This is a genomic window from Tropicimonas isoalkanivorans, assembly GCF_900112335.1.
GTDB lineage: Bacteria > Pseudomonadota > Alphaproteobacteria > Rhodobacterales > Rhodobacteraceae > Tropicimonas > Tropicimonas isoalkanivorans.
The window spans coordinates 1-112,657 of record NZ_FOLG01000001.1 but is presented as its reverse complement, the minus strand read 5'-3'; the positions used below and the strand labels follow the sequence as shown (position 1 = coordinate 112,657).

Annotated in this window: 105 protein-coding genes and 3 tRNA genes (1 of these 108 cut by a window edge); 63 read left to right on the top strand and 45 right to left on the bottom strand. The window is 64.3% G+C overall.

Annotated elements, in window-relative coordinates:
- On the bottom strand, window positions 1-4 hold the 5' end (the start) of the coding sequence (locus tag BM075_RS00540; RefSeq protein WP_093358422.1) for a 4Fe-4S binding protein. Its footprint begins 1,946 nt before the window's first position; the window shows 4 of its 1,950 coding nt (coding positions 1-4); the start codon lies at window positions 2-4; the stop codon falls past the left edge of the window.
- Window positions 5-375: 371 nt separating this feature from the next.
- Here BM075_RS00540 and BM075_RS00535 point away from each other — a divergent pair, with 371 nt between their 5' ends.
- The 10 genes from BM075_RS00535 to BM075_RS00495 all read left to right on the top strand — a co-directional run bounded on the left by BM075_RS00535 (window position 376) and on the right by BM075_RS00495 (window position 10,209).
- Window positions 376-909, top strand: coding sequence for a DUF3305 domain-containing protein (locus tag BM075_RS00535; RefSeq protein WP_093358420.1), 534 nt, complete (start codon window positions 376-378; stop codon window positions 907-909).
- On the top strand, window positions 906-1,505 hold the full coding sequence (locus tag BM075_RS00530; protein WP_093358418.1) for a DUF3306 domain-containing protein: 600 nt from the start codon (window positions 906-908) through the stop codon (window positions 1,503-1,505). Before BM075_RS00535 ends, BM075_RS00530 begins: the two co-directional genes overlap by 4 nt.
- Window positions 1,506-1,522: 17 nt before the next feature.
- Entirely contained in the window at window positions 1,523-2,128 is a 606-nt protein-coding gene (locus tag BM075_RS00525) for a TorD/DmsD family molecular chaperone (protein WP_093359369.1), read from the top strand.
- Between the two features lie 53 nt (window positions 2,129-2,181).
- A complete protein-coding gene (locus BM075_RS00520) occupies window positions 2,182-2,373 on the top strand; it encodes a twin-arginine translocation signal domain-containing protein (protein WP_093358417.1) in 192 nt (63 codons plus the stop codon).
- A gap of 113 nt (window positions 2,374-2,486) precedes the next feature.
- Window positions 2,487-5,459 (top strand): formate dehydrogenase subunit alpha, encoded by a 2,973-nt coding sequence (locus BM075_RS00515; RefSeq protein ID WP_093358415.1) that lies wholly within the window; start codon window positions 2,487-2,489, stop codon window positions 5,457-5,459.
- 11 nt (window positions 5,460-5,470) lie between these two features.
- Complete coding sequence (fdh3B, locus tag BM075_RS00510; protein ID WP_093358414.1) at window positions 5,471-6,064, top strand: formate dehydrogenase FDH3 subunit beta; 594 nt, start codon at window positions 5,471-5,473, stop codon at window positions 6,062-6,064.
- Window positions 6,065-6,188: 124 nt separating this feature from the next.
- Window positions 6,189-7,424 (top strand): formate dehydrogenase subunit gamma, encoded by a 1,236-nt coding sequence (locus BM075_RS00505; protein WP_093359368.1) that lies wholly within the window; start codon window positions 6,189-6,191, stop codon window positions 7,422-7,424.
- A 1-nt stretch (window position 7,425) separates the two neighbouring features.
- Window positions 7,426-8,700 (top strand): c-type cytochrome, encoded by a 1,275-nt coding sequence (locus BM075_RS00500; protein WP_425445180.1) that lies wholly within the window; start codon window positions 7,426-7,428, stop codon window positions 8,698-8,700.
- 7 nt (window positions 8,701-8,707) lie between these two features.
- The gene (locus tag BM075_RS24950; protein ID WP_281244911.1) at window positions 8,708-8,833 is read left to right on the top strand and encodes a hypothetical protein; all 126 of its coding nucleotides are present in this window, start codon (window positions 8,708-8,710) and stop codon (window positions 8,831-8,833) included.
- 14 nt (window positions 8,834-8,847) lie between these two features.
- The gene (locus tag BM075_RS00495) at window positions 8,848-10,209 is read left to right on the top strand and encodes a sigma-54-dependent transcriptional regulator (protein WP_093358412.1); all 1,362 of its coding nucleotides are present in this window, start codon (window positions 8,848-8,850) and stop codon (window positions 10,207-10,209) included.
- A gap of 26 nt (window positions 10,210-10,235) precedes the next feature.
- Here BM075_RS00495 and BM075_RS00490 read toward each other — a convergent pair.
- A tRNA-Ser gene (locus tag BM075_RS00490) sits at window positions 10,236-10,325 on the bottom strand.
- Window positions 10,326-10,492: 167 nt separating this feature from the next.
- Here BM075_RS00490 and BM075_RS00485 point away from each other — a divergent pair.
- The 7 genes from BM075_RS00485 (at window position 10,493) to BM075_RS00450 (ending at window position 17,200) form a co-directional block, all read left to right on the top strand.
- A complete protein-coding gene (locus BM075_RS00485; RefSeq protein WP_177208202.1) occupies window positions 10,493-11,359 on the top strand; it encodes a DUF2059 domain-containing protein in 867 nt (288 codons plus the stop codon).
- 272 nt (window positions 11,360-11,631) lie between these two features.
- Window positions 11,632-12,258 carry a 50S ribosomal protein L21 gene (locus tag BM075_RS00480; RefSeq protein WP_093358408.1) on the top strand — a complete coding sequence of 209 codons (627 nt, stop codon included), beginning with the start codon at window positions 11,632-11,634 and terminating at the stop codon, window positions 12,256-12,258.
- 21 nt (window positions 12,259-12,279) lie between these two features.
- On the top strand, window positions 12,280-12,549 hold the full coding sequence (rpmA, locus tag BM075_RS00475) for a 50S ribosomal protein L27 (RefSeq protein WP_093358406.1): 270 nt from the start codon (window positions 12,280-12,282) through the stop codon (window positions 12,547-12,549).
- A gap of 477 nt (window positions 12,550-13,026) precedes the next feature.
- Window positions 13,027-13,572 carry a GNAT family N-acetyltransferase gene (locus tag BM075_RS00465; protein WP_093358401.1) on the top strand — a complete coding sequence of 182 codons (546 nt, stop codon included), beginning with the start codon at window positions 13,027-13,029 and terminating at the stop codon, window positions 13,570-13,572.
- Window positions 13,573-13,723: 151 nt separating this feature from the next.
- Window positions 13,724-14,773 carry a GTPase ObgE gene (gene obgE, locus BM075_RS00460; protein ID WP_093358399.1) on the top strand — a complete coding sequence of 350 codons (1,050 nt, stop codon included), beginning with the start codon at window positions 13,724-13,726 and terminating at the stop codon, window positions 14,771-14,773.
- The gene (gene proB / locus BM075_RS00455) at window positions 14,773-15,888 is read left to right on the top strand and encodes a glutamate 5-kinase (RefSeq protein WP_093359366.1); all 1,116 of its coding nucleotides are present in this window, start codon (window positions 14,773-14,775) and stop codon (window positions 15,886-15,888) included. The genes obgE and proB overlap by 1 nt, the downstream gene beginning before the upstream one ends.
- Before the next feature lie 58 nt (window positions 15,889-15,946).
- The gene (locus BM075_RS00450; protein ID WP_093358397.1) at window positions 15,947-17,200 is read left to right on the top strand and encodes a glutamate-5-semialdehyde dehydrogenase; all 1,254 of its coding nucleotides are present in this window, start codon (window positions 15,947-15,949) and stop codon (window positions 17,198-17,200) included.
- A 3-nt stretch (window positions 17,201-17,203) separates the two neighbouring features.
- Here BM075_RS00450 and BM075_RS00445 read toward each other — a convergent pair whose 3' ends face one another.
- A complete protein-coding gene (locus BM075_RS00445; protein WP_093358395.1) occupies window positions 17,204-17,818 on the bottom strand; it encodes a histidine phosphotransferase family protein in 615 nt (204 codons plus the stop codon).
- A 29-nt stretch (window positions 17,819-17,847) separates the two neighbouring features.
- Here BM075_RS00445 and BM075_RS00440 point away from each other — a divergent pair, with 29 nt between their 5' ends.
- The 3 genes from BM075_RS00440 (at window position 17,848) to olsA (ending at window position 19,852) form a co-directional block, all read left to right on the top strand.
- On the top strand, window positions 17,848-18,027 hold the full coding sequence (locus tag BM075_RS00440) for a DUF3553 domain-containing protein (RefSeq protein ID WP_093358393.1): 180 nt from the start codon (window positions 17,848-17,850) through the stop codon (window positions 18,025-18,027).
- 194 nt (window positions 18,028-18,221) lie between these two features.
- Window positions 18,222-18,998, top strand: coding sequence for an L-ornithine N(alpha)-acyltransferase (gene olsB, locus BM075_RS00435; protein ID WP_093359365.1), 777 nt, complete (start codon window positions 18,222-18,224; stop codon window positions 18,996-18,998).
- The gene (gene olsA, locus BM075_RS00430) at window positions 18,995-19,852 is read left to right on the top strand and encodes a lyso-ornithine lipid O-acyltransferase (RefSeq protein ID WP_093358391.1); all 858 of its coding nucleotides are present in this window, start codon (window positions 18,995-18,997) and stop codon (window positions 19,850-19,852) included. Before olsB ends, olsA begins: the two co-directional genes overlap by 4 nt.
- Window positions 19,853-19,888: 36 nt before the next feature.
- Here olsA and BM075_RS00425 read toward each other — a convergent pair whose 3' ends face one another.
- Window positions 19,889-20,506, bottom strand: coding sequence for a thiamine phosphate synthase (locus BM075_RS00425; RefSeq protein ID WP_093358389.1), 618 nt, complete (start codon window positions 20,504-20,506; stop codon window positions 19,889-19,891).
- Between the two features lie 130 nt (window positions 20,507-20,636).
- Between BM075_RS00425 and BM075_RS00420 the strand changes: the two genes are divergently transcribed.
- From BM075_RS00420 to BM075_RS00410, 3 genes are read left to right on the top strand one after another with little or no spacing between them, the layout of a single operon-like run.
- Window positions 20,637-21,377, top strand: a complete 741-nt coding sequence (locus BM075_RS00420) for an RNA methyltransferase (protein WP_093358387.1) — start codon at window positions 20,637-20,639, stop codon at window positions 21,375-21,377.
- Between the two features lie 18 nt (window positions 21,378-21,395).
- A complete protein-coding gene (ctaA, locus tag BM075_RS00415; protein WP_093358385.1) occupies window positions 21,396-22,550 on the top strand; it encodes a heme A synthase in 1,155 nt (384 codons plus the stop codon).
- Window positions 22,551-22,554: 4 nt separating this feature from the next.
- Complete coding sequence (locus tag BM075_RS00410) at window positions 22,555-24,027, top strand: carboxypeptidase M32 (RefSeq protein ID WP_093358383.1); 1,473 nt, start codon at window positions 22,555-22,557, stop codon at window positions 24,025-24,027.
- A 113-nt stretch (window positions 24,028-24,140) separates the two neighbouring features.
- On the opposite strand, the gene BM075_RS00405 is transcribed toward BM075_RS00410, so the two are convergent.
- From BM075_RS00405 to BM075_RS00385, 5 genes are all read right to left on the bottom strand, one after another.
- Window positions 24,141-25,436: a branched-chain amino acid ABC transporter permease gene (locus tag BM075_RS00405; RefSeq protein ID WP_093358381.1), complete on the bottom strand. Its 1,296-nt coding sequence runs from the start codon at window positions 25,434-25,436 to the stop codon at window positions 24,141-24,143.
- Window positions 25,433-26,443, bottom strand: a complete 1,011-nt coding sequence (locus BM075_RS00400) for a branched-chain amino acid ABC transporter permease (RefSeq protein ID WP_093358379.1) — start codon at window positions 26,441-26,443, stop codon at window positions 25,433-25,435. Before BM075_RS00400 ends, BM075_RS00405 begins: the two co-directional genes overlap by 4 nt.
- Before the next feature lie 59 nt (window positions 26,444-26,502).
- Window positions 26,503-27,219 carry an ABC transporter ATP-binding protein gene (locus BM075_RS00395; RefSeq protein WP_093358376.1) on the bottom strand — a complete coding sequence of 239 codons (717 nt, stop codon included), beginning with the start codon at window positions 27,217-27,219 and terminating at the stop codon, window positions 26,503-26,505.
- Between the two features lie 129 nt (window positions 27,220-27,348).
- Window positions 27,349-28,140, bottom strand: coding sequence for an ABC transporter ATP-binding protein (locus BM075_RS00390; protein ID WP_093358374.1), 792 nt, complete (start codon window positions 28,138-28,140; stop codon window positions 27,349-27,351).
- Window positions 28,141-28,262: 122 nt separating this feature from the next.
- Window positions 28,263-29,441, bottom strand: a complete 1,179-nt coding sequence (locus BM075_RS00385; protein WP_093358372.1) for an ABC transporter substrate-binding protein — start codon at window positions 29,439-29,441, stop codon at window positions 28,263-28,265.
- A 195-nt stretch (window positions 29,442-29,636) separates the two neighbouring features.
- Between BM075_RS00385 and BM075_RS00380 the strand changes: the two genes are divergently transcribed.
- A complete protein-coding gene (locus BM075_RS00380; protein ID WP_245758699.1) occupies window positions 29,637-30,026 on the top strand; it encodes a lysozyme inhibitor LprI family protein in 390 nt (129 codons plus the stop codon).
- A gap of 17 nt (window positions 30,027-30,043) precedes the next feature.
- Here the strand turns inward: BM075_RS00380 and BM075_RS00375 are convergent, their stop codons facing one another.
- Window positions 30,044-31,060: a GlxA family transcriptional regulator gene (locus tag BM075_RS00375; RefSeq protein WP_093358370.1), complete on the bottom strand. Its 1,017-nt coding sequence runs from the start codon at window positions 31,058-31,060 to the stop codon at window positions 30,044-30,046.
- Window positions 31,061-31,313: 253 nt separating this feature from the next.
- Between BM075_RS00375 and BM075_RS00370 the strand changes: the two genes are divergently transcribed.
- Window positions 31,314-32,681 carry a class II 3-deoxy-7-phosphoheptulonate synthase gene (locus tag BM075_RS00370; protein WP_093358368.1) on the top strand — a complete coding sequence of 456 codons (1,368 nt, stop codon included), beginning with the start codon at window positions 31,314-31,316 and terminating at the stop codon, window positions 32,679-32,681.
- A gap of 68 nt (window positions 32,682-32,749) precedes the next feature.
- On the opposite strand, the gene BM075_RS00365 is transcribed toward BM075_RS00370, so the two are convergent.
- Window positions 32,750-33,421 carry a PAS domain-containing protein gene (locus BM075_RS00365; RefSeq protein WP_093358366.1) on the bottom strand — a complete coding sequence of 224 codons (672 nt, stop codon included), beginning with the start codon at window positions 33,419-33,421 and terminating at the stop codon, window positions 32,750-32,752.
- A gap of 507 nt (window positions 33,422-33,928) precedes the next feature.
- On the opposite strand from BM075_RS00365, the gene BM075_RS00360 reads away from it, so the two are divergent.
- From BM075_RS00360 to BM075_RS00310, 11 genes are all read left to right on the top strand, one after another.
- Window positions 33,929-34,822 (top strand): YicC/YloC family endoribonuclease, encoded by an 894-nt coding sequence (locus BM075_RS00360; protein ID WP_093358364.1) that lies wholly within the window; start codon window positions 33,929-33,931, stop codon window positions 34,820-34,822.
- Between the two features lie 3 nt (window positions 34,823-34,825).
- Window positions 34,826-35,473 carry a guanylate kinase gene (gene gmk / locus BM075_RS00355; protein ID WP_093358362.1) on the top strand — a complete coding sequence of 216 codons (648 nt, stop codon included), beginning with the start codon at window positions 34,826-34,828 and terminating at the stop codon, window positions 35,471-35,473.
- Entirely contained in the window at window positions 35,470-35,988 is a 519-nt protein-coding gene (locus BM075_RS00350; protein WP_093358360.1) for a gamma carbonic anhydrase family protein, read from the top strand. Before gmk ends, BM075_RS00350 begins: the two co-directional genes overlap by 4 nt.
- 94 nt (window positions 35,989-36,082) lie before the next feature.
- The gene (locus tag BM075_RS00345) at window positions 36,083-37,156 is read left to right on the top strand and encodes an ATP-binding protein (RefSeq protein ID WP_093359363.1); all 1,074 of its coding nucleotides are present in this window, start codon (window positions 36,083-36,085) and stop codon (window positions 37,154-37,156) included.
- Between the two features lie 218 nt (window positions 37,157-37,374).
- The gene (locus tag BM075_RS00340) at window positions 37,375-38,415 is read left to right on the top strand and encodes a substrate-binding domain-containing protein (protein ID WP_093358358.1); all 1,041 of its coding nucleotides are present in this window, start codon (window positions 37,375-37,377) and stop codon (window positions 38,413-38,415) included.
- Between the two features lie 101 nt (window positions 38,416-38,516).
- A complete protein-coding gene (gene pstC, locus BM075_RS00335) occupies window positions 38,517-39,989 on the top strand; it encodes a phosphate ABC transporter permease subunit PstC (RefSeq protein ID WP_093358357.1) in 1,473 nt (490 codons plus the stop codon).
- Complete coding sequence (gene pstA, locus BM075_RS00330; RefSeq protein WP_093358356.1) at window positions 39,986-41,323, top strand: phosphate ABC transporter permease PstA; 1,338 nt, start codon at window positions 39,986-39,988, stop codon at window positions 41,321-41,323. The genes pstC and pstA overlap by 4 nt, the downstream gene beginning before the upstream one ends.
- A gap of 14 nt (window positions 41,324-41,337) precedes the next feature.
- Window positions 41,338-42,135, top strand: a complete 798-nt coding sequence (gene pstB, locus BM075_RS00325) for a phosphate ABC transporter ATP-binding protein PstB (RefSeq protein WP_093358354.1) — start codon at window positions 41,338-41,340, stop codon at window positions 42,133-42,135.
- A gap of 14 nt (window positions 42,136-42,149) precedes the next feature.
- Entirely contained in the window at window positions 42,150-42,863 is a 714-nt protein-coding gene (phoU, locus tag BM075_RS00320; RefSeq protein WP_093358353.1) for a phosphate signaling complex protein PhoU, read from the top strand.
- On the top strand, window positions 42,863-43,555 hold the full coding sequence (gene phoB, locus BM075_RS00315) for a phosphate regulon transcriptional regulator PhoB (RefSeq protein WP_093358351.1): 693 nt from the start codon (window positions 42,863-42,865) through the stop codon (window positions 43,553-43,555). Before phoU ends, phoB begins: the two co-directional genes overlap by 1 nt.
- Before the next feature lie 84 nt (window positions 43,556-43,639).
- Complete coding sequence (locus tag BM075_RS00310; RefSeq protein WP_093358349.1) at window positions 43,640-44,026, top strand: DUF302 domain-containing protein; 387 nt, start codon at window positions 43,640-43,642, stop codon at window positions 44,024-44,026.
- A gap of 97 nt (window positions 44,027-44,123) precedes the next feature.
- On the opposite strand, the gene BM075_RS00305 is transcribed toward BM075_RS00310, so the two are convergent.
- Both BM075_RS00305 and rquA read right to left on the bottom strand, forming a co-directional pair.
- Window positions 44,124-44,900 carry a MauE/DoxX family redox-associated membrane protein gene (locus BM075_RS00305; protein WP_093358347.1) on the bottom strand — a complete coding sequence of 259 codons (777 nt, stop codon included), beginning with the start codon at window positions 44,898-44,900 and terminating at the stop codon, window positions 44,124-44,126.
- Between the two features lie 290 nt (window positions 44,901-45,190).
- On the bottom strand, window positions 45,191-45,946 hold the full coding sequence (rquA, locus tag BM075_RS00300) for a rhodoquinone biosynthesis methyltransferase RquA (protein WP_093358345.1): 756 nt from the start codon (window positions 45,944-45,946) through the stop codon (window positions 45,191-45,193).
- A gap of 353 nt (window positions 45,947-46,299) precedes the next feature.
- On the opposite strand from rquA, the gene BM075_RS00295 reads away from it, so the two are divergent.
- The gene (locus BM075_RS00295; protein WP_245758698.1) at window positions 46,300-47,133 is read left to right on the top strand and encodes a helix-turn-helix transcriptional regulator; all 834 of its coding nucleotides are present in this window, start codon (window positions 46,300-46,302) and stop codon (window positions 47,131-47,133) included.
- A gap of 414 nt (window positions 47,134-47,547) precedes the next feature.
- Here BM075_RS00295 and tsf read toward each other — a convergent pair whose 3' ends face one another.
- Entirely contained in the window at window positions 47,548-48,423 is an 876-nt protein-coding gene (tsf, locus tag BM075_RS00290; protein ID WP_093358343.1) for a translation elongation factor Ts, read from the bottom strand.
- A gap of 86 nt (window positions 48,424-48,509) precedes the next feature.
- On the bottom strand, window positions 48,510-49,307 hold the full coding sequence (gene rpsB, locus BM075_RS00285) for a 30S ribosomal protein S2 (protein WP_093358341.1): 798 nt from the start codon (window positions 49,305-49,307) through the stop codon (window positions 48,510-48,512).
- Between the two features lie 217 nt (window positions 49,308-49,524).
- Between rpsB and BM075_RS00280 the strand changes: the two genes are divergently transcribed.
- From BM075_RS00280 to BM075_RS00265, 4 genes are all read left to right on the top strand, one after another.
- Window positions 49,525-49,860: a cupin domain-containing protein gene (locus tag BM075_RS00280; protein WP_177208201.1), complete on the top strand. Its 336-nt coding sequence runs from the start codon at window positions 49,525-49,527 to the stop codon at window positions 49,858-49,860.
- 98 nt (window positions 49,861-49,958) lie between these two features.
- A complete protein-coding gene (locus tag BM075_RS00275) occupies window positions 49,959-50,846 on the top strand; it encodes a PfkB family carbohydrate kinase (RefSeq protein ID WP_093359361.1) in 888 nt (295 codons plus the stop codon).
- 1 nt (window position 50,847) lies between these two features.
- Window positions 50,848-51,762, top strand: a complete 915-nt coding sequence (locus BM075_RS00270; RefSeq protein WP_093358337.1) for a pseudouridine-5'-phosphate glycosidase — start codon at window positions 50,848-50,850, stop codon at window positions 51,760-51,762.
- An 85-nt stretch (window positions 51,763-51,847) separates the two neighbouring features.
- Complete coding sequence (locus BM075_RS00265) at window positions 51,848-52,633, top strand: DUF502 domain-containing protein (protein ID WP_093358335.1); 786 nt, start codon at window positions 51,848-51,850, stop codon at window positions 52,631-52,633.
- A gap of 9 nt (window positions 52,634-52,642) precedes the next feature.
- Here BM075_RS00265 and BM075_RS00260 read toward each other — a convergent pair whose 3' ends face one another.
- Both BM075_RS00260 and BM075_RS00255 read right to left on the bottom strand, forming a co-directional pair.
- Window positions 52,643-53,695: a patatin-like phospholipase family protein gene (locus BM075_RS00260; RefSeq protein WP_093358333.1), complete on the bottom strand. Its 1,053-nt coding sequence runs from the start codon at window positions 53,693-53,695 to the stop codon at window positions 52,643-52,645.
- 93 nt (window positions 53,696-53,788) lie between these two features.
- A complete protein-coding gene (locus tag BM075_RS00255; RefSeq protein ID WP_093358331.1) occupies window positions 53,789-54,562 on the bottom strand; it encodes a 3-hydroxybutyrate dehydrogenase in 774 nt (257 codons plus the stop codon).
- 388 nt (window positions 54,563-54,950) lie between these two features.
- Between BM075_RS00255 and BM075_RS00250 the strand changes: the two genes are divergently transcribed.
- Window positions 54,951-56,762, top strand: coding sequence for an extracellular solute-binding protein (locus tag BM075_RS00250; RefSeq protein ID WP_093358329.1), 1,812 nt, complete (start codon window positions 54,951-54,953; stop codon window positions 56,760-56,762).
- Between the two features lie 143 nt (window positions 56,763-56,905).
- On the opposite strand, the gene rpsI is transcribed toward BM075_RS00250, so the two are convergent.
- The gene (rpsI, locus tag BM075_RS00245; protein WP_093358328.1) at window positions 56,906-57,394 is read right to left on the bottom strand and encodes a 30S ribosomal protein S9; all 489 of its coding nucleotides are present in this window, start codon (window positions 57,392-57,394) and stop codon (window positions 56,906-56,908) included.
- 5 nt (window positions 57,395-57,399) lie between these two features.
- Window positions 57,400-57,858, bottom strand: coding sequence for a 50S ribosomal protein L13 (gene rplM, locus BM075_RS00240; RefSeq protein WP_093358326.1), 459 nt, complete (start codon window positions 57,856-57,858; stop codon window positions 57,400-57,402).
- A 263-nt stretch (window positions 57,859-58,121) separates the two neighbouring features.
- On the opposite strand from rplM, the gene BM075_RS00235 reads away from it, so the two are divergent.
- Window positions 58,122-58,913 (top strand): enoyl-CoA hydratase, encoded by a 792-nt coding sequence (locus BM075_RS00235; RefSeq protein ID WP_093358324.1) that lies wholly within the window; start codon window positions 58,122-58,124, stop codon window positions 58,911-58,913.
- Between the two features lie 22 nt (window positions 58,914-58,935).
- On the opposite strand, the gene BM075_RS00230 is transcribed toward BM075_RS00235, so the two are convergent.
- The 4 genes from BM075_RS00230 to BM075_RS00215 all read right to left on the bottom strand — a co-directional run bounded on the left by BM075_RS00230 (window position 58,936) and on the right by BM075_RS00215 (window position 62,440).
- A complete protein-coding gene (locus BM075_RS00230) occupies window positions 58,936-59,277 on the bottom strand; it encodes a hypothetical protein (protein WP_093358322.1) in 342 nt (113 codons plus the stop codon).
- 351 nt (window positions 59,278-59,628) lie between these two features.
- The gene (locus tag BM075_RS00225) at window positions 59,629-60,285 is read right to left on the bottom strand and encodes a Hint domain-containing protein (RefSeq protein WP_093358320.1); all 657 of its coding nucleotides are present in this window, start codon (window positions 60,283-60,285) and stop codon (window positions 59,629-59,631) included.
- A gap of 726 nt (window positions 60,286-61,011) precedes the next feature.
- Window positions 61,012-61,512: a TrmO family methyltransferase domain-containing protein gene (locus BM075_RS00220; protein WP_093358318.1), complete on the bottom strand. Its 501-nt coding sequence runs from the start codon at window positions 61,510-61,512 to the stop codon at window positions 61,012-61,014.
- Between the two features lie 37 nt (window positions 61,513-61,549).
- Complete coding sequence (locus BM075_RS00215) at window positions 61,550-62,440, bottom strand: polyphosphate kinase 2 family protein (RefSeq protein ID WP_093358315.1); 891 nt, start codon at window positions 62,438-62,440, stop codon at window positions 61,550-61,552.
- Between the two features lie 203 nt (window positions 62,441-62,643).
- Between BM075_RS00215 and BM075_RS00210 the strand changes: the two genes are divergently transcribed.
- Together BM075_RS00210 and BM075_RS00205 are read left to right on the top strand one after the other, a co-directional pair.
- Complete coding sequence (locus tag BM075_RS00210) at window positions 62,644-64,647, top strand: multiheme c-type cytochrome (RefSeq protein ID WP_093358313.1); 2,004 nt, start codon at window positions 62,644-62,646, stop codon at window positions 64,645-64,647.
- An 85-nt stretch (window positions 64,648-64,732) separates the two neighbouring features.
- Window positions 64,733-65,938, top strand: coding sequence for a PQQ-dependent sugar dehydrogenase (locus BM075_RS00205; RefSeq protein ID WP_093358311.1), 1,206 nt, complete (start codon window positions 64,733-64,735; stop codon window positions 65,936-65,938).
- 15 nt (window positions 65,939-65,953) lie between these two features.
- On the opposite strand, the gene BM075_RS00200 is transcribed toward BM075_RS00205, so the two are convergent.
- The 4 genes from BM075_RS00200 to BM075_RS00185 all read right to left on the bottom strand — a co-directional run bounded on the left by BM075_RS00200 (window position 65,954) and on the right by BM075_RS00185 (window position 71,803).
- On the bottom strand, window positions 65,954-66,163 hold the full coding sequence (locus BM075_RS00200; RefSeq protein WP_245758696.1) for a hypothetical protein: 210 nt from the start codon (window positions 66,161-66,163) through the stop codon (window positions 65,954-65,956).
- Between the two features lie 939 nt (window positions 66,164-67,102).
- Window positions 67,103-67,630 (bottom strand): chemotaxis protein CheD, encoded by a 528-nt coding sequence (locus BM075_RS00195; RefSeq protein ID WP_093358309.1) that lies wholly within the window; start codon window positions 67,628-67,630, stop codon window positions 67,103-67,105.
- Window positions 67,627-68,658, bottom strand: coding sequence for a protein-glutamate methylesterase/protein-glutamine glutaminase (locus BM075_RS00190; RefSeq protein WP_093358307.1), 1,032 nt, complete (start codon window positions 68,656-68,658; stop codon window positions 67,627-67,629). The genes BM075_RS00195 and BM075_RS00190 overlap by 4 nt, the downstream gene beginning before the upstream one ends.
- Before the next feature lie 70 nt (window positions 68,659-68,728).
- The gene (locus tag BM075_RS00185; RefSeq protein ID WP_093358305.1) at window positions 68,729-71,803 is read right to left on the bottom strand and encodes a methyl-accepting chemotaxis protein; all 3,075 of its coding nucleotides are present in this window, start codon (window positions 71,801-71,803) and stop codon (window positions 68,729-68,731) included.
- Window positions 71,804-72,296: 493 nt separating this feature from the next.
- Between BM075_RS00185 and BM075_RS00180 the strand changes: the two genes are divergently transcribed.
- Window positions 72,297-73,394, top strand: a complete 1,098-nt coding sequence (locus BM075_RS00180; protein WP_093358303.1) for a flagellar motor switch protein FliG — start codon at window positions 72,297-72,299, stop codon at window positions 73,392-73,394.
- Between the two features lie 429 nt (window positions 73,395-73,823).
- A complete protein-coding gene (locus tag BM075_RS00175; protein WP_177208200.1) occupies window positions 73,824-74,798 on the top strand; it encodes a lysophospholipid acyltransferase family protein in 975 nt (324 codons plus the stop codon).
- A 9-nt stretch (window positions 74,799-74,807) separates the two neighbouring features.
- Here BM075_RS00175 and BM075_RS00170 read toward each other — a convergent pair whose 3' ends face one another.
- On the bottom strand, window positions 74,808-75,524 hold the full coding sequence (locus BM075_RS00170; protein ID WP_093358299.1) for a DUF1223 domain-containing protein: 717 nt from the start codon (window positions 75,522-75,524) through the stop codon (window positions 74,808-74,810).
- Between the two features lie 118 nt (window positions 75,525-75,642).
- On the bottom strand, window positions 75,643-76,137 hold the full coding sequence (locus BM075_RS00165) for a helix-turn-helix transcriptional regulator (RefSeq protein ID WP_093358297.1): 495 nt from the start codon (window positions 76,135-76,137) through the stop codon (window positions 75,643-75,645).
- 197 nt (window positions 76,138-76,334) lie between these two features.
- Between BM075_RS00165 and acnA the strand changes: the two genes are divergently transcribed.
- Entirely contained in the window at window positions 76,335-79,112 is a 2,778-nt protein-coding gene (gene acnA, locus BM075_RS00160) for an aconitate hydratase AcnA (protein ID WP_093358295.1), read from the top strand.
- 51 nt (window positions 79,113-79,163) lie between these two features.
- Here the strand turns inward: acnA and BM075_RS00155 are convergent, their stop codons facing one another.
- The 8 genes from BM075_RS00155 to purC all read right to left on the bottom strand — a co-directional run bounded on the left by BM075_RS00155 (window position 79,164) and on the right by purC (window position 89,340).
- Complete coding sequence (locus BM075_RS00155; RefSeq protein WP_093358293.1) at window positions 79,164-79,688, bottom strand: DUF2127 domain-containing protein; 525 nt, start codon at window positions 79,686-79,688, stop codon at window positions 79,164-79,166.
- A 46-nt stretch (window positions 79,689-79,734) separates the two neighbouring features.
- Window positions 79,735-80,487, bottom strand: a complete 753-nt coding sequence (locus BM075_RS00150; protein ID WP_093358291.1) for a cytochrome c biogenesis CcdA family protein — start codon at window positions 80,485-80,487, stop codon at window positions 79,735-79,737.
- Window positions 80,488-80,659: 172 nt separating this feature from the next.
- Window positions 80,660-83,872: an Rne/Rng family ribonuclease gene (locus BM075_RS00145; RefSeq protein ID WP_093358290.1), complete on the bottom strand. Its 3,213-nt coding sequence runs from the start codon at window positions 83,870-83,872 to the stop codon at window positions 80,660-80,662.
- 459 nt (window positions 83,873-84,331) lie between these two features.
- Window positions 84,332-85,663: a sigma-54-dependent transcriptional regulator gene (locus BM075_RS00140; protein WP_093358288.1), complete on the bottom strand. Its 1,332-nt coding sequence runs from the start codon at window positions 85,661-85,663 to the stop codon at window positions 84,332-84,334.
- Between the two features lie 41 nt (window positions 85,664-85,704).
- Window positions 85,705-87,471, bottom strand: coding sequence for a sensor histidine kinase (locus tag BM075_RS00135; RefSeq protein ID WP_093358286.1), 1,767 nt, complete (start codon window positions 87,469-87,471; stop codon window positions 85,705-85,707).
- 131 nt (window positions 87,472-87,602) lie between these two features.
- Window positions 87,603-88,271: a phosphoribosylformylglycinamidine synthase subunit PurQ gene (gene purQ, locus BM075_RS00130; protein ID WP_093358285.1), complete on the bottom strand. Its 669-nt coding sequence runs from the start codon at window positions 88,269-88,271 to the stop codon at window positions 87,603-87,605.
- Window positions 88,271-88,510: a phosphoribosylformylglycinamidine synthase subunit PurS gene (gene purS, locus BM075_RS00125; protein ID WP_093358284.1), complete on the bottom strand. Its 240-nt coding sequence runs from the start codon at window positions 88,508-88,510 to the stop codon at window positions 88,271-88,273. The genes purQ and purS overlap by 1 nt, the downstream gene beginning before the upstream one ends.
- Window positions 88,511-88,578: 68 nt before the next feature.
- The gene (gene purC / locus BM075_RS00120) at window positions 88,579-89,340 is read right to left on the bottom strand and encodes a phosphoribosylaminoimidazolesuccinocarboxamide synthase (RefSeq protein ID WP_093358282.1); all 762 of its coding nucleotides are present in this window, start codon (window positions 89,338-89,340) and stop codon (window positions 88,579-88,581) included.
- Window positions 89,341-89,543: 203 nt separating this feature from the next.
- Here purC and BM075_RS00115 point away from each other — a divergent pair, with 203 nt between their 5' ends.
- From BM075_RS00115 to BM075_RS00100, 4 genes are all read left to right on the top strand, one after another.
- A complete protein-coding gene (locus BM075_RS00115; RefSeq protein ID WP_093358280.1) occupies window positions 89,544-90,641 on the top strand; it encodes a hypothetical protein in 1,098 nt (365 codons plus the stop codon).
- Between the two features lie 82 nt (window positions 90,642-90,723).
- A complete protein-coding gene (locus BM075_RS00110) occupies window positions 90,724-91,053 on the top strand; it encodes a DUF1476 domain-containing protein (protein WP_093358278.1) in 330 nt (109 codons plus the stop codon).
- A gap of 140 nt (window positions 91,054-91,193) precedes the next feature.
- The gene (gene bmt / locus BM075_RS00105) at window positions 91,194-92,207 is read left to right on the top strand and encodes a betaine--homocysteine S-methyltransferase (RefSeq protein ID WP_093358277.1); all 1,014 of its coding nucleotides are present in this window, start codon (window positions 91,194-91,196) and stop codon (window positions 92,205-92,207) included.
- A 265-nt stretch (window positions 92,208-92,472) separates the two neighbouring features.
- Window positions 92,473-92,775: a hypothetical protein gene (locus tag BM075_RS00100; RefSeq protein ID WP_093358275.1), complete on the top strand. Its 303-nt coding sequence runs from the start codon at window positions 92,473-92,475 to the stop codon at window positions 92,773-92,775.
- Here the strand turns inward: BM075_RS00100 and BM075_RS00095 are convergent.
- A complete protein-coding gene (locus BM075_RS00095) occupies window positions 92,757-93,848 on the bottom strand; it encodes a PA0069 family radical SAM protein (protein WP_093358273.1) in 1,092 nt (363 codons plus the stop codon). The two genes, BM075_RS00100 and BM075_RS00095, sit on opposite strands and share 19 nt — an antisense overlap.
- 179 nt (window positions 93,849-94,027) lie before the next feature.
- On the opposite strand from BM075_RS00095, the gene BM075_RS00090 reads away from it, so the two are divergent.
- From BM075_RS00090 to BM075_RS24305, 4 genes are all read left to right on the top strand, one after another.
- Window positions 94,028-94,732 (top strand): corrinoid protein, encoded by a 705-nt coding sequence (locus BM075_RS00090; protein WP_093358272.1) that lies wholly within the window; start codon window positions 94,028-94,030, stop codon window positions 94,730-94,732.
- Between the two features lie 73 nt (window positions 94,733-94,805).
- Window positions 94,806-94,985 carry a hypothetical protein gene (locus BM075_RS00085; protein ID WP_093358270.1) on the top strand — a complete coding sequence of 60 codons (180 nt, stop codon included), beginning with the start codon at window positions 94,806-94,808 and terminating at the stop codon, window positions 94,983-94,985.
- Window positions 94,986-94,992: 7 nt separating this feature from the next.
- Window positions 94,993-95,652: a DUF1638 domain-containing protein gene (locus BM075_RS00080; protein WP_093358268.1), complete on the top strand. Its 660-nt coding sequence runs from the start codon at window positions 94,993-94,995 to the stop codon at window positions 95,650-95,652.
- 115 nt (window positions 95,653-95,767) lie between these two features.
- Window positions 95,768-97,633, top strand: a complete 1,866-nt coding sequence (locus BM075_RS24305; RefSeq protein WP_093358267.1) for a hypothetical protein — start codon at window positions 95,768-95,770, stop codon at window positions 97,631-97,633.
- Window positions 97,634-97,701: 68 nt separating this feature from the next.
- Here the strand turns inward: BM075_RS24305 and BM075_RS00070 are convergent, their stop codons facing one another.
- Window positions 97,702-98,127, bottom strand: a complete 426-nt coding sequence (locus tag BM075_RS00070; RefSeq protein ID WP_093358266.1) for a SufE family protein — start codon at window positions 98,125-98,127, stop codon at window positions 97,702-97,704.
- A gap of 143 nt (window positions 98,128-98,270) precedes the next feature.
- On the opposite strand from BM075_RS00070, the gene BM075_RS00065 reads away from it, so the two are divergent.
- Window positions 98,271-98,750 (top strand): hypothetical protein, encoded by a 480-nt coding sequence (locus tag BM075_RS00065; protein WP_093358264.1) that lies wholly within the window; start codon window positions 98,271-98,273, stop codon window positions 98,748-98,750.
- Window positions 98,751-98,781: 31 nt separating this feature from the next.
- Here the strand turns inward: BM075_RS00065 and rnd are convergent, their stop codons facing one another.
- From rnd to purM, 3 genes are all read right to left on the bottom strand, one after another.
- Window positions 98,782-99,939 carry a ribonuclease D gene (gene rnd / locus BM075_RS00060; protein WP_093358262.1) on the bottom strand — a complete coding sequence of 386 codons (1,158 nt, stop codon included), beginning with the start codon at window positions 99,937-99,939 and terminating at the stop codon, window positions 98,782-98,784.
- 94 nt (window positions 99,940-100,033) lie between these two features.
- A complete protein-coding gene (gene purN, locus BM075_RS00055) occupies window positions 100,034-100,627 on the bottom strand; it encodes a phosphoribosylglycinamide formyltransferase (protein ID WP_093358260.1) in 594 nt (197 codons plus the stop codon).
- The gene (gene purM, locus BM075_RS00050; protein WP_093358258.1) at window positions 100,624-101,670 is read right to left on the bottom strand and encodes a phosphoribosylformylglycinamidine cyclo-ligase; all 1,047 of its coding nucleotides are present in this window, start codon (window positions 101,668-101,670) and stop codon (window positions 100,624-100,626) included. Before purM ends, purN begins: the two co-directional genes overlap by 4 nt.
- Before the next feature lie 134 nt (window positions 101,671-101,804).
- On the opposite strand from purM, the gene BM075_RS00045 reads away from it, so the two are divergent.
- From BM075_RS00045 to BM075_RS00030, 4 genes are all read left to right on the top strand, one after another.
- Window positions 101,805-101,881: transfer RNA gene (locus BM075_RS00045), tRNA-Ile, on the top strand.
- Between the two features lie 388 nt (window positions 101,882-102,269).
- Entirely contained in the window at window positions 102,270-102,668 is a 399-nt protein-coding gene (locus BM075_RS00040; RefSeq protein ID WP_143089796.1) for a hypothetical protein, read from the top strand.
- 574 nt (window positions 102,669-103,242) lie between these two features.
- Window positions 103,243-104,091 (top strand): fumarylacetoacetate hydrolase family protein, encoded by an 849-nt coding sequence (locus BM075_RS00035; RefSeq protein ID WP_093359359.1) that lies wholly within the window; start codon window positions 103,243-103,245, stop codon window positions 104,089-104,091.
- Between the two features lie 39 nt (window positions 104,092-104,130).
- Window positions 104,131-105,300: a pyridoxal phosphate-dependent aminotransferase gene (locus BM075_RS00030; RefSeq protein WP_093358256.1), complete on the top strand. Its 1,170-nt coding sequence runs from the start codon at window positions 104,131-104,133 to the stop codon at window positions 105,298-105,300.
- 3 nt (window positions 105,301-105,303) lie between these two features.
- Here the strand turns inward: BM075_RS00030 and BM075_RS00025 are convergent, their stop codons facing one another.
- Together BM075_RS00025 and BM075_RS00020 are read right to left on the bottom strand one after the other, a co-directional pair.
- Window positions 105,304-107,286, bottom strand: coding sequence for a hypothetical protein (locus BM075_RS00025; protein WP_093358255.1), 1,983 nt, complete (start codon window positions 107,284-107,286; stop codon window positions 105,304-105,306).
- A 153-nt stretch (window positions 107,287-107,439) separates the two neighbouring features.
- Window positions 107,440-108,762 (bottom strand): ATP-binding protein, encoded by a 1,323-nt coding sequence (locus BM075_RS00020; protein ID WP_093358253.1) that lies wholly within the window; start codon window positions 108,760-108,762, stop codon window positions 107,440-107,442.
- Window positions 108,763-108,804: 42 nt separating this feature from the next.
- Between BM075_RS00020 and BM075_RS00015 the strand changes: the two genes are divergently transcribed.
- Together BM075_RS00015 and BM075_RS00010 are read left to right on the top strand one after the other, a co-directional pair.
- A complete protein-coding gene (locus tag BM075_RS00015) occupies window positions 108,805-109,725 on the top strand; it encodes an MBL fold metallo-hydrolase (RefSeq protein WP_093358251.1) in 921 nt (306 codons plus the stop codon).
- A 49-nt stretch (window positions 109,726-109,774) separates the two neighbouring features.
- Window positions 109,775-109,849, top strand: a tRNA-Asn gene (locus BM075_RS00010).
- Between the two features lie 170 nt (window positions 109,850-110,019).
- Here the strand turns inward: BM075_RS00010 and BM075_RS00005 are convergent.
- Window positions 110,020-112,440: a hypothetical protein gene (locus BM075_RS00005; RefSeq protein ID WP_143089795.1), complete on the bottom strand. Its 2,421-nt coding sequence runs from the start codon at window positions 112,438-112,440 to the stop codon at window positions 110,020-110,022.
- Between the last annotated feature and the right edge of the window lie 217 nt (window positions 112,441-112,657).

Here is a 112,657-nt window from a genome sequence, read left to right as displayed (position 1 = left end):
GCATCTTTCCTCCTGCAGTACATGAGGAGTTTCGTCCACCTCATTGCCGTTTTGCGATGGCAGCGTAGCCGGGATTCGCGGCAATCCACAACCAGTTTCGGCTCACGGGCACGTGTTCCGCCGATTGCCGACAAAGGCTGCGCGCACCCTTTCGATTCGGGGGAACCCGTAGACATGAATTCCGGCAGAAATACTCGGACTGGACATTTCGTCCCTGCGAAGCACGGAGCGTCGGTCGGGTCGGGCATTTTGTCCAGCGCACGGAAAAGTTTCCGGTTACCCTGGGAAAGTCCTTTTGCTTGGTCACCTTGCGGGACAGTATCTCCTCCGGGAGGACTCCGCGACGTGTACCGCAATCCGAAGCAGCACCGATCCATGCCGCTTGGCGTAGTGATGAAGCGGGCACCCGGCATCACACGCTGGGTGCCGTGGTCGTGGACCGCGACGGCGGTGCTGCCGGGCGCAGCTCCGGCGGACTGGCGGGAACTGCGTCGGGAGGGCGAGACTATCGAGTACCATGCCGCGACGGTTCCGCTGGAGTTGCATGGCGCGGAGACGGAAGCTTACGTCCACGGGCTGACCGCGAAAGAGCCGAGCGTTTTCATCGTGTTGAGAAAGGTTCCTGGTCCGCGGCCGCTCAGGGTGGTGCTTGCAACGGCGTCGCCTTACGAGGCGCAGGATTACACCGACAGTGGGGAGGAAATCGTCGAGCGGGTGCCGATGACGCCGGGTCTTAAGGCGTGGGTCTGGGAGTTCGTCGACGAATTCCACCATGAGGAGGCCTTCGTGAAGCGGAAGCGTGACAAGAAGCGGGTGGATCTGAAGGAGGATGGCGTGGGTGATCCGAGGATCGGCGCGCTGACCGACGTCTACGCTTCCCCGACGCTCAAACGGAGGCGTTTGCAATGAGCGACTTCTGGACCCGGCGCAAGGCAGCAGTGGAAGCGGAAGTGCGCGCCGAGGAGGTTGCGACGCAGGCTGCTCAGGCACAGCAGACGGAAGAGGAACTGGCGGCGCGTTCCGATGCTGACATTCTGAAGGATCTGGGGCTGCCAGCGCCGGAAATGCTGATGAGCTCCAAAGAGGTTCGGGCCTTCCTCGCAGCAGCTGTGCCACAACGCCTGAAAACGCGGGCGCTTCGACGCCTCTGGGGCCTCAATCCCGTTCTCGCGAACCTCGATGGGTTGGTCGACTACGGCGAGGATTTCAACGCCGTTCCCACCGGCGGAGAGATCAAGACGGCTTACCAGGTGGGCAAGGGAATCGTGAGGCGGGTGATGGCTGAGGGTGAGGGCGTCGATGCCGAGAGCGGCTCCGTCGAACCGCAAACAGCGCTTGCGCGCAATACGGATGGGCCGGAGGAGTTTGATCGCAACGTCGCTCTGGAACCATCCGAGCCGGCGACCAAAGACATTTCAACCGACGGTGTCCAAGGTGCGGATGAAGCCCAAACGCCCTCCGACCTGCGACCCCGGCGTATGAACTTTCGTTTCGAAGCAACATGATGGGGGACGATCTTGAGATGAACGCAGCGCCGGACCGACAGATTCCAGAGGAGGATCGCCTCAGGGCGGATCTTTACAATTTCCTCGGGCTCATTCTGTCCGCGCCGCCCGACGATGGCTTGCTGGCTCAGACCGCGGCGCTGTCGGGGGACGACAGCGACCTCGGCCGCGCCATCGTCCAACTTGCGGACGTCGCAAAACGATCCGGGCGCAAGAAGGTGGAGAGCGAATTCGGGCGGCTGTTCATCGGGTTGGGGCGGGGCGAGGTGTTGCCCTATGCCAGCTATTATCTGACCGGCTTCCTGAACGAAAAGCCGCTGGCATCGCTGCGGCGGGACATGACCGCGCGTGGCATGGTGCGGTCGGAGACCGTCTTCGAACCCGAGGACGGCATTGCGAGCCTCATGGAGATGATGGGGGCGATGATCGTGGGCCGCTTTGGCGCACCGGCCAACGTCAGCACCCAGAAGGATTTCTTTAACAAGCACGTCGGCCCTTGGGCCGGACATTTCTTTGCCGATCTGGAAGGCGCCAAGAATGCCGTCTTTTACGCGCCGGTCGGGACGGTCGGCCGCGTTTTCATGGACATTGAAGCCGAAGCTTTTCGGATGGGCGCGGGGTGAACCCGCAGAACCGGCCACGCGCCGACAACAGTGACAGGAAGGAGGACCCCAGGATGACAAGCACGCCCAAGGAGGCCACGAGCCGCCGCGATTTTCTGAAGCTGGCGGGAACCGCGGCGCCGGCAGCGGCTGTCGCAGTTGCGGCCGGCGGGGCAGAGGCCCAGGCAGCCGATGCCGATGTGAAAGCCGACTGTCTGCAGGACACCGCCCACGCGCGCGCCTACTACAGCAGCGCCCGGTTCTGACCGGACGTGGCCAAATCGGCCCGCGTCCCGTGGCGTGATGCCCGGATGATCGAGCCATAACCGAAAAACCAAGCGAGCGCGGCAGGGACTCGTGCAAGCAAGGGAGTGAAGCGATGCTGAGGAAGAAGACCAACGGGGTCGCCAGACGCGGCCAACGGACCACCCTCCTGGCCGAGGCTGCGAACGCCTCTGTCGATCGCCGTGCCTTTCTGCGCGGCTCGGGATTGGCGATCGGAGGACTGTCGGCAATAGCGGCGACGGGCGGCACCGTCACCCAGGCCACGGCCCAGACCGCCACGCAGAAGGCGGTGGAGATCAAGAAGTCCATCTGCACCCATTGTTCCGTCGGCTGTACCGTTCTTGCCGAAGTGGCGGACGGCGTCTGGATCGGGCAGGAGCCCGGTTGGGACAGTCCGTTCAACCTCGGCTCCCATTGCGCCAAGGGGGCGTCGGTGCGCGAACATGCGCACGGGGAGCGCCGGCTAAAGTACCCGATGAAGAAGGTCGGCGGCGAGTGGACGCGCATTTCCTGGGACCAGGCGATCAACGAGATCGGCGACCAGATGCTGGCCATCCGGGACGAGAGCGGCCCGGATAGCGTCTACTGGCTCGGGTCCGCGAAGCATAGCAACGAACAGGCGTACCTGTTCCGCAAGTTCGCCGCCTACTGGGGCACGAACAATGTGGACCACCAGGCACGCATCTGCCACTCCACCACCGTTGCCGGCGTCGCGAATACATGGGGCTACGGCGCCATGACGAACTCCTACAACGACATTCACAATTCCCGAGCGATCTTCATCATCGGGGGTAACCCGGCGGAGGCGCACCCGGTTTCGCTGCTGCATGTCCTGCGCGCCAAGGAACAGAACAACGCGCCACTGATCGTCTGCGATCCCCGGTTCACCCGGACTGCGGCCCATGCCGACGAATACGTGCAGTTCCGCCCCGGCAGCGACGTGGCGCTGGTCTGGGGCATTCTCTGGCACATCTTCGAGAACGGTTGGGAGGACAAGCAGTTCATCCGCACCCGGGTCTGGGGGATGGACCAGATCCGCGAGGAGGTGGCCGCCTGGACGCCCGAAGAGGTGGAACGTGTCACCGGCGTGCCGGGCAGCCAGCTCAACCGCGTCGCGCGGACCCTGGCCAACAACCGCCCGGGCACGGTCATCTGGTGCATGGGCGGCACGCAGCACACCAACGGAAACAACAACACCCGCGCGTACTGCATCTTGCAACTCGCGCTCGGCAACATGGGTGTCGCTGGCGGTGGAACCAACATCTTCCGCGGCCACGACAATGTGCAGGGGGCGACCGACCTCGGCGTTCTCGCGGACACGCTGCCCGGCTACTACGGCCTGTCGGACGGTTCCTGGGCCCATTGGGCGCGGGTTTGGGACGAAGATCTCGACTGGCTCAAGGGCCGGTTCTCGGACGCGACCTTCGGCGACGAGAAGATGATGAACCTCAACGGAATTCCCGTGAGCCGGTGGATCGACGGCGTGCTGGAGGACAAGGAGAACCTGGATCAGCCCGACAATACGCGTGCCATGGTGCTCTGGGGTCATGCGCCGAACTCGCAGACCCGCATGGTCGAGATGAAGACCGCCATGGAGAAGCTCGACCTTCTGGTCGTGGTCGACCCGTATCCGACGGTCTCGGCGGTGCTGCACGATCGGACCGACGGCGTCTACCTGCTTCCCGCGGCGACGCAGTTCGAGACGCGCGGCTCGGTCACGGCCTCCAACCGTTCGCTGCAATGGCGCGAGCAAGTGGTCGCGCCGCTTTTCGAGAGCCTGCCGGACCACGTGATCATGGCGAAGTTCGCGCGCAAGTTCGGCTTCGAGGATCGGCTTTTCCGCCACATCGAGATGGATGGCGATGACGAGCCGAACATCGAGGACATCACCCGCGAATTCAACCGGGGCATGTGGACCATCGGCTACACCGGGCAGAGCCCGGAGCGGCTGAAGATGCACATGGAAAACCAGCACACGTTCGACCGGACGACCCTCCGGGCGAATGGCGGGCCGGCCGACGGCGACTACTACGGATTGCCATGGCCGTCCTGGGGGACGGCTGAGATGAACCACCCGGGGTCCGCCAACCTCTATGACGTTTCGCTTCCGGTGGCGGAGGGCGGCATGGGATTCCGTGCGCGGTTCGGTGTCGAGCACGAGGGCGACAACCTTCTGGCCGACGGCGTTGCTCCAGTGGGCTCGGAGATTCCGGACGGTTATCCGGAGTTCACGATGCAGATGCTCGTGGACCTCGGCTGGGACAAGGATCTGACCCCCTACGAACGGCGGATGATCGAATGGGTCTCCGGGTTCGCGGATCAGCGGCCCGGCATGGGCGAGGAGGTCGGCGAGACCTCCCAGCAGGGGGAAATTCCGTCGGACTACATCGAGAAGGTCGGCGGCGTGAACTGGAAGACCGACCTCTCGGGCGGCATCCAGCGGGTCGCGATCAAGCACGGCTGCGCCCCGTACGGTAACGCCAAGGCGCGCGCCGTGGTCTGGACTTTCCCGGACCCGGTGCCGATCCACCGCGAGCCGCTCTACACGAGCCGGCGGGATCTGGTGGAGGATTACCCGACCTACGAGGACAAGAAGTTCTGGCGGGTGCCGACGCTTTACGCCTCCATCCAGAAGAACGACTTCTCGAAGGATTATCCGATCATCCTGACCTCCGGCCGCCTTGTCGAATACGAGGGCGGCGGCGACGAGACCCGGTCGAACCCCTGGCTGGCGGAACTCCAGCAGGACATGTTCATCGAGATCAACCCGCGGGACGCCAACAACCTCGGCGTGCGCGACGGCGCGCAGGTCTGGGTCGAGGGGCCCGAGGGCGGCAAGGTCAAGGTGATGGCCATGGTGACGCCGCGGGTCGCGGCGGGGGTGGCGTTCATGCCGTTCCACTTTGGCGGCCACTTCCAGGGCGAAGACCTGAGGGCCAAGTATCCCGACGGGGCGGACCCCTATGTGCTTGGGGAATCGACCAACACGGCGCAGACCTACGGCTACGACTCGGTCACCCAGATGCAGGAGACCAAGGCGACCCTCTGCAAGATCATGCCAGCGTAAGGAGATAGAGAATGGGTAGAGCAAAATTTCTCTGCGACGCCGAGCGCTGCATCGAGTGCAATGCCTGCGTCACCGCCTGCAAGAACGAGAACGAAGTTCCCTGGGGCATCAACCGCCGGAGGGTCGTGACCATCCAGGATGGCCAGCCGGGGGAACGGTCCATCTCGGTGGCATGCATGCACTGCTCGGACGCGCCCTGCATGGCCGTCTGCCCGGTGGACTGCTTCTATCAGAGTGAGGACGGGATCGTTCTGCACTCCAAGGACCTGTGCATCGGCTGCGGCTACTGCTTCTACGCCTGTCCCTTCGGCGCGCCGCAGTACCCGCAGGCGGGCAACTTCGGATCGCGCGGCAAGATGGACAAATGCACCTTCTGCGCCGGCGGACCGGAAGAGACCTTCTCCAACGCGGAGTTCTCGAAATACGGGCGCAACCGGATCGCCGAGGGCAAGCTGCCGCTCTGCGCCGAAATGTGCTCGACCAAGGCGCTTCTTGCGGGCGACGGCGACGTCGTTTCCGCGACCTATCGCGAACGCGTGGTGGCGCGCGGGTTCGGCTCGGGTGCCTGGGGCTGGGGCACCGCCTACGACCAGAAGGGCGGCTGAGGCCGCTCTGGCATCCGGGGAGCCTCGCCCCGGGTGCCTCCAATTGCCGGCGCGTCCCTAGACCTTTGGCCCAGGGATGTGCCGGATCGTCATGGGCCATCTGCGGACAACCGAGAAAGACACGATGGGCACTCGAAAATCCGGCTTCGGCGCGTTCCTCGCACTGATCGTCCTTATCGTCCTCGCGATGCTCATCCTGACGCCGCTGACGGCAGATCGGGACGGCCTGGACGAGGCGGCTCTGGTGGCGGCGCGGCAGGAAACCGGCGGAGCGCAGACCCGCGAAGACATCATGGCGCGTCAGCGCGGCCAGCAGATCGACGACACGTTCCGCAGGACGGCCACGGGCGACCCCGCCAATGCCGCCGCCATCACGGGGCAGCTCGGCACGCTCGGCGGCGTGTCGGACGCGGAGATGTGGCGGGCGCTGCGTTACGACGAAGCCAGCACGGACGCCACCAGCCGTGGGCCGGCGACAAATGTCCTGATCCAGGACGGTGGCATGTGGTGGCTGGAGTTTCGCGAGGATGTCATTGCGAAATGGGGCGGCTGGCTGCTTCTTGGGATGATCGGCGTTCTGGCCGTATTCTACCTCATCCGCGGGCGCGTGCCGATTGTGGGCGAGAAGACCGGGCGCAAGATCCTGCGCTTTGGCAGCATCGACCGATTTGCCCATTGGCTGACCGCCGGGTCCTTCGTGATGCTGGCGATCACCGGACTTGTCTCGATGTATGGGCGGCCGTACCTCATCGACGTGATGGGCAAGGAGGCACATGCCGATTTTGCACATTGGTCGAAGCTCATCCACAACAGCATCAGCTTCGCATTCATGCTGGGCGTCGTGCTGATCTTCTTCAAATGGGTGCGGTTCAACATCCCGAACATGAACGATCTGCGCTGGCTCCGTCAGATGGGCGGATTGTTCGACGATTCCGTCCACCCGCCGGCGGGCAAGTTCAACGCGGGGCAGAAGATCATCTTTTGGTCCGTCATGCTCATGTCGATTGGCGCCGTGGCGACGGGTCTGAGCCTGTTGCTGCCATTCCGGGTGCTGGTCTTCGATGATGTCTTCGCCTGGATCAACGGCCTTGGCGTGCTGTCCTGGGCGGGCTTCAATGACCTGCCGGTGCCACTCACCCCGCAGGAGGAGATGCAGTACACCCAGATCGTCCACGCCGCCTTCGGATTTCTCTTCATGGCGATGATCATCGGCCATATCTACATCGGCACGCTCGGCATGGAGGGCGCGTTCGATGCCATGGGCACAGGCTACGTCGAGGAGCAGTGGGCCCGGGAGCACCATTCCCTTTGGCTCAAGAAGGTGAAGGCGCGAGACGGGACCGCGCACCCGGCGGAATAGGGTGTTGCGCTACGTGCTGACATTCCTCGCAGCGGCCTTGGCAGGGGATCTGTCCGCGCAGGAGTTCGAAACGTTGAAGGGGCATGGCGGGCCGATCATGGGGATCGCCGTGTCGCCGGACGGCGAAGTTGCGAGCGCTAGCTTCGATAACTCCGTGGGCCTGTGGGCGGGCGGCACGCCGGTGTGGCTGGAGGGGCATGAAGCGGCCGTGACCGCAATTGCCTTCGGGCCGAATGGCGAGCTCGTGACAGGCGGGGATGATTTCGCCGTACGACTCTGGGGCAGGGCGCCCCGACTGCTGGGGCAGCACCAGGGAAAGGTTGCCGGGGTCGCTGTTTCACCGAACGGCGATCTAGTCGCCAGTGGAAGTTGGGATGGCACCATCCGGCTTTGGCCTCTCGATGGCAGCGCGGCGCAAACGCTGCCCCCGCCCGGGGCAGGCGTCAACGACGTGGCCTTCGATCCCGGCGGCGAGCATCTGTACGCCAGCACGTCTGCCGGCCTCGTTTTGCGGTACGACTTGGCGGGCGGTACCCCGGCACCGCTGGCCCGGCACGGGTTCGGCGTGAACTGCCTGATCGTCGGAGAGGGGTGGGTGGCCTATGGCGCCGTGGATGGCGGCACACGTGTCATCGATGCCGAATCCGGCGCGCAGATTGCGGATTTCACACTGGACCGGCGGCCGGTGCTGGCAATGGCCTACAACGCCCAAACCGGCCGCATCGCCGTGGGAGACGGTCACGGCTACATCATGGTGCTCGACACCGCCGAGTGGCGGATCGTTCAGGACTTTCGCGCAACCCGGCAGGGGCCGGTCTGGGCACTGGCCTTTTCGCCGGATGGCTCGGTGCTCCACGCCGGCGGTTTGGAAGACGTCGTCTATTCCTGGCCGGTGGGCCTTCTGGACAGCTTCGATCCGGAGATGGGGAACGACCGCACCTTTTTGCGCAACGCCGACAGCATGCCAAACGGCGAGCGCCAGTTCGTACGAAAATGCTCCATATGCCACGCGCTTTCACCGGGCCCTTCGCGCAAGGCGGGGCCGACGCTGCACGGTCTTTTCGGGCGCGCGGCGGGGACGGTGCCCGACTACAGCTATTCGGACACACTCACCGGGTCGGACATTGTCTGGACGGCGGAAACGGTCGATCGGCTTTTCGATCAGGGGCCAGACCACTACATTCCAGGGTCCAAGATGCCGATGCAGGTGATCGCTGGGGCCGGCGACAGGGAAGACCTGATCAAGTATCTTGAGACGGCGACGAAGGGAGACTGAGCGAAACATGAAGGCGATGCTTGCAGGCTTTACGGCCGCCATCCTGATCGCGATCGGCGCCTGGTACGGGCTGAACCATGCCGGGTTCTCCTCGCAGGCAGTCTATTCCAGCCCCAACGTGCGGCTGGAATAGGAGACGGTCTGCGCATGACGGCGGCAACACAGCGCACGGTGGTGAGTTCGGCGGAGGACTACGGCGGCAACCTGTCCGGTGCCTCCGTGCTGGTAATCGACGACGAGCCGGGAATGCGTAACTTCCTGACCAAGGTGCTCGGCCCCCGCGTCAAGTGCGTGGAACAGGCGGGATCTCCGCTGGAGGCAACGGCGAAGCTGGACGTCGGCCATTTCGATGTCCTGATCCTGGACAACGTCATGCCCGGGATGAAGGGGCTGGACTGGATCAACGACCAGCGGCGAAAGGGATTCTTCGGCGACGTGATCCTGATCACGGCCTATGCGGACCTCGAAACCGCCATCGCCGCCCTGCGCGCGGGCATAGGCGACTTCGTGCTGAAACCCTTCCGCGCAAACCAGATCCTCGGTGCCATCGAACGCACGCTGGACCGCAAGCACCTGCGTCGCGAGAACGCGTTGCTGCGGCGGGAGCTTTACGCGCGTACGGCCCGTGGCAAGCTGCTGGGAACGTCTGAGGCGCTGGCCTCGGTTCTCTCCATGCTGAAGCGCTTGGCGCCGCTGCCGACCCCGGTGCTGTTCCTCGGCGCCAGCGGAACCGGCAAGGAGCTCGCGGCCGAGCATCTGCACGAGATGTCGGACCGGTCCGAGGCACCGTTCGTCGCCGTGAACTGCGCCGTGCTCGACCCGGACCGCATCGCTGCGGAACTGTTTGGCGTGATCGAGGAGAGCGGACGGCTCAAGCCCGGGCTCTTCATGCTGGCCGACGGCGGCACCTTGTTCCTCGACGAAGTGGCCCAAATGCCCGACCAGTTGCAGGCGGCCCTGCTGCGCGTGCTGGATGACAAAAAGATCCGGCCCGTCGGGGCAGAGCGGGAAATCCCGCTGGACCTGCGCTTTCTGTTCGCAACCAACGCCGACCTGCATCAGGCCGTGACGGAGGGCAGGTTCCGGGTGGACCTGTACCACCGGATCAACGTCTTCACGATCAAGATGCCGCCTTTACGCGACCGGTCGGAGGATATTGTCGAACTCGCCGCGCAGTTCATGGAGCAGTTTTCGAACACGCTCGGGATGGCCTCGCTGGAGCTGAACGAGGACACGCTGCTGAAACTGCGCCGCTACGATTGGCCTGGGAACGTTCGGGAGTTGAAGAACCTGATCGAACGGTCCGTGATCCTTGGAGAATTCCCGGAGGAGTTTGCCGGCAGCAGCGCCGTCACCGCACCGGAAGCCATCGAGAACCTCGACCTTGTGACCAAGCGACACATCCTGCACGTTCTCGACCAATGTGCCGGCAACCGCGCTGAGGCCGCACGGCGGCTCGGCGTCTCTCGCAAGACAATCGACCGTAAGATGGCCGCCTGGGGGTTGTAGCATCTTCAAGCGCATTAGTGGGGAAATGGCGGAGAGACAGGGATTCGAACCCTGGGTGGGGTCACCCCCACAACGGTTTTCGAGACCGCCCCGTTCGACCACTCCGGCACCTCTCCGCGTCCCGTGATCAGGGTGGGCGCGGTGTAGTTGCTGCGAAAGTCCGGCGCAAGTGTTTTTCGCCCGCACGCCACGGATTTCCCTGCGCTTCCTGCCTTGTCAGTCCGTGGGGCTTGCAATGGCGCCGGATCGGCGACAGCGTGGTCCAAAGTCCCGGAGACAGGTCATGTTCACGCGTCCGTTCCTCGTTGCCCTCGCCCTTGTCGCCTGTTTGGCCACCCCACCGTCCGTCGCTCAGGCGACGGAAGAGCCATCAGCGGCCGTCGAAGAGGTGCCCGCTGGTGCGGAGCCGCTGATGCGTGCCCTCCGTATCGACGCGTTGGTGGACCTTATACGGCAGGAGGGGATCGGCTATGCCGCTGATCTGGAACGGGACATGTTCCCCGGCCGGGGCGGTGCGGATTGGTTGGAGATGGTCGGGGAGATCTACGACACCGGCCGGATGACGACGATCGTACAGGAGGGCCTAGGCTCAGATCTTGACCCCGCCGAGATGACCGAGTTGACGGAATTCTTCACCTCGAGCCGCGGGCAGGAGATCGTGGAACTGGAGATCGGAGCCCGCCGTGCGATGATGGACCCTGCCGTGGAGGAGGCAAGTGCCGTGATGCTGGACCGGATGCGCGCAGACGGCGACGGGCGCCTCGAACTGCTGGAGGATTTCGCCACGGTCAACGACCTGGTCGAGATGAATGTCACAGGCGCGTTGAATGCCAACTACGCCTTCTACTCCGGGCTGAACGCCGCCGGGGCCTTCGACCGGCCGATGGGCGAGGACGACATGGTGCGGGACGTCTGGGCACAGGAAGGCGCCATCCGAAGCAAGACGGACACGTGGGTCTTCTCCTACCTCGCGCTCGCCTATCAGCCGCTGTCGGAAGAGGACCTGCGCGCCTATGTCGAGCTTTGCGCAAGCGAGCCCGGGAGGCAATTGAACGCCAATCTCTTCACCGCCTTCGGCGAAATGTTCCGCACCCTGTCCTACGAACTCGGCCTCTCCGCGGCCCGCTTCATGGCTGGCGAGGATCTGTAGGGGACATTGAACCCCGCACAGTAGATGGTACATGCGAACCTATTGGATAGGTGGGCCGTGCACGATACATTGTGCAGGGTCGCGCTGACCGGAAGGCGCAAAGTCTTGACAGATTGGGCGGAGTCGATCATATCGCGCACTCTGGCCGGGGATTCCACGTGCCAGGCATGAGAAACGAAGCCCGCAAGGGCGCGCTGTCCGAGGCGCCGGGCCACCGGCGAGAACACCCGAGAGGGGGCCGCAGAGACGCGTCGAGAGCAAAGGAATGACCCATGTTTGCGGTCCTCAAGACCGGCGGCAAGCAATATCGCGTTCAATCGGGCGATGTGCTGCGCGTCGAAAAGCTGGCGGCAACTGCCGGCGAAACCGTTCAATTCAATGACGTTCTGATGGTCGGCTCCACCGTGGGCGCACCGCTGGTCGACGGCGCGGCCGTTCAGGCCGAGGTGCTTGACCAGATCAAGGGCGTGAAGACCATTCACTTCGTCAAACGCCGCCGTAAGCATGGCTCCAAGCGGACCAAGGGCCATCGGCAGCAGCTGACCGTTCTGCGGATCACCGACATTCTGGAATCGGGTGCCGATTCCACCGGCGTCAAGGTTGCGGTGGGTGCCGGGTCCGTGGGCGGTGTTGCGGTGGCAGCCGCTGAGCCCGCTCCGAAGGCCTCCGCCAAGGCAGAAGCGCCTGCCGCCGAGGCGAAAGCGGACGACCTGAAGAAGCTTTCGGGCGTTGGCCCGGCGCTGGAGAAGAAACTGCACGATGCCGGTGTCACCAGCTTTGCGCAGATCGCCGCCTGGACCGAGGCCGATATCGCCGAGATGAACGAAAAGCTGTCGTTCAAAGGGCGCATCGAGCGCGAAGGCTGGGTCGATCAGGCCAAAGAGTTGGCTCAGGGCTGAGAGAGATAGGAGACTAGCGATATGGCACACAAGAAAGCAGGCGGTTCATCCCGTAACGGTCGCGACTCCATTGGCCGTCGCCTTGGCGTGAAGAAATTCGGCGGCGAAGCCGTCGCGCCCGGCAACATCATCGTCCGTCAGCGTGGCAACAAGTGGTGGCCGGGCGAGGGCGTTGGCCAAGGCAAGGATCACACGATCTTCGCCACCGTTGAAGGCGCCGTGAAGTTCCACAAGGGCCTCAAGGGCCGCACGTTCATTTCGGTTCTCCCGGTCGCGGAGGCCGCCGAGTAAGCCGAAATCGGGTAAAAAATCCGTGGTGGGGGGATCGGCAAGAGCGCCGGTCCCCCCGCCGATTCTTCAAGGAAGGAAAGACATGAGACGTCTCCCCTTTCAGACCATTGATCGTCACGTTGGCCGGACCCGATGGTCCGGAGCCGTCCGACCGCGCGCCGATGCCGCGTTTTGGACAGCCGCTGCGACCATCAGCCTGGCGGCGTTCCGCCTCGGCCAGGTGCGCCTGCAGCCCGATGCGATTGCGACCGGGGTTCCCGGATTGCTGTTTCGGGCTATCTCATTGCTTGTGGCTGCAGGTAGCGATGTTGTCTTTGCCGCGACAACGTCGGTAGCCTTGCAGGCTGCCGTACTGATGACCATTTTTTATGCATATCCGTACTATCCGCTGCTGCGTCGTGGACCCGGGGAGGGGTCGGGACCACTGCGTGTCGCGGAGAGGAGCGAGTAGCGCTTCCCGGGAGGAGGGGAAACGTCATGAAGTTGCACCACATCACTGGCCAGTCGGTTGTCCCGTCTGAGCGGGTCGTTCTTCGGCCTTTGCAGAAATCCGACAAGGGGCTTCTGGAATTGTATGCGGGAGACGAGCGCGTGGCGCGATATACGCGCTCCATCGCACATCCGCTGCCGCCAGGGGCCGCAGAGGCATTTATCGCCCGCAGCCACGCCGAGGATCGCAGGGAAGACGTCTGGGCCATGGACGGCACGGCGGCCGGACTTGGCGAACTGGTCGGGGTCGTCAGCCTGACACGCATGGAGGATGCACCGCGCAAGTCCGAAATCGGGTATTGGGTGGCGCCCGTCATGTGGCACACTGGGCTCGCGTCCGAAGCCGTCAGCGCGCTTCTCGCGGCCAACCCGCAGGATTCCGATACCGTCTTTGCCGAGGTCTTTCAGGACAATCCGTTCTCCGCGCGCATCCTGACCAATGCCGGATTCGAATACCTCGGCGATGCCGAGGCGTATTCGGTCGCGCGCGGGGGGAATATCCCGACTTGGACCTATCTGAAGAAGATGAGATAAGCCTCTGTTTCGGAACAGGTGTTCGGTCAGCCACTGACCCTGGGGCCACCGGCGAGATCTCAGTTAGACCTCCGCGAAACGCCCGCTGGCGGCTTGAGCCCGCGGGCGTTTCGGACTATCGCCTGATCTGTCCTAATTTCCGAGCCCCATCATGAAGTTCCTCGATCTCGCCAAGGTCTACATTCGCTCCGGCAGCGGCGGCGGCGGTGCCGTGTCCTTCCGCCGCGAGAAGTATATCGAGTTCGGTGGCCCGGACGGCGGCAACGGTGGGCGGGGCGGCGACGTCATCGCCGAGGCGGTCGATGGGCTGAACACGCTGATCGACTTCCGGTACCAGCAGCATTTCTTCGCCAAGAACGGCCAGCCCGGGATGGGCAAGCAACGGACCGGTGCTGATGGCAACGACATTGTGCTGCGGGTCCCAGCGGGCACGGAGATCCTCGACGAGGACGAGGAAACCGTGATCGCGGATCTGGCGAACGTGGGCGACCAGGTCGTGCTCGCCCGTGGCGGGAACGGCGGTTTCGGTAACCTGCATTTCAAGAGTTCGACCAACCAGGCCCCGCGCCGCGCCAATTCGGGCCAGCCCGGCATCGAGCGCACGTTGTGGCTCAGGTTGAAGCTGATCGCGGATGCCGGTCTTCTGGGCCTTCCCAACGCCGGCAAATCGACCTTCCTTGCCGCGACGTCCAACGCCCGGCCCAAGATCGCGGATTATCCGTTCACCACGCTGCACCCGAACCTCGGCGTCGTGGGGGTGGACAACACGGAGTTCGTGGTTGCGGACATTCCGGGTCTGATCGAGGGCGCCCATGAGGGCAGGGGCATCGGCGACCGTTTCCTCGGTCACGTGGAACGGTGCGCCGTGTTGCTGCATCTGGTCGACGGAACGTCGGAGGATGTGGCGGACGACTACCGTACGATTATCGACGAGTTGGAAGCCTACGGCGGTCACCTCGCCGACAAGCCGCGGATCACGGCGCTGAACAAGATCGACGCGCTCGACGACGACGAGCGCGCGGAACGTCTCGCCGCGCTGGAAGAGGCCAGCGGAGGGCGTGTTTACCCGATGTCCGGCGTCAGCCGCGAAGGCCTCGTCCCGGTGCTGCGCGCGCTCCGCTCGGAGGTGGATGCGGCACGGCGGGCGGAACGTGCTGAGGAGGCTCCCGACGAGACGGAGACCGGCCCGTGGAGGCCCTGATGGAACGCCGTCGCCCGGCACTTGCGGATGCGAGCCGGTTGGTTGTGAAGATCGGTTCCGCCCTGCTCGTCGACCGCACTACAGGTTCGCTTCGCGAAGAGTGGCTGACGGGTCTCGCGCAGGATGTGGCCGATACGCGGGCGCGCGGTGCCGGTGTGATCCTCGTATCCTCCGGCTCCATTGCGCTCGGGCGGGCCACACTCGGTCTCGGAACGGGGCCGCTTCCGCTGGAGCAATCCCAGGCCGCGGCCGCCGTGGGCCAGATCGGCCTCGCCCGCGCCTACCAGACCGCGCTGGCGCCCCACGGCATAACTGCCGCGCAAGTCCTCGTGACCCTTGAGGATTCCGAAGACCGCCGCCGCTACCTGAATACCCGCGCCACCCTGGAGACGCTTCTGGGCTTCGGTGTCGTCCCTATTGTCAACGAAAACGACACAATCGCCACAGATGAGATCCGTTTTGGCGACAATGACCGCCTGGCTGCGCAGATCGCGGTGACGGTGGGCGCCGACCAACTCGTGCTGCTCTCCGACGTGGACGGGTTCTACTCCGCCAACCCGACAGAGGATGCCTCCGCCCGTCGCTACGAGGTGGTCGAGCACATCACGGCGGAGATTGAGGCCCAGGCTGGCGACGCCGCGTCCGGGCTGTCCCGCGGCGGGATGAAGACGAAACTCATGGCCGCCAAGACGGCGACAAAGGCCGGCTGCGCCTTGGCGATCACCGAAGGCTCCGTCCACCGTCCACTGCGGGCGCTCCAGGACGGCGCGAATTGCACATGGTTTCTCACAGAGGGCGACCCGCAAACGGCGCGAAAGCGCTGGATCGCCAGCATGAAACCTCGTGGAGAGGTCACCGTCGATGCCGGCGCCGCACGGGCGTTGACAAGCGGCCGATCGCTGCTTCCTGCCGGTGTCACCGCGGTGTCGGGCCGTTTCGGACGTGGCGAGCCAGTCACGATCCTCGGTCCCGACGGCCGGCTGGGGCAGGGGCTCTGCCGCTACACCTCGGCCGAAGCCCGCGCCATTGCAGGACACAGATCCGGTGACATCGAGGTCATTCTGGGCTATCCCGGCCGCGCCGCTCTCATCCACCGGGATGATATGGCGCTCTGACCTGCCGCTTCTTGTTGGCTCAAATACCCATTCCGCCCTTTCCGCCGAAGGCCACGCCATGAAAGATCAAACCGACATTCCCGCCCTCATGGCCGAGATCGGCGCCGCCGCCCGCGACGCCGCAGCCGAGCTGGCCTTTGCCAGTTCTGAAAGCAAGCAAACTGCCCTTGTCGCCGCGGCGGACGCGGTCTGGTCCCGCAGGGAGGAGATTATCGCGTCGAACCAAAAGGATCTGGCGTATGGCCGTGAAAAGGGTCTCACCGATGCGATGATGGACCGGCTCATGCTCGACGAGGATCGGATCCGCGGCATTGTCGACGGGCTGCGCACGGTTGCGGAGCAAAAGGACCCTGTGGGGGAGACCATCTCGGAGTGGGACATGCCCTCAGGGCTCCACATCCGCCGCGTCCGGACGCCTCTGGGCGTTGTGGGCGTCATTTACGAAAGCCGGCCCAACGTAACGGCGGACGCGGGCGCACTATGCCTGAAGGCCGGCAACGCGGTGATCCTGCGCGGGGGCTCGGAAAGCTTCCATTCGTCCAGCGCAATCCATTCTTGCCTGGTAGACGGATTGAAGGCCGCCGGTTTGCCCGAAGCCGCCATCCAGCGGGTGCCCACCCGGGATCGCGCCGCCGTCACGGAAATGCTCCACATGACAGGCACCATCGACGTCATCGTGCCCCGGGGTGGCAAGGGCCTCGTGGGGCTGGTTCAGCGCGAGGCGCGGGTGCCGGTATTTGCGCACTTGGAGGGCATCTGCCACGTCTACGTCGACAAGGCTGCTGACCCCGACAAGGCCCGTGCGGTCGTGTTGAACGCCAAGACGCGACGCACCGGAATCTGCGGCTCTGCCGAATGCCTCCTTGTGCACCGCGACATCGCGGACACTCTTGGCCAGCAGATCGTGGACGATCTAATGGCAGCGGGCGTCGAGGTTCGAGCACGCGGGTTGAAGGGAACCATGGAAGCGGCCGAGTCGGATTTCGGCACCGAGTTCCTCGACATGAAGATCGCCGCGAAAGTCGTTGACGATATTGACGAAGCTATCGCGCATATCCGTCAGTATGGCTCAAGCCATACCGAGGCGATCCTGACGGAAGATGACGCAGCAGCGGCGCGCTTTTTCCAGCGGCTCGACAGCGCCATTCTGATGCGCAACGCCTCGACCCAATTCGCCGATGGTGGCGAGTTCGGAATGGGGGCGGAGATCGGGATTGCCACCGGCAAGATGCACGCCCGCGGTCCGGTCGGAGCCGAGCAACTCACGAGTTTCAAGTATCTCGTCGAAGGCGATGGAACTCTCCGCCCCTGACCGTCAGTAGGTCAGGACGATTTTTTCGTCGCTGCGCGTGACGCTCAACGTCCGGCCCAGGTCGGCGACCGTTTCCGGCAGCAGCGCAAAATGCACCAGTGCGGGGGTCAGCTCTACAACGGCGGCGGCATCCCCTTCCAGAATTGCCCATGTTTCCGGATCGACGCGCAGCTTCGGAGCCTCGCCGACGATCCGCCATTGGCCATCGCTTCGGCTGACCTCCAGGCGCCCGCCGAAAGGCATGGCCGTTTCCATGCACTGCACGGCCAGCAGCGCCGCCTTGGCCTCCATGCGGCCGCAATCCACGGACAAGGTCCAGTCGATCCGAAGCCGTGAGCCGCCATAGAGGTCCCGAAGGATCGACTGGACTTCGGTTCGGCTAGTGGCCTGATCCTGCCCGGACTGGCCGAAGGCGAGACGGTAATAACGGATGCGCGCGTTCGCGTTGGCGACGCTTTCAGATATCAGCGACAGCTCCGGCCCGACGGATGCGCCCGACATTGTCAGTAGTTCGATGCCGTTGCCGATGGCGCCTATGGGGCTAATTAGATCGTGGCAGATGCGGGACCCGATGAGCGCCGGAATGTCGACGGTGTTGCGGGACGGGTCACTGGACATGGGCACACTTTCCTGACGGAATGGACGGTATGGAAAACCTCAATCCTTTTCTCGCGCCGGGCGACCTGGTGCGCCACCCCGACCAGCCGGACTGGGGGCTCGGCCAGGTACAGTCCCATATCGGGCATCGGATTACGGTGAACTTCGAACATGCCGGCAAGGTGGTGCTCGACGGGCGTGTTATCATGCTGCTTTCGGACCTTGACTGAACTTGCAACCGGGGTATGCCAACCTTTACGGAACGCTGACAAGCGAGCGGCAAACCTAATCCCGTCTTCACCAGATTCAATTCGCTTTATATGGGGAGCCCGGCGACCCGAGATCGGCGACGCCGACGGTTGCCAAGGCGGCGGGAAGCCCCTAGACCGTGCGCCATGACGCAAGGATGACGCGCCGCCCGAGCATGACCCCCGAAGACTCTTTCCTTCAGATTCGCCTCGCCGAAACCGATCAGGATCGGCTGGCCGCGCAACGACTGCGGTACGCTGTTTTTGTCGAGGAACTCGGCGGTGACGGCGCGCTGGTGGACCACGGCGAACGGTTGGAGCGCGACCGGTTCGATCCCTATTACGACCAGCTGGTTCTGGTGGATCGGCGTCGGGACGCCGCCGCGCTGGATCACGTGGTCGGGGTCTACCGTTTGATGCCGGGGGATCGGGCTGCGGCGGCGGGTGGCTTCTATTGCGCCGGGGAGTACGATCTTTCACCGCTCATCGCATCGAACCGGCGGCTGCTGGAACTCGGGCGCTCCTGCATTCACCCGGATTACCGCGGGGGCAACGCGATGTTCCTCCTCTGGAACGGCCTTGGCCGCTACGCGGTCGAACGCGACATCGAGATCCTGTTCGGCGTCGCGAGCTTCCACGGAACGGACGTGCAGGCACTGGCGCAGCCGCTGTCCCGGCTTCATCATTCCCACCTGGCCCCGCCGGAGTTGCGGGTGCGGGCGCTCACCGACCACTATGTTTCGATGGATATCTTGCCCGAAGACGTGGTCGACCGGCCGGCGGCCGTCCGCGCGATCCCGGCCCTTATCAAGGGCTACCTGCGCCTGGGTGGCTACGTGGGCGACGGCGCGTTCATCGATCACGCGTTCAATACCACCGACGTCTGCCTGGTCATGGACACCGAACGCCTCACTGCCAAGCAGCGGGCGCTTTACACCGGCGGGCAGGGATGACTCCGACCTGGCAGTCGGATGACTTGCCGGAGGGACCGGGGCCGCTGTCTGCTCGTGCCTGGTTTCGGGTCTTGCGTCGCGGGGTGCCGCTGGGCGTGGTGGTCTTCGGCTGTCTGGGCTTGATGCTGCTCCTGCGCGTGGTGGAGCGGCCGCTCTTCGGCCTCCGCCGCCCGGTGACGCCCTGGATCACGCGATTCGTCTGTCTCTCGGCGTTCGTTCTGATGGGGATCCGCCGAAATGTTCGGGGCGCGCCCGCCAAGGGCCGATGCGTGGTGGTCGCCAACCATGCGAGCTGGCTGGATATTTTTACCCTGAACGCGGGCGACAGGGTCTATTTCGTCTCGAAGGCAGAGGTGGCTGGCTGGCCCGGAATCGGGTGGCTGGCGCGAGCGACGGGCACCGTCTTCATCAATCGGGACCGCAAGGAGGCCAAGGCGCACAGCACACTCTTTGCCGAGCGTCTGGCCGCGGGGCACCGGCTGCTCTTCTTCCCGGAAGGCACCAGTACGGACGGACGTCGCGTTCTATCATTTAAATCAACGCTCTTTCAGGCGTTCTTCGATTCCGACATGAACTCCGATCTAAGCGTCCAGCCGGTGAGCGTGATCTACCGGCCTCCGGCGGGTGAAGACCCGAGGTTCTATGCGTGGTGGGGCGACATGGATTTCGGGCCGCACTTGCTGAAGGTTCTCGCGGCAAGACGGCAGGGGTCGGTCGACGTGATCTATCACGCGTCCGTGCCGGTCGACGGGGCTCGCGGGCGCAAGGCACTGGCCGCCCAATGCGAGGATATTGTGCGCGCCGGTGTGATGGACGCACTGCCACCGACGCCGGGCCCGTCCAGCCTTCCGTGACACCGGCGACCTTGGGTCAACAGCACAACGAAATGCTCAACTGACGGCCGCCATCAGGTCGGCCAGGGCAAGCACCGGGTCGTCCGCCGACCAGATTTCCGCGCCGATGCCGAAAAAGTCCGTGACCGGCGCCAGGCTGCCGACGAGATCGGGCGTAAGGCCGCCCTCGGCCACCACGGGCAGTTCGATCATCTGGGACCACCAGGCGAAGAGGTCCGGGTCGGCGACCGAGCCGTCGCCCAGCGCGGTTGCCGTCACCGGACCGAACGACACGTAGTCCGCGCCCGCTTCGCCAGCGTTCAGCCCCTCATGGCGCGAGGTGCCGCAAAAACTGCCGACAATGGCGTCCTCGCCCAACTCCTTCCTCGCGTCCCGAATGCCGCGCGCCCCGTCAAGGTGAACCCCGTCGAGGCCGTGCGGCGTAACCAGTCTCAGGTGCGTGTCGATGACAATGGCCACGTCGCGCGCGTGGGTCACGGCACGGCAGGCGTCTGCGGCGCGCGCGATCCGGTCCTCGTCATGGCCGGCCAGAGCGAGCCGCACGCAGGCGACCTCCCGCGCGTCGAGCACACGGGCCAGAATATCGGGAAAGGTGGACAGATGCACCTCCGGCGGCGTGATGAGGTAGATTTGCGGCTGCTCTTTGTCGGCCATCCGTCGCTCCGGGGTCTCGTCCTGTTTCGCCGCCTGTCTTAGCGCCCTTTCTCCGGCTGTGCCATGGTCGCTTGAAGACGGGGCGTACGCGGCGTATCAGGGCCGGGACCTGAAACCAGACCGAATGCCTATGTCCCAGCCCACCTTCATCCTCGTACGTCCGCAGATGGGCGAAAACATCGGCGGAGCGGCGCGGGCGATGTGGAATTTCGGACTGGACCGGATGCGCCTGGTGGAGCCGCGCGACGGCTGGCCGAACCCGAGGGCGGTGGCACTGGCGAGCGGGGCCGGGCGGCTGCTGGACAACGCCGGTCATTTCGATAGCGTCGCGGAAGCTATTGGCGACTGCACGCACGTCTATGCCACCACGGCGCGAGGGCGCGGAATTACCAAGCCGGTCGTGTCGCCGGAGGAGGCCATGGCCGAAGCCCGCGCCGTGACTAAGGCTGGCGGCAAGGTTGGCGTTCTGTTCGGACCGGAGCGCGCCGGACTGGAAAACGAGGACGTTGCCCGCGCGAACGCCATCGTCACCGTCCCGGTCAACCCGGCGTTTTTCTCGCTCAATCTCGCGCAATGTGTGCTGCTGATGGCCTATGAATGGGGCCGCCAGACTGCCGCGCCGGCGCGCGTAGAAGACACCGAGCGGGCCAAGGCCATCGAGGTCGAGAAGCTCGCGGAGCATTTCGACGAGAAGCTCACCCGCGCCGGGTTCTTCTTTCCGCCCGAGAAGGCGCCTGGGATGCGCCTTGTCGTGCGCAACATGCTGTCCCGGCTGGCATTGAGCCGAGCGGACGTGCAGATTTTTCACGGCATGCTGCGCCAGTTGACCCGGCCGCAGATGCCGTCCGAGACCGACCGACCCGACCCCTGAGCCACTGGAGAAAAGGACATGGCCGCCAAGCGCAGCATTTTCGAAGAGGTGGGGGAAGACAAGCCCAAGGTATCCCGGGACCCCGTGGCGCAGACTGGTTTGATCGACCGCGCCCGCAGCGGCGCACGACGGGCCATTCGGGTCTGGCTCATGGTGCTCTTCGCGATGGTGGTGGCAATGATTGTGGTCGGAGGGCTGACGCGACTCACCGATTCCGGGCTGTCGATCACCGAATGGAAACCGGTGACCGGGGCGATTCCTCCAATGTCCGAAGCGGCTTGGGCGGCGGAGTTCGAGAAGTACCAGAAGATCCCGGAGTATCAGCTCCAGAACAGTCAGATGACCCTGGCCGAGTTCAAATCCATTTACTGGTGGGAGTGGGGGCATCGGCAACTCGGGCGCGCGGTAGGGCTGGTATGGGCGGCAGGCTTCCTCGGCTTTCTCGCGATGCGGAAAATCCCGGCGGGATGGACCGGACGTCTGGCGCTTCCGGGCGTGTTGGGGGGTGTTCAGGGTGCCATCGGGTGGTGGATGGTTTCCAGCGGCCTCGACGGTGACGCTCTGGATGTCGCTCCCTATCGATTGGCGATCCACTTGGGCCTGGCCTTTGTCATTCTCGGTGTGATCTGCTGGTACGTCCTGAGGCTATCGCGCCCCGAACGGGACCTCATGCAGGCGCGACGCCAAAAGGAAACGCGCCTTTGGGGACTATCGACCGGGCTGCTGCATGCAGCGTTCCTTCAGATTTTGATCGGGGCACTTGTCGCCGGCACCGACGCCGGACGGGCGTACCCGACCTGGCCTCTCATTGCGGGAGGGTTTCTTCCGCCCGACCCGTTGGGTATTGAACCGCTTTGGAGAAATTTCTTCGAAAATGAAGGGTTGGTGCAATTTCTTCACCGGACCTGGGGATATCTCGTCTTCGCCTTCTCCATTGTTGTCTGGGCGCGCAGCCGCCGCTCCGCCCATCGCCGGACCCGCCGTGCCTTTGACTGGATGCTGGTGTTCACCTTTGGCCAGATCGTCCTGGGGATTGTTGCGGTGCTGACCCAGGCACAGTGGCACGTCGCCATAACGCACCAGCTCATAGCCGTCGTGCTTTGGGTGCTGATCCTTCGGGCGCGGTTCCTCGCGGGCTATCCGGTGGCAAGCTCCGTACGTGAGGGGCTCTGACCGGATGTCTGCATACGATGACCTTATGGCCCACGCCCGGGAGACCGAGGCCCTGAAGCAGGTGCTCGGCCGGCTCGGCTGGGATCAGGAGACCGTCATGCCCCGCGGTGCGGCGGCGCAGCGGGCCGAAGAGATGGCGGCGATGGAAAAGGTGCTCCACGCGCGCCGCACGGACCCGCGGGTCGGCGACTGGCTCAACCGAGCGGAGCCGGCGGACGAGGTTCAGCAGGCGCACGTGCGCGAATTGCGGCGGGAGCATGAGCGGGCCACGCGGGTGCCTGCGGACCTTGCCGCCGCAATCGCCCGGACCACGAGCCTCGCGCAGGGGATCTGGGCCGAGACCCGTGCCGCGGATGACTTCGCCGCCTTCGCCCCGACGTTGACGGAGGTGCTGAACCTTCGCCGGCATGAGGCGGCAGCGCTTGCGGAGGGAACGGACCTCTACGATGCGCTGCTCGACGATTATGAGCCTGGTGAAACCGGAGCGTCGCTGAGCCGGATCTTCGACGCGCTACGCCCCCGCCTGGTTGCCCTGAGGGAAAGGATACTGGGCAGCGACCGCACGCCCCCGAAGCTGTCCGGTCGGTTCGATGAGGCGACGCAGATGCGCCTTGCCGCCGATTGCGCCCGCGTCTTCGGCTACAACTTCGCCCACGGACGGATCGACCGGGCCGTGCACCCGTTTTCCTCTGGCCAGGGGCTGGACTCGCGGATCACCACGCGGACCGATCCGGAGAATCCCTTCGACTGCCTCTATTCCACGATCCACGAGGTTGGTCATGGCAGCTACGAGCAGAACGTGGACCGTGCCTACCTGCTGACCCCGCTCGGAACGGGCGCGTCGATGGGCGTGCACGAGAGCCAGAGCCGCATCTACGAGAACCAGCTCGCCCGCGGCCGGGCCTTCGCTGGCTGGCTCTTCGCAAAGCTGCGCGAGACCTATGGCGATATCGGGGTGGCGGACGCCGATGCCTTCTACGCCGCACTCAACGCTGTCGAGAGCGGCTATATCCGGACGGAAGCGGACGAGGTGCACTACAACCTGCACATCCTCCTGAGGTTCGATCTGGAACGGGACCTTGTTCGTGGCGCGCTGGAGGTGGCGGACCTGGAAGAGGCGTGGAACAGCCGCTTCGCCGCCGATTTCGGCGTTGCGGTGGATCGTCCGTCGAATGGTGTCCTGCAGGACGTACACTGGGCGGTAGGGCTGTTCGGCTACTTTCCCACCTACACGCTCGGCAACGTGTATGCCGGCTGCCTGTTCGCGGCGATGCAGGACGGGGTTCCCGGATGGGCCGCGGCGATGGCGGAGGGGGACGCCACGCCGGCGACTGGTTGGCTGCGGGAGCGCGTTCAAAAACATGGCTCCCGGTATCTGCCCCGTGATTTGGTGGAATTGGCGTCCGGCGCGCCCATTTCGCCGGAGCCGCTCCTTTCCTACCTCGAGCGAAAGTTCGGCGCCCTATACGGACTTTGACCGCCGGAACGCCTGCTGCACCAGTCTTCGGCCGAAAATCTCTGTCGCGCGTTCAGCGCGCGGTTTGGCCCGTTGGCGGAGCGTCGTCGATACACGCTGCGACGGGCGGGAGTTCACCGCTCCGGGATCAATCCGCGCGGGCTGAAGCGTAGGACCAGAAGCAACACAACGCCCATCGTCAACAGCCTGATATGCTGCACAGAATCCAGCAGGTGTGCCTTGAGTCCCGATCCGTCCGGCATCGGGTAGGTGATGAGGCTCATGATCGCGCCGCCGATCGGCTCAACCTGGATCCAGAGCCACCAGATGAGAAAACCGCCCAGGACGGACCCCCAGTTGTTCCCCGAGCCGCCGACGATCACCATCACCCAGATCAGGAAGGTGAAACGGAGCGGCTGATACGTCCCCGGTGTGAGCTGCCCGTCAAGCGTCGTCATCATCGCGCCTGCCATGCCGCAGATGGCAGAACCGATCACAAAAATCTGCAGATGCCGACGCGTGACGTTCTTTCCCATGGCCTCCGCCGCGACCTCGTTGTCACGGATGGCCCGCATCATGCGGCCCCAGGGAGAATTCAAAGCCAGTTGAGACAGCCAGATCAGCGCCAGGAGGACGGCGGCGAACAGCCCGGCGTACAGGAGTTTGACCCAGAGGGAGGAGGCGGTGGCCGGATCAAACCCAAGCCAGGTGGCGCGAGCGACGAAATCGGTGCTTTGCTGCAGGTCCACCTCGTAGGGAACCGGGCGCGGCAGACCGACGACGTTCTTGACGCCACGCGCCAGCCAGTCCTCGTTCTTCAGCACCGCGATGACGATCTCCGCGATCCCGAGCGTCGCGATGGCAAGGTAGTCCGACCGCAACCCGAGCGCCGTCTTGCCGATCAGCCATGCCGCCCCTGCGGCGATCAAACCGCCGATCGGCCATGCCAGCAGAATCGTGAGGTTCATCCCGCCGAGATAGCCTGTGGAGGCCGGATTGATGGCCTCGATCGCATCGCGCGCGGGGTCGAAGAGTACCCGGTAAAGCACGAAGCCAACGACGAAAATCGCGATCACGCCAAGGCTTCTGACGCGCCCCAAGGGCAGGCGTTTGTACGCGACCACGCCGGCAGTAATGGTCGCCGCACCGAGGGCGAGGGCCCCCAGCATGCGGAGTCCGCCGGCCGCCCAGGCTTCCGCCACGGGAGGCATCGATACCAGCACGGTCGCCAGCCCGCCGAGAGCGACGAAGCCCATGATGCCGACGTTGAACAGCCCCGCATATCCCCACTGGATGTTCACGCCGAGCGCCATGATCGCGGAGATCAAGCCCATGTTGAAGATCGCAAGCGCCGTGTTCCAGCTCTGCACGAAACCGGTGATGATGTAGAGGAGGGCGACGAACCCGAAGAGCAGAGCGTTCCTGTTCATACCGCTTTCCCCCGGAACAGCCCGTAAGGTTTGAAAATCAACACGATAACAAGGATCGTGAATGAGACGGCGTACTTGTAGTCGGTCGACAGAAGCTGCGCGAGACCGTCAGGCGCGAGGCTGTCGGGCAACATGTAGGTTGCGACCTTCTTCCAGGCATAGGTCAACGTCACCTCGGAAAACGCGATGATGTAGCCGCCCGCGATGGCCCCCAATGGGTTGCCCAGGCCGCCAACGATGGCCGCGGCAAAGACCGGCAGAAGCAATTGGAAGTAGGTGAACGGCTTAAATGCCTTGTCGAGCCCATAAAGCACGCCCGCCGTGGTGGCGAGGATCGCGGCGATGATCCAGGTGACCCGCACCACCTTTTCGGGATTGATCCCGGAGAGCAGGGCCAGATCTTCGTTGTCGGAATAGGCCCGCATGGACTTGCCGGTCCGCGTCCGGTTCAGGAACCAGAAGAGCACCGCCACCGAGATGAGCGTGACGACGATCGTCAGACCTTGCGAGGAGCGGAAGGCAAGTCCCTCAGAAAGACCCGTCATCTTCTTGAAATCGCCCGCGCTTATGATGAATCGTGCACCGTCGTTGAAGCGCTGCTCGCCCGGTCCGATGATGACTCGAACGACCCCGTTGAGGATGAACATCACGCCGAGCGAGACCATGACGAGAATGATCGGCTTGGCCTTGTGGCGGCGGTAGAACTGATAGACCCAGCGGTCGGTGAGGAGCATCATCCCGGCGGTGACGGCGATGCCGAAGGGCAGGGCGAGGAGCGCCGTGGGCAGGGGCGCAATGGAGAGACCGAACGCCTGGAACGCCCAGGTGAAGAGGATCGTCACCATCGCTCCAAAGGCCATCGTATCGCCGTGGGCGAAGTTCGAGAACCGCAGGATGCCATAGACCAGCGTCACCCCGAGCGCCCCAAGCGCCAACTGACTGCCGTAGGAGACGGCCGGGATCAGGACGAAGTTTGCGAGAACGACGAGGGCGTTGAGGAAGTCCATTTGCATCTACCTGCCAGCTCGTGGGGCCGCTTTGCGGTGGGAAGACGGAGACATGCGCATCAGGTCCCCCCGAGGAAGGTCCGGCGGACCTCCGGATTTTCCAGAAGCTCCCGCCCGCTCCCGGTATGGGCATTTCGGCCTTGGACGAGAACGTAGCCTTTATCGGCGATTTCAAGGGCCTGTCGTGCGTTCTGCTCCACCATGAGGATCGAGATTCCGGTGCGGGCGACTTCGATGATACGGTCGAAGAGTTCATCCATCACGATTGGCGAAACGCCCGCCGTGGGCTCGTCCAGCATCAGCACGGTGGGCTGGGTCATCAGCGCCCGCCCGACGGCGACCTGTTGGCGCTGCCCGCCGGAAAGCTCGCCGGCGGCCTGACGGCGTTTGTCCTTCAGGATCGGGAAGAGGTCGTAGACCTGTCCCATCGTGCCGGAAATGTCGTCTTCCCGAAGGAAAGCGCCCATCTCCAGGTTTTCCTCGACGGTCATCGAGGTGAAGATGTTGTTGGTCTGCGGCACGAAGGCCATCCCCTTGGCCACCCGGTCCTGTGGGGAGAGCGCGGTGATGTCTTCGCCGTCGAGCCGAACGGCCCCTTCGCGCACGTCCATCATGCCGAAGACGGCCTTCATCGCGGTAGATTTGCCAGCACCGTTCGGCCCCACGATGACCGCGATCTGCCCCTTTTCCACGGCGAGGGTGCAGCCGTGCAGGATATTGGGCCCCTGGCCGTAGCCGCCCGACATGCGGTCGCCGATGAGAAATGGGTCGCTCATGGCCGTCTCATTCGCTCGAGGGCAGGGCGATCCATTCGCCCTTGAATTGGGGTGCCGTCTGCGTCACGCGCCGACTGCGGGGCGCATTTGGGAATAACGGCCATCTGGCAGTAGCTTGGAATACAGTCTTCATCCCGCTGGCGCCTCCGCCTTCGTGCGGCTCTTGAGCCCGGTGCCTAGGTAGGCTTCGATCACCCGGTCATCCTGCATGATCTCCTGCGCCTTGCCGACGGCCAGCACCTTGCCTTCGGCCATACAGATCACCGGATCGCAGAGGCGGGCGATGAAATCCATGTCGTGCTCGATCAGGCAGAACGTGTAGCCACGCTCCTTGTTGAGCCGCAGGATCGCGTCGCCAATGGTGCGCAGCAAGGTTCGGTTCACGCCCGCGCCCACCTCGTCGAGAAAGACGACCTTAGCGTCCACCATCATCGTGCGGCCAAGTTCCAGCAACTTTTTCTGCCCGCCAGACAGGTTGCCGGCTTTCTCGTCCGCCAGGTGGTCGATGGTGAGGAACTGAAGGACCTCGTCGGCCTTGCGGCGCAGAGCGGCCTCCTCGGTGGCAATCTGCCCGCGGCGGAACCAGGTATTCCAGAGCGTTTCCCCAGACTGGCCGCCCGGCACCATCATCAGATTTTCGCGCACCGTCATTGAGGCGAACTCGTGCGCGATCTGGAAGGTGCGGAGCAACCCCTTATGGAATAACTCGTGCGGCGGCAGGCCGGTAATGTCCTCGCCGCCCATGTAGACCGTGCCGGCCGTTGGCGGCAGCACGCCTGCAATCACGTTGAAGAGTGTCGACTTGCCCGCGCCGTTCGGCCCGATCAGCCCGGTAATGGAGCCTTCGGCGATTTCGATCGACGCGCCATCGCAGGCGCGGAAGCCGCCGAAGTGCTTATGAAGGTTCTCGACCCGTATCATGCGCGATCCCTGGCTATGGCGCGTGGTCTTAAGACAAGCAGACGGCCCGTGAAAGCACCCGGGCCGTCTGTCGTTACGTCAACAATGCCCTGACGGCAAGAGAACCGTCCGGTTGGCGGCGATCACCGGTAGCCGACGGTCTGGAATTGTCCGCCTTCAACGACAACCTCGCGGAAGTTGCCCGCCGATTCGCCGCCGCCGATGAACTCGACCGCGGTCGCGCCGACGTAGTCGATGTCGCCACCCTCCGCGAGGATTTCCAGACCCTTGGCCAACTCGCCCGGCATGATCTCCTCACCCGGTCCGTTAGCGACGTCCATCACCTTGTCCTTGTAGACCTGTGGGTCCGACGACCCGGCCGCCTGCATGGCGAGCATGATCAACGCCGCCGCGTCATAGCTTTCACCAGCAAAGATCGAGGTCGGGTCGAACGCATCGCCGACCACTTCGGCGAACGTCTCGGCGCCCGGGCTGTCCGAGCCGGGAAGCTGGCCGGTGGAACCGTCCACTTCGTCGCCGAAAGAGCCGATGGTGCCGTCGGAGACCATCCCATCGGGGAAGTGGAAGGTGTCGAACGCGCCGGTGTCGAGCGCCGCGCGGACGATTCCCGAACCGCCACGGTCCGCATAACCCGCGACGACAAGGCGGTCACCGCCTGCGGAAGCCAGCGCGCCGACTTCGGCCGAATAGTCGGCCTTGTCGTCTTCGTGGGCTGCGGTGATCGTCACCGTGCCGCCCATATCTTCGTAGGCCTTCTGGAAGCTGTCCGCGAGGCCCTTGCCGTAGTCGTTGTTTGTATAGGTCAGCGCTACAGACTCGACGCCCTGTTCCATCAGGATCTCCGCCATGATCTCGCCCTGGCGGGCGTCCGACGGCGGGGTACGGAAGAACAGGCCATCGTCTTCGGCCGTCGTCAGCGCCGGCGAGGTGGCCGATGGCGAGATCATGACCATGCCGTTGGGGCGTGCGACGTTCTGCAGAACGGCGCCGGTGACTCCGGAGCAGGCAGCGCCCACGATGCCCTTCACCCCGTCGGAGGTAATCAGACGCTCGGCGGCGGCGGTTGCCGCGGCGGCGTCGATGCAAGTCGAGTCACCGCGGACCGCGGTCACTGTGGACCCGTCGAGCAGCGCACCGCTTTCGTTGACTTCGGAAATCGCCATTTCGGCACCGGCGCCCATATTGACGGCCATGGATTCGATCGGCCCGGTGAAGCCGAGGAGAACCCCGAGCTTGATGTCCTCGGCCGTGGCGGCGGTGGCGAGAAGCGTGGCGGCACTCGCCAGCAACAGTTTCTTCATTTTTTAAAACTCCCAGTTGGATCGCAAGATCGGGCGTCACGTTATGGGGCAATCGTGGAAATGAAAAGTGCCGGCACACCCGCATTTCATGGATGGAAAATGGAACGTAGCGGCTCCGGGTCTTCCTGTGTGCTCCTATCTGCTATGGTCGCGATGATACCTGCTCGGTGCAGGACAGGCCGTGGAGACGAAAAGATGAGAGCTTTGGCGTATGTCGTCGTGACCCTGGGGTCCTTGAACATCCCGGCAGCGTTTGCCGGACCGGATATGGAATGCCCCGGAGGCTCGCAGATCGAGATTGGGAATTGCGTTCACGCCACGCTGCAAGCCGTTGACACGGCTATTGAAAGCGCGCTCAGCTTCGCCATGAAGTCGGCCGAGGAGCTGGACGAGATCACGGGGCGGACCGCGGCCGTACCGGCGCTACACAACAGTCAAGCCGCCTGGGAGGCCTACCGCAAGGCACATTGCGATTACGTCGGCAGCACCTATGGCGGCGGAAGCGGCACCGGGATCGCCATCGAATCCTGCCTGGTGATGCTCGGACGCGCGCGAATGGAAGAGCTTTTAGATTACGCCGGATAACTCGGGCGGCGCTGGCCTCAATCCGTCGTCTTGCGCGCCTGGGTGCCCCGTTCCCGGTATGGCGTGGTCTGGTAGTGGGCCCGGTAACACTTGGAAAAGTGGCTGGGCGAGGTGAAACCGCAGGCGAGGGCGATATTGATGACGCTCATGTCCGTCTGCATGAGGAGGTTCCGCGCCTTCTGCAGGCGCAGTTCCATGTAGTACCGCTTCGGGCTCCTGTTGAGGTACCGCCGGAACAGGCGCTCCAATTGCCGGGTGGAGAGTGACACCTCCTTCGCCAGTTGGGCCGGGCTGATCGGCTCCTCCAGATTTTCCTCCATGATCTGGATCACTTGGCCCAGTTTCGGGTGACGCACCCCGATCCGGGTCGGGATCGACATCCGCTGGGTGTCTTGGTCGGTACGGATTGAGGAGTGGATGAGCTGGTCGGCAACCGCGCCGGCGAGTTCGTCGCCATGATCGTCTGCGATGAGCTTCAGCATCAGGTCGACAGAGGCGGTGCCACCGGCGGCGGTGATCCGATTGCCGTCGACTGAAAAAACCGACTTGGTCAGCGTCACGCCTTCGAATTCTTCGGAGAAGCTGTCCTGGTTCTCCCAGTGGATCGTTGCTTTCTTGCCGTCCAACAGGCCCGCCTTGGCCAAGGCGTAGCCTGCGGTGCAAAGTCCGCCGACCGTGGCGCCACGGCGCGCCTCCCGTCGCAACCAGTTCATCAGCGCGCGCGTCGTGGTGCGCTGCATGTCAAGCCCGCCGCAGACCAGAACGGTATCGTCGCGGCTCATTTCCCTGAGGTCGGTATCCAGCAGAAACGTCGCGCCGTTCGAGCAAGACACACGCTCCCCGCCCTCGCCGGCGAGGATCCAGGAATAGAGGGTTTTGCCCGTAACGCGGTTGGCAATCCGCAATGGTTCTATGGCACAGGCAAACGACAGCAAGGTGAACTGGTCCAACAGCACGAAGACGAAGCGCCGCGGCCGGTCGTTTTCTACGGCAACGTCGACGAGAGGGGCTGGGCGGCTGTCGCTGGCGTCCATACGGGCCTCATACCTGTGATCCGACTATCGAAAACCGGAATTGACGACGGCTGCAAGGGGCGGGCGCTGAATTCGATGCCCGCCCGGGCCGGTCGGCCGGCGGATGCACGGGGCCTGCGCGCCGGCCGGAAGCCTTGGTCTGACAAAAGATTGCGCGAACCCCAAGCCGGGTGCCTGAAAATTTCCCGTTCCCATATCCGGTCGCGGCAGATATACACCCCCGATCTCTACCGCCCACACGCCGGAGGACGACATGACAGGGGTCTGGAACAAATCGGACTGGCGCGCAAAGCCGCGAGTTCAGATGCCCGATTATCCCGATACCGACGCGCTGCGCGCGGCCGAAAAGCGGCTTGCCAAGTATCCGCCCCTGGTGTTCGCGGGCGAGGCGCGACGGCTGAAGTCGGAGCTTGCCCGCGCGGCGCGTGGGGAGGCTTTCCTGCTGCAAGGCGGCGACTGCGCGGAGAGTTTCGCGGAGTTCTCGGCCGACACAATCCGTGAAACCTTCAAGGTCCTGCTGCAGATGGCGATCGTGCTGACCTACGGCGCCAAGGTGCCCGTGGTGAAGGTCGGGCGAATGGCCGGGCAGTTCGCCAAGCCCCGGTCTGCGCCGACGGAAACCAAGGACGGTCTTGAGCTGCCGAGCTATCGCGGCGACATCATCAACGATTTGGACTTCACGCCCGAGGCCCGGCAGCCGAATCCCGAGAACATGCTGCGGGCCTATACCCAGGCCGCGGCGTCGCTGAACCTGTTGCGCGCCTTCTCCACCGGCGGTTTCGCCGATATCCACCGTGTCCACGCCTGGACCAGCGGCTTCGCCGAGGCGGACAAGGCCGAACGGTATCGCGCCCTGTCCAACCGGATTTCGGATGCGCTCGATTTCATGTCGGCGGCCGGCATCAGTTCCGACCGCATGTCCACGATGAACATCGTGGATTTCTACACCTCCCATGAAGCGTTGCTTCTGGAATACGAGGAAGCTCTGACGCGGGTGGATTCCACCACCGGGCAGACCATCGCCGGCTCCGGACACATGCTCTGGATCGGCGACCGGACCCGCCAGCCCGATGGTGCGCATGTCGAGTTCTGCCGGGGCGTCGTCAACCCGATCGGGTTGAAGTGCGGTCCCTCGATGCAAGCCGAGGATCTCAAGGCGCTCATGTCCCGGCTCAACCCGCATAACGAGCCCGGCCGCCTGACCCTGATCACCCGGTTCGGCGCCGGCCGCGTGACGGAGCACCTGCCGCGTCTGATTGAGACGGTGCGCGAGGAGGGTGCGGAGGTGGTGTGGGTGTGCGACGCGATGCACGGCAACACGATCAAGTCCGCCACCGGGTACAAGACCCGCCCATTCGAACGGGTGCTGTCGGAGGTCCATGAGTTCTTTGCCGTCCACCGCGAGGCGGGCACGGTGCCGGGGGGCGTTCACTTCGAGATGACGGGCAAGGACGTGACCGAATGCACGGGCGGCGTCCGCGACGTGACGGAAGAGGACCTGAGCGACCGCTACCACACCGCCTGCGATCCGCGTCTCAACGCCAGTCAATCGCTGGAACTGGCCTTTCTGGTTGCGGAACAGCTATCGAGACGTCACGAGGAAGCTAGAGCGGCGGGTTAATACCCCCGCTCAACCTTTTTATAACCTTGGATCTTTTGCCGAGTCGCGGCGGAAGATCAGTCGATTTCCTAATCGTCCTTCGACGAAACCAGGTAGAGGTACGGCTTGCCGCCGCTCGATTGAGGCTTCGGTCCCGGCGCGTAGCCCGCCGCGGGCTCGGCCATTTCGTTCGTCAAATGCTCGGAGTCCCGGTCATTGCGGTCCGGCCATCCGTACCCTTGGGTCGCTGGCGTACGCGCCGAGGTCAGGGGGGTGATCCGGCTTTGCCGAACCTCGAAGCGCCGGGGCGTTCGTCCGACCGGGCCCAACGTCGGCAGGCAGCCGAGGACACGCGTGACCTCTCCGAGATCGCTCATCAGCGGCAGGAGCAACAAGGCGGCATCCATCGGCGGTTTGCCGATCCCCCTGTCCCCGGCGAGCGACAGATGTGCCCGTCCCGGCAGGTCGAACACCCGTTCCAGCGCCGTACTGACTTGGCTGCGGGACTCGGGCAGGAACAGCGCGGTCAATGGCATGCCGCGCACCTCCATGCCCAGGATGTCATTGAGATGGGTTCCCGACAGCCGGAACCGGGCGACACCGGGAGCGAGCCGTTCAAGGATGAAGCAGCAGGGCAGGGAATTGCCCAGCCCGCGCGGATCGACTTCCGAGCGCGGTGGGATCTGCCGGTCGCCGCGCAGCGCGTCCCAGTACGCCTCGACCGTCGCAATCATGGGAAACTGGGAGGTGAGTGCGGTCATCCTGGACGCTGATAGTATTGAAAGCTTGTCATTCCCGCGCTCGTCCGACATCAAAAATCACCTTTCAAAATGCCACGCGACTTTGCGTGGGAACACCGACCGCGCATTCTGGAGCCAGGCGGCCCGTGCTTGTGCGATCATCCTTACCGAAGACTTAACACCTGGCTAACCCGTTCAGATTTTCTTTACACCAGCATTTGCCCCACTTGGTTAATGCTGCATAAACGCCGCGGTCGCCGCGGGGCTCTTAAAACATTGACGAAAGTCCGTATTTCCCGCCGGAACGCACCGAACTTATTTAAAATTGTCACCAATTTTCCCGCTCGGCTCCGCGCCTGACCCGCGACGAAACGCGTCAACGGGTATCGCTCGGCTTTCCTTTGGCCTCCGGCATGGAATATCACCGGCCATAAGCGAAGCAGCAAGGGGCGGCCCGCGTGTCGCTCTCACCGTGCGAGAAAGGCCCATTGGGGCATCGGCGTTCGGCGAGATTGGGGAAGTGCAGCGATGATTCATTCGATGACCGGTTTCGCGTCCCGGACGGGGCAGGCGCAGGGCTACGCCTGGGCCTGGGACCTCCGAAGTCTCAACGCGCGCGGTCTCGACGTTCGGATGCGGCTTCCGGACTGGATCGAGGGGCTGGAGCCGGCGCTGCGGACGCGTCTCGCCGCGGCGATGAAACGCGGTAGCGTCACAATGGGGCTGAAGGTCTGGCGCGCGGCGGGCGAAGATTCGATGGAGATTGACGCCGACGCGCTGAACGCCGCGCTCCGTGCCCTGGGGCAGGTCGCCGGGGCCGCCGGAGCCATCGGCGTCACGGTCGCGCCGCCCACGGCTGCGGAAATCCTGACCATCAAGGGTGTTCAGTTGCAAGGGCCGGCGCAGGCTGGCGCCACGACAGCGCTGCGTGACCTATTGCTCGATGACGTTTCTCCCCTTCTTGAAGACTTCCTTGCCGCCAGGGCGCGCGAGGGCGAGGCGCTGGCCCGGGTTCTGGGTGAGCAGTTGGACCGGATCACGGCACTGACAGCGGATGCCGCGAGCCGGCTCGACGGGCGCGCCACGGCCGCCGCGGAAGCCCTGAAACAGGCGTTGGCGCGGGTGATGGAGAACGCGGACGCGATCGAGGAATCGCGCGTGGCCCAGGAACTGGCGATGATCGCGGTCAAGGCAGACGTGACGGAGGAACTGGACCGGCTGTCTGCCCACGTAGACTCTGCCCGCGCGCTGCTCGACGACGACGGGCCGGTCGGGCGCAAACTTGAATTCCTGACCCAGGAGTTCAACCGGGAGGCCAATACGCTCTGCTCGAAGTCGCAGGACGTCGCGCTGACCCGGATCGGACTCGACCTGAAGGCCGTCATCGACCAGATGCGCGAGCAGGTCCAGAATGTGGAGTGAAAGATGACGACTGACCGCCGTGGACTGCTGATTATCCTGTCGTCGCCGTCGGGCGCCGGAAAATCGACATTGGCACACCGGTTGATGGACTGGGATTCGACTTTGGCGTTCTCGGTCTCCGCCACCACCCGCGCGCCGCGAGAGGGCGAGCGCGACACCGTGGATTATCACTTCATGGAGGTCGCCACCTTCAAACAGCTTGTGACCGATGGGCAGATGCTGGAGCACGCGCACGTCTTCGGCAATTTCTACGGCTCGCCCAAAGGCCCGGTGCTGGAAGCGATCAATGCGGGACGCGATGTTCTGTTTGACGTGGACTGGCAGGGGGCGCAGCAGATCCGCAACTCGGACCTCGGCAAGCACACGCTGTCCATCTTCATCCTGCCGCCCTCCATTGGCGAGCTGAAACGGCGGCTGATTTCCCGCGGAAAGGACGCGCCGGAGGTGATCGGCAAACGAATGCAGAAGAGCTGGGACGAGATCAGCCACTGGGGCAGCTACGACTACGTTCTGGTAAACGACGATCTCGACGCGACATTCGAGAAGCTCAAGGTCATCGTGACCGCCGAACGGATGCGACGTGCCCAGCAACCGAAGCTTCAGGACTTCGTGCGGGGTTTGCAGGCGGAATTCGAGGGGGCGCAGGCATGATCTACACGCTCGACGGCATCGCGCCGGACATCTCAGCAAGCGCCTGGGTGGCACCGGACGCCAACGTGATCGGCAAGATCGCGCTGGAGGAGGATACGTCGGTCTGGTTTGGCTGCACCCTGCGCGGCGACAACGAACTGATCCGCGTGGGGCGCGGGTCGAACGTGCAGGAAAACACCGTCTGCCATACCGACATGGGCTTCCCCCTGACGATCGGGGAAGGCTGCACAATTGGCCATAAAGCGATGCTCCATGGCTGCACGATCGGCGACAACAGCCTGATCGGCATGGGGGCGACGGTGCTCAACGGGGCGAAGATCGGCCGGAACTGCCTCATCGGGGCCGGTGCGCTCATTACCGAGGGCAAGGAGATCCCGGACAATTCGCTCGTGATGGGAGCGCCGGGAAAGGTGATCCGGACGCTGGACGAGGCCGCCATAGAGGGGCTCCGCCGGTCGGCTCTGAACTATCAGAAAAACGCGCGGCGGTATCGCGACGGGCTGCTCGCCCTGTAAGGACCGGCAACTCGGCACACGCAACCGGGTTCAGGCCGGTCGCCCGACTGCCTTTCCCTTGCGCTGACAACGTTTCGTCGTCCAGATGGCGCCCATGGCCAGGCCGTTTTCAAAATCCATTTCCGATACCGGACTTTGCGCCGCGATCCTCGCGGGCGTGCCGATGCCGTTGGTCTTGGTCTCGGCGGACGAACGCATCGGCATTATGAACCCGGCGGCGGTCGAGCTGTTCGGGTCAAACGGGGAGGGGCGGCATTACGTGACTGTCCTGCGGCAACCGGGTCTTTTGGCCGCCGTTGAGCAGGCATTCCGGGACGGCAGCGAAGTTGCGGCGCGGTACGTGCTGACGGACGTCGCGCGGGAGATGACGTACAGGGTGCGCGCGGTGCCCGTAGCGCACGGCGGGGAAGGGGGCATTCTGGTTTCCTTCGAAGACGTCACCGACCTCGAGCGCGCGGGCCAGATGCGGCGGGACTTTGTTGCCAACGTCAGCCACGAGTTGAAGACACCGCTGACCGCGCTGCTCGGCTTCATCGAAACCTTGCGGGGAGCGGCGCGGAACGACGCGGCGGCGCGGGACCGGTTCCTCGCGATCATGGAGCGGGAAGCGGAGCGGATGAACCGCCTGGTCTCGGACCTGCTGTCACTCAGCCGCGTGGAATCGTCCGCCCGGCAGCGGCCGCGAGACCCGGTCGCACTGGACGATCTGGCGCAATCCACCCTCAATGCTTTGCGCACGCTTGCGGAGGGCGAGGGGGTGACCCTGGAGTTGGAACGGCAGGGCGACGGCGGCGTGACCGTTCCGGGTGATGCCGACCAACTGCAACAGGTGCTGACGAACCTGGTGGAGAACGCCATCAAATACGGTCGGGACGGCGGCCGCGTCACGGTCCGGGTCGGCAGAAAGGCGCGAGAACTGGCGTTTCGTGGACCGGCAGTCGAACTGGTCGTGGAGGATTACGGCGAGGGGTTCGACCCCGTCCACATCCCCCGCCTGACGGAGCGATTCTATCGCGTGGACACGCATCGTTCGCGGGCGGTCGGCGGGACGGGCCTCGGCCTCGCCATCGCCAAGCACATCGTGAACCGCCACCGCGGTCGCTTTCGGATCGAGAGCGAACCGGGCAAGGGCGCGCGCTTTACCGTTGTGCTTCCGGCTTCTGAATAGGTGCGGCGCACGATGCCCCGCGCACAGACGGCACCGAGCGGCTCCCTATGGAAAAGCAGCTCGAACCTGACGTAAGGTAACTAGACCGAGATCCGACGCTTCCCGCCGTTTGTCATATTACTGTTACGCAAACGTCACAAAAGCCAAACGCAGGGTGACTACCACGCCAGCAAGGTCGCCGGAGCCGGCGATCATACAACCACTGCATGGAGCACAATATGTCTCTCGCGAAGATCACCGCCTCTGCTCTGGCGATCGCCGCCGTCTCCGCCAGCGCTGCCGCTGCCCGGGACAACATCCAGATCGCCGGGTCGTCGACCGTTCTGCCCTACGCCTCGATCGTCGCCGAAGCCTTCGGCGAGAACACGGACTTCCCGACCCCGGTCGTGGAATCGGGCGGCTCCTCGGCCGGCCTGAAGCGGTTCTGTGAAGGCGTGGGCGAAAACACGATCGACATCGCCAATGCCTCCCGCGCGATCCGCGACAAGGAAATCCAGGCCTGTGCCGACGCCGGCGTGACCGACATCATCGAGGTCCGCATCGGCTACGACGGGATCGTCTTTGCCTCGCAACAGTCCGGCCCGGCGTTCGACGCGTTCGTGCCGTCGGACATCTTCAACGCCATCGGCGCCAAGGTGCTGAAGGACGGCGAGATCGTCGACAACTCATACAACACCTGGTCTGAGTTCAACGGCGACCTGCCGGACGCGGAAATCGCCATGTTCATTCCGGGCACCAAGCACGGCACCCGTGAGGTGTTCGAGGACAAGGTCCTTCTGCAAGGCTGTGAAGACACCGGCGCCATGCAGGCGATGATCGACGGCGGCATGTCCGAGGACGACGCTGAGGATGCCTGCCTCGATGTCCGCACGGATGGCAAATCCGTCGACATCGACGGCGACTACACCGAGACACTCGCGCGCATCGACGCCAACCCCAATGGCATCGGCGTGTTCGGCCTGGCGTTCTTCGAGAACAACCAGGACAAGCTGAAGGTCGCGACCATGTCCGGCATCGCGCCCTCCACCGAGACCATCGCTTCCGGCGAGTACCCGGTGTCGCGGCCGCTGTTCTTCTACGTCAAGAAAGCCCACATCGGCGTCATCCCGGGCCTGAAGGAATACGCCCAGTTCTTCGTCGCCGACGAACTGGCCGGCCCGAGCGGACCGCTTGCCAACTACGGCCTCGTCTCCGACCCGGAACTGAGCGCGACGCAGGAAAAGGTCGCTGACGAGAAGACGATGGGCGAGAGCATGTGATCAAGGCGACTGCCTTGATGACGCGGGGGCGGCACGTTTCGTCGCCCCCTGTTTGCTTGTCGGCTGCGTCGACATAACGGTCACGGGAACACGGGGGACCCATGCCCATATTCTGGCTTATCCTGATCGTGCTTGCGATCGCGGTTGTCGGGTACATTCTCGGCCGGGCGCGCGCGATGCGCGATGCCGGCGGGGACATCCGAAAGCTGCATTCGCTGCCGAGCTACTATGGGGCGAACGTTGCGCTCAAGGCGGCGGTTCCCGCGTTCCTGCTGATGATCGTCTGGCTGCTCGTGCAGCCGATCTACGTCACCAGCGCCGTCTCCGGACTGATTCCGGACGGTGAGGGAACGAGCCGCGCCGAACACGGGCTGGTCATGGCGGAGGTGCGCCGCACCGCCGACGGGCTGAAAAACGCCGTCGCAGGCGGCGCGATGTCCGAGACCGTGGCGCGCGATCCGAACGCCGACCCCGATGAGGTCACCCAGCGACTGAAGGACGCCGGGCAGATCATCACTTCACAGATCACAACGCCCGTGCTGAATGCCGCACAGCGCTACCGCGACTTGAATGCGACCGGCGGACTGTTGATGACCGCGGGCGTGCTGATCCTCTCGGTCATCGGAATGCTCTGGGGCATCCGCGAAAACCGGGCCGACTTCCGGGCGCGCAACGTCGTAGAACGGGGGGTTCGTGCGCTCCTGATCGGGGCGGCGTCCATCGCGATCCTGACGACGGTGGGAATCGTCTTGTCACTGGTGTTCAATACCATCGAGTTCTTCCGCCTGTATCCAGCCGCCGACTTCTTCTTCGGCCTGAACTGGGCGCCGAGTTTCTCCGGTCGGGGCGGGTCCTCCGAGTTGGGCGTCGTGCCGCTGCTCTGGGGCACATTTTACATTTCCCTGGTGGCGCTGCTGGTGGCAGTGCCGATCGGGCTGTTCGCGGCGATCTATCTGTCGGAATACGCAAGTCCCCGGATGCGGGCCATCGCCAAGCCGATGCTGGAGGTTCTCGCGGGCATTCCCACAATCGTCTACGGTCTCTTCGCGCTGCTGACGGTCGGGCCGCTGCTGCTCTCGGTCTTCGGCAAGGACGGGCTGGGATGGATGCAGGCCGGCACCGCGGTCATGACGGCGGGGCTGGTCATGGGCATCATGCTGATCCCCTTCGTCAGTTCGCTCAGCGACGACATCATCAACGCGGTGCCGCAAGCTATGCGGGACGGCTCCTACGGGCTGGGCGCCACGCAGTCGGAGACGATCAAGCAGGTCGTCCTGCCTGCAGCGCTGCCCGGCATCGTGGGCGCCATCCTGCTGGCTGCCTCGCGCGCCATCGGTGAGACGATGATCGTGGTGCTTGGGGCAGGGGCCGCGGCCCGGCTCAGCCTGAACCCGTTCGAGGCCATGACCACGGTCACGGCCAAGATCGTCTCCCAGCTTACGGGCGACGCGGATTTCGCCTCGCCCGAGGCGCTCGTGGCCTTTGCGCTCGGTATGACGCTGTTCGTGCTGACACTCGGGCTCAACGTCCTCGCCCTCTACATCGTGCGGAAATACCGGGAGCAGTACGAATGACCGACGCAACCGCCCCCCTGCCGAGTTCGTCGCATCGCGCCGGGTCGAGCTCCCTGATGGAGTACGATGCGGGCACCCGGCGGCGCAACAACGCCGAACGCCGGTTCCGGGCCTACGGGCTCGCCGCGGTGGCCTTCGGGATGTTCTTCCTCGCGGTTCTCGCCGTGTCGATCATCCGGTCGGGCACTCCGGCCTTCACCCGCACCGTCGTGCAGGTCGACTTTGCCATGACTCAGCAACAGTTCGACGAGGCCGAGAAATCTCTCCTGAAGACAAAGGTTTACTCCGGTCTGTTCATCTCCGCGCTCACCGCGGAATTGCAGGAGCGCGGGTTGGACAGCACCTTCGACGAGGCCGCCATCGAGCGCCTTCTCGGCAAGGTCGGCGGGACGATCCGGGAGTATTACAAGGCCAACCCGGCCAAGCTGGGGGAGCCGGTATCCTTCAGCCTCGCGACCTCGTCGCGCGTGGACGGGTATCTCAACGGTAGGGTCAAGCGCGACACGTTGCAGGACAGCCGTTTCCTGATGGCGAGCGACCTCGATCTGGTCGATCGGCTGGAGGAGGCTGGCATCATTCATGCGGAGTTCAACTGGCCGTTCCTGACGGGCGGCGACTCCGGGGTGGACAACCCCGGTGGCGCGGGGATCGGCGTCTCCGTCGTGGGGTCCTTCTTCATGATGCTCGTGGTTCTGGTCCTGTCGCTGCCCATCGGCGTGGCCGCGTCGATCTACCTCGAGGAATTCGCGCCGCAGAACTGGTTCACGGACCTCATCGAGATCAACATCTCAAACCTCGCCGCCGTGCCGTCCATCGTCTTCGGCATCCTAGGGCTCGCCGTCTTCATCCAGTTCATGCACCTGCCCCAGTCCGCGCCGCTGGTGGGCGGGCTGGTGCTGACGCTGATGACCCTGCCGACAATCATCATCTCCACCCGGGCCTCGCTCAAATCGGTGCCGCCGAGCATCCGCGACGCGGCGCTCGGGGTAGGGGCCTCGAAAATGCAGGCGGTGTTTCACCACGTTCTGCCGCTGGCGATGCCCGGCATCCTGACCGGCACTATCATCGGTCTCGCGCAGGCCCTGGGCGAAACTGCGCCGCTCCTGCTGATCGGGATGGTGGGCTTCGTGGCCCGCGGCTACCCGGGCGGCTTCCTTGAAGGTTTCGTCGAACCCAACTCGGCCATGCCCGCGCAAATCTACACCTGGGCGGCCCGCGCCGATGCCGCCTTCTACGACAAGGCATGGGGCGGCATCATCGTATTGTTGCTGTTCCTGCTCACCATGAACATCGTCGCCATCATTTTGCGTCGCCGTTTCGAGCGCAGGTGGTAATAGGAGCCGACCCCATGAACGACATGCGACCCGCGGAGCGCGCCGTGACCACCAAGGACATCAAATTCGAGTGCCGGAACTGCGACGTGTATTACGGCGACACCCACGCCATCAAAGACGTGAGCGTGGACGTGGAGGACAAGACGGTGACCGCCTTCATCGGCCCGTCCGGCTGCGGCAAGTCCACGTTCCTGCGATGCCTCAACCGGATGAACGACACGATCGACATCGCCCGGGTGGAGGGGACCTATCTGCTGGACGGTGAAGATATTTACGACAAGCGTGTGGACCCGGTGCAGCTTCGCGCGAAGGTCGGCATGGTGTTCCAGAAGCCCAACCCGTTTCCGAAGTCCATCTACGACAACGTCGCCTACGGCCCGCGCATCCACGGATTGGCGAAGAACAAGTCGCAACTGGATGAGATCGTGGAAAAATCCCTGCGCCGCGCCGCGATCTGGGAAGAGGTCAAGGACCGCTTGGCAGCCCCGGGCACCGGTCTTTCGGGCGGCCAGCAGCAGCGTCTCTGCATCGCCCGTGCGGTGGCTACCGAGCCGGAAGTGCTTCTGATGGACGAGCCGTGCTCCGCGTTGGACCCTATCGCCACCAGCCAGGTGGAGGAACTGATCGACGAACTGCGGGAGAACTATTCCGTCGTCATCGTGACGCACTCCATGCAGCAGGCCGCGCGCGTCAGCCAAAAGACCGCATTCTTCCACCTCGGAAGCCTCGTCGAATTTGGACAAACCGGACAGATTTTCACCAATCCGAAAGATCCCCGGACCGAGAGCTACATTACCGGCAGGATCGGGTGAGGGAGGACACATTCATGGATCGCAGCAACGAACATATCGTCCGGGCCTATGACCGCAGCCTGGAAGCGCTTCAGGCCCATATCATGAAGATGGGCGGGCTGGTTGAGGAGGCGATCCTCGAGGCCGCCGAAGCACTTGCCCTCCGCGACGAGGAACTCGCGACGCTGGTGCGGGAGAAAGATGCCGCCATCGACGGCCTCGAACGCATGATCATGGACGAGGCGGCCCTGACAATCGCGGAGCGCCAGCCCATGGCCTCGGACCTGCGGGTTATTCTCGCGGCGATGAAGATCGCCTCGAACCTCGAACGTATCGGCGACTATGCGAAGAACATCGCCAAGCGCACCGGCGTTCTGGCGCAGATGGGGTCGATTGAGGATGCCGGGAACGCGACCCGACGGATGGCCAGAATGGTCGCGGTCATGCTGAAGGACGCACTCGACGCATTTGTGCAGCGCGATGCCGAACTGGCGGAAGATGTCCGCCAGCGCGACCTCGAAGTGGATCAGATGTACAACTCGCTGTTTCGCAACTTCCTGACCTACATGATGGAAGACCCGCGCAACATCACGGCCTGCATGCACCTCCATTTCATCGCGAAGAACATCGAACGGATGGGCGATCACGTGACGGCCGTCGCGGAGCAGGTGATCTATCTGGCAACCGGCACGATGCCGGAAGAGCCGCGGCCCAAGGGGGACCGCACGAGCCGGTCCGAGCACGTCTGATGGCGTCACCCGAGCAGCCCAGCGTTCTGGTCGTCGAGGATGAGCCGGCGCAACGCGAGGTTCTGGCCTACAATCTCGAGGCCGAAGGTTTTCGCGTCTGCCGGGCAGAGAACGGCGAGGAGGCGATGCTGCTCGTCGACGAGGATGCCCCGGACGTCATCGTTCTGGACTGGATGCTTCCCAACGTCTCCGGCATCGAGGTGTGCCGGCGGCTGAAGATGCGGTCCGACACCCGGCATGTGCCGATCATCATGCTCAGCGCCCGGTCGGAAGAAGTCGACCGTGTGCGCGGGTTGGAAACCGGGGCAGATGACTACGTGGTGAAGCCGTATTCCGTCATCGAGTTGATGGCCCGCATTCGGGCGCAGCTCCGCCGGACGCGACCGGCCAGCGTGGGCGAACGGCTGGAGTTCGACGACATCGTTCTTGATGCGGAGACCCATAAGGTCTTTCGCGGTGATAAGCTGCTGAAACTCGGGCCCACGGAGTTTCGCTTGCTGTCCACCTTCATGGAGAAGCCGGGCCGCGTCTGGAGCCGCGAACAGCTGCTCGACCGGGTCTGGGGCCGCGACATCTACGTCGACACACGGACGGTCGACGTGCATATCGGCCGGCTGCGAAAGGCACTGTGCCAACACGGCGGCACCGATCCGGTCCGCACGGTGCGCGGGGCCGGGTACGCGCTTGGGTGATGACGTAGAGTTGACGGGCGCGGAGGAACGTGCGTCCACCGCTAGCGTTGTCTCACGTATCAACCAAAAACGAGGAGGCTCCCCATGGCCTATACCATCGACCGCCAGATCGACTCCGCAGACATGGAAGAGGTCGAACGCCGCACGCGCGACGCACTGTCGACCCATGGATTTGGCGTCCTTACGGAAATCGACCTCGCTGCGAAGCTGAAGGAGAAGCTCGGCGCCGATCTCGAGGACTACAAGATCCTCGGCGCATGCCATCCGCCGTCAGCCTTGGAAGCGGTGAAGGGAGAGCCGCGCATCGGTGCTTTGCTGCCGTGCAACGTGATCCTCCGCAAGGTCGGCGACGGCATCGAGGTCAGCGCCATTGATCCGGTGGTGGCCTTTGAGCCGGTCGACAAGGAGGATGTACGTCCGGTTGCGGAAAAGGTTCGTAAGATGCTGGAGGAGGCGTTGGCGGACATCTGATGTCGACCGAGCCTTCCTACATTCGTCCGATAATCGGTATTATGTAAAATATACAACCGCCGCGGAGGTCACTCCGCGGCGGTTTTTGTATCTGGTGTCATATAGAAATGTAGCCAAGCGCCTTCGCCGACATCCAGATTGCCATGGCAATCATCATCAGGTTTTCCGTTAGCGAGATGAATCCCAATGGCACATTGCTATCGCCACCAACGCAGGCACACTTGAGCTCCCGCTTGTCGATGTAGACAGCCTTGAAGACCGAAACTGCGCCGATGGAACCAATGAACATCGCAATCGGAGCCGAGATCCACGTGAGCGCGCCGGCAAGCATCAGGATGCCGGCGAGCGCCTCACCATACGGATAGAGATACCCGTAGCGGACCCAGCGTCTGGCAAGCAGATCGTAGTTCAGGAACATCGTGGAAAAGCTCTCGACATCCTTGAGCTTCTGAACGGCAAGAAAGCACATCGAGATTGCGATGAAGCGTTCGATGAGCCTCAGGTGCATCATCTGGTCGCCAGCGGACCACTGAACTGCGATCGCCATGAGAAACGCGACCGCAAAGATCGTGATGACGGGCCAATAGGTTTTCTCGTCGTCATCCGACTTTTCGCCGAAGAATTCCCGTAAAGCGTCGTACCCGCCGATCCGTTCGCCGTCGATCCAGGTCTGTGGCGTGGTGTCCACCCCGTGGCGCGCCATGAACTCGTCCGTTTCGTCGCGGGTGGTCAGCTTATGGTCTTCGATATCCAGCCCATGACGCGTCAGGATGTACCGGGACTTCAGGCCGTACGGGCAAAGGTGATCCGGCATCGCCATACGGTAAAGGACCGCACGCGTGCCGGACGACCCTTGGGGTTTATCAAAAGGCATGTTCAGCGCTCAGCTTTCTGCGAGAAATCAGCGACTTGAGGCCAGTTCCTCATCGTTTCGTCTGTGCCGGAGCCGCAGTTGCCTGGATCGAACCGGCAGAGCTACCCCGAGAGGTCGATCAGCCGATCCGCAGACAAGCGTTCCGTCAGGAAGCGAGCGTAAGGTATTGAGGTATCCTCCATATTTCTGGAGGCAGAAGCGGAGTGGCGCGATCTTGGAAAGATAACGCGCCACGCCGGTTAGGTGTTCCGGTGGAAACGGAGACAATGAACGGTCCGACCGCCCTGCCCTCAGCCGCGCTTGATGCCGACGACCTTTTGATAAAGACCGCCGAAATAGGTCTCCTTGCGCCACTCGAACTGCTCGGGCTCGTCGATGTAGTCGAACATTTCATTCTTCCACAGAGCTTTCGCAAACGGCTCCAACCATTTGAAAACAAGCCAGATGATCGGACGCATCGGGTGCAGGAACGCCGGCTCGTGATAATCCACGAACATCAGTTTGCCGCCGGGCTTCACGTGTGAGGCAAGGTTGTTCGCGATGTCACGTTTGTAGTCTTCCGGCACCTCGTGCATCAGGAAGTAGCTGCAAACCGTGTCATAAAGCCCGTCGCCGGTGGTGCGCGCGTCGCAGATCTCAGTGCGCGACTGCGGCAGATCTCCGATCTTGCGGCGCACGTGGTCGATCTGCACCTGCTGGATGTCTGTCACATGGTATTCGCCCTTTGGCCCGATCTTTTCGGCCAGGTGACCGACCAGTTTCCCGTAGACGGCTGCGGGTTGCAGAACGCGGCTCCCCGCCGCAATCTCCTCGCGGGCCGCGCGCATCAGCTTGTTCTGCTGACACCACAGGATGATGGCGACAATGATCTCTCTATCAAGAATGTCCACCATCTTCGGGGCGACGTAGGCCCAGGTATAGACATCGACCAGGTAGTCCGGCAGTGCCGGAGCCGCCGCGGCGGCCTTCGACACGGCTGCCTGCCCACCATGAATTGCTCGGGCGGGTTTCTCCTGCTCGACGCCGAAGTCAACGCTCGCGTTCATTCCTAGACCTTTCTGTTTGCCCCTGTCTCGGCGCCATCGGTGCCCGCCGCGCGTGCGGATGAGTAAAAACGACCTCTAACCGATATCCCGTCCTTCGTCTCGGGATATTCGGCCTTGGTCCTTACCGGGATTTGGGGAGGACCTTAATGCGGTCAACCGACCACGCAAATGCGGCATATCTCGCCAAAACCTTCACGAAACGCAATCCCGAATGGCGTCTTTTGCAACTCTCGGCTCAATACGGGCAATATGCCCCCAGCCCCGGCGTAAGCCGCGCCTCGACAGGCTCCAAGCATTTACTTATGTTGTCCTTCGATTAACGAATTTTATCGTGACGAGGTGTTGGAGGCCGAGTGAGCGAAGACATTCCCCGGCAAAGTGCGCATCTCTCCGCGTCCGGCTTATCAGGCACGGAGGCGCCCTCGGCGATCCTCGGGTATGTCGAACGGATCACAACACTCCCGGACATGCAGCAGGTATGGGATTACCATACAGACGTCATGGCACGGTTCGGGTTCAATCGTGTCCTGTACGGATTCACCAGGTTCCGCACTGAGCATTCGCTGGGGGATCTGCAGGACATGCTCGTTCTGACAAATCACGACCCCGAGTACATTCAAACGTTTCTGGAATCGGGATTGTACCAGCAGGCTCCTATGACGCTTTGGGCGCTTCGAAACGTTGGGGCGTGCTCCTGGAGGGACGCCGAAAGCCTGCCTCTTGGCGGCAAGTCAAGCTCGGCAGCAGAGCGGATCTGGGCCTTCAACCGGTCCCACGGGCTTCTGGGCGGCTACACGATCAGCTTTCCCACATCGTCAGGACGCGCCAAGGGCGGGATCAGCCTCACCTCCGTCCCGGCGTTGTCCTTCGACCAGACGGACGAGATCTGGGCTGAGCACGGTCGGGTCATCACAGCGATGTGCAATGTCCTCCACCTGCGCCTTATCGGCTTGCCCCATCCGCAAACGCGCCGCGCCCTGACGCCGCGCCAGCGCGAGGTTCTGGAGTGGGTCGGAGACGGAAAGACGACGGCGGATATCGCGTCGATCATGGGCCTGACCCCTCCGACGGTGGAGAAACACCTCCGCCTCGCGCGCGAGACGCTTGACGTTGCAACCACGGCACAAGCGGTCCTGAAGGCCGCTTTTTTGAATCAGATCTATAGCCTTCACGGTGACTTAGCGTAGATCCAAAATTTTTCTGCAATGCGGCATGATCGATAAATTATTGAATTTTATAGATATTTATTGTCTTTAACCACACGAGGTAAGGAAAACCTTACTTACCTTACCGTAGGTCACTATGGCATTCTGCCGGTGTTCCGTGAGTGGTGGCTATTGGGCCTGGGAACTGCGATGTGATGGGAATCGCGATTACGATGAACGTCGAGTCGCTCCGGGAAACCGGATGTCGGTCCGAGGGCGTATTTTCCGCATCTCGGGCCGACTTTTATTTTAGAGACCGTTTCCGGGAAATATCGCGTGTCCATTGACGTTTTGTCAGGGCGGCACGCTCATCCTACCCCGTCGAATCGAAACGCGCCGCCCCCAGTGGGGACGGCGCGAAATCTGCACTGACACGGATCGCCGAGGCGAAAATTGTCAGCCTTGCGCGGCCTTGGCGACCTCGGCTGCGAAGTCTTCCTTCTCGACCTCGATCCCCTCGCCCACTGCCATGCGAACGAAACCGGTGATCTCGGCGCCGGCGTCCTTGGCGGCTTCGCCAACCGTCAGATCCGGGTTGACGACGAAGGCCTGCCCCAGGAGCGTAACTTCGCCCAGGAATTTCTTCATCCGGCCGACGATCATCTTTTCGATGACGGCTTCCGGCTTGCCGGACTCGCGAGCGATGTCCATCTGAACCTGCTTCTCGTGCTCGACGATGGCCGGATCCAGGTCTGCCTCGGACAGCGACGCCGGGCTGGCAGCCGCGATGTGCATGGCCACCTGCTTGCCGAAGGCTTCATCGCCCCCCGTCAGTGCGACGAGCACACCAATCTTGCCCAGTCCGGGCGCGACGGCGTTGTGCACGTAGGAGACAACAGTCTCGCCTTCGAGGCGCTCCATCCGGCGCAGGGACATGTTTTCGCCGATCTTGGCAATCTTGTCCGTGACCGTCTCTTCCACCGTCTTGCCGCCCAGGTCGGCGCTCTTGAGCGACATCAGGTCCGGCGCGTTGATGGCGGTCTTGGCGATGGCGCTGACCATCTCCTGGAACTCGGCATTCTTGCCGACGAAGTCGGTCTCGGAGTTCAACTCCACGACCACGCCGGTGCCGCCGTCAACCTCCACGCCCACCAGGCCTTCAGCCGCGGTGCGGCCGGACTTCTTGGCAGCCTTGGCCAGGCCTTTGGTGCGCAGCCAGTCAACCGCGGCCTCCATGTCGCCGTCGGTTTCGGTCAGCGCCTTCTTGGCGTCCATCATGCCTGCGCCGGTCTGGTCGCGCAGTTCCTTCACCTGTTTCGCGGTGATCGCCATCTTGGCTCTCCTCGATTGGGGGTCGTGCTGCGGTGGGGACTACCCCACCGCCAGTATCAGTTCCGTGACGCGGCGTGCGTTGCCGGTCAGGCGTCGGCGCTTTCGGTCTGCGCGGCGGCCTCTGCGGGCGCGGCGTCCAGATCTTCTTCGACCAACGCCTCTTCCATCTCGCCCACGTCGATGCCGGCAGCGTCCATTTGCGCCGACATGCCGTCGAGCGCGGCGCGGGAGACGAGGTCGCAATAGAGCGCGATCGCGCGGGCGGCGTCGTCATTGCCCGGGATCACGTAGTCCACGCCCTCGGGCGAGCAGTTGGTGTCGACCACGGCGACCACCGGAATGCCGAGCTTCTTCGCTTCGGCAATGGCGAGGTCTTCCTTGTTGACGTCGATCACGAACAGCAGGTCCGGAATGCCGCCCATCTCGCGGATACCGCCGAGCGAGGCTTGCAGCTTCTGCTGGTCGCGCTCCATGTGCAGGCGCTCTTTCTTGGTCAGGCCTTCGGCCCCCAGAGCCATCTGCTCGTCAATCGCGCGCAGGCGGTCGATCGACTGGGAAACGGTCTTCCAGTTGGTGAGCGTGCCGCCCAGCCAGCGGTGGTTCATGTAATACTGCGCGCAGCGCTCGGCGGCGTCGGCGATCGGCTTCTGAGCCTGCCGCTTGGTGCCGACGAACAGGATCCGTCCGCCCTTGGCGACGGTGTCGCGCACGACCATCAGAGCCTGGTCCAGCATCGGGACGGTCTGCGTCAGGTCGACGATATGAATGCCGTTGCGGTCGCCGTAGATGTACTCGCCCATGCGGGGATTCCACCGCTGGGTCTGGTGACCAAAGTGAACGCCAGCTTCGAGCAGCTGACGCAGAGTGAACTCAGGAAGCGCCATGTCCTATCCTTTCCGGTTTCGCATCCTCAGCGGGGCATTCAGGGATCTCTCCCAACCGGCGGACCGAACGGGGATGTCTCCCCCGATGGCCCAGGCCCCGCCTGTGAAGTGGGCGCGCATTACTCCATCGCCGCCCGTTGCGCAACCCCCTGCCCCGGTTTTCCTACCCTTGGAGAAATTTCCTGCTAGGGTCGCCGCGCAATAAATGGAGACCCCGGTGCCCCTACCCAACTTCCTGCAGGCGCTGCCAGCGCTGGACATCCCATTCCCGGAATCTCAGGTCGAAGCAAAGGCGATCCGGTCGGACGATGCATTGGCCGTGTTCTTCCTGTTCCATACCGATTTCGACCTGCCGCCCCATGCCCACAAGGGGCAATGGGGCACGGTGATCGAGGGTGAGGTGACCCTGACAGTGGATGGACAGACCCGCACCTACATGCCCGGGCAGAGCTATGACATCCCAGCAGGCGCGGAGCATTCGGCCAGGGTGAAGGCAGGATCGATCGTGATTGACGTCTTCGAAGAGGCGGACAGATACGCGCTGAAAGGCTAAGCGCCGCGCCGAAAGTTTTTTTGCCTCCGGCGGGGATATTTCCGGACACAAGAAGGATCGCGCTTGCGCTGCTGCCGCAGGCTGGGTCATTTGCGGCCATGGAAAGCCGTCCGGACATACTGTGCATCGGATCCGTCCTGTGGGACGTGATCGGGCGGACCCCGCGCTCCATGGCCGTGGGCCACGACGTTCCGGGCCGGATTACTCGCGTGCCGGGCGGCGTGGCGATGAACATTGCCATGGCGCTCTGCCGGGAGGGGATGCGGCCATCCCTGCTGACCGTGCTGGGGCGCGATGCTCCCGGACAGGAGCTCGCATCCGCGGCCAAAGCGCTCGGGATGGACACCGCGCATGTCACCTGGTCGGAGGACCTTCCGACCGATCAATACATGGCGATCGAGGCCGAGAACGGCCTGATCGCCGCAGTGGCCGATGCGCATTCGCTGGAACGGGCGGGCGATGCGATCCTGGCGCCGCTGATCGATGGCCGGCTTGGCTCCGCCGAGCGGCCGCACTCCGGGATCGTGGCCGTAGATGGCAACCTGACAGAAGATCTGCTCTCGCGAATTGCCGACAGCCCGCTCTTTGCACAGGCGGATCTGCGGATTGCACCGGCATCCCCCGGCAAGGCCGGGCGCTTGCTGCCGCTGTTGCGGCACCCGGCCGGAACCCTCTACGTCAACCGGATCGAGGCGGGGCTGATCTGCGACGACCGCTTCCCCTCCGCCCGGCACGCGGCAGAAGCGCTGGTGGCGCGCGGCGCCCGGCGGGCGCTGGTGACCGACGGCGCGGCGCCCATGGCGGAGGCAAGCGCGGCCGGTGTGCTTACCGCGGTGCCGCCTCAGGTGGTAGTTACACGCGTGACCGGGGCGGGAGATACCTTCATGGCCGCCCACATCGCCGCAGAAGCGCGTGGGCTCACCGGCATTTTCGCGCTGGAGCGCGCGCTCGGCGTGACCGCCGCCTATATATCGGAGACCGAATAACATGACGCCCCCCCTGACCCTGTCGCCCGAAGTTGCGGACGCCGTCGCGAAGGGCCGCCCACTGGTGGCCCTGGAAAGCACGATCATCACCCACGGCATGCCTTGGCCGCAGAACCTGGAGACAGCGCAAAAGGTCGAAGCCACCGTGCGCGAAGCGGGCGCGGTGCCAGCGACCATCGCGGTGCTGGAGGGCCGGCTCCACGTCGGCCTCGATCCGGAGCGGCTGGAAGCCTTGGCGCAGGCGCGCGATGTGGCCAAACTCAGCCGGGCCGACCTAGCCGTCTGCCTCGCCACGGGCGGAACCGGCGCAACCACCGTCGCGGCGACCATGATCGCAGCGCACCTGGCTGGCATTTCCGTTTTCGCGACAGGGGGAATCGGCGGCGTACACAAGGGCGCGGAGACCAGCTTCGACATTTCTGCCGACCTGCAGGAATTGGCGGCGACGCCGGTGACCGTGGTTGCCGCCGGCGCGAAAGCGATCCTCGATCTGCCGAAGACGCTCGAAGTGCTGGAGACCCTGGGCGTGCCGGTCATCGCCGTCGGGCAGGATGCGTTGCCCGCCTTCTGGTCCCGTTCCTCCGGCCTGCGCGCGCCCCTGCGGATGGACACCGCGGCCGAAATCGCCGCCGCCCACGTGATGCGCGGCACCCTCGGCCTGCCGGGCGGGCAACTGGTGGCCAATCCGATCCCCGAAGCCGACGAGATCCCCGCCGAAGACCTCGCCCCGGTGATCGCGCAGGCACAGGCGGAGGCCGACGCGCAGGGGATCGCCGCGAAGGACGTGACCCCGTTCCTGCTTCAGCGCATCTTCGAGTTGACCGACGGCCGCTCGCTGGACGCAAACATTGCCCTCGTGTTGAACAACGCGCGTCTTGCGTCGGCAATCGCCGCCCACATCGCCGCCCCGGCCTGATTTCGGGGCCACCCGTACCAGTCGCCATCTTGCGCCGGAGCCACCCGCTGCATAGCTTGCGGCACACCTCATCTGCCGGACTCCGATGCCCCAAAGCCCCTACCCCGATCACGGCCGCGACCTCCCCCCGGCCCATCCACGTCGCAAGCCCGGCCTTCTTGCCAACCTGCGCTCCTCGTTCCTGACCGGCCTGGTGGTCATTGCGCCGGTTGGCCTGACGGTCTGGCTGATCTGGACGGTCGTCGGCTGGGTGGACAGCTTCGTTCTTCCGTTCGTCCCGGATCCTTACAAGCCCGAGACGATCATCCGCGACTTCTTCGGCGAGGACACGACCATCAACGTTCGCGGCGTCGGCGTTGTCTTCTTCCTGATTTTCTCGGTGGTCGTCGGCTGGATCGCCAAGGGCGTCATCGGCCGGTCGCTGATCGATTTGGCCGAAGGCATCGTCGAACGGATGCCCATCGTCCGCACGATCTACGGCGGCGTGAAACAGATCGCTGAAACGGTCTTCGCCCAGACGGAGACGAACTTCGACAAGGCTTGCCTGATCGAGTACCCGCGCCCCGGCCTCTGGGCTATCGCCTTCGTCTCGACGTCTGCCAAAGGGGAAATCCACCGCCGCGTCCCGCGCGACGAACGGATCATGTCCGTCTTCCTGCCGACGACACCAAACCCGACCTCGGGCTATCTGCTCTTCGTCCCGGAAGCGGATCTCATCTATCTAGACATGTCCATCGAGGATGCCGCCAAACTGGTGATCTCCGCCGGCCTTGTCTACCCGGCCGACAGGACAGCGACGACGCCGCCCCGGCCGGACGGCATCCCGCTTGCCGTGGAGGCGGAACGCCAGAAGGACCGGCTGGGCGCCTGACCCGGTTGGTCAGCCGAACATCGACTGCAGGTTCACCGTTTCCCGAACGTTCAAATCCTGCTTGTGCTCGGCCAGAAAGCGGTCAGCCGCCGCCCTGCCCGCCGCCTTGAGCCGGTAGATGACGATCGCGGACGGCACGATCTTGGTGGCCACTGACAGATCGCGCATGAAGTCGTCGTCGGCGATCATGTGGATCAGCGGGTCGCGCATCTGTCCGCGGTCCAGAACGCCCTGATCGACGAGATCGTGCACGAACTGGATTGCCCGCATCTCTCTCAGAAGCGACGAGTTGAAGCTGATCTCGTTGATCCGGTTCTGGATCTCCATTGGCGTGCACGGCACCTCGGGGCGTTCCAGAGGATTGATGTTCACAACGACGATGTCGGCCGGCAGGTCATGGCGGAACATCGGGTAAAGCGGCGGATTGCCCGTATATCCACCATCCCAATACGCCTCGACGGTGCCGGTCGCCGGATCCGGGATTTCGATGGCACGGAAAAGTGTCGGCAGGCAGCCAGAGGCCAGGATCGAGCGCGTGTCGATCTCAGACCCCGAGAAGACCCGGATCTTCCCGGTCCGCACATTGGTCGCGGCCACATAGAAGGAAGGCCCCACGTGGGCACAGACCTTGCCATATTCGAACCGTGACACGATCCGCTCCAGTGGGTTGGAGTAGAACGGCCCGGACGAATACGGGCTGAAGACGCGGCTCGCCAGGTCCATCAGGCCGTAAAATGGCGACAGTTCAGTCAGCTGGGAAAATACCGTGGTCGGCGGTGCGAAAGGGGCGAACCAGTGTGTCATCCTGAAATCGTTGACACCCAACACCTGCTGCCAGAGCCAGTCGAGATTGGCGCGCGCCGCCTCCCGGTCGCGTCCTTCACCATCGGCCACCAGTCCCGCCTTCAGCGCCGCCCCGTTCAGCGCCCCGGCTGAGGTGCCCGAGATCGCGGCGATCTCCACATCTTCCTCGTCCAGAAGCCGGTCGAGAACGCCCCAGGTAAAAGCGCCATGCGCGCCGCCCCCCTGCAGCGCCAGATTGATCCGCTTGATATCGCCCATGACGCCCACTTCTTGTGTCTGAAAATATCCCGGGGGGAGTCGCGGCCCCGAGGGCCGCGACGGGGGGCTGGCCCCCCTTGCGTGACGCGCCGCTCAGAGCGCCGTCCAGCCGCCGTCCACGCTGATCGTGGTCCCGGTGATCTGGTCGGCCGCCGGCGAACAGAGGAACACACAGGTGCCCCCCAGTTGCTCCACCGTGGCGAATTCCTTGGAGGGCTGCCGCTCCAGCATGACGTTCTTGATCACGTCCTCGCGGCTCATGTCATACTCCCGCATCGTGTCCGGGATCTGCGCCTCCACGAGCGGCGTCAGCACGTAGCCCGGACAGATCGCGTTGGCCGTGATCGGCTCCTGCGCGGTCTCCAGTGCAATCACCTTGGTCATGCCGACCACACCATGCTTGGCCGAGACATAGGCCGATTTGTACGGCGAGGCGGTCAGCCCATGGGCAGAGGCGATGTTGATGACCCTGCCCCAGCCCGCCGAACGCATCTTGGGCAAGGCCGCCGCGGTGGTGTGAAAGGAGGAACTCAGGTTGATCGCGATGATCGCGTCCCATTTCTCCACCGGAAATTCGTCGATCGCCGCCACGTACTGGATACCGGCATTGTTCACCAGGATATCGCAGGCGCCAGCTTGCTCGATAAGAGCACGGCATTCGTCGCCCTTCGACATGTCCGCCTTGATGTAACGGGCCTTCGTGTCCGTTTCCTTGGCGATCTTTTCCGCCAGTTCGTGGTCCTCGTCGTTGTCGGTGAACGAGTTCAGAACCACGTCCGCACCCGCCCGCGCCAACTCCCACGCCACGCCGAGCCCGATCCCGGAATTCGAGCCCGTGATGACCGCGGTTTTACCTTGTAGCGACATTGCATTCTCCCCATTGCTCTACCGGCGCAGCGTACATGCTGCGCCCGCGAAATGAAAATCAGAGATCGCTCAGGTAAGACGCCACGCCGCAGGGTCCAATAACCTCCGCGAGAGCGCCGCGGACGCCGCTTCAATTCGGACATGACGATGGCGCGATTGAGGCATTTTCGGGGCTTGCGGAAACCGGCCCGACGGTCCAAAAAAAACGCCCGCACAAGGCGGGCGTCAAGTCATTGAGGCAGGTTTCATACAGGCAAGAAACCTATCGAGCAGTGACTTAGTTATACGCAAACGCGCGTCGGAGTCCAAGGTAAAAGTTTGAAAACCTTGACAGCAAGGCATAGCCTCCGGGCCAAAGAAACAAGGGCAGAGAGGGATTGTTGCCGAAATGGTACGGGATTTTTTCAGGCTTTTGGAACCTTTAGGCATCGCGCTCGCATTGGCGGCCCCAGGGGGATTCGTTTCGGCCGATCCATCGCATGGCATAGCTATGTATGGGGAGCCGGCTCTGCCACCGGATTTTGTGTCTCTGCCGTACGTCAATCCCGATGCCCCAAAAGGTGGCCGGATCGTGTCCTCGGAGGTCGGTGGCTTCGACAGTCTCAATCCATTTATCCTCAAAGGCAACTCCGTCTACGGGCAGCGGTACTACGGTTACGAGAGCCTGATGGGCAGAAGTTACGATGAACCGTTCACACTTTACGGTTTGTTGGCCGAATCAGTCGAGACCGGCCCGGACCGGGAATGGGTCGAATTCACGCTGCGACCCAAAGCCCATTTCTCCGACGGCTCGCCCGTCACGGTCGAGGATGTGCTCTGGTCCATGGAGACGCTCGGGACGCTGGGCCACCCCCGCTACCAAGGCGCCTGGACGAAGGTGGCGAGTGCGGAAGCCGTGGACGAGCGGACGGTCCGCTTCACCTTCAACACGCCCGACAGGGAATTGCCGCTCATCCTCGGACTACGACCGATCCTGAAAAAGGTGGAGGGCGACCAACCCTTCGACCAGAGTTCGCTCGAAGCCCCGATCGGCTCGGGACCCTACGTCATTGGCGCATACGAGCCGGGTCGGTTCATGACCTTGGTGAAGGACCCCGACTGGTGGGGGGAGGACCTTCCGTTCAACCGCGGCCAGCACAATATCGGCGAGATCCGCTATGAATGGTTCGGCGACGCCGACGTTGCCTTCGAGGCATTTCGCGCCGGGGAGCTCTCCGCCAATCGGGAATTGAACCTGTCTAAATGGCGCACGGCCTACGACTTCCCCGCCGTCCGATCGGGAGACGTCGTCCTGTCGGAAATTCCGCACGAGCGGCCCGGCGGCATGCGTGGGCTGGTGATGAACACCCGCCGCGCCCCCTTCGACGACTGGCGGGTGCGGGACGCCCTGATCCACGCGTTCAACTTCGAATTCATCAACGACGCGATCAATGGCGGCGAAGAGCCCCGCATCGGCTCCTACTACACGAACTCGGTGCTGGCGATGTCGCACGGCCCCGCCGAGGGCAAGGTGAAGGACCTGCTGGAGCCGTACGCCGACCAACTGCTGCCCGGCGCCCTGGAAGGCTACGCCCTGCCCGTCTCGGACGGCACGGAGGCCAACAGGTCCAACACCCGCAAAGCCCTACGCATTCTGCAACAGGCCGGCTGGACGGTGCAGGACGGCGTGATGAAGAAAGCCGACGGGGAGGCTCTCGAATTCGACATCCTGCTGCGGTCCGGCGCAACGCAGACGATCAACATCGCCGAGCTCTACGCACAGCAGCTCAAACGGATCGGCGTCGTCGCCAACATCGTGACTGTGGATTCCGCCCAGTACACCGAGCGGACGGACAACTACGATTTCGACATGGCCTATTACGTCCGGCTCATGTCGCTGAGCCCCGGCAACGAGCAGACTCTCTACTGGGGAAGCGAGGGCGTGACCAAGCCAGGCACGCGCAACTGGATGGGTATGGACAACCCGGTGGTGGAGGACCTGATCGACACCATGCTGAATGCTGAGGACCAGGACGACTTCCAAGCCACGGTGAAGGCGCTGGACCGGGTGCTGACGACAGGGCGCTACGTGATCCCCATCTGGTATTCCCCGGTCGGCCGCATCGCCCACAAAGCGTCGCTGAAGTACCCCGAAGACAAGATCTCGATGTACGGCGACTGGATCGGCTTTATGCCGGATGTCTGGTGGGTGGAGGAGTGATCCCCCAAGGCGCCGGTCCAGCAGGCCGGCGCCGACCCTGCCTCGCCCATGCGCACGTAGCCCAGGATCACGACCCCGGCTTTTCGCCAACAAAAAGGGCCGCAACATGTGCGGCCCTTTCCTTGGATACTGTCTCGCGCAGGTCAGCGCTTGGAGAACTGGAAGCTCCGGCGGGCCTTGCGGCGACCGAACTTCTTGCGCTCCACGACGCGGGCATCGCGGGTCAGGAAACCGGCAGCCTTGAGCGACGAGCGCAGGCTCGGATCGTAGAGCTGCAGCGCCTTGGAGATGCCGTGCTTCACCGCGCCGGCCTGACCGGACAAACCGCCGCCCTTGACGGTGGCTTCCACGTCGAATTCGCCTTCCACACCAGCGACCTGGAACGGTTGGTTCAGGATCAGCTGCTGCACCGGACGTGCGAAATAGACGGTGATGTCCCGCCCGTTGACGGTGACCTTGCCAGAGCCCGGCTTGATCCAGACGCGGGCAACCGCGTCCTTCCGCTTGCCGGTGGCATAAGCGCGGCCCAGCTCGTCCCGGACGGGCTCGCGGGGCGCTTCGATCTCGACGCCGGGAACGGTGCCTTCGGCGACTTCGCCGAGTTCGGCGAGGGATTTAACTTCTTCGACCATGTGCCTCAGCTCCGGGTGTTCTTCTTGTTCATGGCTTTGACATCGAGCACTTCGGGCTGCTGGGCCTCATGCGGATGCTCGGTGCCGGCGTAGACGCGCAGGTTGGTCATCTGCTGGCGGCTGAGACGGTTGCCCGGCAGCATCCGCTTGACGGCCTGCATGACGACGCGCTCAGGATGCTCGCCCTTCAGGATCTGATCCGTGGTGCGGGACTTGATGCCGCCCGGATACCCGGTGTGCCAGTAGTTCGGCTTGGCGCGCTTGTTGCCGGTGATCTGCACCTTGTCGGCGTTGATCACGATGACATTGTCGCCCATGTCCATGTGCGGGGTGAAGGTCGCCTTGTGCTTGCCGCGCAGGCGATTTGCGACGATCGAGGCGAGACGGCCCAGCACGACACCCTCGGCGTCGATGATGATCCATTTCTTTTCGATCTCCGCGGGGGTCGCGGTGTAGGTTTTCATGGTTCTTGCTCTTGTGCTTCGTCGGGGGGCGACCAAAACGGCGCCCGAGGCGATTGATGGAGCGGTTCTAAGGATTTCCGCCGTTCGGTCAAGTGCAAAGGTATCAAATTTTTCTATCAAAAACAGTCACTTGTAATTACGGTATAATAATACCCCAAATTCGAGCGGCAGAACACCAGGTATCCGCCAATCACAACCGACCACAATGGGTCTTCCGGTTTGTCGCCCGCCGGGTACTGTTCGGGAAACCTCGGGAGGAATGAATGGCTGACGAAATCCTGGTGCGGGCGGACCGTGACGGCATCGCGGCACTGACCTTGAACCGCCCCGACGCACTGAATGCGCTGTCCGACGACCTCCTGGCGGCATTGAGCGCGGAGATCGCCGCCCTGGAAAACGACCGCGACACGCGCGTCGTCATCCTGCGCGGTGCAGGAAAGGTTTTCTGCGCCGGCCACGACCTGAAGGAAATGCAACTCGGGCGGCAGGCCGAGGATTCCGGCGCGTCCTACTTCGCCGATCTTTTCCGCCGGTGCGCCGACGTGATGCTCGGCCTGCAACGTTTGCCGCAACCGGTCATAGCCGAGGTGCACGGCATCGCCACTGCCGCCGGCTGCCAGCTCGTCGCCTCCTGCGACATGGCGGTTGCCGCGGAGGGAACGCGGTTCGGCGTCAACGGCGTCAACATCGGGCTGTTCTGCTCAACGCCCATGGTCGCCCTCACCCGCAACGTGCCGCGCAAGGTGGCCTTCGAAATGCTGACCACTGGAGCCTTCATCATCGCCGACCGGGCACGCGAGGTCGGGCTGGTCAATCACGTGGTTTCACACGTTGAGCTGCGCGAAAAGACATTGGACCTGGCCAAAACGGTCGCTGGGAAACTGGATGCGGCGGTAAAGATCGGCAAACGCGCCTTCTACGACCAGATCGACCTTGAGATGGACGCGGCCTATGCCCACGCTGCGGAAGTGATGACGCAAAACATGCTCTGGCGGGATACCGACGAGGGGATCGACGCGTTTCTCGCGAAACGGAAGCCGGACTGGGCAAGGTGATCGCTGAGCCCAGCCCGAATGGTTAGTGCAGCACCAGTCGCGCAGCCGGTGCCGGCACCCGCCCGCCATCCATCACCAATTTCCCGGTTTGGGACGAAACGCGCCCGACGATCGGGCAGCCGAGGCGACGCGTTTGACCCTCGGCCAGGAACACGCGGACGTCGGCGCCGATCGCAACCCATAGAATGGGCTGCTGGGACCCTGCCCCGCCGACGGCCAACCGGTCGCCCGGCCGAAGCCTCACAGCAGGTTTGCACCCATCCTCAGTGTCCACGACGTCATCACGTTTGAATGTCGTGACGGTTCCGGAGAGTATCGCTCCCCGCGCGGGCCGCCACGGGCCCGTATCATCTTCCAAGTTCATGCCTGCCTCTACGGTCGCGCGTTCGCGGCCATTTTGTTGTGCAGGCAGAATAGCTTACGAACCAGCCGGACGGGCTGGTCGATTGCCATGGCGTGAAACTTTACGAAATAGTGAGTCTTTTCAGGCACCCAAGAAATTGGGCGGATATTCTGTAACCTGACTGCAGCGGGAGAGCCCCCAGGCTCTCCCGCTCAGTCACCCCCACGACGCCCGCTAATAGGGGCAGAACTCGTCACTTAAAGCGCACTCATTACGTAATTACTGTCTGAAAATTACTCGTCCGCACCCATTACCGCACCACTTACCCGTTCAAAACACTCGCAATACCACCGGAAAAACACTCGTACCCAATCAATGTAATACTGCCACCTCGCTTGCGCGCGGCGATTTGCGGGCCGCCACATATGCGGCGCGCCCTGTCGATGTGCGCAGATTGGGAAAGATCTCGAAGATCTCGGTCCGCTGCGCGCTTCCCAACCCCTTGATGGCCTCATCGGAGGGTTGAAAACTCTCCGTCCACACACCGTCGGCGCGGACGATCTCGTGCTTGTCGCACATGAAATGAATGTAGCTCACACCGCCCGCCCTCAGGCGGCCGATGCCTTTGCTGGCGGAGACAAGATGTCTCGCAGCGACCAGAACCTCGTCATCCTGCAGGCAAGGATCGGCCTGCCTGCCCACGAGTAACATCCGGTGGTTCGGCGACACGACCATGTCCCGCTCCGGCAATCCGTTACCCAGGGCACCGGCACCGATGCGCACCGGCTGGAGCTGCGGCGCCTTTGCCACGAGGGCAGAGGAGACGTCTTTGCGGCCATGCCAACGGATCTTCTGGATACCGTGGTCTCGGGTCACAATCGCATCGCCCGCTTTCAGATCTTCCACCGGGCGTTCTCCCGCCGGCGTCGCCACAATCGTGCCCGGAGTGAAGCAGCAAACCCGCGACGACCACGCCGGCACCGGCGTGCGACCGGCCTCCGTAGATGTGCGCTGCTGCGGGTCAATCATCTGCTAGATCGCTTCCATGCGTTGCGTTCGATTTCGACCACGTGGGGCATTCCCCAACCGAAACCGTTAACCGCCTCGAATGTTGCACCGCAGCAAATTCAGAAAGGTTTCATCAATCCGCAAAAATTAATCCGGGATCGTCCATTGGACGTATCATTCCCAGCCTTCGCGGCGGCCCCGCATGGGTGCGGAACCCTTTTACCTTTCGTCCTGTTTCGCAGTCAGCAGCGTCACGGTCTATTCAGCGGCAGCTCCCGTGGCCTTCGTAGATCCCCCTCATCGGGTAAGGAAATCTTAACCCGTAGGCGCTGCGACGCGGAAGCAAAAATGTCCGAAAGTGGGCAGAACCGTGGCGTGTCGCGTGAGGTTCGCGGAGAGGTGTTGACGCGTTTGTCGCGCGAGCGCGGGGCTCATTGTTTCCTGCTGTGACCCGCCGCGGCGGCACCCCAACGCGGCTATCTCGCCGTCGCATCGCGGTAATTCCCGGCATTCCGAAGGTTAAGGTACGAATCGCGTCTCAACCCGGCCCTCGGTTTTGTTTCGCTGCAGTCAACAAAAGCCACCCATTCACCCCGCCGAGTGTTACTGGTTTGTAAACATTCGTGGCAAAAATGAGGCAGTCATTGGAGGGCGGTGCAGCGCACCAATTGGGCAGAACGAGGTACGATTGTGCTTCTTTCAGCCAAGTCTTGCCGGTCCAACTGATTCGTTCGGAGCACTTTCCGCCTATTCGGTCTGCTCCCGGTGCGGCGCATCGACCGTTGGGAGCCATGGCTTGAGGTCCAGCAAGGGCGTCCCGTCAAAGCAATCCAGTGCGTCGATCTCCAGCACGCCGGCCGCGGCGTCGATCGCGCGGATCGTCACCACTGACAGCGCGATCGGGTTCGGCCGGTGCGGCGAGCGCAACGCGAAGGTCCCACGAGGGCCGTCGCAATGGCGCGGGGCTTGGACAATCAGATCCCGTCGCGCGTGGTCCATCCAGTACACCGCGACCATCGGCTGTCCTACGGAGAGCCCGACGAGCCCGCGCTCCATCCCATCGGCAAGCTCGATCCGCGCCCCCTGCCCCGTCGCCCGCGCCGCAGCAATGTTGCCGGGGCAGTCCTCGGGACCCCACGGCGTTCGGACGCGCCCGATGAAGCAGAGTCGGGCGTTTTCTTCCAGCCAGAGCGGTTCCTCCAGACATTCCTCGCCGGGCCTCAGCGATACCGAAGAGTGAGTGGCCATGGCCGTCGTCCTTCCTAAGCCTATCGGGGCGCCCCGGTCAGCGCTTGCCCGCGTCGCGCGCAAGCGTCTTGCGGGCCTCGGCCATTCTGGACCGAAAATCGCCATCGACCTCCGGGAACTGCGGATCGAGCCGTTCGAGTGTCTCCGTCAGGACGCTGGAGATGACCATTCGCGCGTACCACTTGTTGTTGGCCGGAACCACGTACCAGGGCGCGTGGGGGCGCGCAGTCTTCCGGATCATGTCCTCGTATGCACGCATGTAGTCGTCCCACCGCTCGCGCACCTCGATGTCGCTTGCGGAGAACTTCCAGTTCTTGTCCGCCTCGTCGATCCGATCCAGGAACCGACGCGCCTGCTCCTCCTTGGAGATGTGCAGAAAAACTTTCAGCACCGCGGTGCGACTGTTGGCGAGGTGGCGTTCGAACGCCCGGATATCCTCGAACCGCATCTCCCAGAAATCGTCGTCGAACGCCTTCGCCGGCAGGTCCCGCGCCTCCAGAATGGACGGGTTGACCCGAACGACCAGAACCTCCTCGTAATGCGACCGGTTGAAGATCCCGATCCGCCCGCGGGACGGAAGCGAAATGGCGTGGCGCCACAGGAAGTCGTGGTCAAGTTCCACCGGGCCCGGCTGCTTGAACGAATGCACATCGCAGCCCTGCGGGTTGATGCCGCTCATGACGTGCTCGATGGCGCTGTCCTTGCCGCCGGCGTCCATTGCCTGCAACACCATCAAGACGGAGGATTTGTTCTCGGCGTAGAGCCGCTCCTGCAGCTTTCGCAGGGACTTCTTGCAGTCCTTTATCAGCTTCTTCGCATCGGACTTGTCCACGTCGACGCCGGCCGTGTCCGCGGGGTCGACATCCTTCAGTCGAAATTTCTCGCCGTCCTCGACACGGTGGCGAGCTGCGAGGTCTTTGGCTTTCATGAGCAATCCGTCCTTCCCGCGTCCTCGCGCGCGTTGCAATGAGGTTGCGCGGAAGGTAGCACCGCCGCGGTGCGCGGCAACCGCGTTCCCGCCACCCGGTCGGCTCCGTCACGGCAAAGAGACCGGGACGGACAGTCGCGGCGCTGGCGTGTCGCCGCGCTCCTGCGCTAGGATATTCCCGGGATGATAAAGGGGCGGCGACCATGGCGAGTCGCACGTGGCGCTGGAGGGCTGCGCTCCGGGGCGCGTTGATTGTTATTGCAGGGACTGCGGCGGCCGTCCATGCGGCTGAAACGGATACGCCGGAAGGCGCGGATCCGATTGCGCCGGCATACGTTGGCAGTTCCGCATGTGCGGAATGCCACGCGGACCAGACCGTTGCCTGGACGGACTCGCCCCACCATCTCGCCTGGACACAGCCGACGGCGTCAAACGTTCTTGGCGATTTCAACACCGCGACCTCGGCCCACCGCGGGATGAAGACGACCTTCACCCGCAGGGATAACACGTTTTATATCGAGAGCGTCGGACCCGACGACCAGATGACGCGATGGCCGGTCGCGGGCGTGGTCGGCACGTCGCCCGTGCAGCAATACCTCATCGAAACGGAGCCGGGCCGCCTCCAAAGCTTCGACCTCGCCTGGGACACAGTTGGTCAGCGCTGGTTCCAGATCACGCCGGAGGACGCGCTGCCGGCGGCAAACGGCGACAGTTGGACCGGCCCGTACCGGACCTGGAACGCCCGCTGCGCGGAGTGCCACAGCACGAACTTCAGCCGCAACTACGACGCGGAAACCCAACGCTATGCCAGCACAGCGCAGGAGATCGGCGTCGGTTGCGAGGCCTGCCATGGCCCCGCCTCGGCGCATCTCGACTGGGCGCAGAGGCGCGCATCCAGCGATAACGCCGATCCACCGGAGGGGCTGGGGCCGACCGGGCTGACCATTGACTTCAAGCCCACGGACCCGAATGCCGAGATCGAACTCTGCGCCTCCTGCCACGCCGCCCGCAGCCCGCTCTTCAGCCACTCCCCGGTTCCCGGCACGCCGTTCAATGACGCCCTCGTCCTCTCCACCCTGCGCCCGCCGCTCTACTATCCGGACGGTCAGATCATGGGTGAGGCCTACGAATATGGCTCGTTCCTGCAGTCCTCGAAACAGGCCAGTGGCGTGACCTGTTCCGATTGCCACGAGGTGCACGGCGCGACACCCGTGGCAACCGGGAATGCCGTCTGCACCGCCTGCCATTCGCCTGGGGGCACGCCAGACTTCCCCGACCTGCGCCGCGCACCCTACGACTCGCCCGACCACCACTTCCATCCTGAGGGGTCGGACGGCGCGCAATGCGTCTCCTGCCACATGGCCGCACGCGACGTCATGGGGGTCGACCGCCGGCACGACCACTCGTTCCGCGTCCCCCGCCCGGACCTCACCGTTGCCACCGGTGCGCCCAACGCCTGTACCGACTGCCATGCCGCGGAGGGACCGTACTGGGCGCAGGAGGAACTCGACCGACGTTTCCCGAACTCGGCCTATCGCGAAGCCCCCTTCGCTGCGGTCTTCCATGCCGCCCAAGGGGGGGAGCCGACCGGCAGCGTAGCCGATGTCGGCGACGACCTGGCCAAGATCGCGCTGGCCGAGACCCTGCCCGGCATCGTCCGCGCCACCGCGCTGGAACTGCTGGCCCCCTCCGCCACGCCGGAGCAGGCCGATCGCTTGGCCGGACTTCTGAACGACCCCGATCCCCTGGTGCGAAGCAATGCCCTCGCGATCCAGCGCCCTGCCCCGCTGACGGACATGGTTGAACGCGTGTGGCCCCTGCTCATGGACGACGTTCGCGTTGTTCGGATCACTGCGGCCCGCGAGATGCTCGCCGTATCGGCCGACGCATTGCCGGCGGAGGTAACCGAAGCGCTCTCGACAGCCATGGAGGAATGGCAGGCGACCCTTGCGTCGAATGCGGATTATCCGGAAACGCAAATGATCCTTGGCGGAATGGCCATGACCAAACGCGATCTGCCCGGCGCGCTTGAAGCCTTCAGGGAGGCCGTGCGCATGGATCCGCACCTCGCTGCGGCCTGGTCCATGCTCGTTCGGCTCCAGTCGGCCAGCGGCGAGGAAGACCTGGCGCGCGAAACTCTCGACGAGGCGCTGACCAAGCTGCCGGAGGACCCTGGCCTGCTCTCGCTCGACGGTCAGCTGCCCTAGCTCACGCGTTTTTGCGACTGTTTTACATGGAAACGGTCGCGGTCTGCCCCACCCTTTCAGGTGAGGACACACCGGAGGAAACGAGATGAGCCGCACACTGCCCGCCCTGCCCAGCCACCCCGCCCTTGCCTGCGCCCTCACCGTCGCACTGGCGACGCAAGCTTGCGCACAGGATTTCAACGAGGCCCCACCGAACGCACCGGACCAGCAGCCGGCCTTCCCCGAGCAGACGCGCGCCCCGGTGATCGACGATCCCGTAGCCCTCTCCCGCGAGACGGTGGCCGAAGGGCTGTCGCACCCTTGGGGGATGGACCAACTGCCGGACGGCCGCTGGCTTGTCACCGAACGGCCGGGCAGACTGCGGATCGTGTCGGCGGACGGAACCCTGTCCGATCCCATTGCAGGCCTCCCCGATGTGGACAGCCGCCGCCAGGGGGGCTTGCTGGACGTGACGATCCGCGAGGATTTCGACGAGACTCGCCGTGTCTGGTGGAGCTTCGCTGAGCCGCGCGACGGTGGTAAAACCGGAACGGCCGTGGCCACGGGCGTGCTTTCCCCGGACGACACGCAACTGGAAGACGTCGAGGTCATCTTCCATCAGGAACCGGCCTGGGACTCTACCGCGCACTACGGCTCCCGGCTGGTCTTCTCCCCCGATGGCGCGCTGTTCGTGACCACCGGAGAGCGCTTCGGCCCGCGTGATCTGGCGCAGGACGTGACGACCCATCTCGGGAAAGTGCTCCGTCTATCGCCGGAAGGCGGGCCGGCTGAGGGCAACCCGGACATCGACGGCGGCCGGCCCGAGATCTGGTCCTATGGGCACCGCAATCTTCAGTCCGCAGCGATTGGCCCGGACGGCGCGCTTTGGACCGTCGAGCACGGCCCACAAGGCGGCGACGAACTGAACCGTCCTGAGCCCGGCCGAAACTACGGTTGGCCCGTCATCAGTTACGGCGAGACCTATTCCGGCGCGCCGGTCGGCGAGGGCCTGACCGCGAAAGACGGCATGGAGCAGCCGGTGTACTACTGGGATCCGGTGATCGCACCGAGTGGAATGGCGCTCTACGAAGGCGACGTTTTCCCGGAGTGGCAGGGGAGCTTCCTGATCGGCGGGTTGGCAAGCAAAGCGCTCGTCAGGCTCACGCTGGAGGATGGGCGCGTCACGGGCGAGGCTCGCCATCTGCAGGACGAGGCCCGCATTCGCGATGTCGACGTGGCGAACGACGGGTCGGTGATGGTGCTCACGGATGCTGACAACGGCGCGCTCTGGCGCCTGACGCCATCGGACTAGGGCGTTCGCGCAGCGTCACGACGGATCGCTGTCCCCCGGCTCCCGAGGTTCGAAGACGACGAACAGTTGGTAAACGCAGTAAATCCCGATGGCCCCGACGAGGATTCCCCAAAAGGGAGAGCCGGCCACGAACTCAAAGACGCTCCAGGCCAGCGTCACGGCCACGATGACCACGCGTCGCCAGAGCGGGGCGAAAAACGGGTCGTTGCGGTCTAGCAGCTTCACGTCGCGTCTCCTTGCTGTGCGCGGCCGCCGCGCCGCACCGCGCATCTGTGTCGTCCCTCGGCGCCAACGTCCAGCAGGTTCTGCCCGTCTCGCCGTCTCCACGGTACGCCGAACCCTCGGCGACGGGCCAGAGCCATTCCGGTTTCGGACGTGTGACCGCGCGACCAGCACCGTCTTGGGCACCGTCTTGATACAGTCTGGGCGAGCCCGTCTAATCGCTCGCCCCCGCGTCATTTCACCGACCTTCGCGCCACTCGACGTGCAACATTTGAAAGATCTGGGACCCGTGGATGCTGCGCGGGGCCGACTATAGCCAAGCAACTTCGCGTCGGCCCCGGGTACGCCGCCTCGCTCAATTGACGCGCATGGCGAAACCTGAAGCGCTTTTCCCAAATACAGCCACATCATGCGTCGTCCTGTAGCCGTCCGGCCGGAGACCACCCTCAAAAAAACCGTTTGCTCGTCCCGTCTCCGCGGCCAGATCGCCGCCGTCCGCCGAAAGGCGGAAAGTCCCGCCGGTCCTACCGGCTGCCCTGAATGCGCGCCCTGCACCAATTGACCGCCTGGCGGCACAGGTACGAGGGGACCGCCCGATCGTCACCGTCGCCCCGTCCCCTGAGCACACCTCTTCCTACGGGTCGCAAACCCGATGTCTGCGATCCTCTGGAGTGGCTGGGAGGCCCGCAGACTCTTGCAATTCCACCGCGGCTACGCGCGTTCCGTATCGACAGCCGGGCGGAGAAAGCGGCGAGGCATCTCGCTGGTCGCACCGTCGTGGCGTCATCGCGATCTGACCAATGCGTGGCAGGTCCAAAAGGCGCATGGAAAACTCTTCAAATTCGCTCGCCCGATGGGTTCGACGATGAGCGCGGATGCCATCCCCTGCACCCACCCCACGGCACGCAGGATACCGGGATTTGCGAAACGCAGGTCTCCCTTTTACGCGAACAACTCGACGTCCGACAGCGGCGAGATCTCTCGAGGCTGCTTTCGCTCGTCGACCATGGATGTCGGCACGAGCCGTTGACGCGCCTTGCCCATATGCGGCCAGAACTGCACCCGCCGCGCCGCGGTTCCACCAAGGCTGGAGGCCGTGACGGGGATCCCTTCTCGCGCACAGAATGCGAGGACGAAGTCGCAGTTTCTTTGCCCGACATCGCTCAACCCCGCGATCAGACGCGCCCCGCCGAAGACCTTCGCCTCAAGACGTCTCCGGTCCGCGCCCCCGTGGAGCAGCCGATTGATCAGCAACTCCATCGAATTCGTACCGTAAAGCTGCCGCCGCACGTCGCTCTCCACCCCGTCGGGAAGGAGAATATGGTTCATGCCGCCAATCTTGCGCATCGGGTCCCGGATGCAGGCGGTCACGCAGGAGCCCAAAACCGTGCTCAACATGGTGTCGGCACAATCCGACACCGCCATTTCCCCCTGGCCGACATGCACGACCGTGTCCGACGGCTCCATCATGTGGCCGCTCGCTCCTTGGCGCTGGTCTGCTCGAGGATAGCGCTTGCAATCCGCCCGAGCGGCACGGACTGGCTGACGGCCCCGAGTTCGACCGCGACGCGGGGCATGCCGTAGACGACGCAGCTGGCGCGATCCTGTGCAATGGTCTCCGCGCCCTCCCTTCGGAGGCGCATCATGCCATCCGCCCCGTCCCGGCCCATCCCGGTCAACAGGACCGGCACCACACGGGACGCCATGGGTACGGCCGACCGGAACAGCACATCCACCGAGGGACGATGGCCATTGCATTTCTCGCCCGGATCGAGGCGACAGGTGGATTTCGCCCCTACGCGCTCCGTTGTGAGGACCAGATGATGCGCGCCTCCCGGGGCAATGAGTACGCGCCCCGGCTGCAGCTCTTCACGCCCGCGCGCAAGGCCCACCTTCGGAGCAATCCGGCGGGAGAGCCGTTCGGCGAAACTCTCCAGAAACCCCTTTGGCATGTGTTGCGCGATCAGGATGGGCGGGGCATTCGCGGGCATCTCGCACAGGATGCGCTCCAGCGCGTCGACGCCCCCGGTGGAGGCGCCGATGAGCACCGTCTTTCCATTCCAACGGAAGGCCGCTGATGACGGCGCGGCCCGTGGCTCGCGGCTCGGCAGGTGCGCGCAGGCCGCGACGAAGACACGCTCGGCAAGATCGGCCAGCGCGCCCGGCTCCCCCGCGCGGGGCTTGCCGATACAGTCCACGGCACCGAGCGAAAGCGCCTCGATTGCCGCAGCGCTGCCGCGGTGGGTTTCCGTCGAGAGCATGACGACCGGGATCGGCCGGAGCCGCATGAGCTTTTCCAGGAACGTCAGCCCGTCCATCCGCGGCATCTCGACGTCGAGAGTGATGACGTCCGGGTTCGTCTCGCGAATGACCGCCCGGGCCTCGAAAGGCTCCGAGGCCTCCCCCACAATGTCGAACCGACCGTCGGCCAACAGGCACTGGTGGATCAGCCCCCGCATCGACCTAGAGTCGTCGACGATAACGACACGCTTTTTCATTTCATGGCTCCAAACGGTTACGCGGCGAATACTCTGCGCGCTTGCGACGACTGGGAGGTCATGCCAGCGGTCAGAATTCCTCCCAGTCCTCCTCCTCCGCTGGCAGTGCGACGGCGAGAGCCTGGCCGGAGACCCTAGCCCGAACGATCGGGGCGGCGCGGTCCCTGACCGGCTTTTCCGTCGCCTCCGGTGTGGCCAGCGCGGGGCCGGTCGACCGGATCCGAAAGCGGGTCATCGTGTCATTCAGAACCTGCGCTTCCCGCGACAGAGCATTGCTCGCGGCCGAGGTCTGCTCGAACATGGCCGCGTTCTGTTGGGTCACCTGATCCAGTTGATTGACGGCCGTGTTGATCTCGGCCAGGCCGGTCGACTGCTCCTGGGCAGACACGGCGATCTCCGAGACATGGTTGGCGATGTCATTGACCGTTTCGAATATTTTTTTAAGGGCGTCGCCCGTCTGACCCACGAGGGCCACACCGCGTCCGACATTTTCGCCGCTGGCCGAAATGAGGTCCGCGATTTCCCGCGCAGCAGCCGACGACCGTTGCGCAAGGGCGCGGACTTCGGAGGCGACGACGGCGAACCCGCGCCCTGCCTCACCGGCCCGTGCCGCTTCGACCCCCGCGTTCAGGGCGAGCAGATTGGTCTGGAACGCAATGTCGTCGATGACGCCGATGATCTTGGAGATCTGCTCGGAAGAAGAGGAAATCTCCCCCATGGCGACGACCGCCTGCTGGACGACATCTCCGCTTTTCTCCGCATCTTTGCGTGCTTCGTCGACGATCTTCTTGGCGAGCGTCGCCCCGTCGGCTGCGCTTTTCACGCTGGTCGTCAACTCGTCCAGCGCGGCGGCCGTTTCCTCGAGCGTTGCGGCCTGTTTCTCGGTGCGCCGGGACAGATCCTCGGCGGCCGAATTGATGTCGTTGGTCTCGCTCCGGATCGAGGCGGCATTCGCCACCACCAGGGCGATCGCATCCTCCAGGCGGGAGACGGAGGCGTTGAAATCGGACCGCAGCTGCTCGTATTGCGGTGCGAAGGCCTGTTCGATGGCGACGGTCAGATTGCCGTCGGCAAGACCGTTCAGCCCGGTGCGCAAGGCTTCCACCACATGACTTTGGGCCGCTTCCATCCGTTCTCTGGCCTCCGCCGCCCGGTGCAACTGCAAGACCGCCTCTGTCGTGTCCGACGCCACGAACAGGATGCGCGTGGCAGTGCCGCGGCCATCCAGGACCGGGGTGAAACCGCCCTCCACCCATTTTTCCGCCCCGTCACGTGCCGCGAGACGGAAGGTCCCGTTTACCGGTCTGCCACCATTCAGCGCCCCCGCAACATCGGGCGTGTCCGGCCCGTCGACCTCGATCTCGATCATGTCGAAGGCATTCGCGCCCTCGATTTCCGACGCCTCCCGCCCGACAAGGTCACCGAAGGTCCGGTTCGATGTCATGATCCGTCCGTCGGACGCGATATGCGCCGTCACGAAGTGACTTTCGATGGCCTTGAGGAGCGCATTCTGCAACCGCTGCTCGGTGACATCGGTCCATTCGACAACGTTGCCCAGGTACGTCCCGTCGCGGTCGGTGATAGCGCTGACGGTGAGAGCGAAATTGACGTTCCCGACCACGATATCCGCCGTCATGGGCAATCTCTCGGGATCCTCGATCATCAGGCGGACACGCTCGGGATCCTTGTGGAAGATATCCATCGACTGCCCGATCAAAGCCTCTGGTTCGAACTCCGGGCAGACGCCTCGGAATTGGTCGGCGTGGTCGGTGACGATTTTCCGGAGCGTCTCGTTGATGTACACGATCCGCAACTCGCGATCGGTCATCATCATGGCGGCGGAGCATCCGCTCAGGGCCGCGCTGTTGCGAATGTTCTCCTGCTCAAGTGTTTTGGCGTCCAGAAGTCTTTCCCTGAAGCTTGCGAGCGTCTTTGCGATGTCGCCCACGTCATCGCTGCGCCCGGTATCGGGAATATCGCGCTCAAGATCGCCGTCCCGGACGGAAGACATCGCATCACGTACGCGGCCGAGGGGGCGGGAGATCTCGCGGGAGGCCGCCCAGCCGATGCCGCAGATAAGGACCAAAAGCGCGCTCGTCTGGAGGGCTACGTCGGAGATGTATTCCGTCGACGCGGCGTGCAACGCCTCCAGCGGCTCCTCGCCGACGATGGCCCAGTCGGACCCACCGACGCTGACGGTATCATACGCGGCCAGCGCGGGCTGCCCGGTGAGGGACGCCTGCTGCACGACGCCGGCCGAGCCCTTGAGGGCGGAGCGAGCCGCAGGCGTCCCGACCGATGTCTCGAATGCGCGCAGGTTGGACGAGATGCCCGGGTTGTTGCGCAAGGCCCCATCGGGCCCCACGAGGTAGATCTGCGTTTGGTCCGGCAACCCATTCGACTCATTGAGGATGGCATCGATCGGAGCGATCGGCAGCAGCGCCACGAAGACGCCGAAGGGTTTCTCGTTGGGACCGTTCAACGTCTCTGCGGCGAAGGCCACCAGAGTATCTCCCATGGGCCCATAATGCTGAAAATCGGAGATGACGACCTCGTCCTCCCCCTTCGCGAGGGCGGCCTGATACGCCTCCCGCACGCCGGGGACATCCGGGTTCGACAACACGTTCGTTCCGAAGTCTTCCCCCTTCATGACGGAATAGATAATGTTGCCGTCTGGGTCGATCAGCATCGTGTCCAGGAAATCGTTGCGACGCATGAACTCCAGAAACTGGCCATGGAACTGCGCGTGGTTCTGGGAGTACTGCGATGCGTCGCCGGCATCGATCAGGTCTTCCCTCGAACCGGCGCGGTACGGGTTCCGGTCCACGTAGAGCTTGCGGACCGCCGCGCCAGGATTGCTGTTGTCGATATAGCGGAAGCCCAGACCGAGAGTCCTGAGCGCCTTTCGCGTCGTCATTGTACCGGCCTGAATGTCCACCTGAGCCGCCACCTTCTCGAAGAACGCCTCGATGTCGTCTCCCCGCGCACGGGTCGCAAAGCTCAGCTGGGAGGTTGCCCGGTCGACGGATTGGCGACGCATGTCCATCCACCCCAGAACCGCCGTGACGGAGATTGCCACCGATCCTAGCAGGGCCATGATCAACGGGAGTTTTATCGACAGGCGCACATTGCGAAGAAATGCCATTGACGGCCCTCACTGGTTAGAGCGTGGACGGAACCACATGCCCCGCGCGCCGACCCGGGTCGGGGATCGGCCTCGACGCAGACCCTTGGCGAGAAGCTGTGAAAATTCACTTAAGCCGGACAAAGCGGTAGCGGCCCAGCCGCGTGGCCGGCCGTTCTGTGGCTTTGCGAAACGGGGTCCGCGTGGTAGCCTTCCTCATGCGAACAGGAGGATGCCCATGCAGTTGAAGACCATGCTCGCCGCGCTCGCTCTGGCCGCGCTCCCTACCTTTGCAGGGGCGGATTGCAGTGTGAGACACCCTAGCCAAAGTGCGACAAACTGTCCGCAGGGCACGTTGTACGACGCTCAGACGGGGTCCTGCACAAAACAAGTTTCGAGCTGATCCCGACACCGCACCCCACTGGCCCTCTGCCGAGAGGTTTCGCGGTAACGCGCTGTTAACGAGCGTCCTTTTACGATCCTGACACGAAATGCCTCAGGATCTTTCGACGTGATGGACAGCCTTGCCCCGATTCCCATTGCAGACCTGAACGCGATGGGTGGGTCTGTGCCGGCCCCCGTGGCAATTGGCCAGCAGGACCGGCCGTCGCGAATGGCGCTGAGCCGTCGCCAGAAGGCGGCGGTCATCGTTCGCCTGCTGCTATCCGAGGGCGAAAAGGTGCCGCTGGATGCGCTGCCGGAGGAGGCGCAAGCCGAATTGACCGAACAGTTCGGCGAACTCCGGCTGATCGACCGCGACACGGTTGGCGCGGTCGTGCGCGAATTTGTGGAGGAGATGGAGGCCGTCGGCCTGACCTTTCCCGGCGGGATCGAGGGGGCGCTCGGTATGCTGGACGGCCACATCAGCCCCTCCACCGCGGCGCGCTTGCGGCGCGAGGCCGGGGTGGCGGCCCGTGGCGACCCGTGGGAGCGCATCTCCAGTCTGGCGCCGGAACGTCTGCTGCGGGTGCTGGAGGAGGAAAGCGCCGAGGTCGGCGCAGTCATGCTCTCCAAGCTCCGCGTCGCGCAGGCGGCAGAGTTGCTCGGGCAGATCCCCGGCCCACGCGCGCGGGTGCTCTCCTACGCCATCTCTCGGACCAGCGGCATTCAGCCGGAGACCGTCCGGCGGATCGGTTTGTCGCTGGCCGCCCAGTTCGACTCCGAGCCGACCGGCGCCTTTGACGACGGGCCCGTCCAGCGGGTCGGCGCGATCCTGAACTACAGCCGCGCGGCGACCCGCGATGACGTGCTCGAAGGACTCGATGAAACGGATGCGGAATTCGCGGCGGAGGTGCGCCGGGCGATCTTCACCTTCGCGCACATCCCCTCGCGCGTCACCCCCCGCGACGTGCCCCGCATCGTTCGCGCGATCGATCAGCCCGTTCTCGTCGCCGCGCTGTCTTTCGCCGCCGGGGACAAGATGATGGAAGCCGCGCGGGACTTTCTCCTGGAGAACATGTCGAAGCGGCTGGCAGACGCTGTGAAGGAGGAGATGCAGGACGCCGGTCCGGTCAAGGCCGAGGCAGGCGAAGACGCAATGAACGTCGTGGTGTCCGAAATCCGGCAGATGGTGGAGTCGGGCGAATTGCTGCTCGTCGCCGAAGAGGGATAAGCGGCTGGACTGGTGGCGATTCCTCGAGAACAGGAGAACAATCGCGGCACGGAAAGAGTGCTGCGTTCCGCCTCGCTTGGGCGCGGCACCGCCGTTCAAATTCTTGATCAGCATCCGGGCTGCGCCGTTCTTTGGGCGCTCCGGACACGTATATGTCCTGGCGGCGCGTCGGCGCCGCCGAAGACCCAACGACGGCGAGGGATCTCCAGCTTTACTCTTTGAAAGGCGCCGACCACTGAAGCGTTGGTGGCCCTTGCGACGGCAGATGTCCGCTTCGGCGCGTCCCCCCCTGCCGTATGTAAAGATCGCCCCGGGTCGTGCTCCCCTTCCCGCCGCCCGCGCCCGCTAAAACGCCGCTACAGGCGCGCGCGGACCCAACCCTTGTGATCGGACCCGCGTCCGCCTATGTCTCGCCCCGCGAGGACGGCCATGGCACATCGATCCAAACCCGATACCGGTGGCGCTGAGGCCACGAACGCCACCACTGGCGCATTGCTACAGGATCGCGCTCTGCGCGCGGCGCTCTGGGCCGCCCTCAGGCTGCCGTACGAGCGCCGGGTGCCCCTCTTCGGGGCGATCGCGCAAAAGGCTGCGAGCCGGCTGACCTCCTATCACCAGCGGATGCTGGAAAACCTCGACTACGTCTGGCCGGACTTGTCCGAGGCACGCCGGAGCGAGATCGCGGCGGCGGCTGGCAACAACTTCGGCAGGGCGCTGATCGAACATTTTTCGATGGCGGACCTCGCGCGCCGGATGGACGGCGTCGCCCCCACCGGCCCGGGCCTCCAGACGCTTCAGGCCGCCGCCGAGCAAGGGCGGCCGGTCGTCCTCGTCACCGGGCACTTCGGAAACTACGAAGCGGCGCGCCTTTGTCTGATCAAGCAGGGGTGGAACGTCGGCGCGCTCTATCGCCCGATGGGGAACCCCTACATCAACCGCACCTATGTCGACGTGGCCGAGAAGGTTGGCGGCGGGCCGCTCTTTCCGCAGGGGCGGCAAGGGATGGGACAACTCCTGCGGCACCTGAAGAACGGCGGCGCGGCGATCATTTTGAACGACCTCTACGTGGGCGGTGGGGTCGAAATGCCGTTTCTCGGCAAACCGGCGATGACCGGCCTGTCAGCGGCGGAACTGGCCCTGAAACTCCGCGCCCCCCTGATCCCGTTCTACGGTATTCGCGCTCCCGACGGTCTGACCTTCCGGGTCGAGGTGGAGCCGGAGATCCCGGCGAGCGACGCCGAAGCCATGACCGCCGCCTTCAACCGCTCGATAGAAGCGCGCATCGAAGCGCACCCGGGCCAATGGTTCTGGATTCACCGCCGCTGGAAGCGCAAGTGGAACGGGGGAAAGGGCATGAAACCGGGCCTTCATCCAGCCGCCCTGCCCCGCCGCAAGTCGTCCTGAACTCAGGGATCAGCGCAGGTTGGCAGCGCCTAGGATCTTGCCGGTCTCGGCCTGCTGGATGATCACCGCAGCCGCGTCATCCCCTTCGGCATCGGCGGAAATTTCCAGCGGGTCCATCCCGGACCATTCGCCGAGGACCCGCCAGTCGGTGACGATATTGGCGTATTCCAGCGTCTTGCCCGCATTCTCGCCGCGCTCGATTGCGACAGTGCGCTTCGGCATGTACCGGACGAGTTGAACGAGCATAGTGCCGTGCGACTGTTCTGGCGGCGCCGCCAGAATGCGCAGCGCGGCACCCTCGCGGGACACGTCGACGTCAATTTCCTGCTGGTGCTCCAGGTGCCGCATGACCGCGTCGGCCACTTCCATCGGGCGGGCACCGACGATCTGCTCGACGCCGTCGATCACCATCTGCGGGGTGTAGATCGTCCGGCTCCCCGCGAGGTGGGCGTAAGCCTTTTGCCGCTTGGTGTGCTCGGGCCGCGCGAAACTGTCTGCCCAGCCAATGTAATCCCAGTAATCCACATGCAGCGCCAGCGGCAGAACGTCGTCGCGCTGGGCGAGCCGTTCCAGGAGCGCATCGGCCGGCGGGCACGAGGAACAGCCCTGCGAGGTGAAAAGCTCCACCACCACCAGACCGTCCGATTCGTCGGCCTGTACCGCTGCGCTGGCTCCCAGAATGGTTAGTGCCGCCAGCCCTCCGGCGATCAGAGCAGTGGGTCTCATGGATCGTCTTTCGTTAACCTTACGAGGCTTGGTCTTACCCCCTCCCCCCTGCAACAACCAATCAAGACTCCGTGGGAGTTGCCATCGCGCCAGTAACCGTGGCGCGACCGACAGCCGTTCAATCCGGATGATAGATGCGCCGGAAGGGGTCCGGAATGCCGCCCACCCCGTACTTGTCGTTCCAGTCCTTCGGAATTCCGCCGCTCGCCCGGATGTAGTCGGCGGCCGGCACCTTCGCCATGACCGGGTACATGAGCGCGCGTATGTCCCTCCGGTCCTTGACGCCGAGCTTTGCAATCATGGAATCAATCCAGGTCTTCACTTGCGCTTCCGGCACATCCAGGCACACGGAAATTTCCCGGTTGGATCGGTTGTCCAGCACCATCTGCAGGGCCACATGCTCGGCGGGCGTCATCGCGTAGAGCGCCGCCACGAGCCGTGGCGGAACGCCCGCGGCGATGATCCCAATGGCGTCGTAGAGGCCGAGCATCCGTTCCAGCTTGGCGTCCATCCGTTCCAGCCGGGCGTCGATCGCGTCGAGCTTCTCCGAAAGCGCGTAGACCGCCGCCTCCAGCGCGACCGTTTCCGCCGTGTTGCCGGTTCCGTCCGTCATGGTCCTGCCTCCCCGCTGCTCCGTGACTTTCGTCGCCTGCTTTTTTCCGACAAGCGGCCGGGACAGGCAATCCCGGAAAAACGGTGTGCCATGGTATACAAAATTGTCTCACCCCCTCGATATTCCCTTGAACGAAGGGGAATCCTCAGGCACATGCAGCACTAGCGAACCCCTGGACATGTAAGGGAGGCCATCTCATGCCCATCACTGTTGGAACGGACACTGCCAAAACCCGCAAGGATCTTTCGGTGGGCGGCAAGTCCTACTCCTATTATTCCATCCCCGCCGCCGAGGCTGCCGGGCTCGGGGATTTTTCCCGGCTGCCGGCTTCGCTGAAAGTGGTGCTTGAGAACCTGTTGCGCTTCGAGGACGACGGCTTCACCGTCTCCGTCGACGACATCAAGGCCTTCTCCGAATGGGCCGAAAAGGGCGGGCAGAACCCCCGCGAGATCGCCTATCGTCCGGCCCGCGTGCTGATGCAGGACTTCACCGGCGTTCCGGCCGTTGTCGACCTCGCGGCCATGCGCGACGGCATCAAGGCACTGGGCGGCGACGCGCAGAAGATCAACCCGCTGAACCCGGTGGACCTCGTCATCGACCACTCGGTGATGATCGACGAGTTCGGCAACCCGCGCGCCTTCCAGATGAACGTGGAGCGTGAGTACGAGCGCAACATCGAACGCTACACCTTCCTCAAGTGGGGCCAGAAGGCGTTCAACAACTTCCGCGTGGTCCCGCCGGGCACCGGCATCTGCCACCAGGTGAACCTGGAATACCTCGCCCAGACGGTCTGGACTGACACCGACCAGAACGGCAGTGAAGTGGCCTACCCCGACACGCTGGTCGGCACCGACAGCCACACCACCATGGTCAACGGCGCGGCCGTTCTCGGCTGGGGCGTGGGCGGCATCGAGGCCGAAGCCGCCATGCTGGGCCAGCCGATCTCCATGCTGATCCCCGAGGTCGTGGGCTTCAAGCTGACCGGCGAGATGGTCGAGGGCACCACGGGCACGGACCTCGTGCTCAAGGTCGTCGAAATGCTGCGCCAGAAGGGCGTCGTCGGCAAGTTCGTCGAATTCTACGGCTCCGGCCTGGACAATCTGCCGCTCGCGCAACGCGCCACCATCGCCAACATGGCCCCCGAATACGGCGCCACCTGCGGCTTCTTCCCGGTGGACGACGAGACGCTGCGCTACCTGCGTCAGACCGGCCGCGCCGAGGATCGCATCGAGCTGGTCGAGGCCTATGCCAAGGAAAACGGCATGTGGCGCGGCCCGGACTACGCGCCCGTCTACACCGACACGCTGGAGCTCGACATGGGCACCATCGTCCCCGCCATCTCCGGCCCCAAACGTCCGCAGGACTACATTGCGCTGGACACGGCCTCGTCGGAATTCGCCAAGTACATCAAGGGCCTGCGCGAGGGCAAGGATGCCACCGCCAATGCCGAAGTCCGCTGGGAAGGCGAAGGCGGCGCGCCGGAGCCGCGGGACGTCCCCGGCGACCAGGGCCATCACAAGAAGGGTTGGTACAGCGCCGAAGGCGGCGCGCAGCAGATCCACGACGGCTCCATCGTGATCGCGTCGATCACGTCCTGCACCAACACGTCGAACCCCTACGTGATGATCGGCGCCGGCCTCGTGGCCCGCAAGGCGCGCGAAAAGGGCCTGACGCGGAAGCCCTGGGTGAAGACGTCGCTTGCTCCCGGCTCGCAGGTCGTGTCGGAATACCTGGAGGCCGCAGGCCTGCAGGAGGATCTGGATGCCATCGGCTTCAACCTCGTCGGCTACGGCTGCACCACCTGCATCGGCAACTCCGGCCCGCTGGAAGCGCCGATCTCCAAGGCGATCAACGATTACGACCTCGTCGCGACGTCCGTCCTCTCGGGCAACCGCAACTTCGAGGGCCGCATTTCGCCTGACGTCCGCGCCAACTACCTCGCCTCGCCGCCGCTCGTGGTGGCCTATGCGCTGGTCGGCGACATGAACGTCAACATCGCCTCCGACCCGATCGGGCAGGACAAGGACGGCAACGACGTCTACCTGAAGGACATCTGGCCGTCGAACGCCGAGATTGCCGAGCTGGTCGAGAAGACCGTGACCCGCGAGGCGTTCCAGTCCAAGTACGCCGACGTCTTCAAGGGCGACGAGAAGTGGCAGGCGGTGGAGACGACCGAAGCCGAAACCTACGACTGGCCGCCGTCGTCGACCTACATTCAGAACCCGCCCTACTTCCAGGGCATGGGCATGGAGCCGGGCAAGATCGACAACATCGAGGGCGCCCGCGTGCTCGCCGTCCTCGGCGACATGATCACCACAGACCACATCTCGCCCGCAGGGTCCTTCAAGGCGGAAACACCCGCCGGTCAGTACCTGATCGAGCGCCAGGTGCCGGTGCGGGAATTCAACTCCTACGGCTCCCGCCGCGGCAACCACGAGGTCATGATGCGCGGCACCTTCGCCAACATCCGCATCAAGAACGAGATGCTGGACGGGGTCGAAGGCGGCTTCACCAAGGGGCCGGACGGCAAGCAAACCACGATCTACGACGCCGCCATGGCCTACCAGGATGGGGGCACACCGCTCGTCATCTTCGCTGGCGAGCAGTACGGCGCCGGTTCCTCCCGTGACTGGGCGGCCAAAGGCACGGCGTTGCTGGGCGTCAAGGCCGTGATCGCCGAAAGCTACGAGCGCATCCACCGCTCCAACCTCGTCGGCATGGGCGTGATCCCGTTCGAGTTCACCGGCGGCGACACCCGCAAGTCGCTGGGTCTCACCGGCGAGGAGACCGTGTCCATCTCCGGGCTCGACACGATCAAGCCGCTGCAGGAGGTGCCCTGCACCATCACCTCGCCCGACGGGTCGACCAAGGAGATCACGATCAAGTGCCGGATCGATACGGCGGTCGAGATCGAATACATCGAGAACGGCGGCGTGCTGCACTACGTTCTGCGGAACCTGGCCAAGGCCTCCTGAGCCGGCGCCAGATCGCCAAACAGCCAAAGCGGGGGCCTCGGCCCCCGTTTTTCATTCCGGTTGGCCGCTCCGTTGGCTCTGCCGATACCGCCACTCGTGCCAGGTCAGACCCAGCACGATAACGTCGATCACGGTCAACGCCAGCAGCGCCCAGGGCGGACCAAAGAACATCCGGTAGACCTGGTAGGCGATGAAAAGGATCAGCGCCGCCATGAACGCCGGATAGGCCCATCGCCTGTCCGCAAGTACCCCCGCGACCAAGTCCGCCTTCACCACGCCATGGCTCAACAGATACCAGGCCGCGAAACTCTGCTCGCTCCCATTGAATCGTTCTGCGGCGGTGCGCAGGGCATTGGCGACCAGATCGGACGGGTGCCCCACCAAGAAGATGGCCGTGACGGCCTGAGCGAAATGCAGGAGCGCCTCATGGCTCACCCACAGCAGCGCGAAGCCGCACAGGATCTCGATCAGGCTGTGGAGGAGCTTGAGCACCAGACCAAGCCAAAACGCATCCCGCAGAAACGCCTCGCGCTTCTCAACCACCGCCTCGGGCGGATCTGGATTTTCCGTCACCATGTCATCTCAAGTGGGAAGTGGAGACCGTTTGGCAATAAGCGGCGCGTCAACCGAGCTGCGCCAGGCCGGGGAAAGTTTCCAGCAGCCAATAGGAGAACTGCGAGAAGCCGCCCGTCAGCATCATCAGCCCGATGGTCCAGAGCAGCAGGCCCATTACCCGTTCGATGCGGGCCATGTGCCGTTTCATCCAGGCCATGACCCCGGTCAGGCTCGGGAAGAACGCGGCGACCAGCAGGAACGGCAGGCCCAGCCCGATGGCGTAGACAGCCAACAGGACCGTTCCGCGGGTCATGTCCGCCTCGGACGCCGCCAGCGAAAGGATCGCACCCAGTTGCGGCCCGATGCACGGCGTCCATCCGAAGGCGAAGGCGAGGCCCAGCACATAGGCCCCGAACGCCGACCCGCCCTGGTCGCCCACGTCCAGCCGCGCCTCCCGGTCCAGGAAGGGGATGCGGATGATGCCGAGGAAATGTAGTCCGAACACCATCACCAAAATACCGGCAATGGTATTGAACGCCCCCTGGTTCTGCAGGAAGAACGCCCCGAAGGCCGATGCGGTGAAGCCCAGGAACAGGAACACCGTGGACAGGCCCATCACGAAGAAAAGCGCGGTCAGGATAACCTTGCCCCGCGCCGAGGGCCCCGCCGACATGTCGTTCATCGACACGCCGCCCATGTAGGCCAGATACGGAGGCACGATGGGCAGCACGCAGGGGCTCAGAAAGCTGATGAGCCCCGCGATGAGCGCGATGGCCATTGCCGGCAGCAAACCGGCGTCGATGATGTCCAGTCCGGGCATTCGCTCTCCCTCTCCGTGTCCCGCCTAGCAATCTCCGCGCGGCGGGTCACGACCCCATCGCGTCACATTGCCGTGGCCACAGCTTGGGCGCCAGCGGCCTTTCGGGTGCAAACAGGGCCGCGACGGTTTGCGTCGCGGCCCTGTCGTTTGTCATGACTGTCCGGCACGCGTCCTAGCGGCCCACGGACCACCAGCCCCGCCGTTTCGGCTTCGACGGCTCGTCGTCTGCCGATTCCGCCTCCAAGGCTTCCGCCAGTTCCGGCTCCTGCGCAGGGGCCTCGACGGCCTCCGGCGCAGCGCTTTCGGCTGCCTTCGTTTCCGGAGCAGCGGTTCCGGAGGCTTCGGGCGCCGGTTCGACCGCACCTTCAGCAGCTTCCGGCTCCTCAGCGGCAAGCATCGGCTCTTGTTCCGGCTCCGCTGGCGTCACTTCGACCGGGGTCTGTGCCTCATCAGGCGCCGCCGCTTCCACAGGCGCCGCTTCCTCGACAGGCTCAGCGGGCTCAACAGCGGCCGCTTCCTCCACGGACGGAAGCTCAGCAGACGCAGCCGCCACCGGAGTTTCTTCGCCGGCACTTTCAGGGCTCGCCGCCGCCTCGGCCGTCGGTTCGGCCGGCGCCCCGGCCCCGTCGCCACTGGCTGCCTCTGCATCGCCACTGGCAGTCTCGGGCACCGCCGCGCTCTCGTCCTCGGATTTGCGCGACCGCGAGCGGGACCGGCGGCGGGACCGCGACGGCTTCTGCTCTTTGCCGCTCTCCTCCGACGACGGTTCGCCCGTGGACTCCTCCACAGCTTCCGGCGTTGTCTCGTCCGACTGGGTGTCGTCCGACGAGCTGTCGTCGTCACCGGACTGCTGGTTCTCGCCATTGTCCTGACCCGAGGACCCCCGGCGGCGGCGACGGCGGCGGCGCTTCTTCTTGGGAGCGTCCGTGTCTTCGGTCTCTGTCGGCGTGGCCTCGGCCTCGGTGGCCTCGGCCTCCACCTCGACCGCCTCTTCCTCCGCATCCTCTATCTCCGGCATGTCGGAGATATCGACCGACACAACAGCCGACGAAGGCTCGGGAACGGCGCGGGTGGCCGTCTTGAATTTCTCCATCGTGAAATCCGGAGGGATCAGCGCCGGGTCGGCCTCCAGCCGCACGGCCATGCCATAGATTGCTTCGATATGGGCAATCCGCTCCCGCTTCTGGTTGATCAGGAAGTTACAGATCGCCGGCGGAACCTTCACCAGCACCTCGCGGGAGCGCTTGCGCCCGCCCTCCTCTTCCAACTGGCGCAGGATCTGCAAGCCGATGCTGTCGCTCGAGCGCAGCAGGCCGGTGCCGTGACAATGCGGACATGGCTGCGTCGTCGCCTCCAGCATCCCCGGGCGAAGCCGCTGCCGGCTCATCTCCAGTAGCCCGAAGCCCGAGATCCGGCCCACCTGGATGCGCGCGCGGTCCGTCTTCAGCTTCTCCTTGAAGCGCTTCTCGACGGCAGCGTTGTTCTTACGCTCCTCCATGTCGATGAAGTCGATCACGATCAGCCCCGCCAGGTCGCGCAGGCGAAGCTGACGCGCCACCTCCTCGGCCGCTTCCAGGTTGGTCTTGAGCGCGGTCTCCTCGATGGAGCCTTCCTTGGTCGCGCGGCCGGAGTTCACGTCGATGGCCACCAAGGCCTCCGTCACGCCGATCACGATGTAGCCGCCGGACTTCAACTGGACCACCGGGTTGAACATCGCGGCCAGGTAGCTCTCCACCTGGTAGCGTGCGAACAGCGGCATCTGGTCTTGGTAGTGCTTCACGTTCTTGGCGTGGGACGGCATGATCATCTTCATGAAGTCCTTGGCCACGCGGTAGCCCTCGTCCCCCTCCACGAACACCTCGTCGATGTCGCGGTTGTAGAGGTCGCGGATGGACCTCTTGATGAGGTTGCCTTCCTCATAGATCGGCGCGGGGGCGATGCTCTTCAGCGTCAGGGCGCGGATCTGCTCCCACAGGCGCTTGAGATATTCGTAGTCGCGCTTGATCTCCGATTTCGTCCGCTTGGCGCCCGCCGTCCGGATGATCAGGCCCGCGCCTTCCGGCACGTCGATCTCGCTGGCGATTTCCTTGAGTTTCTTGCGGTCCACCGAGTTGGTGATCTTGCGGGAAATGCCGCCGCCGCGCGCCGTGTTCGGCATCAGGACGCAGTAGCGACCGGCAAGGCTCAGATAGGTCGTGAGCGCCGCGCCCTTGTTGCCGCGCTCCTCCTTGACGACCTGCACCAGCATGATCTGGCGGACCTTGATGACCTCCTGAATCTTGTACCGGCGCATCCGCGGCTTGCGCGGCCGCTGGATTTCTTCCTGTACGTCCTCTTCGGCGACGGACTCGATCTCGCTGGCGGGATCGTGGCCATTGTCGTCATCGTCGTCGCCGTCGCCTGCCTCCTCGGAGGCCTCATCTTCCCCGGCGTCGTTGGACTCCTCGGCGGAGGCTTCGTCTTCAGCAGCCGTCTCGGGCGACGGATCGCCTTCACCGGTTTCACCCACCGGGCCGTCGGCCTCCGGCGCCACGTCGCCCGCAGCATCGACCTCGCCGGAAGACAGCACGTCGTCCTGACGATCCTCGTTGCGCGCCGCAATGGGCCGGCGCGGTGCGTCGGCCTCCGCATCGTCCTCCGAAGACGCCTCCGGGGTTTCCTCCGAAGCGTCCGTTTGAGCCGCTTCGGGCGTCTCGCCTTCAGGCGCCTCCGAAACTTCCGACGCCTCGGCGGCCGGCACGTCTTCCTTGCCGCCAGCTTCCGACATCGGTGCAGCACTCTCGGCTGCCGGCGCGGCGTCCTGTTGCTCCGCCGGGGCCGTTTCCTCTGCGCCAGCAGGCGCGGTCTCCCCGGCGTCCTTTCGGGCAGACCCGTGGCTGTCCTCGATCACGAACGGCGATTTGGCGGCGCCTTCGCTGCTGTCTTCGTCATCGAAATCGACGACATCCATGCCTTCGACGCCCTCAAGTGACGTCGCGGGCGCCTGCTCGGGCTTCTTTGCCTCTCCGGTGTCCTTCTGCCGGCTTCTGGAACTGCGGCGGCGGGAGCGTGAACTTTTCTTCGGCTCGTCGGAGTCGTCATCGTCCTCCGATTGCGCGATGGCCTTTTCCTCGGCCAGCAGCGCCTGCCGGTCCGCAACCGGGATCTGGTAGTAGTCCGGATGGATCTCGGAGAAAGCCAGGAACCCGTGGCGGTTTCCGCCGTAGTCCACGAACGCCGCCTGGAGCGACGGCTCCACACGGGTGACCTTCGCTAGATAGATATTGCCGGCGAGTTGCCGTTTGCTGGAGGTCTCGAAATCGAACTCGTCGACCTTGTTGCCGTCCACCACCACGACGCGGGTCTCTTCCGCGTGGGTGGCGTCGATAAGCATCTTCTTTGCCATGTAAGTCTTTCGCGCCCTGGCGGCGTCCGCGTCCGGTCAGGCGCGGGAATGATGTCAGGGCATGTGTATGGGGCGGGAACGGCGGGCACGCCAACGGCGGCAGCGGCGGTTTCGCCCGCCCTGCCTGCTCCGTGGTTTTCCCTCTCGCGTTCCATCGCGGTTCTTGTCTCCGATGCTGCCACGGTCGAGCGCGGCGCACCAATGTGTGAGGTTCGGTCCACAACATACGCGGACCATTGGCCTTTTTGACCGGTAACCCTGTTCCTGCCCGCCGGCTTATGGCCGGCTCCGGACAGGTCCAGTGAAATTTGGGTGGTCCGCTGAACGTAAAACATCGCCCACCAGGACCTGTAGGCCGACAATATCGGCAGTTTTGGTCAGAATACAATCTCAAAGTGCCGGGCACCCGATCCAGGCGCCCGGCGCGATCCCTTTCGGCACGGACCGTGCCGCGGCACCTTACAGGTAATCGGACCGTTGCAGCCCGTACTTCGCCATCTTCTCGTTCAGCGTCCGGCGCGGCAGGCAAAGCTCGTCCATCACCGCGACGATGGACCCCTTGTGGCGCCGCATCGTGTTGTCGATCAGCATTCGCTCAAAGGCTTCAACGTATTCCTTCAGCGGCTTGCCCTCGGTGGTCATCACCGGCTCCACCGCCTCGCTCTCCGCCATCAGCAGAGAGGCGATGGTGCCCGAGCCGCGCCGAGACTGCAGGACGGCGCGCTCCGCCACGTTGATGAGCTGCCGCACGTTGCCCGGCCAGGGCGCCTGCAAAAGCTGCGCAGCCTCCTGCGCGCCCACCTGCGGGGCATCGCAGCCGTACTCGTCGGCAAACTGCTCCGTGAATCGGGTAAAAAGCTGCAGGATGTCCTCACCCCTCTGGCGCAGCGGCGGCAGGGTGATGCGCATCGCGGCCAGCCGGTAGAACAGATCCGGGCGCAGCATGTCCTCGCTGGTCTTGCCCTGCTCCTGCAGGTTGGAGACCGCGACAATGCGGGTTTCCGCGGGCGCACCCTGATCGTTGATGAAATTCAGCAGCCGTGCCTGCACCGCCGGGCTCAACGCCTCGACATCCTCAAGGCACAGCGTGCCGCCACGCGCCTGCTCGACAAGCGGCAGGATGCCGGCGTCGGGGTCGCCCTCGAACAGCACCGCGCCCAGTTCCTCGTCCGGATACGCGCCGCACTGCACGAGCACGAACGGCTTGGAGGCCCGAGAGCCCACCGCGTGCAGCGCGTGCGCCGCCAGCGTCTTGCCGGTGCCCGTTTCGCCGTCGATCAGCACGTGACCATCGGCCTGGCCCAGGTCCAGGATATCCTCCCGCAGGCGGTCCATCGCCGGGCTCGCGCCGATCAGCTTGTCCATGATCTGCGTGCCGCCGGACAGGTCCCGCCTGAGCGCGCGTGCGTCCAGCGCCAGCCTCCGCTTTTGCGTGGCCCGCTTGGCAAGCTCGGTCATCCGCTCCGGGTTGAACGGCTTCTCGAGGAAGTCGAACGCCCCCATGCGCATCGCCTCCACCGCCATCGGAACGTCGCCGTGGCCGGTGATGATGATGACAGGCAGCGCGCTGTCCTGGCTCATCAGCCGCTTCAGAAAGGCCATCCCGTCCATTCCCGGCATCCGCACGTCGGACACCACGACGCCGGGATAATCCGCGCCGATCCGCTTCAGGGCCTCTTCCGCCGTCGCGAAGCTCTCCGTGTCGAACCCGCTCAGCGCGAGCCACTGGCTGATCGACTGGCGCATGTCCTGTTCGTCGTCGACGATCGCGATTTTCATTGCCTTTGCCATCGTCACACCCCTCCTTGGGCGATCCAAGTCGTACTCAAAATCTACTCGGCGGCCTTTACAGTGCCCACGTCGCGCGGCGCAATCGGCAGCCGCACTTCGAACACCGCTCCGCCGTCCGGCGAGTTGCGTGCTGTCAGACGGCCGCCGAAGTCGTTAACGATCCCCGACGAAATGGCAAGGCCAAGACCGACGCCATCACCAGCTTGTTTGGTCGTGTAGAACGGCTCGAACAGCGACTCGAGGTCTTCGATCCCGTGCCCGTTGTCGCGCACGCTCAGCGTCGCCGTCTCCCCGGCCCAGAGCGACAGTTCGATCGTCGGGTCCGGCGTCTGTTTCGTGGCGTCAAGCGCATTGCGGAACAGGTTGATGAGCACCTGCTCCAGCCTGAGCCGGTCGACCCGGACGATCACGGGCTCGGAGGGCAGCGTCCGCACGATGGCGACGTGCCGGCTCTTGAGCTGCGGCTCCATCATCGCCAGCGCGGAGGAGACGGCCTCCCGCACATCGACCGGCTCGAACGCCTCCTCGCCCTTCCGGGCATAGGACTTGAGCTGCCGCGTGATCGCGCCCATGCGGCCGATCAGGTCGTCGATCCGCTGAAACGAGCTCAACGCCTCCTCCGGCCGCTTGCGCTGCAACAGCAGTCGCGCGCCGGCCAGGTACGTCTTCATCGCGGCCAACGGCTGGTTCAACTCGTGGCTCACCGCCGCCGACATCTCACCCAGAGCGGCAAGCTTGGAGCTTTGCGCCAGCGTCTGCTCGGCCACCTCCAGGTTCTTCTCGGCCCGCTCCCGTTCCTCGATCTCCCGCTGCAGCCGCTGGTTCAGGCGCCGAAGGTCCGCCGATTCCCGCTGGAACAGCCGCGACCGTGTCACCGCCTTGCGGCTCATGAAATAGAACGCCGCCGCCAGCAACAGCGCGAAGCCCATGATCTCCAGCGCCAGAACCCCGTTCACCCGCTCCCGCACCGAACTGTAGGTGGTGAAACTGCTGATCCGCCACCCCTGGAACGGGATCCGCCCCTCGGAGCGCATGACCGCCTCGCCGAGGATGTAGGCGTCCGGCATCGTCAGCGACCAGTCCGTCGTGGCATGGAGCGCGCGCGCGATGGCGGAGGGCGGCGAGGTCTGTTCCAAGGCGCCGCTGATCGTCTTGCCCCGCCACCGTGGCTCTGTTGCCAGGATGATCGTGCCCTCGCTGTCGGTCACAAGCACCGCGTCGGCAATGCCGGCCCAGCTGCTCTGGAATTTCTGCAGGTCCACCTCGACCACGATCACCCCGATCACCTCGCGATCCGACGTGATCTTTCGCGAATACGTGAAGACCTTGGCCCCGCTTTCCGTCTCCACGACGGAAAAGACCGTGTCGTTGGCACGCAGCGCGTCGACGAAAAAGGGCTGTTGCCGGTGCTGGCTGCCGATCAGGTTGCGGTCCGTCGCGGCGACGGCCCGCCCGTCCCGGTCCAGCATGAGCAGAGAGGCCGCGCCGATCTCGTCGCGGAAAGAAATCAGCCGCTGCGAACTCTGGGAGAAGTCGCCCGAATTGAGCGCACCAATCAGCGCCGGGTCCTGCGCAAGTAAAAGCGGTACAACAGAATTGCGCTGCAACTCGCTGATAACGTTCCCGGAATAAAGCGCAAGGCGCAGCTCCGCACGGTTCCGCGTCGTTTCCGTGAATCGGTCCGTCAGCCACAGGTTGGTCACATAAAGCGTCACCGCCGCCAGCACCACAATCACCAGCGCCACGACCCGCAGCCGCCATCGCGGCGGATCGGGCGGGGTCACCGGGGTGAGAGCAGTGTCGGACATGCCTGAATCTTAAGCGAATATGCCTTGGAACCCAAGCGCCACCTTTGGGGCACATGCGCGGATATCCGCGGGGCCGCGTGACAGCCGGCCCCCGAGCTGCGCTCATGCGCCTGCTCGGGCCGCGGCAGTCGTCAGGCCGAGACCAACGCCTCGGTCAGCCCGGTGAACAGCGGCCGGCCGTCGATACCGCCGTGCAGCGGGTCGATGGCGCGCTCCGGGTGGGGCATCATGCCAAGCACCCGGCGGTTCTCGGACAGCACCCCGGCGATGTCCCCCGCGGAGCCATTGGGATTGTCGAGGTAACGGAACGCCACCTGCCCTTCGCCCGCCAGCCGCGCGAGCGTCTCGGAATCCGCCTGGTAGTTGCCGTCGTGGTGGGCAACCGGAATGGTGATCTCCGTGCCGGCGCCGTAGCCTGCGGTAAACGGCGAACTGGCCGTCTCCACCCGCAGGGGCACCGGCTTGCACACGAAATGCAGGCTCGCATTGCGCATCAGCGCCCCCGGCAGCAGGCCGGTCTCCAGCAGGATCTGGAAGCCGTTGCAGATGCCCAGCACATGCCCCCCGCGCTCGGCGAAGGCCTTAACCTCACGGCAGATCGGCGCGTTGGCGGCGATCGCCCCGCACCGCAGGTAGTCGCCAAAGGAAAAGCCCCCGGGCAGGCCGATCACGTCGAGCCCGTCGGGCAGCGTGGTGTCCTTGTGCCAGACGCGCGCAACCTCGAAGCCCGCCGCCTCGAAAGCCACGGCAAGGTCGCGGTCGCAGTTCGAACCGGGGAAGGTAACGACGGCGGCGCGCATCAGGCGATCTCGATCCGGTAGCTTTCGATGACCGTGTTGGCGAGCAGCTTGTCGCACATCTCCGTCACCGCGGCCTCGGCGGCGGCGGCGTCCGTCTCCTCGAGGTCCAGCTCGATCACTTTGCCCTGGCGCACGGCGTCCACACCGGCGAAACCAAGCGCTCCGAGCGCGGATTTCACTGCCTCGCCCTGGGGGTCCAGAACCCCGGTCTTCAGCATGACGGTCACGGTCGCCTTCATGTCTGCTCGTCCTTGTGTCGCGTGTCGTTTAGGCTCAAGCCTGCGCCTCCCGAAAGGAGGACGGGCTTTCAATTGATGAGCGTGGGCTTGCCCCGCGGTACTCCGTTCTGCGGCAACACGCCCAGCCGGCGGGCCACCTCGGTATAGGCGTCGGCCAAGTTGCCCAGGTCGCGGCGGAACACGTCCTTGTCGAGCTTCTGCCCGGTGTGGGCGTCCCACAGGCGGCAGGAATCCGGGCTGATCTCGTCGGCCACAACCAGCCGCATGTAATCGCCTTCCCAGATCCGGCCGATCTCGATCTTGAAGTCCACCAGCTTGATTCCAACGCCCATCATGATGCCGGACACGAAATCGTTGACCCGCAGCGCCAGCGCCACGATGTCATCGAGGTCCTGCTGGGAGGCCCAGCCGAAGGCGATGATGTGTTCCTCGGTGACCATCGGGTCGCCCAGGGCGTCGTCCTTGTAGTAGAACTCGACGATGGGCCGGGGCAACGGCGTGCCCTCCTCGATCCCCAGGCGCTTGGAGATCGACCCGGCGGCGATGTTTCGAACCACCACTTCGAGCGGAATAATCTCAACGGCGCGAATGAGTTGCTCGCGCATGTTGAGGCGCTTGATGAAGTGCGTCGGCACCCCGAGGTTGTTCAGCCCCGTCATGAAGAACTCGGACAGGCGGTTGTTCAGCACCCCCTTGCCCTCGATCACGTCCTTCTTTTCGGCGTTGAAGGCGGTGGCGTCGTCCTTGAAGTACTGCACGAGCGTGCCCGGTTCGGGTCCTTCGTAGAGAATCTTGGCCTTGCCTTCGTAAATTTTCTTGCGACGTGCCATGGAATCCTTTCCTCGGCCCCTCTGGTACGTCCAGGAGCCGGTTTAGTGCTGCCCTATAAGCCAAGCCACGCGGCGTCGCAAGCATTGGCCGGAATGTGAACACCTGTGCCGCCACCGAGTTGACAGCCCGAGGCCCCTGACAGACTGTAGCCGCGCTGCGGCGTCCCGGGGGCGTTGGACGTGCAGCGAGGAGGCATTTCGACATGACCGAGGATTTCGCGCTCATCGACTTCGCGCTTTCGGTGCGATCTCCGGCCGAGATAGCGGAGGCACTGGCCCGAGCGCAGGCCGCCCCCTCCCGCGCCAACCCGGAGGGCGGCGGCGTCCTCTCCCGACTCCTGCGGCGCTTTTCCGGCGGCGGGGCCGCACCCGGCACCACCCGGTCGACGCTGTCCATTCAGCCGCCGGGCACGCTCGGCGCCGGCCCGCTCACCCGTCCCGTCGCGACGGACATGGGCTTCAGCGGCCCCGTCAGCCCGGTGCGCCTGTCTTCGCCGATCGGCGTCGCCGGCCTGACGCTGATCGAGTTTCGCGAGGGCGACGACGAGACGTCCCATTTCTGCGAGGCTCTCAGCGCGCAGTTGCGGGGCGACGAGATGTTCTACTTCCGCTACTCCGGCGGGCGGCACCCCGGCGCCCACTTTGCCTTTCACATCTACCAGGATGGCCGGATGACCCGGCGCGCCATCTCCTTCAGCCCCAGCGGAACCGCGCCGGAGGCGGACTGGCACGGCATCGACTCCGGCATGCCCCACCCGGTCGAGACGGACAGCCTCCCGCCCCCCGGCGTGACCGCCTCGGAAATCATGACCCCGGCGCGCCAGTCGGTGATTCTGGAATCGCTCGGCGTCGACCCGGAAAGCCTCTTCATGGAGATGCCGGACACGCTCACCGTCCTGGAATTGTCGGACGCGCCCGGCGGAGCCCCGCTGTCCTCCGCCCGCTCCGTGATCGAGGCCCGGACACCGAAACCCGAGCCCGTCACCCCGCCAGCGCCCGCCCCGCAGGCAGCCCCGGAGCCAGTCCCGGCCGAACCGGTCAGCGCCTCCGCAGAGCCCGACGACCCCGAGCGCTCATGGGAGGACGAAGTGACCCGTATCCTGGTGGAGGCCGCGGAATCGGCCCTGCCCCCGGAGATCCAGGTCGCCTGGCTCGACAGCCTCACGGCGCGCCTCGTCTCCGGCGATATCGACAGCGCCCTCGCGGACGCCCGCCAGATGATCGACCGGGGCCGCCGCACACCAGCGCAGAAGCACGCCGCCGCGGCCCGGCTGGCGGAATTGTTCGGTCGGGAGGGTTAGGGCCGCGGGTCGCACTAGGCAAGGCCCGAGCGCTCCCATACATTTGGAATCGAAACGGTATTGCGGAGGGGAGACCGGAAGGATGACCACGTTTGACGATCGCGAAGCCGCCTACGAGGCGAAATTCGTGCACGAGGCGGAACTGGAGTTCATGGCCCAGTCCTCCCGCAACAAGCAGATCGGCTTCTGGGCCGCGGCAATCCTGGGAATGAGCGCCGAGGAGGCCGTGCGCTATGCCAAGGACATCATCCGCGTGGACCTCGAGGACGGCGGCGAGCCGGCTGTCTTGGCAAAGCTGAAAGCCGACCTGGGCGACCTGCGCCCCGAGGAACGTATCCGCGAACGGATGGACGAGTTCCTGGCGGAAGCGCGCACCCGCGCCCGCGAGGGAAAAATCCGCACGATGCTCTGACCGAACCGGCGAGACGGCTTTGGCGGCGAGCGGGACCCCTGCCCGCCGCCCGATTGCGCTGCACCGCGGCAGGCAATCCGTTTGCCTCGTGGCGCCGATCATGACATGAGCGCGCCAGGATTCGGAACGGACCTTTTGCAATGACCGACGCTCTTTCCCGCCTGCTTGCCGACCGCGACTGGCTGATGGCCGACGGCGCCACCGGCACCACCCTCTTCAACATGGGGTTGCAATCCGGCGACGCACCGGAGCTTTGGAACGCCGACCACCCGGACCGTATCCGTGCCCTCTATCGCGGCGCGGTGGACGCGGGCAGCGACATCTTCCTCACAAACTCCTTCGGCGGCACCGCCGCCCGGCTCAAGCTGCACGAGGCCCAGGGCCGCGTGGGAGACCTCAACCAGCGCGCCGCCGAGCTTGGCCGCGAGGTGGCCGACGCTGCCGGCCGGCCCGTGGTCGTCGCCGGCTCCATGGGGCCGACGGGAGAGATCATGGCGCCGATGGGTCCGCTGACCCACGAGACCGCCGTGGAGATGTTCCACGAACAGGCCGAGGGCCTGAAGGCGGGAGGCGCGGACGTACTCTGGGTCGAAACCATCTCCGCCCCCGAGGAATATCGCGCCGCCGCCGAGGCAGCCGCGCTTGCCGGGATGCCATGGGTCGGCACGATGAGCTTCGATACAGCGGGACGTACCATGATGGGCGTGACCTCCGCCGACATGGTGACGCTCGTGGGCAAGCTGGACCACGCGCCGCTCGCCTTCGGCGCCAACTGCGGCGTGGGCGCGTCCGACTTGCTGCGCACCGTACTCGGCTTCTCCGCCATGGGGCCGGAGATTCCGGTGGTGGCGAAGGGCAACGCAGGCATCCCGAAATACGTCGACGGCCACATCCACTACGACGGCACGCCGGAGCTTATGGCGCACTATGCCGTACTCGCGCGCGATGCGGGCGCCACGATCATCGGCGGCTGCTGCGGCACCACTGCCGACCACCTCCGCGCCATGCGCGCCGCGCTGGAAACCACGCCACGGGGGCCGCGCCCGACGCTGGAACAGATCACGGGAACGCTCGGCGGCTTCTCCTCGTCCAGCGACGGCACCGGCCCGGCAGATCCGAGCACGCAACGCCCCCGCAGGCGCCGGCGCGGTTGATCCGGCGCCGAGGCTGCTGGTCCACTCCGGGCGGCACGCGCAACGGGTCGCCCCAGCAGGGGCTGCTCTTGGCCAACCGCCGACAACCTCCGCGCCAGACAGTATCGACCGCCCGTCATCATCCCCAAACCGGACCCTGGAGGCGAGGCGCTCAGAATCCTGCAGTGCGAGACGCCGATGTGCGGTCTCGGCGACAATGGTTGCGTGTCCCACCCGTGTGTACGTTCAATGAACCGGTGCCTCCTAACTGACGAGATTGGCCAGCGTGGCCGCCGTGAGTCTCATCGCGTCCTGCGCTCAAACACTCGCTGCGAGCGACACTGCGGGGGTTAGGGTCATTTCGGTCGCCTCCGAAGAACGGAACACCGATCTGGAGGTGACGATCTGGTACCCGGCCTCAACGGGCGACGACACCGTTACCCTGGGCGAGACCATTTTCTTCGAAGGGACGCCGGCCAGACTGCGCGCACCGATACGCGACGGGATATTCCCGCTTGTCCTGTTATCCCACGGCGCGGGCTTGGCGGGTCATGCGGCCGGGCCCCAGTATCAGAACAGCGCGAGCTGATCGCCGGCCTTTGGCGGCACCCTGAACAGGTCCGTCCTGAGCTTCGGCGCCTCCCGCGACAGGCCGGTGCGCTTGAGCGCGAGGGTGAACCGCTGCTGCAACAGCTCCGCATAGGTTCCCTGCCCGGTCATCCGCGTACCCCAGGTTGCGTCATAATCGGCGCCGCCCTGCACCTCCCGCACCCGCGCCATGACGCGGGCCGCCCGATCCGGGCGGGCGTGGGCCAGCCACTCCTGGAACAGGTCCGCCACCTCCAGCGGCAACCGCAGCACGATCATCGTCGCATACGCCGCCCCCGCATCGCGCGCCGCCTGCAGAATCGCCTCGATCTCGTGGTCCGTCAGCCCCGGCACGATGGGCGAGACGGACACCCGCACCGGACATCCCGCACGCGCCAGCCGTTCGATGGCCCGCAGCCTGCGCGCCGGGGACGGGACGCGCGGCTCCATTGCGCGCGCCAGCCCGGCATCCAGCGTGGTCACCGACACGGCCGCCTGCGCCAGCCCCGCCTGCCCCATCTCCCCCAGGATATCCGCGTCGCGCTCCACCAGCGTGCCCTTTGTCACCACGGTCAGCGGATGGCGGAACTCTTGCAGCACCTCCAGGCACCCTCGGGTGATCCGCCGCTCCCGCTCGATCGGCATATACGGGTCCGTGTTGGTGCCAAAGGCGACCGGTTCAGGCCGGTAGCTGGGCTTGGAAATCTCGCGGCGGAGGATCTCAGGCGCATCCGGCTTCGCAATCAGCTTCGTCTCGAAGTCCAGCCCCGGCGACAGGCCCAGATAGGCGTGGGTCGGGCGGGCGAAGCAATAGATGCACCCATGTTCGCACCCCCGGTACGGGTTCACCGATCGGTCGAACCCTACGTCCGGGGACCGGTTGCGCGTCAGCACCGAGCGCGGCCGCTCCTCCCGCACCTCCGTCCGGAGCGGCGGCGGCGGCTCTTCATCACCCGCCCACCCGTCATCCACCGATTCGCGCGCGTAGCCCTCGTAGCGCCCGGGACGGTTCGAACGCGCCGCCCGCGCCCTCAGGCGAGCGTGCGGAAGGTTGGCGGGGTCGCTGTCAGTCATCCGGGGAATTTAGAACATAAAGAGAACATGACGCAAGGTTCATCATCCAGCCGCCGTGGACCAACGTCGTTCACGCCTCCGCGCATGTCGCTATTTGTCGCGTCGGAATTTCCGCTACCATCGAAGGTGGACCTAACCGACGGCGGCCAATCCGCCGCCTGCCTGCCCGGAGTGCGTACATGGCCGACGAGGAAGACGACATCATCCTGTCCGAACTGGAGACGGAGGAACTCGTGCTCCAGATGCACGACGACCTCTATGACGGCCTCAGGGACGAGATCGAGGAAGGTGTGAACATCCTGCTGGAGCGCGGCTGGGCGCCCTACAAGGTGCTGACCGAAGCGCTGGTCGCCGGCATGACCATCGTCGGCAACGACTTCCGCGACGGCATCCTCTTCGTCCCGGAGGTTCTGCTCGCCGCCAACGCGATGAAGGCGGGCATGTCGATCCTGAAGCCGCTTCTGGCCGAAACCGGCGCGCCCCGCATGGGCAAGATGGTGATCGGCACCGTAAAGGGCGACATCCACGACATCGGCAAGAACCTCGTCAGCATGATGATGGAGGGCGCGGGCTTCGAGGTTGTGGACCTCGGGATCAACAACCCCGTCGAGAAATACATCGAAGCCGCCCAGCAGGAGGAAGCGGACATCGTCGGCATGTCGGCGCTGCTGACCACGACCATGCCCTACATGAAGGTGGTGATCGACGCGATGGTCGCCCAGGGCATCCGCGACGACTACATCGTGCTGGTGGGCGGCGCGCCACTGAACGAGGAATTCGGCCGGGCCATCGGCGCGGACGCCTACTGCCGCGACGCGGCCGTTGCGGTGGAAACGGCGAAGAAGTTCATCGCGCGCAAACACAACGCCATCGCGGCGGGCTGACCGAAAGGCAGGCGGCGATGGGCTGACATGCCCGGTTCCGATCCCTATGTGTGATCGGGAAAAAGGAGGCACCATGCCCTGGAAAGTCTTCGTCGCCCTGCTCGCCGGCGTCCTCGGCCTCGCCGCCTTGACCGTCGCCATCGCCACCGAGGTTCTGCCCGGCGCCGATCACGCGAATGCCTGGCGGCTCTTCGTCACCGGCGCGATGCTGCTGGCGCTGGCCTGGCGTGGCCTTGCCCGCCGCGACCGCTGAGGGCCACATGCCCTCCGCCCCTCCGCTCCCCAGCGACAGCGCGCTCACAGAGCACGGCCTCGCCCCCGACATCGCGGCGGAGCGGGTCCTGGTGATCGGCTGCGGCGCCCTCGCCCGGGAGATCCTGGCCCTCAAGGCCGCCAACGGCTGGGACCACATCGCGCTCACCTGCCTGCCGGCGATCCTGCACACTCACCCCGAACGGATCACCCCGGCGGTGGAGGCCGCCATCCTCAAGCACCGGGACGCCTTCGACCGCATCTTCGTCGCCTATGCCGACTGCGGCACCGGCGGGCAGTTGCAGGCCACCTGCGACCGGCTCGGCGTGGAGATGATCGCCGGCCCCCACTGCTACAGCTTCTACGAGGGCAACGCCGCCTTCGCGGACCGGGCGGAGGTCACGGCCTTCTACCTGACCGATTTCCTCGTCCGCCAGTTCGACGCCTTCGTCTGGCGACCTCTTGGGCTGGACCGCCACCCGGACCTGCGCCACACCTACTTCGCCCACTACACCACGCTCGTGCATCAGGCTCAGGTGGACGATCCCGTTCTCGATGCCAAGGCACGGGACTGCGCCGCCCGGCTCGGCCTCGCCCACGAACGCCGCTTCACCGGTTACGGTGACCTCGCGCACGCGCTCGCGCAGGGCGCAGCTCCCGGGGCCTGATCCCGGCCCCCATTGTCCACCGTCAAGGCGAAGTTCCCGCGTTCCGGTATAATTGTCCCCGCAATGCCTGCGCCGCCCAAACGCGGCGGTGCCTCTGCAGAGGAGGAGGAGGACAATGGCAACGGATTCCACCGAACGCGTACAAGATCTCATCGCGGACTCGCTTGCCGCCATCAACGGTGACGGCCCCAACAGCCTGAAAAACCTGGTCGAACGCGGCATCATCGGCGGCCCGTCGGTTGACGCCGAGTCCCTTGCGGCCCCGGCGGGCACCTACGCAGGCTCGGGCGTCTTCAACATCTATGTCGAACAGGGATTGCTCGCCGACATCAGCGTCTCCCTCGGCCAGTATGCCGACGACCTCGAAGCCGAAGGCTATAGCGTCCGGATCGTCGAATACGCCGGCGACGCCGACAATCTCCGCTATGACCTGCAATACCATTGGATGACCACCGGGCTCGAAGGCGCGCTGCTCGTGGGGGACCTGCCGTTCCGGACCTTCGCGTCCTACGATAGCTGGGACAACAGGGAGGTTCTGGTCGAGTACCCACACGACCTCTACCTCATGGACCTCGACGGTGAGTACAACTTCTTCTCCACCGGCGCGGACGCCCATCTCGACGGGACCGGTGACGTGGGGCCGGAGATCTACCTTTCCCGGATCACCGCCAGCCAACTCGGCTCGCTGACCGACAAGAGCGAAGCGGACCTGATCAACGCCTACTTCGACAAGCTGCACGCCGCACGGACCGGCGCGCTCGGCTATGAGGACCGCGCCATCTGGTTTGCGGACGACGACTGGTCGGGCTTCGTGAACGACGTCCTTTCGCTCTCCGGCCTGTATGACGACGTCACCGACATTCGCGACACGGCCCTGACGACGGAGGCGGTCTATACCAGTTTGATCCAGGAAAATGTTGAGACACTGGTTCAACAGATCCACGCATGGTCTTCTGGTCTTTCGATTTCCGGCATTGGCGGGGGCGGCGTCTCAGCCGCCGAGCTGGTCGCGTTCAACCCGCAACCGGCCTTCATCAACCTGTTCAACTGCAGCTCGGCCAATTACACCGCCGCATCGAACCTCGCTGCCACCTACACGATGCTGAGCGACGGCGTGCTGAACACCATTGGCAGCACGAAAACGGGCTCCATGCTCAACTTCGCCGATTTCTACCAGCCGCAGGTGAGCGGCGCGACGCTCGGGCAGGCCTTCCTCGCCTGGTTCGACATGTACGCCGCCGCGACGGACGCCCCGGCGGAGGACTGGGCGCTCGACTGGTTCAACGGCATGACCATGCACGGCGATCCCACGATGGGGCCGCACCTGCTGCAGGCCCTGCCCGGCATCGTCGGCACCATCGGCGACGACCGGCTCGTTGGGACCGGGCAATCCGACACGATCTATGCGCTCGCAGGCAACGACACGGTCATCGGCAGCCTCGGGGACGACTGGATCGACGCCGGCTCGGGCGATGACAACGTGCGCGGCGGCGAGGGCGACGACACGATCGTCGGCGGGCCGGGCGACGACCGTCTGTCCGGTGGCCTCGGCGACGACCTGCTCGCGGGCGGCGCGGATGCCGACAATCTGCTCGGCGGTGGCGGAAACGATGCGCTTGTGGGCGGCGCCGGCAAGGATCGCCTCGTGGGTGGGGCGGACGACGACGTGATGGTCGGCGGCGACGCCACCGTTGCCCGCCTCCTGGCCGGCGGCTGGGACGTCAGCGGCGCCACGGGCGACAGCGTGAAGGACCGCTTCGTCATCAACGCCGGCGCCGGAACTGGCGACGACGTCATCTATGCGCTGGAATCGGGGGTGGACGTTCTTCGGTTCAAGCAGAACGACATCGCCAACGCTGCGCAGGACGGGGACGACGTGCTGCTCTCCACCACACTCGGCGGATCGGTGCGCGTGCTTGACGTGACGCTGGAGGATCTGGCGCTAAGCGTCGTCGGAAGCGACTACTTCGACACCGTCTAGTCCCGCCCCGCATACACCGGCCGCCGCCCACCGCGGCGGCCAAAACCGATGCCCGGGGAGGCCGGGTCTCAGGCCGCTGCCTTCTCCGCAAGCAAACGGATTCGCTGCACCATGGCCTTCAGCCCGTTGGAGCGCTGGGAGGACAAGTGTTCGTCCAGCCCAAGCCGGGCCAGCTCCGCCTGCGCCTCCACCGACAGCACGTCCGACACCGGCAACCCGGAATAGAGCGCCTTCAGGATCGCGATCAGCCCCCGGACGATCATCGCGTCGCTGTCGCCCTTGAACCGGAACACCGCCCCCGGCCCCTGCCCGTCGATCTCCGGCACCAGCCAGACCTGGCTGGCACAGCCCTCCACCTTGGTGGCCGGCACCCGCAGGTTCTCCGCCAGCGGGTCCATCGCCTTGCCCATGTCGATCACGTGGCGATAGCGGTCCTCCCAGTCGTCCAGGAATTCGAAGGTTTCGACGATGTCTTCAAAGGCGTCCTGGGCCATGATCGCTCCGCTCGCTGCTCTCCGGTGTATCTATGGCCCCACGCGGCGCGGGTCCAGTGGACGGAACGCCTGCGCAGCCTTTTCAACTGACACGCTTTTCGCTAAGCCGGAGGCCGACGGCAAGGGACGGACGGGGACCCGATATGAAAGTGCAGATTGTTGCGGGCCTCGCGGCCGCCTTGGTCCTCACCGGGTGCCAGTCCCGCTACAACCCGGTAAACTGGAGCTGGGGCGGCGGAAACGCATCACGCACAACCTTGGCGCCAGATGATGGCTACGAGGACAAGACGGAACGGCGTCCGCTGGTCTCGCAGGTTCTGTCTATGGATGTGGAGCGGGTTCCCGGCGGCGCCATCGTCACCGCGGTCGGCCTGCCTCCGACTCAAGGATATTGGAAAGCCGACCTCGTCTCGACCTATCAGACGGTCACCGGAGAGGTCGCAGCCAAGGACGGCGAAATCAGGCTGGAATTCAAGATCATCCCGCCGCCTGTGCCGAATCCCGTGGTCAACCAGCAATCGCGGGAGGTCGTGGCCGGCACCTACCTGACTGACCAGACGCTCTACAACGTCCGGCGGATCACGGTCGTCGCCGCCAACAACAGCGTCGCCTCCAGCCGCTGAGGGGCCTCCCGGGGGCACCGCCCCCGGCGCGTCAGACGTCCAGAACCACCACCGCGGCGCCACGCGCCGCCAGCGCGATCTCGCCCGCGCAGAGCCGCAGAGCGTCCGCGCCGAACACCTCCCGCCGCCAGCCCTTGAGCGCTGCGCCGTCCCGCTGGCCCGCGGCAATATCGTCGAGGTCCGACGACGTCGCGATCAGCTTCTGGGCGACCCCGGATTCCTCCGACTTCGCCTTCAGCAGCACACGCAACAGATCGGCCAGCGCCGGGTTCACCTGCAGCCCGTTGCGCCTGTTGTCGGCTTCGGGCTGATCCTCCGGCGGCGTATCGATGCCGGCGGCGATGGCGGCCAGGATTCCCTCCGCGATCGCCCCCTTGCGGGCGTCCCGCAGCAGCATTCGCGACTTGCTCAGATCACTCGGCGTGCGCGGCTTGGTCGAGGCCAGTTCGAGCAGCGCATCGTCCTTGAACACCCGGTTGCGGGGAATGTTGTGGCTCTGCGCGTAGGTCTCGCGAAACTCCGCCAGCTCCCGCACAATGGCCAGAAACCGGCCCGAATGCGTGCGCGTCTTGACCCGCCGCCACGCTTCCCTCGGCTCGATCACATACGTCCCCGGTTCGGTCAGAACCGACAGCTCTTCCTCCAGCCAATGCTTCCGTCCGGAGCGTTCGAGATCCAGCGCGAGGTGCTCGTAGATCACCCGAAGGTGCGTCACATCTGCCAGCGCGTAAGCCTGCTGCGCCTCCGACAGCGGCCTGCGGGACCAGTCGGTGAAGCGCGATGTCTTGTCCACGCTCGCCCGCGCGATCTTCCGCACCAGGGTCTCGTAGCCCACCTGCTCGCCGAAGCCGCAGACCATCGCAGCCACCTGCGTGTCGAACAACGGCTGGGGAAAGACTCCGCCCTCGTGAAAGAAGATCTCCAGATCCTGCCGCGCGGCGTGAAATACTTTCACCACGGAGGTGTCACGGAACAGCGCGTAAAGCGGCTCCATCGACAGCTTGTCCCCTCCCACGATGGGATCGACCAGCACGGCATCGCCGTCGTCCGGCAGGGCCATCTGCACAAGACAAAGCTTTGAATAGTAGGTGCGTTCTCTCAGGAATTCGGTGTCAATCGTAACGTATGCGCCACTCCGCGCCGCCTCGCAAAAGGCGGCGAGTTCTTCGGTCGTGGTAATTGTTCGCATGCAAGGGACTCTTATCGTACTGCTTCTGCCAAAAATCGGGTTATATTCCCGGTGTTTCCGTCATACGGCTAAAATCAACCAAAGAAAAGCATTGTCAGGGGAGCCAGACGGGTCTTCGATCACCCGCTGCGAAACGCCGCAGCACGGCGGGATAAAGCTTGTGTTCCATCGTCAGGACCCGCGCGGCCAGCGTGTCCGGCGTGTCGCCCGGCTCCACCGGAACCCGCGCCTGCCCGAGGATCGGGCCATCGTCCAGCTCCGGCGTCACTTCATGCACCGTGCAGCCATGTTCGGCGTCGCCCGCCTCCAGCGCCCGCGCGTGCGTGTGCAGCCCGCGATACTTCGGCAGCAGCGATGGATGGATATTGAGCATCCGCCCGGACCACCCGGACACGAACCCGGCCGTCAGCACCCGCATGAACCCGGCAAGGCAAATCATGTCCGCCCCGTGGGACTCGATGATCTTATGCAGTTCCGCCTCGAACGCCGCCCGATCCTTGCCAAAGGGCCGATGGTCGAGCCCGGCCGTCGGCACTCCGCGCGCGGCCGCCTTCGCCAGCCCCGGAGCCTCAGGGTCGTTCGACGCAACAAGGCAGGGCTCGGCGGGGTGGCCCGCATCCTCCATGCTGTCGAGCAGCGCCAGCATGTTGGAGCCGCCGCCCGAGATCAGGATGGCGACCCGCTTCACACCAGCGCCCCGGTGTACCGAACTCCCTGCCCCGGCTCCACCCGGCCGATCCGGTGCACCTGTTCCCCTTCGGCCTCCAGCGTCGCGGTCAACGCGTCCGCCCGGTCCGGCGCGACGACCAGCACCATGCCGATCCCGGCGTTGAAGGTCTTCAGCATCTCTGCCTGCATGAGCCCGCCGGCCGTTGCCAGCCAGGAGATCACGGGCGGCAATGTCCAGGACCTGAGGTCGATCTCCGCGCCCAGCCCCTCGGGCAGAACGCGCGGCAGGTTCTCCGTCAGGCCGCCGCCGGTGATGTGGGCAAGCCCCCGCACCCCGCCAGCGCGGATCGCCGCCAGCGCGGACTGCACGTAGATCCGCGTCGGCGCGAGCAGCGCCTGCCCAAGCGGCCCGCCACCAAATGGCGCGGCGGACTCCCAGTCGAGCCCCTGCACCTCCACGATCTTTCGCACCAGCGAATAGCCGTTGGAGTGCACGCCCGACGACGCGAGCCCCAGCAGCACGTCCCCGTCCGCGACGTCCGCAGGCAGCGCCCGGCCCCGCTCCATGGCGCCCAAGGCAAAGCCCGCGAGGTCGAAATCCTCCTTGGCATACATGCCGGGCATTTCCGCCGTTTCGCCGCCGATCAGCGCGCAGCCCGCCTGCCGGCAGCCCTCCGCGATCCCTTCGACGACAAGCGCCGCGCGATCGACGTCAAGCGCGCCGCAGGCAAAGTAATCGAGGAAGAACAGCGGCTCGGCCCCCTGGCAAACCAGGTCGTTGACGCACATCGCCACCAGGTCGACACCCACGCCGGAGACATGCCCGGTGTCGATCGCGATCTTGAGCTTGGTGCCCACACCATCGGTCGCGGCCACCAGCACCGGATCGCGGTAGCCGGCGGCCTTCAGATCGAAAAGCCCGCCAAAGCCCCCGAGCCCCGCCATCACACCGGCCCGGTCCGTCGATTTCGCCGCGGGTTTGATCCGCTCCACGAGCGCATTGCCCGCGTCGATATCCACGCCGGCATCCGCATAGGTCAGTCCGTTCTTGCCTGCACTCACCGGCTCGCCCTTTCGCCAGAAGAAGTTCGTGGCGCGAGTTAGCAAGGCTCGCCCCCCGTGTCTATGCCGCCGTCCCCCCAGCCCGCGCCATATGGCTTGACCCCGGCGGGCAACCTGCTAGGCAGTCCCGACACGGGCCTGTAGCTCAATTGGTTAGAGCAGAGCGCTCATAACGCTTTGGTTGGGGGTTCAAGTCCCTCCGGGCCTACCACAAATTCTCTTTATCCCATTTTTTTGATGGCTTTGGGTGACGTTAACCGCGTCTCCCCGAATTGTTCACCACTTTGCGTTCAGCGGCTCATGGCGAAGGACTTTCACGGCCGGGTTGCGGAACTCTAGGTCCGCATCATTCGCCGTTGTCGCTCAGAGCAATGGCACGACATGGCTCATTCCAGAACGGCGATACCGCGCCCGAAATAGTTGTCACAGAGGCCGTGGAGAAAGTACGACCGGGGCAAGGGGAGCCTTGGCCTTAAGCCAATTTGTGCAACAGTGTCTTTGCAACGCATGGCGTTAGAGGACCTTGAAGCCGAATGGAAAGTCCGATCTGTGTCAGGCCTTGGCTTCCGTGACAGAGCGAAAGGCAAGAACTGAAAGTCATGATGAAGGGCCGAGACGACGAAGAAACTGACGCCCAGCAGATGACGCGGGTGAATCGGATCGCTTGGCATTTAATCAACGCGCTGATCGGCATTTTTCCGGGCGCGGTCGTCGCCGTTCAAACAGATAGTGACGTTGCAGGGGTCTGCGGGTGGGCTGGTTGGGTAACCCTTGGCATCGTCCTGGCGAGAGTTGGTTTTTGGGACCTTGTCGCTGATGTTTTGGGTTGGATCGCCCGGCCGTTCACTACATTGCTCGAGACAATACAAAAATCTGTCTCGTTCATATTCATCGGGATCGCTTCCGTTATCGGCACGCTGATTGCCTTTGCCTTCAGCCTGTTCGTCCTCCTGGGCTTACTCGGATTGCTTTGGTTTGGTGTGAAACAGCTTTTTTGAAGCCACAGCCCAAACGCAAAACCCCATTCCCTCGCAATCGCCCGCGCGGAACGCCGGGCATTGGCACCAAGTCCCACAAGCGTGATGCAGGATGCGGAGAGTCCTTTGAAAATCGCGCATGCCGTGCGCGCGCCTAGGCCTGCTACGCGGTTAGCCCGTCAGGCTAGGTGTATTGGGTGGGCGTTTTACGGTCACGACACTATTACCTCCCAATACTGGCGACACTTAAACGCTCTGCCTTCTTCGCTGACAACATTGGCTCCCCGTGCCCGCAGACGTTTCATCGCCCTCTCAAGTGTCCCAGATCTCCGAGATGCCAAAGTGCTTCGATCATTGCTACTTGCGAATTACCCATTGGCTTCATGTTGCGGCTCATTGCGGTCACCAATTTGGTCCTGCCAGCGCCATCCGACCAGCGCAATTCCTGCGCGGCTGTCCCTGTTCAGGTCTTGGCTGCGGTCCGCTTCCGGTCCGAACCGGCTTGCAGCCGCTCTCGGAATCCGGTTCCATCGCGGCGTTCCCGGCGGCGCCGCTCCGCGCTGCCGACAGGATCCTGTTCCAGAGGGAGGCCACAATGAAATTCTGCCGTATCCGTACCGCCGACGGCATCGTGCCCGCCGCAGTCGATGGCGAGGGCACCCTGCGCAGCCTTGCCGGGCACCTCGACGACGTCACCAGCGACACCATCGCCTACGGTGGCCTCGCCCCCCTCGAAGCGCTTGTCCTCGATGACCTCCCCACCCTGACCGCCGCCGACGGCGACTATGCACCGATCCTCGCCGACATCCGCCGGATCTTCTGCATCGGACTCAACTATGCCGACCACGCCGCCGAAACGGGCGCGGCGATCCCGGAGATGCCGATCCTCTTCATGAAGGTCTGCCCCCCGACCGGCGCCAACGATGCCGTGATGATCCCCAAGGGAGGAACCAAGACCGACTGGGAGGTGGAGCTCGGCGTGGTCATCGGCCGCCGCACCCAGCATGTGACCGAGGAGGCCGCGCTGGACCACGTCGCGGGCTACTGCGTCGTCAACGACGTCTCTGAACGCGCCTTCCAGATCGAGCGCGGCGGGCAGTGGGTGAAGGGCAAATCCTGCGACACCTTCGCCCCCATCGGCCCCTGGCTCGTCACCCCCGACGAGGTGCCGGACCCGCAGGCACTGGACCTCTTCCTCGACGTCAACGGCGACCGCCGCCAGACCGGCAACACCCGCACCATGATTTTCTCCGTCGCCGAGGTCGTCGCCCACCTCAGCCGGTTCATCACGCTGGAACCCGGCGACGTCATCTCCACCGGAACGCCGCCGGGCGTCGGCATGGGCATGAAGCCGCCCCAGTTCCTGCAGCCCGGCGACCAGATGCGCCTGGGCATCCAGGGCCTCGGCGAACAGCGTCAGGCCGTGGTGGCCTGGCAGGCCTGACCCCCCGACACGGCGCCCAAGGTCGGCAAGGAGAGACCGATGAAGACAATCGCAGGATTCGACCGGATCGGCGAGGAGAACGCCTTCGCCGTCCTGGCCCGCGCCAGCGCCCTCGCGGCCGGCGGCATGGACGTCATCAACCTCGGCATCGGCCAGCCCGATTTCCCAACCCCGCCCAATATCGTGGAGGCCGCCGTCAAGGCCCTGCGCGACGGCCACCACGGCTACACCGATGCGACCGGCCTCCCCGCCCTGCGCGAGGCCGTCGCCGCCGACCTCGACCGCCGCTTCGGCACCGAGGTGCGCCCCGACCGCGTCCTCGTCGTTCCCGGCGGCAAGGTGACCATGTTCGCCGCCATCCTGATGTTCGGCGAGCCGGGGGCCGACATCCTCTACCCCGACCCGGGCTTCCCCATCTACCGCTCGATGATCGACTTCACTGGCGCGCGCCCCATCCCGGTGCCGATCCGCGAATCCAACGGCTTCGCCTTCTCCGCGGAGGAGACGCTGTCCCTCATCACCCCCCAGACCCGCCTGCTGATCCTAAACTCGCCCGCGAACCCCTGCGGCGGCGTCACGCCGCGGGCCGAGATCGAACGCCTCGTCAGCGGGCTTGAGGCCCACCCCGACGTCGCCATTCTGTCCGACGAGATCTACGACCAGATGCTCTACGACGGCGAGGAACACGTCAGCCTCCTGACCTTCCCCCAGATCCGCGACCGCCTGATCCTGCTCAACGGCTGGTCCAAGACCTACGCCATGACCGGCTGGCGGCTGGGCTACGCCGTCTGGCCCGACGGCCTCCACGACAAGGCCCGCAAACTCGCGGTCAATGCCTGGTCCTGCGTGAACACGCCCTCCCAATACGCCGCCCTGGAGGCCCTCACCGGCCCGCAGGATGCCGTCGCCACGATGGTCGCGGAATTCGACGCACGCCGCAAACTCGTGGTGGAGGGCCTGAACGCCCTCCCCGGCGTCAGCTGCATCGTCCCCAAGGGCGCCTTCTACGCCTTCCCCAACGTCACCGACACCGGCTGGCAAGCCAAACCCCTCGCCTCCGCGCTCCTCGAACAAACCGGCGTCGCCACCATCGGCGGCCCGGACTTCGGCACCCTCGGCGAAGGCTACATCCGCCTCAGCTACGCCAACAGCCGCGAAAACATCTCCCGCGCGCTGGAGCGAATGGACGCGTTTTTGCAGAAGGCTTGAGATTCACCCGGCTCCGCCGTCTCGATTTAGAAACGCCTTAAACCGAGGCTCACCTCGCAGAGCCTCCAAATCCGCCTTCAGCGCCGCCGTGTTCGGAAGTGTCTCGGCGATCGCGCAGGCCTCCAACTTGTCCAGCGCCGCTACAACCTCCCCGAGAAGGGCGTAAACACGGGCGAGATTGTAACTCGGTTTGCCGGAGATCGCCTCCGCCTCACAGATCCTTTCCTCCGCCTCAGCCAGCTTCGCCGCACGGGCGCCCCCGTCGAGCGCTTCGGCCTCGCTCACCAAAGAGGCGCCCCAATTGGCGAGCGCGTCGTAATCGTTCGGCTTAATTTTCAGCGCGACTTCGAACTTTTCACGAGCTTCAGTGAATTTGTCAGCCCGGGCGGATCCGTTGAGCTCTACGGCCTCCAAGGCCAATGCAACGCCCCAATTGGTGAGCGCCTCGTGTTTGTCCGGCTTTATCGCAGTCGCTTCCGCGTACTTTGCGCAAGCCTCAGCGAGTTTCTCTGACCGTTCAGTTCGCCCGACGGTCCTCGTTTGCTCCACACGTGCATATCCCCAACTGTGGAGAGCTGCATGGTCGTCCGGTTTGATCTCCAGTGCCGCCGCGAACTTGGCGCAGGCCTCATCCAGTTTTTCCGACCGGGCCGCACCATCCATCGCCATGGCCTCGTCCAGCAGCGCAATTCCCCAGTTATATAACGCATCGTCATGATCCGGCTTTATCGCAATCGCCTCCGCGTACTTTTCGCGGGCCTCGGCAAGTTTCTTCAACCGCTCAGCGCCCTTGAGGGCCACGGCTTGCGCGGCAAGAGCATTTCCCCAATTGTTGAGGGCAGCGTGCATGTCCGTTTTGATCTTGAGAGCAGCCTCGTATTTTTCGCAGGCTTCCGCCAATTTTTCTGACCGCACAACGCCGTCGAGCGCTTCGGCCTCCGTACGGAGAGAAACCCCTTCGTTGACAAGGCTCCATGCCACGAACTCTCGGAGTTTTTCCGATGTTAAGCTCAGGTCTAGGTCTGGCGCTGCATCGCCCGCGAGGAAGGCATCCGCTGCCTGCTCTTCTATGGAGCGCCCAGCCTCCCAGCTGTCCGCCGCCTCGCCGAGCCTCCGTCGCGTTTCACTGAGAACGTCCGGACCGGCTTTGTTGCAGACTGGAAAATCGGGCATCTCTCCTAACAACTGGCGCACGTGCATTGGCGGGTTGGTGAAGATCACCGGCGGCCAGCAATCGAGGCCCCGCGCAATTTCGATCATCACCCGGTCGAAATCGCAGCCTCCGACATAGGTCGCGTAGTCCTTCCCTAGAAGCGGTTCGAGGTGGTCGGCTGGTTCGCGATCATGGCCGAGCCAGAGCAACGGAAACATGGAATTGTAGGCCTCGACCATGCTGGGAAAGGCCGCGTCAACGCTGCCGCTGTAGCCGATCACAACAGTCAGGTGGTTACGCAGGCTGTCCGACAGCAACGGCCCCAGTTCCCGAGCGTGATCTGCGGTCTCACCTTCCGAGTTGAGCAGGCGCAAGCCATAACTCTGGCCATGCAGGTGGACGATCGCCTTATCGGCAAGCCGTTGGATCTCGCGCGTTGGCGATACGCCGAAATCATAGACCGGCAGATGCTCCCCCAGCAGCACCAAAGCGCGTTCCAGCAGGAAATCGAAGTTGAATGTCAGCACGCGGCGCACTTGCGGCTGCAACAGCACGCAGGCCAGAGCGACATGCCCCCAGTTGAGCCGCGATTCGTCCAGGAGGGGCTGGATTAGCGCCTCCCGATCTCCCGGCGACAGCGCCGCCATCGCCTTGCCGTAGTCGTTCCGCCCGGCCTCATCGAGATGGCCGAGGCAGTGCGAATTGTCCCTCCGGATGCGCCAAACGAGGTCCCGCGCGTTCGGGATGCCCGCGCTGATCGAAGCACCTGCGCCGATGATGAAGGTGACGTTCCTGGCCTGCCGAATGTGCCCGGTCACGTCTTTGATGTTCATACAGCCTCCTCTCCAGCGGCCCCACCGCGGATGGCCCGAACCGTGTTGCCTCCATGGGACATAACGGGAACACCTTTAAAAAACCGTTAATCCGCATCCGCAACCCATTGTAATCCTGCGCGTTACACCCTGTCCCATCCATGGGACGCATCCCTACCGCGGGATCACCAGCTCCGCCTTCAGCCCCCCCAGGGTCTCGCTGTCCGAGAGCCGGAGTGCCCCCCCATGCCGCCGCGCAATATCGCGGGCCAGCGACAATCCCAGACCCACGCCGGACCCGCGGTCCTGATTGCGGGCCGCATCGAGGCGGGTGAAAGGCTGCACCGCCCGCTCCCGGTCACCCTCCGGAATCCCCGGCCCGTCGTCCTCGACCGAGAACACGACCGTCCGCCCCGTGCAGGCCACCGAGACCGCCGCCCGCTCCCCGTACCGGAGCGCGTTGCCCACCAGATTGCCGAGCGCCCGTTCCACCGCCTGCTCCCGCAGCAGCACCTCCTGGCCAGCCTCGTCCCCGGCCGACAGCGAGACCTCTCCGCGCCCGCGAGCCGCCCGCTCGACGACCTTTCGAGCCAGATCCACAGGCACGACAGGCGCCGGGTCCTCCTCCTGGTCCGAGCGGGCGAAGTCCAGGAAGGAGTCGATCAGCCCCTCCATCTCCGCCACGTCGCGCTGCATATCCTCGACGTCCTGCCCCTCCGGCATCATCGACAGGGCAAGCTTCAGCCGGGTGATCGGCGTCCGTAGGTCGTGGCTGACGCCCGACAGCATGAGGGTCCGCTGCTCGATCTGCCGCTCGATCCGCGCCCGCATGTCAAGGAAGGCCCGTCCCGCTGCCCGCACCTCCAGCGCGCCGGAGGGACGGTACCGAACCACCCGCCCCTTGCCGAAGGCCTCCGCCGCCTCCGCCAACCGGGTGATCGGCCGAAGCTGGTTGCGCAGGTAGAGATAGGCGATCCCAGTCATCAGCACCCCGATCGACGCCATCAACACCAGGAACTGATGCGGGTTGGAGGCCGACGCCCGGCGTCGATCCACTGTCGCCTCCAAGGGCCCATGGCGGGTGTCGAGTTGAACGATAACCCGGCGGCTCGATTGGCGGAGATCGACCGCGCGAACTTCAGGCAGGCCGTCGCGCAGCGTGTCGATCACCATCCGCCCGGAGACGTCATAAAACACCCGGCGGTCGCCAGTCTGAGGCTTGTCCGCCGGAGCAAGTTGGATGCCCAGCGTCGTCACCAGCGGTTCCGCTTCCGCCAGACCGGCCCCAAGGTCTGGAGCGGCCTCAATGACCTCGACCACCTCGCGCAGCTCCAGAACGATGCCGCTGGTCAGCTGCTGCGTGACGCCCTCGAAATGCCGCTGAATGAAAACCAGCGACACCACCACCATGAGCACCGTCACCGGCACCACCAGGATCAGCGCCGCTCGTCCGTAGAGCCCACGCGGCATAGGGCGTTTGAGCCAGTCGAGTTTCATGGCAGAACGCTATCGCCCCTGTGCCTCCGGAGAAATGCCGAAATGACCGACAGCCCTGTCCTGACCCGCCCGGAACCGGGGCTGCGTTGCGTCCTGGCGCCCAATCCCTCGCCGATGACCTTTCACGGCACCAACACCTACATCGTCGGCGAGGGCGACGTCGCCGTCATCGATCCCGGACCCGCCCTGCCGAGTCATCGAGCCGCCCTCGCGTCTGCGCTCGGTAAGGGCGAGAGAATCACGCACATATTCGTCACGCACTCCCATCTCGACCATTCGCCCTTGGCACGGCAGATTGCACAGGACACCGGCGCCCCAATCCACGCCTTCGGTCGTCACGAGGATGGTCGATCTCCGCTAATGGTGCGACTGGCCGCAGAAGGCCTGATCGGCGGCGGCGAAGGGGCGGACATGGATTTCGTCCCGGATGTCCGGTTGCGAGATGCAGACGTGGTCGAGGGTCGCGGCTGGCGAATCGAGGCACTCCACACACCGGGCCACACCTCGAACCACATGGCCTTCGCTTGGCAGGACGCGCTTTTCACGGGCGATCACGTCATGGGCTGGGCATCGTCCATGGTTTCGCCGCCCGACGGAGACCTGACAGCGTTCATGGCGTCCTGCGACCGCCTCGCGAGACGACGCGACCGCATTTACTATCCCGGCCACGGCGCCCCGGTGGCGTCGCCTGCAGACCGCATCGCGTGGCTGATGTCACATCGCCGCAAGCGCGAGGCCGAGATCTTGGCGCAACTCGGTGCCACCACGATGACCGTGGCGGACCTGACCCGTCAAATCTACAAGGACATCCCAACCGCCCTGCTACCCGCAGCCGGGCGAACCGTGCTTTCCCACCTGATTGACCTGATCAACCGAGACCTGGTCCGACCCGACGGCCCGCTGACCCCAAGCGCTCGCTTCCGCACTGGCAAAGGCTCGGTGAACCCGTCTTCAGAAATGTGAGAATTCCACTGGACGCCCCCGAGAGCCGTTGCTATATCGCCCCCCGTGTTCCGGCGTAGCTCAGCGGTAGAGCAGTTGACTGTTAATCAATTGGTCGTAGGTTCGATCCCTACCGCCGGAGCCATAAAAATCAAGCACTTAGCACACATCCGCTAAGTCCTTTTTCTTTCCGAGTACAGAATAAGTACAGCAAACACTGCCCGGATCGGCTTTTTCGGGCTGCCGACATCTCTGGTCTCTAGATCGAAGCAACATGGGCGTCGCAGAGCAACAGCATCAAGGGGCTTCAGCGATTTAGGTTCGGCGCCTCTTCCTAAGCTCGTCATAGTAGTCGATGCCTAGGTGGATGCGCTGCGTCTCCAACGCAAACAATTCCAAATCTGAAAATACGCTCCTGTCAGCGTCAGCCGGGTACGGAGCTCCTTTCTGTTGCCATGACTTTTCAACCGTCCAGTCAGCGAAGAGTTCAACGCCTGTCAGCATGATCACAGGTGCTCTCATACGCCCTTCAACCGATACCCAACCCCAACGAACCAGCTTCTCCAACAGCCGCTTTTCTTTTTCCGAGAATTTCTCTTTCAAAACTGATACGACCAATACGGTTCCAGGGAGTTCTTTTGCCACCACTTGAAGCGCTTCAAGATCGCCCTTCTCGATCGCTTCCTCTGCAAAACTTTTGGCTTCACCAACAACAAAATGCGGTTCGCCTTTTTGATCGAGCATTCGCTCTTTACGGTACCAAAAGGCGAAATCAATCTCCCGTTCAAATGCGTCGCACTTGAGGTTCAAACCGGTGGTCATGGTCATGCCTATGTCTCCAACTGGAGATAGGCTCTTCGCAAACGTGGCTAGCGTAAGCGTTACAGCGTAGGCACCTTCAGCAAAGTTTGGGACAGAAAATGGCCCGGTCACACGGTACTTCCAGCGTGGCTCCTTGCTGCCCTGCGGATATGAAAATTCCTTAAGACAGCGTTCGCAGGTTACGATGTAATCGACTCCATCAAGTCCGTACCAGTTGCTGTGGGTACAGTGTGGGCAATTCAGCCCAAGACCCAACTTTAAGATGCCTCGGCTCGTGAACTGCTCAAGCGAAACTCGAAAGCGAAGGGTGTTCTTCGCCCTCTTCTTTATAAGTTCGTGCCATCGTCCGGTATCTGCAGTTCGACCTTCAAATGTCTTGGTATTGGACGTAGACTTCGAATTGCTTGTACGTTCCTGCATCGCCATCTTGTTCAAAATCTGGATCGTATCCTTGTCCGCGATCAAGTCAGCGGCACGAAGGGATGCAAGCTTCTCAACCATTTGTGACGCAATACGACCGGCGGAAGAGGGCTTAGCCTCAATTCCCTTCTTCTTCAGCCAACGACAAATGGCATCTGTACCCGAGTCTATTCGCAGATAGCCGCTGCTCTCATGGTAGTGTTCAAGAAGAACCCAACCTTCGCGTGAAACAATCGGACCCTGCTGCCCCATCGCAAGGTGCGGAAAGGTGCGGTCCTCGATATTTGAAGGGTAGCAGAGTGCCATGTCACTCGGACCGTGTGCGCTTAGGTTGACGACATTTGCCCAGCGATAACGTCCGCCGCCAAATCTCTCGGCAAACTTGGGATATGGCATGGGAAACGAGACTGATCCTCCTTCGACTTCCAGAGACAAGCGGGCCTCATCTGACTTGACGCTGTGACGCGCACATCTAGGTCCATGCCAGTCATCGGTGTGTTTAGGATGCGTGGAGCGACCAATGAAAAAGGAACCGTCGGGACAATCAGAAGAGAACACTTCAACGACAGCCTTCGCAACCTCCTCTTTGACGCTCCGAGCGAAAACCACCTGGCTGGTAAACATTGTCCCAAAGCTGTTGTTCGGGATCGGACGATGATTGGAGTTGATCGCTTTTGAGACAAAGCCTTTCAATTCGTCCAGCCAACACAGCGGAACTGGGAACACAGGCGTCTCAAAAAGCCTAGTATTCCAGTAGTCGATCAAGTCGCTCGTCTTGGTGTGATCAAATATGAAAAACGTCGCTTCTCTACGAGTCTTGGGTTCAATTTCCAAGTCCAAGAAGGTCGGATAAAATGGCGGCTTTGCCTTACCTTCAAAAACCGACAGCCAGGTATCCGGACCTGCGGCTGCCAACTTCGGAGAATAGGCGTTTTCGTAGAATTTCTTGAAATAGTCTGCATCCTCGTCTCTCGGAAATGCGCCGAATATTGCCTCCACAAGTGGCGCCAGCCGATCTTCCTTGAACAAAAGCGCTGGCACATCTTCTCGAAGAACAAATTGATGCCGCGCCTCATAGTCGGCTTGATATATGTCGACCACAGATTGACCAACGTACAGGTCCATCCGATGGCCGGTCCATTTCTTCGAGTGGAGTTCATCAAGTGATATAAGCTGCGATTCCAAACTTGAGTTGGAAACAGCATCGAAGCCAATTGACTCCGCTAAGCCTGGCTCCGCCTCAACAATGATGTCTGGCTCAAAAAAGCGCATGTAGTCTCGTGCAACTTCCCTGTCTGGCTTGCGAAGAAAAGGCTCACTTGATCGCCAGTGCGCCGGGTAGCGACCTACCGGGATAATCGGGTTGCAACGCCCACCCCAAAGACATGTGGACCAGCGCATGATGCGGCTGACGGATTTCTTGTCGCTTGGACGGACCAAGAAGCCAAAGCGTATCGGGCGAAGACTTGTTGTACCTGAAAGACGGGTTGTCATTCTATTGTGGTGCCCCCGCTACCAATTGTAACGCCTGGGCGTTTTCCACATCAAATCAATTGAAAAACAAGAAGACATCTCAGATGGCCTGAGCGTTACCCAGTCGTGACTGTCTTCTTCTTGTTTGGTAGTGTCCCAACGCTTGGTGTAGGAGGCCGCGCGCGGAGCCCCCGGCGTAGCGCAGCGCGCGGCCGGGTGTGACGCTGGCGGCCACCGC

What these genes read in the sequence shown, in the direction of transcription:
- gmk (WP_093358362.1), top strand. Translation starts at nt 34,826, where the DNA reads ATGACGACTGACCGCCGTGGACTGCTGATTATCCTGTCGTCGCCGTCG.
- BM075_RS00150 (WP_093358291.1), bottom strand. Translation starts at nt 80,487, where the DNA reads ATGCCCGGACTGGACATCATCGACGCCGGTTTGCTGCCGGCAATGGCC.
- BM075_RS00310 (WP_093358349.1), top strand. Translation starts at nt 43,640, where the DNA reads ATGGCCTATACCATCGACCGCCAGATCGACTCCGCAGACATGGAAGAG.
- BM075_RS00230 (WP_093358322.1), bottom strand. Translation starts at nt 59,277, where the DNA reads ATGAACTTGGAAGATGATACGGGCCCGTGGCGGCCCGCGCGGGGAGCG.
- BM075_RS00350 (WP_093358360.1), top strand. Translation starts at nt 35,470, where the DNA reads ATGATCTACACGCTCGACGGCATCGCGCCGGACATCTCAGCAAGCGCC.
- BM075_RS00520 (WP_093358417.1), top strand. Translation starts at nt 2,182, where the DNA reads ATGACAAGCACGCCCAAGGAGGCCACGAGCCGCCGCGATTTTCTGAAG.
- pstC (WP_093358357.1), top strand. Translation starts at nt 38,517, where the DNA reads ATGCCCATATTCTGGCTTATCCTGATCGTGCTTGCGATCGCGGTTGTC.
- BM075_RS00235 (WP_093358324.1), top strand. Translation starts at nt 58,122, where the DNA reads ATGGCTGACGAAATCCTGGTGCGGGCGGACCGTGACGGCATCGCGGCA.
- BM075_RS00505 (WP_093359368.1), top strand. Translation starts at nt 6,189, where the DNA reads ATGGGCACTCGAAAATCCGGCTTCGGCGCGTTCCTCGCACTGATCGTC.
- BM075_RS00385 (WP_093358372.1), bottom strand. Translation starts at nt 29,441, where the DNA reads ATGAAGAAACTGTTGCTGGCGAGTGCCGCCACGCTTCTCGCCACCGCC.
- BM075_RS00005 (WP_143089795.1), bottom strand. Translation starts at nt 112,440, where the DNA reads ATGACAACCCGTCTTTCAGGTACAACAAGTCTTCGCCCGATACGCTTT.
- BM075_RS00360 (WP_093358364.1), top strand. Translation starts at nt 33,929, where the DNA reads ATGATTCATTCGATGACCGGTTTCGCGTCCCGGACGGGGCAGGCGCAG.
- BM075_RS00395 (WP_093358376.1), bottom strand. Translation starts at nt 27,219, where the DNA reads ATGAGCGACCCATTTCTCATCGGCGACCGCATGTCGGGCGGCTACGGC.
- rquA (WP_093358345.1), bottom strand. Translation starts at nt 45,946, where the DNA reads ATGAACGCGAGCGTTGACTTCGGCGTCGAGCAGGAGAAACCCGCCCGA.
- BM075_RS24950 (WP_281244911.1), top strand. Translation starts at nt 8,708, where the DNA reads ATGAAGGCGATGCTTGCAGGCTTTACGGCCGCCATCCTGATCGCGATC.
- BM075_RS00410 (WP_093358383.1), top strand. Translation starts at nt 22,555, where the DNA reads ATGTCTGCATACGATGACCTTATGGCCCACGCCCGGGAGACCGAGGCC.
- BM075_RS00215 (WP_093358315.1), bottom strand. Translation starts at nt 62,440, where the DNA reads ATGAAAGCCAAAGACCTCGCAGCTCGCCACCGTGTCGAGGACGGCGAG.
- BM075_RS00345 (WP_093359363.1), top strand. Translation starts at nt 36,083, where the DNA reads ATGGCCAGGCCGTTTTCAAAATCCATTTCCGATACCGGACTTTGCGCC.
- BM075_RS00445 (WP_093358395.1), bottom strand. Translation starts at nt 17,818, where the DNA reads ATGTCCAGTGACCCGTCCCGCAACACCGTCGACATTCCGGCGCTCATC.
- BM075_RS00535 (WP_093358420.1), top strand. Translation starts at nt 376, where the DNA reads ATGCCGCTTGGCGTAGTGATGAAGCGGGCACCCGGCATCACACGCTGG.
- BM075_RS00030 (WP_093358256.1), top strand. Translation starts at nt 104,131, where the DNA reads ATGAAGACAATCGCAGGATTCGACCGGATCGGCGAGGAGAACGCCTTC.
- rplM (WP_093358326.1), bottom strand. Translation starts at nt 57,858, where the DNA reads ATGAAAACCTACACCGCGACCCCCGCGGAGATCGAAAAGAAATGGATC.
- rnd (WP_093358262.1), bottom strand. Translation starts at nt 99,939, where the DNA reads ATGCGAACAATTACCACGACCGAAGAACTCGCCGCCTTTTGCGAGGCG.
- BM075_RS00155 (WP_093358293.1), bottom strand. Translation starts at nt 79,688, where the DNA reads ATGGTGACGGAAAATCCAGATCCGCCCGAGGCGGTGGTTGAGAAGCGC.
- BM075_RS00270 (WP_093358337.1), top strand. Translation starts at nt 50,848, where the DNA reads ATGACGCCCCCCCTGACCCTGTCGCCCGAAGTTGCGGACGCCGTCGCG.
- BM075_RS00210 (WP_093358313.1), top strand. Translation starts at nt 62,644, where the DNA reads ATGGCGAGTCGCACGTGGCGCTGGAGGGCTGCGCTCCGGGGCGCGTTG.
- BM075_RS00110 (WP_093358278.1), top strand. Translation starts at nt 90,724, where the DNA reads ATGACCACGTTTGACGATCGCGAAGCCGCCTACGAGGCGAAATTCGTG.
- BM075_RS00135 (WP_093358286.1), bottom strand. Translation starts at nt 87,471, where the DNA reads ATGTCCGACACTGCTCTCACCCCGGTGACCCCGCCCGATCCGCCGCGA.
- BM075_RS00495 (WP_093358412.1), top strand. Translation starts at nt 8,848, where the DNA reads ATGACGGCGGCAACACAGCGCACGGTGGTGAGTTCGGCGGAGGACTAC.
- BM075_RS00515 (WP_093358415.1), top strand. Translation starts at nt 2,487, where the DNA reads ATGCTGAGGAAGAAGACCAACGGGGTCGCCAGACGCGGCCAACGGACC.
- BM075_RS00480 (WP_093358408.1), top strand. Translation starts at nt 11,632, where the DNA reads ATGTTTGCGGTCCTCAAGACCGGCGGCAAGCAATATCGCGTTCAATCG.
- BM075_RS00095 (WP_093358273.1), bottom strand. Translation starts at nt 93,848, where the DNA reads ATGACTGACAGCGACCCCGCCAACCTTCCGCACGCTCGCCTGAGGGCG.
- BM075_RS00380 (WP_245758699.1), top strand. Translation starts at nt 29,637, where the DNA reads ATGAGAGCTTTGGCGTATGTCGTCGTGACCCTGGGGTCCTTGAACATC.
- BM075_RS00390 (WP_093358374.1), bottom strand. Translation starts at nt 28,140, where the DNA reads ATGATACGGGTCGAGAACCTTCATAAGCACTTCGGCGGCTTCCGCGCC.
- olsA (WP_093358391.1), top strand. Translation starts at nt 18,995, where the DNA reads ATGACTCCGACCTGGCAGTCGGATGACTTGCCGGAGGGACCGGGGCCG.
- BM075_RS00070 (WP_093358266.1), bottom strand. Translation starts at nt 98,127, where the DNA reads ATGGCCCAGGACGCCTTTGAAGACATCGTCGAAACCTTCGAATTCCTG.
- BM075_RS00165 (WP_093358297.1), bottom strand. Translation starts at nt 76,137, where the DNA reads ATGACGGACGGAACCGGCAACACGGCGGAAACGGTCGCGCTGGAGGCG.
- BM075_RS00035 (WP_093359359.1), top strand. Translation starts at nt 103,243, where the DNA reads ATGAAATTCTGCCGTATCCGTACCGCCGACGGCATCGTGCCCGCCGCA.
- phoB (WP_093358351.1), top strand. Translation starts at nt 42,863, where the DNA reads ATGGCGTCACCCGAGCAGCCCAGCGTTCTGGTCGTCGAGGATGAGCCG.
- BM075_RS00080 (WP_093358268.1), top strand. Translation starts at nt 94,993, where the DNA reads ATGCCCTCCGCCCCTCCGCTCCCCAGCGACAGCGCGCTCACAGAGCAC.
- BM075_RS00405 (WP_093358381.1), bottom strand. Translation starts at nt 25,436, where the DNA reads ATGAACAGGAACGCTCTGCTCTTCGGGTTCGTCGCCCTCCTCTACATC.
- BM075_RS00185 (WP_093358305.1), bottom strand. Translation starts at nt 71,803, where the DNA reads ATGGCATTTCTTCGCAATGTGCGCCTGTCGATAAAACTCCCGTTGATC.
- proB (WP_093359366.1), top strand. Translation starts at nt 14,773, where the DNA reads ATGGAACGCCGTCGCCCGGCACTTGCGGATGCGAGCCGGTTGGTTGTG.
- BM075_RS00255 (WP_093358331.1), bottom strand. Translation starts at nt 54,562, where the DNA reads ATGTCGCTACAAGGTAAAACCGCGGTCATCACGGGCTCGAATTCCGGG.
- BM075_RS00420 (WP_093358387.1), top strand. Translation starts at nt 20,637, where the DNA reads ATGTCCCAGCCCACCTTCATCCTCGTACGTCCGCAGATGGGCGAAAAC.
- BM075_RS00250 (WP_093358329.1), top strand. Translation starts at nt 54,951, where the DNA reads ATGGTACGGGATTTTTTCAGGCTTTTGGAACCTTTAGGCATCGCGCTC.
- phoU (WP_093358353.1), top strand. Translation starts at nt 42,150, where the DNA reads ATGGATCGCAGCAACGAACATATCGTCCGGGCCTATGACCGCAGCCTG.
- BM075_RS00020 (WP_093358253.1), bottom strand. Translation starts at nt 108,762, where the DNA reads ATGAAACTCGACTGGCTCAAACGCCCTATGCCGCGTGGGCTCTACGGA.
- BM075_RS00015 (WP_093358251.1), top strand. Translation starts at nt 108,805, where the DNA reads ATGACCGACAGCCCTGTCCTGACCCGCCCGGAACCGGGGCTGCGTTGC.
- BM075_RS00090 (WP_093358272.1), top strand. Translation starts at nt 94,028, where the DNA reads ATGGCCGACGAGGAAGACGACATCATCCTGTCCGAACTGGAGACGGAG.
- BM075_RS00530 (WP_093358418.1), top strand. Translation starts at nt 906, where the DNA reads ATGAGCGACTTCTGGACCCGGCGCAAGGCAGCAGTGGAAGCGGAAGTG.
- BM075_RS00115 (WP_093358280.1), top strand. Translation starts at nt 89,544, where the DNA reads ATGACCGAGGATTTCGCGCTCATCGACTTCGCGCTTTCGGTGCGATCT.
- BM075_RS00140 (WP_093358288.1), bottom strand. Translation starts at nt 85,663, where the DNA reads ATGGCAAAGGCAATGAAAATCGCGATCGTCGACGACGAACAGGACATG.
- BM075_RS24305 (WP_093358267.1), top strand. Translation starts at nt 95,768, where the DNA reads ATGGCAACGGATTCCACCGAACGCGTACAAGATCTCATCGCGGACTCG.
- BM075_RS00085 (WP_093358270.1), top strand. Translation starts at nt 94,806, where the DNA reads ATGCCCTGGAAAGTCTTCGTCGCCCTGCTCGCCGGCGTCCTCGGCCTC.
- BM075_RS00225 (WP_093358320.1), bottom strand. Translation starts at nt 60,285, where the DNA reads ATGATTGACCCGCAGCAGCGCACATCTACGGAGGCCGGTCGCACGCCG.
- ctaA (WP_093358385.1), top strand. Translation starts at nt 21,396, where the DNA reads ATGGCCGCCAAGCGCAGCATTTTCGAAGAGGTGGGGGAAGACAAGCCC.
- pstA (WP_093358356.1), top strand. Translation starts at nt 39,986, where the DNA reads ATGACCGACGCAACCGCCCCCCTGCCGAGTTCGTCGCATCGCGCCGGG.
- BM075_RS00400 (WP_093358379.1), bottom strand. Translation starts at nt 26,443, where the DNA reads ATGGACTTCCTCAACGCCCTCGTCGTTCTCGCAAACTTCGTCCTGATC.
- purQ (WP_093358285.1), bottom strand. Translation starts at nt 88,271, where the DNA reads ATGCGCGCCGCCGTCGTTACCTTCCCCGGTTCGAACTGCGACCGCGAC.
- BM075_RS00375 (WP_093358370.1), bottom strand. Translation starts at nt 31,060, where the DNA reads ATGGACGCCAGCGACAGCCGCCCAGCCCCTCTCGTCGACGTTGCCGTA.
- purC (WP_093358282.1), bottom strand. Translation starts at nt 89,340, where the DNA reads ATGGCACGTCGCAAGAAAATTTACGAAGGCAAGGCCAAGATTCTCTAC.
- BM075_RS00305 (WP_093358347.1), bottom strand. Translation starts at nt 44,900, where the DNA reads ATGCCTTTTGATAAACCCCAAGGGTCGTCCGGCACGCGTGCGGTCCTT.
- bmt (WP_093358277.1), top strand. Translation starts at nt 91,194, where the DNA reads ATGACCGACGCTCTTTCCCGCCTGCTTGCCGACCGCGACTGGCTGATG.
- BM075_RS00040 (WP_143089796.1), top strand. Translation starts at nt 102,270, where the DNA reads ATGATGAAGGGCCGAGACGACGAAGAAACTGACGCCCAGCAGATGACG.
- BM075_RS00205 (WP_093358311.1), top strand. Translation starts at nt 64,733, where the DNA reads ATGAGCCGCACACTGCCCGCCCTGCCCAGCCACCCCGCCCTTGCCTGC.
- BM075_RS00260 (WP_093358333.1), bottom strand. Translation starts at nt 53,695, where the DNA reads ATGGGCGATATCAAGCGGATCAATCTGGCGCTGCAGGGGGGCGGCGCG.
- BM075_RS00175 (WP_177208200.1), top strand. Translation starts at nt 73,824, where the DNA reads ATGGCACATCGATCCAAACCCGATACCGGTGGCGCTGAGGCCACGAAC.
- pstB (WP_093358354.1), top strand. Translation starts at nt 41,338, where the DNA reads ATGAACGACATGCGACCCGCGGAGCGCGCCGTGACCACCAAGGACATC.
- BM075_RS00065 (WP_093358264.1), top strand. Translation starts at nt 98,271, where the DNA reads ATGAAAGTGCAGATTGTTGCGGGCCTCGCGGCCGCCTTGGTCCTCACC.
- tsf (WP_093358343.1), bottom strand. Translation starts at nt 48,423, where the DNA reads ATGGCGATCACCGCGAAACAGGTGAAGGAACTGCGCGACCAGACCGGC.
- BM075_RS00370 (WP_093358368.1), top strand. Translation starts at nt 31,314, where the DNA reads ATGACAGGGGTCTGGAACAAATCGGACTGGCGCGCAAAGCCGCGAGTT.
- BM075_RS00440 (WP_093358393.1), top strand. Translation starts at nt 17,848, where the DNA reads ATGGAAAACCTCAATCCTTTTCTCGCGCCGGGCGACCTGGTGCGCCAC.
- BM075_RS00450 (WP_093358397.1), top strand. Translation starts at nt 15,947, where the DNA reads ATGAAAGATCAAACCGACATTCCCGCCCTCATGGCCGAGATCGGCGCC.
- BM075_RS00340 (WP_093358358.1), top strand. Translation starts at nt 37,375, where the DNA reads ATGTCTCTCGCGAAGATCACCGCCTCTGCTCTGGCGATCGCCGCCGTC.
- BM075_RS00265 (WP_093358335.1), top strand. Translation starts at nt 51,848, where the DNA reads ATGCCCCAAAGCCCCTACCCCGATCACGGCCGCGACCTCCCCCCGGCC.
- rpsB (WP_093358341.1), bottom strand. Translation starts at nt 49,307, where the DNA reads ATGGCGCTTCCTGAGTTCACTCTGCGTCAGCTGCTCGAAGCTGGCGTT.
- rpsI (WP_093358328.1), bottom strand. Translation starts at nt 57,394, where the DNA reads ATGGTCGAAGAAGTTAAATCCCTCGCCGAACTCGGCGAAGTCGCCGAA.
- BM075_RS00195 (WP_093358309.1), bottom strand. Translation starts at nt 67,630, where the DNA reads ATGATGGAGCCGTCGGACACGGTCGTGCATGTCGGCCAGGGGGAAATG.
- BM075_RS00025 (WP_093358255.1), bottom strand. Translation starts at nt 107,286, where the DNA reads ATGAACATCAAAGACGTGACCGGGCACATTCGGCAGGCCAGGAACGTC.
- olsB (WP_093359365.1), top strand. Translation starts at nt 18,222, where the DNA reads ATGACCCCCGAAGACTCTTTCCTTCAGATTCGCCTCGCCGAAACCGAT.
- BM075_RS00170 (WP_093358299.1), bottom strand. Translation starts at nt 75,524, where the DNA reads ATGAGACCCACTGCTCTGATCGCCGGAGGGCTGGCGGCACTAACCATT.
- BM075_RS00365 (WP_093358366.1), bottom strand. Translation starts at nt 33,421, where the DNA reads ATGACCGCACTCACCTCCCAGTTTCCCATGATTGCGACGGTCGAGGCG.
- BM075_RS00525 (WP_093359369.1), top strand. Translation starts at nt 1,523, where the DNA reads ATGAACGCAGCGCCGGACCGACAGATTCCAGAGGAGGATCGCCTCAGG.
- acnA (WP_093358295.1), top strand. Translation starts at nt 76,335, where the DNA reads ATGCCCATCACTGTTGGAACGGACACTGCCAAAACCCGCAAGGATCTT.
- purS (WP_093358284.1), bottom strand. Translation starts at nt 88,510, where the DNA reads ATGAAGGCGACCGTGACCGTCATGCTGAAGACCGGGGTTCTGGACCCC.
- BM075_RS00180 (WP_093358303.1), top strand. Translation starts at nt 72,297, where the DNA reads ATGGACAGCCTTGCCCCGATTCCCATTGCAGACCTGAACGCGATGGGT.
- BM075_RS00275 (WP_093359361.1), top strand. Translation starts at nt 49,959, where the DNA reads ATGGAAAGCCGTCCGGACATACTGTGCATCGGATCCGTCCTGTGGGAC.
- fdh3B (WP_093358414.1), top strand. Translation starts at nt 5,471, where the DNA reads ATGGGTAGAGCAAAATTTCTCTGCGACGCCGAGCGCTGCATCGAGTGC.
- BM075_RS00145 (WP_093358290.1), bottom strand. Translation starts at nt 83,872, where the DNA reads ATGGCAAAGAAGATGCTTATCGACGCCACCCACGCGGAAGAGACCCGC.
- BM075_RS00425 (WP_093358389.1), bottom strand. Translation starts at nt 20,506, where the DNA reads ATGGCCGACAAAGAGCAGCCGCAAATCTACCTCATCACGCCGCCGGAG.
- BM075_RS00220 (WP_093358318.1), bottom strand. Translation starts at nt 61,512, where the DNA reads ATGGCCACTCACTCTTCGGTATCGCTGAGGCCCGGCGAGGAATGTCTG.
- BM075_RS00465 (WP_093358401.1), top strand. Translation starts at nt 13,027, where the DNA reads ATGAAGTTGCACCACATCACTGGCCAGTCGGTTGTCCCGTCTGAGCGG.
- BM075_RS00485 (WP_177208202.1), top strand. Translation starts at nt 10,493, where the DNA reads ATGTTCACGCGTCCGTTCCTCGTTGCCCTCGCCCTTGTCGCCTGTTTG.
- BM075_RS00190 (WP_093358307.1), bottom strand. Translation starts at nt 68,658, where the DNA reads ATGAAAAAGCGTGTCGTTATCGTCGACGACTCTAGGTCGATGCGGGGG.
- rpmA (WP_093358406.1), top strand. Translation starts at nt 12,280, where the DNA reads ATGGCACACAAGAAAGCAGGCGGTTCATCCCGTAACGGTCGCGACTCC.
- obgE (WP_093358399.1), top strand. Translation starts at nt 13,724, where the DNA reads ATGAAGTTCCTCGATCTCGCCAAGGTCTACATTCGCTCCGGCAGCGGC.